The sequence below is a fragment of the Streptomyces akebiae genome (assembly GCF_019599145.1).
In the GTDB taxonomy this organism is placed as follows: Bacteria; Actinomycetota; Actinomycetes; order Streptomycetales; family Streptomycetaceae; genus Streptomyces; species Streptomyces akebiae.
Genome location: NZ_CP080647.1, coordinates 2,635,014 through 2,750,356, shown reverse-complemented (window position 1 = coordinate 2,750,356; position 115,343 = coordinate 2,635,014). Strand labels below are relative to the sequence as shown.

Below are 115,343 nucleotides of genomic sequence, written 5' to 3'. Positions count from 1 at the left end.
CCACCGCCACGCCCCGGAAGCACCCGCCCTCCAGACCCCTGGCCAGTTGAGTGCTGTATCACCGACTGGCCGGCCCGAACCAGCGCCCGGCCAAGTCGAACCCGGGGAGCGGTGGTCCGGTCCGGTCGAGCAGCAACAGCCCGGGCCCAACCAGGTTCAGCCGGGGACCTGCGTGCCGGGGGCGGGGTTCGTCCTGGTGGAGCCATCGCAACCCTCAGCGGGCCTCCGCTCCGGCGGGACCGCGCAGGCCCCGTGCCCCACCCAGCCAATCCCTCGCCCATCCGCGACGCCTCCTCGTCCGACTGAGCCGAGCCATGAGTGCGGCCGGCCGGTTCCTCGCCGAGCCACCGACGGCATCCGGGCCATCGAGCTCCCGCCCGACCTCGACGCCGACCCGCTGCACCACCACGACCCACACACCGCGGCCCAGGCTGCAGCGGCCGAGAACCTCTTGCGCTGCTGGGTACGCGAACACGACCTCACCCCTCCCCAGGACCCCAGCGGCATCCTCCACATCCCTCTCCCCGCCACCGGCACGACCCTCCTCGCGCCGGTGCACTACTGGTCCCCCACCGGCTGGCACCGCTTCGGCCTCCCCCACCTCGCAGGCACCCCCGACACCGCCCCTGTCGACGCGGTCACGCTTGCGGCCCTGCTGGCCCGCGAAGCAACCGCACCAGCCAGACGCGACCCATCGGACCTGGTCGGCAGGGTCGCCGACTCCGCCCGTCGCGTCGCCGTGTTCCTCACCGAGCGCCGAGCTCAACCCGTCGACGACCCCGACCGTTTCCTGGCCGCCGAGCAGGCTCTCCTCCTCGGCCACCCCCTGCACCCCACCCCGAAGAGCAGGGAAGAACTCTCCGAGGCCGAAGCGCGTCTGTACTCACCCGAGTTGCGTGGTTCCTTCCCTCTGCACTGGATGGCGATCGCACCCTCCGTCCTGTCGACCGACTCGGCGTGGACCGAGCGCGGCCGTGTCGTCCCCGCCCGCCGACTGACCGAGCGGCTGGCCGGCCCAGCACTGCCCCTGCCCGACGGTTTCACCGCTCTGCCCCTGCACCCCTGGCAACTCCGCGAGGTCCGCCACCGGCCGGCCGTCGCCGCTCTGCTCGACGCAGGTCTCTTGCGCGACCTCGGTCCGCACGGCGCTTTGTGGCACCCCACCTCCTCCGTCCGCACCGTTCACCGCCCCGGTGCCCCCGCGATGCTGAAACTCTCGCTGGGCCTGCGCATCACCAACTCCCGTCGCGAGAACCTCCGCAAGGAACTCCATCGCGGTGTCGAGGTGCACCGCCTGCTGCGCACCGGCCTGGCCGCGCGGTGGCAGGCGGCCCACCCCGGGTTCGACATCGTCCGCGACCCGGCCTGGCTGGCAGCCACCGCGCCGGACGGCGAGCCCCTGGCAGGCCTGGACGTGGTCATCCGGCACAACCCGTTCGGCCCGGCGGACGACGCGTCCTGTGTCGCGGGCCTCGTGTCGCCCAGGCCGTACTCCCGTGGCGAACGCCGTCCCGAGGAGCTTCTTCGCATGCGGTCGCGGCTTGAAGAGGTCGTGACCCGTCTCTCCGGGCGCACCGGGCGTCCCCGGGGCGCTGTGGCCATCGAGTGGTTCCTGCGCTACCTGGAGCACGTCGTGAGACCCGTGCTGTGGCTCGACAGCGAGGCCGGGATCGCCCTCGAAGCACACCAGCAGAACACACTCGTCGTACTGGACCCCGACGGCTGGCCCATCGGCGGTCGGTACCGCGACAACCAGGGCTACTACTTCCGCGAATCCCGCCGCGCCGATCTCCGATCCCGGCTGCCCGGCATCGGCGATCGCAGTGACACGTTCGTCTCCGACGAGGTCGCCGACGAACGGTTCGCCTACTACCTCGGCATCAACAACGTGCTCGGCCTCATCGGTGCGTTCGGCTCCCAGCGTCTCGCCGACGAGCGAGTTCTTCTCGCCGCCCTCCGCCGCTTCCTCACGGATGTGGCCACCGGTCCCGCCCGGCTGAACACCACCCTGCCCGCCAGGCTTCTCGACTCACCGGTCCTGCGCTGCAAGGCCAACCTCCTGACCCGTCTCCACGGCCTCGACGAACTCGTCGGCCCGGTCGAAACCCAGTCCGTCTACGTGACCATCACCAACCCCCTCCACCCATGACCGGCCACTCCGCCCCGCCTCCGGACAGCTGTACAGCCCACTCGCCCGCGTACTCCGACTCCCATCAGCCCCGAGGAACATGACCCACCCGTACTCCTGAGAGGAGCGTCGCCGTGCCTCCCACCGACGCGAGCACCCATGCGAGCACCGACGCCGGCACCGCCTCGGCCCCTGGCAATGAGGACACACTCGAACTACGCCTGACCGACGACTTCCTCGCGCTCCTGCCCAAGGACACCGACCTGTGCGGTGGCAGTACCGAGACGGGTCGGGGGGAACTCCGGGCCGGTGGAGAGTTGCTCGACCACCTCGCGGACTGGGGGCCGGTCAATACCCCGGCAGGCACCCTGCACCTCGTCCCCGTGCGCCTCGAACGGGACCTGCCGCTGATCTCCCGCTGGATGAACGACTCGGCCGTGGACTCCTACTGGAAGCTCGGCGGAGCCGAGGAGGTGACCGCTGAACACCTGCGGACCCAGCTCGGCGGAGACGGTCGCAGCGTGCCTTGTCTCGGACTGCTGAACGGCACCCCGCTGAGCTACTGGGAGATCTACAGGGCGGATCTCGATCCTCTCGCCCGCCACTACCCCGTCCGTCCGCACGACACCGGGATCCATCTGCTCATCGGACCCGTGGCCGACCGGGGGAGCGGTCTCGGCTCCACCCTGCTCCGCGCCGTGGCCGATCTCGTCCTCGACAGAAGACCTTCCTGTGCCCGCGTCGTCGCGGAACCCGACCTTCGCAACTTTCCCTCCGTCTCCGCTTTCCTCAGCGCCGGCTTCCGCTACTCCGCCGAGATCGACCTGCCCGACAAGCGGGCCGCCCTCATGTGCAGAGATCGGCTGCTGCGCGATCTGATGTAGATCCGATGTGGATCTGCTGTGACGCCGTCATATGTGGTACACCGCCCGAGCCGATCCGGTTCCCGGTCGCACCGACGCGAATTCCGGGCTCCGAGACCGTCCCGTCCCGCCGAAGAGAAGACGCCTTGATCCCGCCTCCCAGGCCCCTCGCGTCCGCCGTGATCACCCGTTTGTCAGTGGTGACCCGTAGGGTGGTCGCGCTATGACGAAGCCCTCACTCCACGAACTCCTGCATGCAGCCGTCACTGCCGTCGGCGGCACGGAGCGCCCCGGCCAGGTGACCATGGCCGAAGCCGTCGCGGAGGCGATCGACGACGGCTCCCATCTGCTGGTCCAGGCAGGCACCGGCACGGGCAAGTCCCTCGGTTACCTGGTGCCCGCGCTCGCTCAGGGAGAGCGTGTCGTCGTCGCCACGGCGACCCTCGCCCTCCAGCGGCAGCTCGTGGAACGGGACCTGCCCAGAACGGTCGACGCGCTGCACCCCCTCCTGCGCCGCCGCCCGGAGTTCGCGATGCTCAAGGGCCGGTCGAACTACCTGTGCCTGCACCGGCTGAACGAAGGCGTGCCGCAGGACGAGGAGGAGGGCCTCTTCGACCAGTTCGAGGCCGCCGCGCCCAGCAGCAAGCTGGGCCAGGACCTGCTGCGGTTGCGGGACTGGTCCCAGGAGACCGAGACAGGCGACCGGGACGATCTCACCCCAGGCGTGTCCGACCGTGCCTGGGCGCAGATCTCCGTGTCGTCCAGGGAATGCCTGGGCGCTTCGAAATGCGCGTACGGCGCCGAGTGCTTCGCCGAGATGGCCAGGGAGCGGGCCAAGCTCTCCGAGGTCGTCGTCACCAATCACGCGCTGCTCGCGATCGATGCCATCGAGGGTGCTCCGGTGCTCCCGCAGCACGAGGTGTTGATCGTGGACGAGGCGCACGAACTCGTCTCCCGGGTGACCGGTGTGGCGACCGGTGAACTCACCCCGGGCCAGGTCAACCGCGCCGTGAAGCGGGCGGCGAAGCTCGTGAACGAGAAGGTCGCGGACCAGCTCCAGACCGCCGCAGAGGGGTTCGAGCGGGTTATGGAGCTGGCTCTGCCGGGCCGGCTGGAGGAGATTCCCGAGGACCTGGCGTACGTCCTGATGGCGCTGCGTGATGCCGCTCGCGCGGTGATCTCGGCTATCGGCAGCACCCGCGACAAGTCCGTCCAGGACGAGGACGCCGTCCGCAAGCAGGCTCTGGCGGCCGTGGAGAGCGTGCACGACGTGGCGGAGCGGATCAGCAACGGCTCCGAGTGGGACGTTGTCTGGTACGAACGTCATGACCGTTTCGGCGCCTCTCTCCGCGTCGCCCCGATGTCCGTCTCGGGTCTCCTCCGGGAGAAGCTCTTCGCGGACCGCTCCGTCACCCTGACCTCGGCCACGCTCAAGCTGGGCGGCGACTTCAACGGCATCGGGGCGTCACTGGGACTGGCCCCCGAGGGCACCCAGGGCGACGACCTTCCGCAGTGGAAGGGCGTGGACGTGGGGTCGCCGTTCGACTACCCGAGGCAGGGCATCCTCTATGTCGCCAAGCACCTGTCCCGTCCCGCGCGGGACGGCGACCGGGCGGACATGCTGGACGAGCTCACGGAGCTGATCCAGGCAGCCGGCGGCCGGACGCTCGGGCTGTTCTCGTCGATGCGGGCCGCCCAGCTGGCGGCTGAGGAACTGCGCGTCCGTATCCCGGAGTACCCGATCCTGCTGCAGGGCGAGGAGACGCTCGGCGAGCTGATCAAGGGCTTCGCGGCCGACCCGAAGACCTGTCTCTTCGGCACCCTCTCGCTCTGGCAGGGCGTGGACGTGCCCGGTCCCAGCTGTCAGCTGGTCGTGATGGACAAGATCCCGTTCCCCCGGCCCGACGATCCGCTGATGAGCGCTCGTCAGAAGGCCGTCGAGGAGGCGGGTGGCAATGGCTTCATGGCCGTCGCCGCCACGCACGCGGCCCTGCTGATGGCGCAGGGTGCCGGCCGTCTCGTACGGGCGCAGGGAGATCGTGGCGTGGTCGCCGTACTGGACCAGCGGCTCGCGACCGCGCGGTACGGCAGCTATCTGAAAGCCTCACTGCCCGACTTCTGGTACACGACGGACCGTAACCAGGTCCGTAGGTCGCTCGCTGCGATCGACAGCGCCGCGAAGGACAGGGAAGCGGCGAAGAAGGAGGAAGAAGCGGAGACGGCGGACGTCTGACGAACGGCCGGTGGCCTGTCCCCAGGGTGCGGGGGACAGGCCACCGGCCGTGACGCGCTCGGGCTCACGCCTCGGGCCGAGGTGCTTGGCGGGCCCTGGGCAGCCCAGGGCCCCGGAACCGGCGCAGTGGATTCCGGGGCCCGGATCAGGGGCGGGGACGGGCACGGGCGACCGTCCGCCGCTGGGTGTCAGACGCGGCGCAGGACGGCCACCACCTTGCCGAGGATGGTCGCGTCGTCACCCGGGATGGGCTCGTAGGCGGCGTTGTGCGGGAGCAGCCAGACATGGCCGTCCTCGCGCTTGAAGCGCTTGACGGTGGCCTCGCCGTCCAGCATGGCGGCCACGATGTCCCCGTTCTCCGCGACGGGCTGACGGCGGACCGTCACCCAGTCACCGTCACAGATCGCCGCCTCGATCATGGAGTCACCGACGACCTTCAGGACGAAGAGCTCGCCGTCACCCACCAACTGGCGGGGGAGCGGGAACACGTCCTCGACGGACTCCTCGGCGAGGATCGGGCCGCCTGCGGCGATCCGGCCGACGAGCGGCACGTACGAAGCGGCCGGCTTGCCCGCCGTGTCGGTCGGCTGGGCCGATGCCTGGTCGGAGCCGCGGACCTCGTACGCACGCGGACGGTGCGGGTCGCGGCGCAAGAAGCCCTTGCGCTCCAGTGCCATGAGCTGGTGCGCCACGGAGGACGTGCTGGACAGGCCGACCGCCTGTCCGATCTCCCGCATGGACGGCGGGTACCCGCGCCGCTGCACCGAGTCCCTGATCACCTCGATGACTCGGCGCTGCCGGTCGGTGAGCCCGGAGCTGTCCGCCCTGATGCCTGGAGGTCGGCCGGGCAAGGCTCGCTTGGGCCCGTCATGGTTCGTGGCTTCGTTCATCGCATGCACCGGCTCGAGTCGGCTCTGGGAGCGGTCCTGGGCAGTGATGGTGGCACTGTCAGCGGTGGTGGTCACGTCGGCCCCTCTCGATGGTCTCCCGTGCAGCACAACGGTAGTTGCTTTCGAAAGGTTGCGCCAAACACACGTTCGAGTGAAAAACCGTGGATTACCTGACGTGACCATGTGACCGGGTGTAGGGCGGGCGGCTCCGGCGGACAAAAGTGTTGATTGCTGTACTCTTCACCGCCGGGGCGCAGGGCCTTGTGGGCCGCTGTCGCCGTGTGGCCCAGTCTGCCATCCGGTACTCCGTCGACCGGGTACCGACCCCTTTCTCGTGGCGCCCCCGCCGCGCCCGCGTCCGCTGCGCGACGGCGCGGATGCGCTCCGCGACGGACTCCGCGTCTGGCACATGCCGATACGTGCGCGACACGCGCGCCGTGGGTGGATTTACGTGTCGATCCCTACATCTAGTGCTTGGATTGCCGCAACGGCCCAGAAGTTGTGGTCCCCCGGGTCCTCGGCCTCATGGTCATCCCCTATGCTGGGGGCTGCTTCCGCGGGGCCCGAGTGGCCCGTGGGGCCTATTGAGTCGTGCTGTGAGGAGGGTTGGAGTTATGCACTGTCCCTTCTGCAGGCACCCCGACAGCCGCGTCGTCGACAGTCGTACGACGGACGACGGCACGTCGATCCGCAGGCGCCGCCAGTGTCCCGACTGCTCCCGTCGTTTCACGACGGTGGAGACGTGTTCGCTGATGGTGGTCAAGAGGTCCGGCGTGACCGAGCCCTTCAGTCGTACCAAGGTCATCAATGGCGTCCGCAAGGCATGCCAGGGCAGGCCTGTCACCGAGGACGCGCTCGCCCAGCTCGGCCAACGGGTCGAGGAGGCGGTGCGCGCGACCGGAAGCGCCGAGCTGACCACCCACGACGTGGGGCTGGCCATACTCGGCCCGTTGCAGGAACTCGACCTCGTCGCCTATCTGCGGTTCGCGAGCGTCTACCGGGCGTTCGACTCGCTGGAGGACTTCGAGGCCGCCATCGCGGAACTCAGGGAAGAGCAGGGGAAGCGCCCCGGCGCGAACGACGCGAGCGACGAGGACGTCGCGAGTGCGGTCGACGGGCGCGTGGAGGGCGACCGCGGGGCCGGAGGGGCTCAGATTCCGGTGCCCGCCAACGCCGCCGACTGACGGCGGGCCGCACCGCCGGACCAGTGGGTCCGGACGGCCGGCGGCGATCAGACCTGTCGCGAACGGCTGTGTCAGCCGGGTCGCGACACAAGACAGAACACCGTGTCACGGGAACATCGTGGCACTTCAGGGCGTTTTCGCCCGTACAGGGAGGCGGCATGACAGAGACGGCGAGCGGTCCGGCACGGAGTTCCCGCGCCAAGGGCACCAAGGCGAGCAAGGGCCTGCGTATCGAGCGCATCCACACCACCCCCGGCGTGCACCCGTACGACGAGGTGGTCTGGGAGCGGCGTGACGTCGTCATGACCAACTGGCGCGACGGCTCGGTCAACTTCGAGCAGCGCGGCGTCGAGTTCCCCGACTTCTGGTCGGTGAACGCGGTCAACATCGTCACCAGCAAGTACTTCCGCGGTGCCGTGGGCACCCCGCAGCGCGAGACCGGCCTCAAGCAGCTGATCGACCGCATCGTGAAGACGTACACGAAGGCCGGTGAGGACAACAAGTACTTCGCCTCGCCCGCCGACGCCGAGATCTTCGAGCACGAACTGGCGTACGCCCTCCTGCATCAGATCTTCAGCTTCAACAGCCCCGTGTGGTTCAACGTGGGCACCCCGCAGCCGCAGCAGGTGTCCGCCTGTTTCATCCTGGCCGTCGACGACTCCATGGAGTCGATCCTCGACTGGTACAAGGAAGAGGGCATGATCTTCAAGGGCGGCTCCGGCGCCGGCCTGAACCTCTCCCGCATCCGTTCCTCCAAGGAACTGCTCTCCTCCGGCGGCAACGCCTCCGGTCCGGTCTCCTTCATGCGCGGCGCCGACGCCTCCGCGGGAACGATCAAGTCCGGCGGCGCCACCCGTCGCGCGGCCAAGATGGTCGTCCTCGACGTGGACCACCCGGACGTCGAGGACTTCATCGCCACCAAGGTGAAGGAAGAGGAGAAGATCCGCGCTCTGCGCGACGCGGGCTTCGACATGGACCTGGGCGGCGACGACATCACGTCCGTCCAGTACCAGAACGCCAACAACTCGGTCCGCGTGAACGACGAGTTCATGACGGCCGTGGAGAACGGCACCGAGTTCGGCCTCCGCGCCCGTATGACCGGCGAGATCATCGAGAAGGTCGACGCCAAGGCGCTGTTCCGCAAGCTCGCCGAGGCCGCGTGGGCCTGTGCCGACCCAGGCATCCAGTACGACGGTGTGATCAACAACTGGCACACCTGCCCCGAGTCCGGCCGCATCACCGCGTCCAACCCGTGCAGCGAGTACATGCACCTGGACAACACGTCCTGCAACCTCGCCTCGCTGAACCTGATGAAGTTCCTCAAGGACGACGGCCTCGGCCACCAGTCCTTCGAGGTCGAGCGCTTCGCCAAGGTCGTCGAACTCGTCATCACCGCGATGGACATCTCCATCTGCTTCGCCGACTTCCCCACCCAGAAGATCGGCGAGAACACCCGCGCCTTCCGTCAGCTCGGCATCGGCTACGCCAACCTCGGCGCACTGTTGATGGCGACCGGCCACGCGTACGACTCCGAGGGCGGCCGTGCCCTCGCCGGTGCCATCACCTCGCTGATGACCGGCACGGCGTACAAGCGCTCCGCCGAACTGGCCGCGGTCGTCGGCCCGTACGACGGCTACGCCCGTAACGCGGACGCCCACAACCGCGTGATGAAGCAGCACTCCGACGCCAACGGCACGGCTGTCCGCATGGACGACCTGGACACCCCGGTGTGGGCCGCCGCCACCGAGGCCTGGCAGGACGTGCTGCGCCTCGGCGAGAAGAACGGCTTCCGCAACTCGCAGGCGTCCGTGCTCGCGCCGACCGGCACCATCGGTCTGGCCATGTCCTGCGACACCACCGGTGTCGAGCCCGACCTGGCGCTGGTCAAGTTCAAGAAGCTGGTCGGCGGCGGCTCGATGCAGATCGTCAACGGCACGGTCCCGCAGGCCCTGCGCCGCCTGGGCTACCAGGAGGAGCAGATCGAGGCGATCGTCGCCCACATCGCCGACCACGGCAATGTGATCGACGCCCCGGGCCTCAAGCAGGAGCACTACGAGGTCTTCGACTGCGCCATGGGCGAGCGCGCCATCTCCCCGATGGGCCACGTCCGCATGATGGCCGCGATCCAGCCGTGGATCTCCGGCGCCATCTCCAAGACGGTCAACATGCCGGAGACGGCGACCGTCGAGGAGGTCGAGGAGATCTACTTCGAGGCCTGGAAGCTGGGCGTCAAGGCGCTCGCGATCTACCGCGACAACTGCAAGGTCGGCCAGCCGCTCTCCGCGAAGACCAAGGAGACGGAGAAGGCCGAGATCACCGAGAAGGCCGAGGAGACGATCCGGGCCACGGTCGAGAAGATCGTCGAGTACCGCCCGGTCCGCAAGCGTCTTCCGAAGGGCCGTCCCGGCATCACGACCTCCTTCACGGTCGGTGGCGCCGAGGGCTACATGACCGCCAACTCCTACCCGGACGACGGTCTCGGCGAGGTCTTCCTGAAGATGTCGAAGCAGGGTTCGACCCTCGCGGGCATGATGGACGCCTTCTCCATCGCGGTCTCCGTCGGCCTCCAGTACGGCGTTCCGCTGGAGACGTACGTCTCGAAGTTCACCAATATGCGCTTCGAGCCGGCCGGCATGACGGACGACCCGGACGTGCGGATGGCGCAGTCGATCGTCGACTACATCTTCCGCCGCCTGGCGCTCGACTTCCTGCCCTTCGAGACGCGCTCCGCGCTCGGCATCCACTCCGCCGAGGAGCGCCAGCGCCACCTGGAGACCGGCTCGTACGAGCCGGCGGAGGAGGACGTCGACGTCGAGGGTCTGGCACAGTCGGCCCCGCGGCAGACGGACCTGAAGGCCGTCTCCACCCCGAAGGCCGGAGCCGAGGTGGCCGCTTCCGCCCCGAAGCAGGCCCACACCAGCGCCGAACTGGTGGAGATCCAGCTGGGCATCCAGGCCGACGCTCCGCTGTGCTTCTCCTGCGGGACGAAGATGCAGCGGGCCGGCTCCTGCTACATCTGCGAGGGCTGCGGCTCGACGAGCGGCTGCAGCTGAGCGTGAGCGCCTGTCAGGCGTGAGGTGACCGTCAGAGGTGGGGAGCCGGCGATACGCCGGCTCCCCCTTCTGCTGTCCCGCTCCGTTGTCGTGGCGATCGACGCGTCAGGTCGCCCGGTGCCTCTTCGGGGCGGAGGTCAGGGCTCTCGCGTGCCGCCCATGACGCGGGCGAAGGTCGCCGGGTCCTCGTCGAAGCCGGTGATGCCGGGGTGGAAGGTCCATTCGCCGCTGGCGTCGCGGACGAACTCGGCGACGGTCGCGGCCGTCGATCCGAGGACGGCACCGAAGTCGTCCTCCGCCAGGACGGTGTAGTCCTCACGGATGCGCAGGGCGGGCTTGGTGACGTTGGCGAAGGTCTTCGGGCCCGATCCCTGCTGTATGGCGACACCGATCACGACCCGGCCGTACCGGCTGTCGAGACGGTTCAGCTCGACCGTCATGACCTCGTCCCAGCCGAAGCCCTGCCCGGTCTTGCTGTCGCGGTTGAGGGTGATGGTGCCGTCGGGTGAGCGGCTGTCGAAGTGCACCACATAGGCGGGGCCGCCGCTCGGATCGGTCGCCGGGTAGGTGGCCGCGACGATGTCGAGATCCGTCGGCGGCTGTCCGGCCGGACTCGGGTCCCACTTCAGCGACACCTCGACCTTGCGAATGCCCTTGTTGAGGCCGTTCAACAGAACTCCCTCCCCGTTCTTCTGTGCGTGCGGGCCGAACTGCCTGGCGGTCCAGGCCAGTTGTCCATCCTCGCATGCGGACCGGGGCGCTCGCCCGGGTGCAACCGGCCGGAGAGTGACCGCCGCCACGTTCCGTGGCCTTACCATGGCGCGGTGCTGGTCAAGTGGATTCGCTGCACCGTGGTGGACCGCCGCGGTTTCGAGCGGGGGCAGCGAAAGTGGGCGGGGCTACTGGGGGAGCCGGGATTCCGTGGACAGGGCGGGGGTTGGAGCCGGGGGCGGGCCGGTGTGGCGCACATCTTCTCCTTCTGGGAGAGCCGTGCCTTCTACGACTCCTTCATGGCGCGCTCCCACGACCGGCTCGCCGCATCGCAGTCGGGCACCTTCAAGGACATGCAGGCCAAGCTCTTCGACCACCGGTTCGACGTGAAGACCGGTTTCGAGCCGCGCTTCACGGACGCCGATCTGGTGCGGGTGGCGCACTGCCGTGTCCACGAGGAGCGGGCCGAGCACTTCGCGCTGATGCAGGAGAAGGTCTGGAACCCCGCGATGGCGGGCTCTCCGGGCATGGTGCGGGGCCTGTTCGGTGAGGCGCCCGCTCACGAGTTCATGATCCTCTCCATGTGGCAGTCGGCCGCCGAGCACGGGAAGTACCGCGTCGAACGCATCGAACGCCTCGCCCTGAGGGCCCAGATCGAGGCCGATGTCGCCGCCATGACCGGCGACATCGTGGAGCTGGAGCCGAGCTGGACGGTCTGAGAGGCCGACTTCGGTGAGTTTGAATCTCAAACCTGACAGGGGTGGGTGTGCGGGACTTGTGTGACCTACGCCGTATGGCACCCGGACGAGTGCTCGATCCGGCCTCGTCCCCTTTAGGGTCTTGGCATGGCACGACCACGGCGCATCATCCTTGTCCGACACGGCGAGTCAACGGGCAATGTTGATGACACCGTGTACGAGCGCGAGCCCGACCACGCACTCGCCCTCACCGATCTCGGCTGGCGGCAGGCGGAGGAGACCGGCAAACGCATCCGCGACGTCCTCGGCCGCGAGCGCGTCAGCGTCTATGTCTCCCCTTATCGCCGGACGCACGAGACGTTCCAGGCGTTTCACCTGAACCCCGAGCAGGTGCGTGTGCGCGAGGAGCCGCGGCTGCGCGAGCAGGACTGGGGCAACTGGCAGGACCCGGACGAGGTACGTCTCCAGAAGGCCTACCGGGACGCGTACGGTCACTTCTTCTACCGCTTCGCGCAGGGTGAGTCCGGCGCCGATGTCTACGACCGGGTCGGCGGCTTCCTGGAGAGCCTCTTCCGCAGTTTCGAGGACCCGGACCACCCGCCGAACGTGCTGCTCGTCACCCACGGGCTCGCCATGCGTCTGTTCTGCATGCGCTGGTTCCACTGGACGGTCGCCGAGTTCGAGTCGCTGTCGAACCCCGGGAACGCGGAGATGCGGATGCTCGTTCTCGGGGAGGACGGCAAGTACACGCTCGACCGGCCGTTCGACCGCTGGCGGGACCCGGAGTCGTACGGGGCCACCAGTTAGAGTGGCAGGGCGATGACCGCTGACTCCTCTCCTCATGGCCCCCTCGGACGGGCCCTTTCCAGCCTGCGCGGACTCGCGGTGGGTGACGCGCTGGGCTCGCAGTACTTCGTGCCCGTGAACTACCCGCTGCTCAAGCGCCGCGAGACCCCGCCCGGCCCCTGGCAGTGGACCGACGACACCGAGATGGCCTGCTCCGTCGTGGCGGTCCTCGCGGCCCACCACCGGATCGACCAGGACGAACTCGCCCGAGCCTTCGCGGAGCACCACGACTTCGACCGGGGCTACGGGCCCGCGGTCAACCGACTGCTGCGTCTGGTTCGCGAAGGTGGCGACTGGCGTGAGCTGGCCTCCGCGCTCTTCAACGGCCAGGGATCCTGGGGCAACGGCGCGGCCATGCGGATCGCCCCACTGGGCGCGTGGTACGCGGACGACCCCGAGCAGGCCACCCACCAGGCGGAGATCTCGGCCTACCCCACGCACCAGCACCGTGAGGCCGTCGTCGGTGCCATGGCGGTCGCCGCGGCCGCCGCCTTCGCGGCCGATCCCGCCGGCCCGCCGAGCGCCGGAGCGTTGCTCGACGGGGTCATCGCCCTCGTCCCGAAGAGCGCCGTCGGCGCGGGACTGCGACGCGCCCGGGACATGCTCGACTACGCCGACGCGGACACCGTCGCCGCCGTACTGGGCTGCGGACGGCGTACGACGGCGCACGACACGGTGCCGTTCGCGCTCTGGTCGGCGGCACGCGCCCTCGGCGACTACGAGCGGGGTTTCTGGACGACGGCCCAGGTGGGCGGTGACGTCGACACGACCTGCGCCATCGTGGGCGGAGTGGTCGCCTCCGCTAAGGCCGGGGCGCCTCCCGAGGCGTGGACACGGCAGACCGAGGCGTTCCCGGAATGGCTCCAGGTGGGATGACCGGGGTCGGGTGAGGCATCCGGCGGAGGGGGGAGTGCTTCCCCAGCCTCGTCGGCCCCAAGCGTCCCAACTGTCACAGGAGTGCCACAGTGCGCTCCTCGGCCGGCCGCACGGGCTCAGCTGCGGCATACCCTGTCCGCCACGCCGCCTGTTGATCATGACGAGTCGCGGCGACGAGGTACCGGCAACGAGCCTTCTGCCACAGCCGCGCGCTGCGTACGGTGGGTGACGAGGGCCGGTCCGGGGGAGGGGGACCCATGTCCGAGACACCGTCAGCTTCAGCCGCGCCGGAACCCGAAGGCCCATCGCCGAGGGCCCGCGCGGTGACCGAGAAGGGCAGATCCGGGTCGACGGCATCTGCCGGCGCCACGCCTGAGGGCAAGGCGGGCAGACCCGCATCCATACCGGGCGGACCGCCGCCCTCGCCGCCCGTCCTGATCGATTTCAGCCCGGGCGATCCCGCGCCGATCCGTACCGCGACCCTGTGGGCGGCCCTGGCCACCGGCCTGCTCAGCATGGTGTTGTTGGGCGAGGGGCTGGCGGTCAACCTGGTCTTCGTCGCCGTGCCCGCCACGCTCGCCGTGTACTTCGCGGGCCGTCGGGCGGGCCGGCGTCCTCGCCCGTGGGCCCTCGTCTGGGGCGTCGGCGGGCTGGCGCTGCTCACCGTACCCGCGCTGCGGGCCGCCGAATGGCCCTCGTTCCTCGCCGTCGTCACCGCGTTCGCGGCGGGTTCACTCGCCCTGCACGGCGGCCGCACCTGGCCGGCCGTTCTGCTCGGACCCGTCGGTGTCCTCACCTCGCTCGTCACCGGGCCGGCCTGGGCCTGGCAGGGCCTGCGTGAGCGGATGGGAGGCGACCGCGGCCGCCTGGCGCCCCTGCTGAGGGCGCTGGTCGTGGCCGCGGTCCTCCTCTTCGTCTTCGGCGCGTTGTTCGCCGGGGCGGACGCGGCCTTCGCCGATCTGCTCGGCGCTCTGGTGCCCGACGTCTCCGTGTCCGACGGCCCCTGGAGATTCCTGCTGCTCGCGCTGGGCCTGTTCGGAACCCTCGCGGCGGCCCGTACGGCGGCCGCGCCCGCCCGTTGGGACCGCCTCCAGGTGCCGGCGGGCCGCGCCCGCGGCCGTGTCGAGTGGGCGCTGCCGCTGGTCGGCCTCGTCGGGCTCTTCGCCGTCTTCAACGCCGTTCAGCTCGCCGTGCTCTTCGGCGGCTACGACGCGGTGCTGAAGGAGACCGGCCAGACCTACGCCCAGTACGCGCGCCAGGGCTTCTGGCAACTGCTCATGGCCACGTTGCTCACCCTGGTGGTCATCGTGGTCGCCCTGCGTTGGGCCCCACGCACCCGATCGAGTGACAGGACGCTCGTGCGTGGGGTGCTGGGAACGCTGTGCGCGTTGGCGCTCGTTGTCGTGGCATCCGCGGTGCGACGTATGGACATGTACGTGGAGGCCTATGGACTGACGCGGCTGAGGATCTCGGTGCTGACCATGGAGCTCTGGCTCGGCCTGGTCATCGTGCTCATCATGGCCGCCGGTGTGTGGGGTGCCCGATGGCTGCCGCGCGCCGTCGCGGCCAGTGCGGGCGCCGTGGTGCTGGCGTTCGGGCTGGTGTCGCCCGACGGGCTGATCGCCGAGCGCAACGTCGAGCGGTACGAGAACACGGGCCGCTTCGACCTCCTCTACGCGAGGGGGCTGTCAGCCGACGCGGTGCCCGCCCTCGACCGGCTGGGGGAGCCGATGCGGTCGTGCGTGCTGTGGGACATCAAGGAGGAACTGGACGAGCGCCGTCACATTCCCTGGTACGCCACGAGCTGGGGCGAGACCGAGGCCAGGCGCATCCTGGACGAGCGTCCGCCGGTGGCGGACGCGAGCGGCGAGCCGGCATGTGGTGAGCTGGGACCGGAGTTCTACCGCTGACAGTCGCGGGCCCGCACCCGGCCGGACCACGCCCAGGTCCTTGGTCACCTGGGCGTGCTCCGGCCGGTGTGCGGCCGTTTCCGTGACCGTCCCGTCAGCCTCCGGCGGTGGGTCCGGCCGTGCCCGAGAGGGCTTCCAGGTCGCTCTTGCGGACCCTGATCACCAGGAGGGCGGTGGCCAGGGCGAGTACGGCCATCGCGACAGCCGGTATGAAAGCCGTCGAGATGCCCTGGGAGAGCACCTCGTGGCTCCAGGGGGCCGGCAGCTGCTGCGTCTTGGCGAACTCGGCCTTCTGCGCGTCCGTGGCCTGGGTCATGAAGAGCTGGACCTGCTTCTCCCCTTCGTCACGGCTGGCCGTACCGAAGACCGTCGTGAGGATGGACAGGCCGAGCGAGCCGCCCACCTGCTGCGTGACGTTGAGGAGGCCGGACGCCGCGCCCGCCTCGTGCGGGGCGACCCCCGAGACGGCGGTCAGGGTGAGGGTCACGAAGTTCAGGCCCATGCCGAAGCCGAACATCACCATCGGGCCGAGCACGCCGCCGAGGTAGGAACTGTCGGGGCTGATGAAGGTCTGCCAGGTCAGGCCGAGCACCACGAGGGTGGAGCCGGCCACCATGAACGGCTTGGGGCCGAGCACCGGCAGGAACCGTTGGGACAGGCCGGCACCGGTGACGATCGCGACGGTCACCGGGAGGAAGGCCAGACCGGCCTCGATCGGGGTGTAGCGCAGCACGTTCTGTACGAACAGCACGATGAAGAAGAACATCCCGAACATCGCCGCCGCGAGGCTCAGCATGATCACGTACGTGCCCGAGCGATTGCGGTCGGTGAACATCCGGAGCGGGGTGATGGGCTCCTTGGCGCGCCTCTCGATGAGGCCGAACACCAGCAGCAGGACCACCGCGGCCGTGAAGGAACCGATGGTCAGGCCATCGCGCCAGCCGTCCTCCGCCGCGCGGATGAACCCGTAGACCAGCGAGGCCATACCGGCGGTCGAGGTGAGCGCGCCCGCGATGTCGAACCGTCCCGGGTGCCGCTCGGACTCGCTGATGTACATCGGGGTGAGGACGGCGATCAGCACACCGATGGGCACGTTGACGAACAGCACCCACCTCCAGTCGAGCCACTCGGTGAGCATGCCGCCCGCGAGCAGGCCGATGGCGCCGCCACCGGCGGAGACGGCGGCGAAGACACCGAACGCGCGGTTGCGCTCGGGACCTTCGGGGAACGTCGTCGTGATGAGCGCCAACGAGGTCGGCGACGCGATCGCCCCGCCGACGCCCTGAAGGGCGCGTGCCGCGAGCAACTGCCAGGGTTCCTGGGCGAACCCGCCGAGCAGCGAGGCGAGCGTGAAGACGATGATTCCGGTCATGAACACTCGGCGGCGGCCAAGGATGTCACCGGCCCGGCCGCCCAGGAGGAGCAGACCACCGAAGGTCAGCGTGTAGGCGCTGACGACCCATGTCAGGTCGGTGGTACTGAACTTGAGCGCGTCTTGAATGTGCGGGAGCGCGATGTTCACAATCGTCGCATCGAGTACCACCATGAGTTGGCAGGCCGCGATGACGGTGAGTGCGATGCCGGGGCGCCCCTCCCGGCGGGCGGCTCCCGGCTTCTGATCCTGAATCAACGGAGAGGTTGTCACTATGGGTCCCCCACAACTGCCTTAGTGAACGCTCGCGTTCACTGACGCGCCCACGGTAGTGAGTCCCCCTTAGTGAACGCAAGCGTTCACCGAAGTCGCCGCCGTGGTCTGCGTCGTCCGTCCGCTTCCGCTTTCGGTACCCCCGCCCCCTGGCTCAACGGAGAAACACAGATGGTCACTTCGCGCTGGACGGCCGCTCCCGCCCCGACGGCCTCCCCGCGCCGGCGCGGCGCCGTGCTCGAACGCGCGATCCTCGATGCCGCGCTGGAGCAGCTCAGTACGGTCGGCTGGAGCGGCCTCACCATGGAGGGAGTCGCCGCGGGCGCCCAGACGGGCAAGGCGGCGGTCTATCGCCGCTGGCCCTCCAAGGAGGACCTCGTCGCCGACGCCCTGCAGGCCGGGCTGCCGCGTTTCGAGGAGGCGCCCGACCTCGGGAGCGTGCGCGAGGATCTGCTGGCGCTGTGCCGTCAGGCACGTGAGGCGATGTTCTCCCGCCCTGGGTTCGCTCTGCGGTCGGTCATTCACGAATGCGACACCACTCAGGCCGAGCGCTTCCATGGCGTGATCATCGAGGGTGTCGTGGAGCCGACGGTCAAGCAGCTGCGTGAGGTCGTCGAGCGTGGAATTCAGCGGGGTGAGGTGCGGCCCGACGCGGCCAACGGCTATGTCTTCGACGCGATTCCGGCCATGATGATGTACCGCTCGAAGGTGTGCGGCAGCGAATGGAGCGAGCGGGACATCGAGGAGATGATCGACCAGTTGATGGTTCCGCTGCTCTGTCGGTGAGGTGCCCGGCGGGGTCGGCGGGTGCGGTGAGGTTGCCCCTGGAAACCTGGGTGTCGCGCGGGGACGCGGGCGGCGTAGGCTAAGGGCGCCATGCCGTACGAACCACCTACTCACACCGTCGAGCGCTCGCTGCGCGCCACGACCGGAGCCAAGGTCATTGCCGGTGTCGACGAGGTGGGGCGCGGAGCGTGGGCCGGTCCCGTCACCGTCTGCGCGGCGGTCACCGGACTGCGCCGACCGCCCGAGGGCCTCACCGACTCCAAGCTCCTGACGATCAGGCGACGCGAGTCGCTCGCCGAGGAACTGCTGAAGTGGGTCACCTCGCACGCCCTCGGTCACGCCTCTCCGGAGGAGATCGACGACCTGGGTATGACGGCCGCGCTGCGGCTGGCCGCCGTGCGGGCCCTGGAGGCGCTTCCGGTGCGGCCCGACGCGGTCATCCTCGACGGCAAGCACGACTACCTGGGGTCACCCTGGCCCGTCCGTACGGTGATCAAGGGCGATCAGTCCTGTGTCGCCGTCGCGGCCGCTTCGGTGATCGCCAAGGTTCAGCGCGACAAAATGATGGCCGAACTGGGTGTCGACCATGCAGACTTCGGTTTCGCGGCCAATGCCGGGTATCCGTCGCCTGTCCACAAGGCCGCGCTGGCGGAGCGGGGCCCCACCCCGTACCACCGGTTGTCGTGGGCGTATCTTGATGCGCTGCCCCAGTGGCGGCACCTCAAGAAGGCCCGCAACTGGGCGGACGGAAGCGTTCCGGAGATCGAGGGGCAGCTCGGCTTCGATTTCTGACGGATTCGTTCGCACTCATGTGCCACCCGCCGACGCGAGTCGCACCGGCGTTTGATAAACATCAGCTCATGCCTCTCATTCCCGAGGAGCCTCAGATTCACGAGAGTGCCCAGGGCCCGCGTGCCACTCCGGCCAGCGGCCGGGTCGCGCCGACCCCCCGTCCCGTACCCGGTCCCCGTCCCGCGGCTCCGCCGCGTCCCGGTCGTCCGGGTCCTGCCCGGCCGGTGCCGGCCCAGCGCGCGGCTCACGCCGCGGCCAAGCCCGGGCCGTCCGCTCCTGCCGCAACCCCGCAGATCCAGCTGATCCCGGCCTCGGCCGAGGGTGCGCTGGACGCCGCCGAGGAAGCCGTCGACCTGCTGTTGGATTCGGGCCGTGCCCCCGGTGACGTGCTGGTGATCACCACCGGCGAGTCACATCCGTGGGCCGACCACGAGCTCTCCTTCGGCGAGGCCGCCTACTGGGCGCAGCACGACGCGGGCGACGACGTCTTCTACGCCGATGCGTCGGCCACCGACCGGGCCGCGCCGCGTCCCGTCGTCGTGGTCGCCGTCAACGGCGGAACCGATGCCGTCACCGCCCAGGCGCTGCCCAAGGCCCTCGGCCGGGCCCGGGCCCTGCTGATCGTGTGCGGCGACCCGCAGACGATCAACTCGGTGCTGGGCGCCGGGGTCTGAGCCGCCGAGGACCCGGCCCGGTCGGCCCGCGAGGGCCCGCCGGGGAGCCGTGCGTGCCCGGGGACGACCTGGGCACGCACTGCGGCCACACCCCGTGACGGGGCGCTTCGGCGCGCCTGCGGGGTGTTTCGGCATGTCCGGGGAGCGTTTCGCGTGGTGTCGTGGGTGTTGCCTGCGTTGCCATCGCTCAGCTTGCCGGTGCGGTGCGGTGCGGTGCGGTGCTGTGCGGTGCGGTGCTGTGCGGTGAGTGCGGTGCCGTGAACGTGCCTCGCCGCGGGTGCGGTGCAGGTGAGAGGGGTGCCGGAAACTTCGCCTTGCGTGCGCCACGCCGTGCTCCGTGCGTTTGCCGCACCCCCGCGGGCTCTGCGCGGGTGGGTGCGGCGTACGCCGTCGTCCGGGCGGGTGCCCAAGCGAGTCGGAGTGGCTGCGGCTCAGCGCGCCGCGACCCGGCGCATTACCTCCGACGCGACTCCACCGGTGCGTGGCATGGGAGGCGGCGCGACGGCCGTGGCGAACGGCTCGGCCGGTGAGTCCGCGTGAGGACGGCGGCCACCTCGGCCCTCGCCGAGGACCTGCCAGCCGTCACGTGTCAGCGTGATGTACGCCCCGCAGCGCAGCCCGTGCAGTGTGCAGGCGTCCCGCAGCCCCCACATCCACGCCCCGTCCTCCTCCGTCCAACGCGCGTCGCCCTCACGGCAGTAGAGCAGCACGGCCGTACGCACCGGGGTGCGCCGGCGCAGGTCGTGCGGAATGACCCGACGCAGCTGGGCGAGGAGAGCGTTGCGGAACATCCACCCGTCGGCAGGGGCCGGACGCCGGACGAACGAGGCGCTCGCCAGCAGGCGTTCGTCCGGATCCAGGACGGCCACGACCGCCGTCGCGGGCCGGGGCTGATGTCGTGCGTGCAGCCCGCTGACGACCTCCCGGGGATTGCGCAGCAGTGGAATCCCGGCGGCGGCCCACTCCGCGGGCTCGAGCAACCGGTTGGCGGAAGCGGCGGACAGGTCGGCAGAGGTCGACACGGAGGCCGCCGAGGACGGAGCGAATCCGAAGGTCACGATCCTCCCTTCGGCTACGCGCCCACACAGCGGGCGGGGGTCGGACTTGGGGGAGCGCACGCCGCAGCAGAAGCCCTACCGATTGACGAGTGGGCCGTGCGGGGAGCGGACTCCAATTCTTCCTGGCGAACTTGGTTGCGGCAACGAGCAATTGGGGCCACTGACAGTTTTGTGGTGATCCACCGCTTATATCCCTGCGCATAGGACGCGTCGGTAACGCCCAAGCGGGAGGGGGCTCACGCCTGGTTGACGACCGGTCACCCCCGGACGGCGAGAACGAGGGGCAACACCCCCTGTGCGCCCGCGCGCCGGAGCACGCGCGTGGCGACCGCGAGCGTCCAGCCGGTCTCCGTGGCGTCGTCGACCAGCAGTACCGGCCCGTCTGCCCTCATGAGAGCGGCGGCCAGTTCGGGTGGCACGGTCAGTGCCCCGTCGAGTGCCTTCAGGCGTTGTGCGCTGTTGCTGCGGGTGACCTGGGAAACCGCGCCGGTGTACGCCAGCGAGCCCAGCAGCGGCAGACGACCGATCTCGGCGATCCGCGCACCGAGGGAACCGATCAACTGTGGCCGGGTACGGGATGGCATGGTGACGACACCCACCGGACGGGGCTGCGCGTCGGCCTGCCCGGAGGCCCAGCCGCCGGGGCCCTTCGCCCAGTCGGCCAGGACGGCTACCACCGCCTTCGCCACGTCGTCCGGAACCGGCCCGTCCGGTGCTTGGGGCGCGAGCATCGGCCGCAGTCGGTTACCCCAGCCGATGTCCGACAGCCGTCCCAACGCCCGCCCCGGAGCCGCCTGTTCACCGGCCGGAATACGTCCCTTCAGATTGACGCCGACCGTCGGCAGCCCGGTGGGCCACATCTTGCGGGGCTCCACCTCGACCCCCGCCCGCCCCAACTCGCCGCGCGCCGCGTCCAGCGCCGCCGCGGAGACGGAGTCCGTGAACCTGGGCTTCGTGCAGGTGTCGCAGCGCCCGCACGGCACGGCCTCCTCGTCGTCCAACTGCCGTCGCAGGAACTCCATCCGGCAGCCCGGAGTCGTCACGTAGTCGCGCATGGCCTGCTGCTCGGCCGCGCGCTGCTTGGCGACCCAGGCGTAGCGCTCGGTGTCGTACGTCCAGGGGACGCCGGTGGAGACCCAACCGCCCTGGACCCGGCGGACCGCACCGTCCACGTCGAGGACCTTCAGCATCGTCTCCAACCGGGAGCGGCGCAGTTCCACCAGCGGTTCGAGGGCGGGCAGGGACATCGGTCGCTCCGCGTGTGCCAGGACGTCCAAGGTCCGGCGCACCTGCTCCTCCGGAGGGAACGCGACCGAGGCGAAGTACTCCCAGATCGCCTGGTCCTCCTTGCCGGGCAGTAGCAGCACCTCCGCGTGCTCGACACCGCGACCCGCGCGGCCCACCTGCTGGTAGTAGGCGATGGGGGAGGAGGGTGAGCCCAGGTGCACCACGAACCCCAGGTCGGGCTTGTCGAAGCCCATCCCCAGGGCGGAGGTGGCGACCAGGGCCTTGACCCGGTTGGCGAGGAGGTCCTCCTCGGCCTGCTGCCGGTCGGCGTTCTCCGTCTTCCCGGTGTACGACGTCACGGTGTGCCCGCACTGGCGGAGGAACGCGGTGACTTCCTCGGCGGCGGCCACGGTGAGCGTGTAGATGATCCCGGAGCCCGGCAACTCGTCCAGGTGGTCGGCGAGCCACGCCATCCGGTGGGCGGCGTCCGGCAGTTCGAGCACGCCGAGGCTCAGGCTCTCGCGGTCCAGGGGCCCGCGCAGGACCAGGGCGTCCGTGCCGCCGCCGGTGCCCAGCTGCTCCGCCACGTCGGCCGTCACGCGCGCGTTGGCCGTCGCGGTCGTGGCGAGCACCGGGACACCCGACGGCAGGTCGGCCAACATGGTGCGCAGTCGGCGGTAGTCGGGGCGGAAGTCATGGCCCCAGTCCGAAATGCAGTGCGCCTCGTCGACCACGAGCAGCCCGGTCGCGGCCGCCAGCTCGGGAAGGACCTGGTCACGGAAATCGGGGTTGTTGAGCCGCTCCGGACTGACCAGGAGTACGTCGACCGTGCCCGCGGTGACCTCCTGGCGGATCGAGTCCCACTCCTCCGTGTTCGATGAGTTGATGGTCCGCGCGTGGATGCCGGCGCGGGCGGCCGCCTCGACCTGGTTGCGCATGAGGGCGAGGAGCGGGGAGACGATGACGGTGGGTCCCGCGCCCCGCTCGCGCAGCAGCGCGGTCGCGACGAAGTACACCGCGGACTTGCCCCAGCCCGTGCGCTGCACCACCAAGGCTCTGCGCTGCTCCGCGACCAGCGCCTCGATGGCGTGCCACTGGTCCTCGCGCAGTCGCGCGGCGCCCGTCGGCGCGCCCACGAGGCGGGCGAGCACGGCGTCGGCGGCCGTACGCAGATCTTGGCGGTCCGTGGGGGGCAGGTCTTCGTCGCTCATGGCCCCATGCAACCCGATGCCTCGGACATCGCGCGAACGGGAGGAGTGAACTGTGGACAGCTTCTGACGTGATCATGGTCGGACTTATCCACAGGGCAAAGCGGAATCTCAAGATCCGCGAGATGGTCGCCGCATGACGAATCACAGCGAAGCGGCCGGGACCTCCGGCAACAGTGACATCAGCGGGCAGAACGGCCACGGGCGCGCGGGCGAGCCCTCCGCCTACTTGGGGCACGGCGCGACCACCGGACCTCCCGACGGCCAGCAGGTCACCCTCCGCACCCCGGCAGAACTCGCCGACGCCCTGCCCTACCTGCTCGGATATCGCCCCGAGGACAGTATCGTCCTCGTCGCACTGCACGACCGGGACGCCCGAGGACGGTTCGGCGGACGCGCACGACTGGGCATCCCGGCCCAGACGGACGACTGGCCGGCCGTGGCCCAACAACTGGCCCACGGGCTGGTGACCGGAAGTGAGCGTCGAGGTGCCAGGCCGGAGAGCATGGTCGCCTTCCTCTGCCAGGATCCGGCGAGCGGTGAGTCGCCGCACGAGGTCATGGAACGCCTGCGGCCGCTCGCCCAACTGCTGCGCAGGGCCTGCGGCACCCTGGACGTGCCGGTGGTCGAGGCCCTGTGCATCTCCGAAAATCGCTACTGGTCCTACTGCTGTCCCGGCAACGGATGTTGTTCTGCCGACGGGCAGCCGATGGGGCTACCGGGCACCTCTGTGCTAGCCGCCGCCGCGACCTACGCCGGCCTCCAGGTGCGCGGCACACTGAAAGAGATGAGGGCCAGGCTGTTGCCCTGGGAGAGCGCTGCCGCGCTGCAGCAGGAGGCCGCCCTCGACGCCGCGCAGTCCGCGCTCGTCCCCCGCATTCTGCACGCGGAGAGTCGTGCGGACGTCGCCGAGGAGACTCTCGCCGTGGCACAGTGCGCCATCGAGCGACTGGCCGCCGCTCCGTCCGTGTCCGGCACGCTGGACGCGGACCTCCACGACGACGAACTCGTCGGACACGGGGACGCGGCCACAATGATCCTCGGACTCCAGGACCGCGCCACCCGCGACCGCGCCGCCGAATGGATGGAAGGCGACGAAGCGGGCCCGGCCCTCCGTCTCTGGCGCGCCCTCGCCCGCCGCTGCGTCGGCCCCTACGGCGAGCACGCGGCCGCCCCCCTCACGCTTGCGGGCTGGGTCGCCTGGTCCTCGGGAGACGAACTGGAGGCCCGCGAGGCCTTGGCCATGGCCCTCGCCGCAGATCCCGACTACCTCTTCGCCCGCCTCCTGCACCAGGCCTGCAACGAGGGCCTCGACCCCGAGTCCATTCGCCGCTGCCTGCGCGCCGAACGCAAGGGACGTGGCTTGGCGTCGCCCCCTGCCAACGCCGGAGCCGGCGGCGAGGAGAGCCGTCCCGACCAGCCTCCGGTCATGCAGTCGACCTCGGCTGAGCCCTGCGTCGCGACCGGCTCCCGGCGCCGACGCAGGTCACACCCGGACGGGAACGCCGACACCCGCCCCGTCCGGCGATCACCCGGCGCCGCTCACGCCCGCCGATCGCGCTCCGCTGACGGCAGTGCACCCGCCGGCCGACGGCCGGGGAGCACGGTCGACGGCGCGCGCGGTCGGGCGCGGGCCCGCCGCGGTGGCGGTGGGCGGCCCACCGAGGGGGAGACGTGACCGCGCCGGTCCGGCACAGGGCGTGGAGGGAGGCGCTGTCATGGATCGTGGCGCACCTGAGCGCGCTGTTCCCCCTCAGCGCCGTCCCAGGCACCTCGCCGAACCTCTGGTCGCTCGGCTTCCCGGGGCAGGGGCGTGACCCGGAGCGGAGCCGCTCCGTTCACCTGAGTGGCGGTACCCGTGGCCTGGCCTCGCCACCGTCGCACCCCGTCCCTCTCCGGCTCCCCACCTGGTGCCGAGCGCACCCCACGCGCGCCGAAGACAGAAGAAGCCACTCCATGCCCCTGCCCTCCATGTCCGATGCCGACAAAGTCCCGTCCTTCCTCAGGCCGGTCCCGCCCTCCGCCCGGGCCCGTGAGGAGGGAAGCGGCGCTCCACCCACGGACGTCCGCGGTCCGGTGCCCCGCGTCACGGGCTCACGCCCACCGGGCCGCAGCGGCCCGGTGGGCGCAGTGCCCGGTGCGGGCGGCCCGCCCGGGCTGCCGCACACGGTCACCGGAAGCCCTTCGCCCCGGCAGGCGTCGTCCCCTGTCCCCCGCCGCCCAGCGGAGCTGCCACCGGCCCACACGACGCTGATCTGTGTCGCCCTGCCGGGCCTTGCGATCTCGACGGAGCAAGGCCAACTGAACGGCCGGGGACTGGAGGGCTTCTACCGCTCCGGACGGCGCATGCTCTCCCGCTGCCAGGTGAGGGTGGCCGGACGGGAACCGCTCGCCGTGCAGGCGCGGATGGTCTCGGCCGACCGAGCCCGCTTCATGGCGACGCTGCGCATGTCCGCCGAGGCCGGGCCGGACCCGGACGTCATGGTCGAGCGCACACGGTATGCCGACGGTACCGAGCGGATCACCCTGCACAGCACGGCCCGCCGCCCACTGCGCCTCCCCCTCGAGGTGTCCCTGGGAACGGATCTCGCGGAGCTGGGCGCCGTCGCCTCCGGCAGCGCCGGCGCGGAACTGCCGGCGAGTGTGCACGACTCCGGCCTTCGGTGGTCCAGTGCGCATGGGCACTCCACGGTGACGGCGCATCCGCCGCCCACTGACGCCCTGGCCTCCGCGGGGCTGCTGCGCTGGGAGTTGGAGCTGCCGCCCGGCGGCACCCGGAGCGTGGAGCTGCGGGTACGACCGGACGGCGCGGGCCCCATCAGGCCGGTGGGGCGGGGGGCCACGAGCCCCCTCTCCCAGGCCGGGGCGGCGGGCGACGACCCGACGGTGCAGCCCTTCCTGCACACCTGCCTCGAGGACCTCGAAGCACTGTTGCTGCGTGACCCGAGGAATCCGTCCGACACCCATCTCGCGGCGGGCGCGCCCTGGCGCTGCGGCATGGCCCCGGCCGACGCACTGGTCGCGGCCCGGATGACCCTGCCACTCGGCACCCGCCTCGCCGCGGGCACCTTGCGCATCCTCGCCCGCACCCAACTCGTGGGCCGGGAAGCACAGTCCGGCATGATCCCGGGTCCGCGGCGGGACGCGGGCCCTCATCTGCCGCCGGTCTGCACCGGCACCGAGGCGACCCTCCTGTTCCCCGTGCTCCTCGCGGAGGCCAGGAGATGGGGACTGCCCGAGCAGGAGACCGAGGAACTGCTGCCCGCGGCTGAGCGCTGCCTGCGATGGCTTCGGGGCGCTGTCGGAAGCGGCGCCTATCTGCCCGACCCGCGCCCAGGAGGTCCGCTGCGTTGCGAGACCCAGGCGCACGCTCACCGGGCCGCGCTGCTGGGCGCGGATCTCCTCGATGCGTACGGCCGACCGAGCGGGGACGAGCTACGGGACTGGGCGAGAGAACTGCGGGCCCGGTTCGCGATGGACTTCTGGGTCGAGGAACGGGGCGGTGGCAGACCGGCGGCCGCCCGTACCCCGGACGGGCGGGTCGTGCCGCATCTGGGAGCCGGTACCGCACACCTCTTGGACACCGGGCTGCTCGGTGCCGGGGAGCAGGCCCCGGGGCTTCTCGACAAGGTACGGACCGAACAACTGGCGCGGCTGCTCGGAGGGCCGGCCATGGACTCGGGGTGGGGATTGCGGAGCCTGGGCGCGAAGGAAGCCGGATACAACCCCTTCGGCCATCGCAGCGGCGCCGTGCGTGTGCAGGAGACGGCGATCGCGGTCGCGGGGCTGGCGGCAGCCGGGTACGAGAAGGAGGCAGGCGCGCTTCTGCGGGGGGTGCTGGCGGCGGCGGAGAACTTCGACCGTCGGCTGCCAGAGATGTACGCGGGTGAGCAGCGGACGGCGGGAAGTGCCCCGCTGCCCCACCCCGCGTCCTGCAGACCGGCCGCGACGGCGGCGGCCGCGGGGGTGCTGCTGCTCACCACCCTTGTCGGAATCCGTCCCGACGCCCCCGCCCGGACGGTGACCCTGCGGCCGGTTCGCAGTGCGCCGCTGGGAGAGATCGGTATGACGGGACTGCGCGTCGCGGGCGCTCCGTTCGCCGTACGTGTCAGCAGGCTGGGGCTCGCGATGGTCGAGGAGGCGGCCGACGGGTTGCAGCTGGGAGTGTGACCACCGTGACGTGCGAGGGAACGGCAGGCGATGCCTGGTGCACGGGGTCGGCGGCCGTGCCGTGGGTCCGGTGTCGGGCAGAAGTGGATCAAGTGGGGAAGCGACCACGAAGGGAGTGTTTATCGTCAGGCAGACGACTATGATCGCGGCATGCCCTACGACCCGTCGGACTATCCGCCCTTCGCTGTGACCGTGGACCTGGTCGTGCTGACCGTCCGTCGTCATGCGCTCTGCGCACTGACGGTACGACGGGGCGAACAGCCGTTCCAGGGGCGATGGGCGTTGCCCGGTGGCTTCGTCCGGCCGGACGAGGATCTGTCGCAGGCAGCGGCGAGGGAGCTGGCGGAGGAGACCGGGCTCACCGCTCATGAACCGTCCGAGCCCGCGCAGGACAACGGCGCGCACCTGGAGCAGTTGGCGACCTACGGTGACCCGAAGCGCGACCCGAGGATGAGGGTTGTCAGCGTCGCCCATCTCGCCCTCGCCCCGGACCTGCCCGCGCCCCGGCCGGGCGGAGACGCCCACAGCGCGCGCTGGGCACCCGTCGAGGAACTGCTGGAGCAGGGTGGTTACGCGCGTGACGGCGAGCCGATGGCGCCGTTGGCCTTCGATCACGCGCAGATCCTCGCGGACGGGGTGGAGCGTGCCCGTTCCAAGATCGAGTACTCCTCGCTGGCCACGGCCTTCTGTCCGCCGGAGTTCACGGTCGGCGAGCTGCGGCGTGTCTACGAGGCTGTGTGGGGGGTGGCCCTCGATCCACGCAACTTCCATCGCAAGGTGACGGGCACGCCGGGCTTCCTGGTGCCCACCGGTGGCACCACCACGCGGCAGGGCGGCCGTCCCGCCCAGCTCTTCCGCGCCGGCGGCGCCACCCTCCTCAACCCGCCGATGCTGCGCCCGGAGGTCTGACGCGCACGCGGCCGGAGCCCTCTCCGCCGCGTTCGGCTGCCTTGGCCGTGCGGTGAGCCTCAAGGTGCCCGAAAAAACGGACATACCGCGCTATCTTGCCTAGGGTGATCCAGGCCATCGGATTGACCAGCAATCCTCGCAAGGAGTTTCCGCTTGCCGTCGACGATGTGTCCTTCGAGGCGCACTCCGGTCACGTCACCGCACTCCTCGGGGCCCCCGGAGCGGGCAAGTCGACAGCGCTGAAACTCATGCTCGAACTTCAACCGGGCCGTGGCGTTGCCTACTTCAGAGGGCGCCCCCTGCACCGCATCGCCCACCCCTCGCGCGAGGTCGGCGTGCTTCTCGGTGACGTGCCCGGCCACCCGGCCCGCACCGTCCGAGGCCATCTGCGCATGCTGTGCGCGGCCGCGGGGCTGCCCACGCGGCGGGCCGACGAAGTCCTGGAGGTCGTGGGCCTGGTCAGCCTGTGCGATGCGCGGCTGCGCACGCTCTCGCGGGGCATGGACCGCCGCCTCGGTCTGGCCTGTGCGCTGCTGTCCGACCCGCACACCCTCGTGCTGGACGAGCCGGCTCACGGGCTGGCCGTTCGTGAAGGCAGGTGGCTGCACGGGATCATGCGGGCGCACGCCGATCAGGGCGGCACGGTCCTGTTCACCACCGGCGACCCCAAGGAGGCCGCGCGGACCGCCGACCGGGTCCTCACTCTCGAACAGGGCAGGCTCGTCGCCGACCAGGAGGTCGCCGACTTCTCCCGGACCCGGCTGCGGCCCAGGGTGGCCGTCCGTACCCCGTACGCCGCCCGGCTCGAGGCGCTGCTCACCAAGGAGGCCCGGACCGCACGGCGTTCCGTGGAGATCGTGCCGGAGGGAGGAAATCGGCTGTCGGTGTACGGCAGTACGTGTGCGGAGATCGGTGAGGTCGCGTTCCGGCACGGCATCCTCGTGCACCAACTCGCGGACGAGATCGGTGACATGGGGCCCATGTCGCAGATGCCGCCGGTGGCGGTGGAGAACGATCCGGTGTGTGCCGAGGGCGCGCCCGACTCGCTCCATGAGGCCCAGGGGCCGCTTGAGGCGCACTGGACGGCCGCCGAGGGGCCTAAGGGGAGCGCGTTCGTGACCGTGACCGAGCCCCGAACCGCTCTCGCGACCGATGCCGCTCTTGCGACCGATGCCGCTCTTGCGACCGATGCCGCTCTTGCGACCGATGCCGCTCTCGCGACCGATGCCGCTCTCGCGACCGATGCCGCTCTCGCGACCGATGCCGCTCTCGCGGCGCCGCCCCAGGATCGCCCGTCGGAAGCGGGCCCGCTGCCGCCTTCGCCGGCACTGCCGGCGCTCCCGCCGCCCATTACCGTGCGGTCGGCGCCGAGCCCGTTGCGTCCGTTGCGGTACGAGTTGCGGCGGGCTGGCGGCGTCGGCACCGCGTATGTCACCGCCGCGGCCGTGCTCGTCACGTCCGCCCTCATGGCGGTGGCCCTGGCCAGGATCGGGCACACCCCGCAGCCGCGACTGCTGGCCGCGTGGCCGCGGGAGCTGCCGTTGCCGCCCGCCGCCATCGGCGCGGGGTTGCTCGGGGCCTTCGCGTTCGGCGACGAGTTCCGCCACCCCGCGCTGGCCGCGGACCGTGGCACCGTGCCCCGTCGGCTGGGACTGCTCGTCGCGAAGCTCCTAGTCGCGGCGGCCACCGCGCTGCTCCTGGCGATCCTCGCCGTGGGCTGCGACCTCGAAGTGCTCTACCTCGTCTACGGGCCGGAACTCATCTCCGTCCCGGCTGACTGGCTGCCGCTCGGGGCGAGTTGGGTCGGGCTCGTCGTGGGGTGCGCCTGGGCAGGGGTGCTCGCGGCGGGGGTCTTCCGGTCCACGTCCGCAGGGCTCGCCGCCGTGGTCGCCGTGCCCCTCCTCGTCGTACCCCTGGTGCAGAAGCTGCTGGAGGGATCGTCCGTGCGCAGTGCGATCGGGTTTCCGATGCGGCTGCGCGAGCTCGTGCTGGTGCAGTGGCCGTTCGGGGGAGAGCGCTATCTGGAAGCGGTGGCGCGGGCGATCATCCAACCCGTGGGCGGGGCGCTGCTGTTGTCGCTGACCGCGCTGCTGGGGGCCTACCTGCTCACGAACCTGCGCGGTCGGGTCCGCGGATGATCGTCGTCATCCTTTCGTGCTCACCGTCCGTGCTCTTCCGTCGACGCAATGCGCGCAACTCCTCTTAGAACGCCCATTTCTTTCCGATAAGGCGTCAATTGCGACGGGGTGAGCGATCACCCTTTCGTGTGCTTTTCACCAAAGACCTCAAGGGAGTTGAGAACGCAGCCGACAAAGGATGCGTGAGTACCCTTGCGCACACCATGATGACCGCCGCCCGCTCCGCCGACTCCGGCCTCGCAGGACCGGGCGAACTCGACCGCTACCCCTACGCCGAGCACTCCGGTGTCGACCGCGTAGGCCTCCCCGCCTGGGACGGCGCGGAGCCCGAGCTGGGGCGCGTGGGCCGACGCGCCGCCGGGAGCCGCGGACGCGGACTGCACGGCCAACTCGTCCAGCAGCTCGGCCAGATGATCGTTTCCGGGGACCTGGGCGCGGATCGCCCGCTCGTGCCCGAGGAGATCGGCCAGCGGTTCGAGGTCTCCCGCACCGTCGTCCGTGAATCCCTGCGTGTCCTGGAGGCCAAGGGCCTGGTCAGCGCCCGGCCGAACGTCGGCACGCGCGTCCGTCCCGTCAGTGACTGGAACCTGCTCGACCCGGACATCATCGAGTGGCGGGCCTTCGGCCCGCAGCGTGACGACCAGCGGCGCGAGCTCAATGAACTGCGCTGGACGATCGAGCCGCTCGCCGCTCGCCTCGCCGCCGGACACGGCCGCGACGACGTCCAGCAGCGTCTCGGCGACATGGTCGAGCTCATGGGCCACGCCATGGCCCAGGGTGACCCGCTGACCTTCTCGCGGGCGGACGCCGAGTTCCACTCGCTGCTCATCCAGCTCGCGGGCAACCGCATGCTGGAGCACCTCTCCGGAATCGTCTCCGCGGCCCTCCAGGTCTCCGGCGGACCGGTCACCGGATGTGACCGGCCGACCGAGTCGGCGCTGGGTCATCACGCCCGGATCGTCGACGCCCTCGCCGCGGGCGACGGAGGGGCGGCCGAGGCGGCCATGCGTCAACTGCTCACCGTCCACCCCGAGGTGGAACGTGTGGTGCCCGCGCCGCGCGAGCACTGAGGGCGCTCGGAGCGGGACAAGGGCGGTGCGGCCGGGGTGCGGGCCCTTCCGTGGCGTCGCTCGACCGGCGGATCAGTGCCGCCGGGCCCCATCGGATCCTCCTGGGATTCGGCGGGGTCCGGCGGCACGACGCCGGAGCGGTGGAGTGATCCTCGTGCCGGGACGCCTCGGCTCGTCCCGGCCGGTGCGATGGGCCCGCCGGGAGGGGTTGTCCCGGCGGGCGCGGGTACGCGGGAGGGGACCCCGGATCCCACGAGGACGGTGATCCATATCGAGGAGTTCATTCGGAAATCGTTCGGGTACTCGTCCGGACGGAAGCAGTTGTGGCCTTGGTCGATCACCTCTGGCAGTGTCTGACCGTTTTTGAGTGCTTACGGGGTGTGACTCGGGCCACGCAGATTGGGCGTAACGCTCGTGGGAGCAGTGCGATGACCTAAGAGGTGACAGCCGCGGAGGGAATACGGACGCCGTTCACGGCGCTGTGCCTCTTCCCGGCCCCCGCCCGCACCGTCGGCCCACTCCCAAGCCGGTGGTCGGCTCCTGTCCGCAGTGGACGGGGCCGGAAGCCGTTTTCCAACGTTCCGAGAGGTTGTTCGTGTCGGCCAGCACATCCCGTACGCTCCCGCCGGAGATCGCCGAGTCCGTCTCTGTCATGGCGCTCATTGAGCGGGGAAAGGCTGAGGGGCAGATCGCCGGCGACGATGTGCGTCGGGCCTTCGAAGCTGACCAGATTCCGGCCACTCAGTGGAAGAACGTACTGCGCAGCCTCAACCAGATCCTCGAGGAAGAGGGTGTGACGCTGATGGTCAGTGCCGCGGAGCCCAAGCGCACCCGAAAGAGCGTCGCAGCGAAGAGTCCGGCCAAGCGCACCGCCACCAAGACGGTCGCGGCGAAGACGGTGACCACCAAGAAGGCCACCGCCACAGCCGCCCCCGCGGTGCCCGCGGCCGACGCCTCCGCCGAGGACGCCGCACCCGCCAAGAAGGCCGCCGCCAAGAAGGCGGTCGCCAAGAAGGCGGCCCCCGCCAAGAAGACCGTCGCCGCCAAGAAGACGGCGGCCAAGAAGACGACCGGCAAGAAGGACGACGTCGAGCTGATCGACGAAGAGGTCCTCGAGGAGACCCCGGGCGGCAAGCCGGGCGAGGAGCCCGAGGGCACCGAGAGCGCCGGCTTCGTCCTGTCCGACGAGGACGAGGACGACGCGCCCGCCCAGCAGGTCGCGGCCGCCGGTGCCACCGCCGACCCGGTCAAGGACTACCTCAAGCAGATCGGCAAGGTCCCCCTGCTCAACGCCGAGCAGGAGGTCGAGCTCGCCAAGCGCATCGAGGCCGGTCTGTTCGCCGAGGACAAGCTGGCCAACGCGGACAAGCTTGCCCCCAAGCTCAAGCGTGAGCTGGAGATCATTGCCGAGGACGGCCGCCGGGCCAAGAACCACCTCCTGGAGGCCAACCTCCGTCTGGTGGTCTCCCTGGCCAAGCGCTACACCGGCCGCGGCATGCTCTTCCTGGACCTGATCCAGGAAGGCAACCTCGGTCTGATCCGCGCGGTCGAGAAGTTCGACTACACCAAGGGCTACAAGTTCTCCACCTACGCCACCTGGTGGATCCGGCAGGCGATCACCCGCGCCATGGCCGACCAGGCCCGCACCATCCGTATCCCGGTGCACATGGTCGAGGTCATCAACAAGCTGGCGCGTGTGCAGCGTCAGATGCTCCAGGACCTGGGCCGCGAGCCCACCCCGGAGGAACTGGCCAAGGAACTCGACATGACCCCCGAGAAGGTCATCGAGGTCCAGAAGTACGGCCGCGAGCCCATCTCCCTGCACACGCCGCTGGGCGAGGACGGCGACAGCGAGTTCGGTGACCTCATCGAGGACTCCGAGGCCGTCGTCCCGGCCGACGCGGTCAGCTTCACGCTCCTGCAGGAGCAGCTGCACTCCGTTCTCGACACGCTCTCCGAGCGCGAGGCAGGCGTCGTCTCCATGCGTTTCGGTCTCACCGACGGTCAGCCGAAGACCCTCGACGAGATCGGCAAGGTGTACGGCGTCACGCGTGAGCGCATCCGCCAGATCGAGTCCAAGACGATGTCCAAGCTGCGTCACCCGTCGCGCTCGCAGGTTCTGCGCGACTACCTGGACTAGGCAGCACACCACCGGCGCGTGTGGTCGGTCCGAAGGCCCGGTTCCCTCGAAGGAGCCGGGCCTTCGGCGTGTGTGCGGCATGCGAAAGCCGATCCCGTGGATCACTCTGGGTGTGCCATCCAAGACCCGGAGTGAGGAGCGCGCATGCGTCGATCGTTCGCCCGACTGCTGGCCGTCGCGGCCACCACGGCCGTCATACCGCTGGTCTCACCGCCGTCGGCGACGGCCGAGGTCGTCATCGGCGGTCATCCGGTCGAGATCTCCCAGGCGCCCTGGACGGTGGCGCTGTCCAGTCGTGACCGGTTCGGGGGTACCCGGGCCGGGCAGTTCTGCGGCGGTGTCGTGATCGGCCCCACGACGGTGCTGACGGCCGCCCACTGCCTCAGTGAGGGCGTGCTGGGAGGTCCGCCGGAACGCGTCCCCGATCTCCGGGTCATCGCCGGCCGCGCCGAGCTGCAGTCGACCGAGGGAGAGGAGATCCCGGTGAGCGGCGCCTGGGTCAACCCCGAGTACGACCCCTATACGAACGCGGGGGACTTCGCCGTGGTGACCCTCGCCACACCGCTGCCCGAGAGCTCCGTCATCGGACTGGCGGGCGCCGGGGACGCGGCGTACGCGCCGAGCACGCCGGCCGCGGTCTACGGCTGGGGGGACACCACTGGCGCCGGGGACTACACACAGGGCCTGCGGGCCGCCTCGGTGGAGGTACTGGCCGACGCCGTCTGCGAGCGGGCCTATCCGGGCAGCGCGGAAGGCCGGTACCAGTCCGGCTCCATGGTGTGCGCCGGGGAGCAGAAGGGCGGCCGGGACGCGTGCCAGGGGGACAGCGGAGGACCGCTGGTCGCCCGGGGCAAGCTGATCGGCCTCGTGTCGTGGGGCAGCGGCTGTGGGCTCGCCGGGAATCCCGGCGTCTACACCAGGGGCTCGTACGTGGCCCGGGTGCTGGCGGAGAGCCGCTGAGACGGCGCTGAGCGCCGTACGCGGCCGCGCGCCCTTGGTGAGTGGGGTGCGGGACGAGAGCGGGCGGCCACCCCGTGGGTACGGGAGTGGCCGCCCGGTCACCGGCCTTGAGCCGGTGGCGGCTCGTCGTCAGGTGCGAAGCGTCAGCGCTCGTCCTCTTCTGGAGTCGCGGGAACGGCCGTGAGCCGCTCCGTCTCGTCCTGTATCTCCGCGGCGATCTTCTTGAGCTCCGGCTCGAACTTGCGGCCGTGGTGGGCGCAGAACAGCAGCTCTCCACCGCTCAGCAGGACGACGCGCAGATAGGCCTGGGCGCCGCAGCGGTCGCATCGGTCAGCGGCCGTCAGCGGGGTCGCGGGGGTCAGAACAGTAGTCACGTCGCCTCTTCTCTAGCTCGACGAGCTGTCGTACCAGGGTCAACATCCAACCAGGCCGAAAACGTTCCCGCTCGCGGCTTTAACTCGAAAAAATCTTTCCGGGCCGGCTGTCTGCTGCCGGTTGGCGGCGAATGAGCCGTAGTGCGTGTCTTCGTGTCGTACGGGTTCGCGCTGTCTATCGGTGGTTCTTCGGTGGTTCTGGTGGTTGTTCTTTCGGTTGTACGGTCCTCCCGGCTGGGTTGCCGGTTGTTCATGAGGACGTGCCCGGAGCCTAAATGGTTCATGCCTCGAAGGGAACGTGATATGTACTTCACCCCATCGAGGGATCGAACGTGTATGCGACTCTGGACTACTCTGAGTTTCGGACGAGGGTGGCGTTACAACGGCTCTACCAGGCCTCGGTACCCTCGGACCGGCAACAGAGCCCGGCCCCTTACCCAAATGGGCCTCACTTGAAATTCAGCGAGGAGCGAACCGCGTGACCGCCGATACGTCCGTGCCGTCCACAGCGCTGCTGACCGGAGCAGACCGGGACGGTTCCAACTACACCGCGCGGCACCTGCTCGTCCTCGAGGGGCTCGAGGCCGTGCGGAAGCGCCCCGGCATGTACATCGGCTCGACCGACAGTCGAGGCCTGATGCACTGCCTATGGGAGATCATCGACAACTCCGTGGACGAGGCCCTCGGGGGCTACTGCGACCACATCGAGGTGATCCTCCACGACGACGCCTCCGTGGAGGTGCGGGACAACGGCCGCGGCATCCCGGTCGACGTCGAACCCAAGACCGGTCTGTCCGGCGTCGAGGTCGTCATGACCAAGCTGCACGCCGGCGGAAAGTTCGGCGGCGGCTCGTACGCGGCCTCCGGCGGTCTGCACGGCGTGGGCGCCTCCGTGGTGAACGCGCTCTCCGCCCGCCTGGACGTCGAGGTCGACCGCAACGGCGCCACCCACGCCATCAGCTTCCGGCGCGGCGTGCCCGGCGCCTTCGCGGGCAACGGTCCGGACGCCAAGTTCGAGGCGACCGGCGGCCTGCGCAAGGGCAAGCGGATTCCGAAGACGCGCACCGGCACGCGCGTGCGCTACTGGGCCGACCGCCAGATCTTCCTCAAGGACGCCAAGCTCTCCCTGGAGAACCTGCACCAGCGCGCCCGCCAGACCGCCTTCCTCGTGCCCGGTCTCACGATCGTCGTCCGGGACGAGCTGGGCCTCGGTGAGGGCGGGAGCAAGGGCGAGGAGTCGTTCCGCTTCGACGGCGGCATCAGCGAGTTCTGCGAGTACCTGGCCTCCGACAAGCCGGTCTGCGACGTCCTCCGCTTCTCCGGACAGGGCACCTTCAGGGAGACCGTGCCCGTCCTGGACGAGCACGGCCAGATGACGCCCACCCAGGTCACCCGCGAGCTCGGCGTGGATGTCGCCATGCGCTGGGGCACCGGCTACGACACGACCCTCAAGTCGTTCGTGAACATCATCGCCACCCCCAAGGGCGGCACCCATGTCGCGGGCTTCGAACAGGCCGTGGCCACCACGATGAACGAGGTGCTGCGCACCAAGAAGATGCTGCGCGTGGCCGAGGACGACATCGTCAAGGACGACGCCCTCGAAGGCCTCACCGCCGTCGTCACCGTACGGCTCGCCGAGCCGCAGTTCGAGGGCCAGACCAAGGAGGTCCTCGGCACCTCGGCGGCCCGGCGCATCGTGACGCAGGTGGTCGCCAAGGAGCTCAAGGCGTTCCTGACCTCCACCAAGCGGGACGCGGCCGCCCAGGCGCGGGTCGTCATGGAGAAGGCCGTCGCCGCCGCTCGTACGCGTATCGCCGCACGTCAGCACAAGGACGCGCAGCGTCGTAAGACGGCGCTGGAGTCGTCCTCGCTGCCGGCCAAGCTCGCCGACTGCCGCAGCGACGACGTGGAACGCAGCGAGCTCTTCATCGTCGAGGGGGACTCGGCGCTCGGTACGGCGAAGCTCGCCCGGAACTCCGAGTTCCAGGCGCTGCTGCCGATCCGGGGCAAGATCCTCAACGTCCAGAAGTCGTCCGTGACCGACATGCTCAAGAACGCCGAGTGCGGCGCGATCATCCAGGTCATAGGGGCGGGCTCGGGGCGCACCTTCGACATCGACGCGGCCCGGTACGGCAAGATCATCATGATGACCGACGCCGATGTGGACGGGTCGCACATCCGGTGTCTGCTGTTGACGCTCTTCCAGCGGTACATGCGGCCGATGGTCGAGGCCGGACGCGTCTTCGCGGCGGTCCCCCCGCTGCACCGGATCGAGCTTGTCCAGCCCAAGAAGGGGCAGGACAAGTACGTCTACACGTACTCGGACCGTGAGCTGCGCGACAAGCTGCTGGAGTTCCAGAGCAAGGGCGTCCGGTACAAGGACTCCATCCAGCGCTACAAGGGCCTCGGCGAGATGGACGCCGATCAGCTGGCGGAGACGACGATGGACCCGCGGCACCGCACGCTGCGGCGGATCAACCTCTCGGACCTGGAGGCGGCGGAGCAGGTCTTCGACCTGCTGATGGGGAACGACGTCGCACCGCGCAAGGAGTTCATCTCCAGCTCCGCGGCCACGCTGGACCGGTCGCGCATCGACGCGTAGCCGCTGCGCCGGGCCGAGGCGGGTGCCCTCGGCCCGGCGGGTGGGCGGTGGGCGCGCTTCTCCCGGACGCGTGGCCTGTACGTGGACCCGGTGGGTCTCTTCTGCCGCAAGTGCGGGAGGCTGGCCGGGGTTTCACCTGATGGGGTGAACAATCGTGAAGAGGTACGTCAGGGGTCTTCCCGTTCTGTCCATGCTTGGGCATGCAGTCAAGAACCGGCCGTCCCCGCCGACGCGGGGGTGGTTCTGAGAGCCCGGTTGAGCAGCACGAGGGGCACGGCCTCGCCAGCGCGGACGTGCGGTTCGACGATCCCTGGTACGACGCGCTGGCCTCCGGCTGGGGGGAGTTGGACGGCACCGGCGGACCGGCCCAGGCCGCGGTCGATGCGCGGGAGAGCCGGAGCGAGGGCGCGGCGGACGTCTATCTGGAGGTCCAGCGGAGCGCGGCCTTCCAGGAGGTCCGCAGTCGTTACCGCAGGTTCGTGATCCCGGGTGTCGCCGTCTTCTTCAGCTGGTACCTGGCCTACGTCGTGACGGCGACGACTGCCCCGGGGCTGATGGCGCGGCCGGTGGCGGGCGCGGTGAACGTCGCCATGCTGGCGGGGCTCGGGCAGTTCCTCACGACGTTCCTGTTCACCTGGGCGTACGCGCGGCACGCCAGGCTGCGGCGGGACCGGGCGGCGCTCGATCTGCGCTGGGACACCCAGGAGTTGACGCGTGGCGTCAGAGGGGGCGCGCGGTGACCGTCGATCATCAGACGCTGGCGCTGGTCTTGTTCAGCGCGTTCGTGGCGGTCACGTTGGGCATCACGACGTGGGTGAGCCGCAGTCGGCACGGCTCCGCCGAGGAGTTCTACGCGGGCGGCCGGTTGTTCTCGCCGATGGAGAATGGTTTTGCCATCGCGGGCGACTACATGTCCGCCGCCTCCTTCCTCGGCATCTCCGGGCTCATCGCGCTCTTCGGGTACGACGGCCTGCTCTACTCCGTGGGCTTCCTGGTCGCCTGGCTCGTGGTGCTGTTCCTGGTGGCCGAACTGGTGCGCAACTGCGGGCGGTTCACCCTCGCCGACGTCGTGGCGTCGCGGATGAGCGAACGGCCGGTGCGGATCGCGGCGGGAACTTCCTCTGTGACGGTGTCCGTTCTGTATCTGGTGGCGCAGATGGTCGGAGCGGGCACCCTCGTCGCCCTGCTGCTGGGAGGAGAGGGCGAGGGGGCGCAGACCTGGACGGTCATCGGGGTCGGCGCGCTCATGGTCGTCTATGTGTCGTTGGGAGGGATGCGGGCCACCACCTGGATCCAGATCGTGAAAGCGGTCCTGCTGATGGGCGGGGCGATCGCACTGACCGTGCTCGTCCTGGTGCGGTTCCACGGCGACTTCGACCAGCTGCTGCGGACGGCGGCCGAACGCAGCGGACATGGCGACGCGTTCCTCGCGCCCGGACTGAGGTACGGCGAGGACTGGATCGCGCGGTTCGACTTCATCAGCCTCGGGCTCGCCCTGGTGCTGGGGACGGCCGGACTCCCGCACATCCTCTCGCGCTTCTACACCGTGCCCACGGCACGGGCCGCACGCCGTTCGGTCGTCTGGTCGATCGGTCTCATCGGCGGCTTCTACCTGATGACGATCGTGCTGGGTTTCGGCGCGGCCGCCATCGTCGGCCCGGAGGCCGTACGGGGCTCCAACGCGGCAGGGAACACCGCGGTGCCGCTACTGGCCCTGGACCTGGGCGGCGGCGCCGACTCCACGGGCGGAACGGTTCTGTTCGCGATCGTCGCGGCCATCGCGTTCGCCACGATCCTCGCGGTCGTCGCCGGAATCACCCTCGCGTCGTCGGCGTCCGTGGCCCATGACCTGTACGCGTCGCTGCGGCGCAGGCGGTCGAAGCCGCACAGTGAAGTCGCGGTGGCGCGTACGGCCGCCGTCGGTATCGGCGTCGTCGCTATCGCGCTCGGGCTGCTGGCCAAGGACCTCAACGTGGCTTTCCTGGTCGGCCTCGCCTTCGCGGTCGCCGCCTCCGCCAACCTGCCCGTCCTGCTGTACTCGCTGTTCTGGCGACGGTTCACCACCAGTGGGGCGGTGTGGTCCGTGTACGGCGGACTGGTCCCTTCCGTGGTCCTCGTGCTGCTGTCGCCGGTGGTCTCGGGGAGTGCCGACTCGCTGTTCCCCGACGTCGACTTCCAGTACTTCCCGTTGCAGAACCCCGGCCTCGTCTCCATCCCGCTGGGCTTCCTCGCCGGCTGGCTGGGCACGGTCACCTCGGCCGAGCCGCCGGACGAGGCGAAGCACGCGGAGACCGAGGTGCGGTCGCTCACGGGAGCGGGGGCGGTGTGAGCGCTTCGGAGGCGCCCCAGACCTGCTTGCTCACCTTGCGGGTTCGCCAGAGCGCATGCGCACCCTGGAGGTCCCTCAGGAGCGGGTCGCCCACTCGTAGCGGTGTTCCGGGCGGCCGGCGTCGCCGTACTTGAGGGTCAGCCGGGCCCGTCCCGTGCGTTCCAGGAGCTTCAGATAGCGCTGGGCGGTCTGGCGGCTCAGGCCCGTCCGCTCGGCGATCTCCTGGGCGGACAACGCCCCCTCGGCGGTCATCAGGGCACGGCGCACGAGCTCGGTGGTCGTGGGGGAGTGCCCCTTGGGCAGGTCCGGCTCGCCGCCCGCCGAGAGTGCGCCGAAGATCCGGTCGACCTCGGCCTGTTCGGCCTCACCGCCGCCGTCCAGGGTGCGCCGCAGCTCCGCGTACGCCTCCAGCTTCGCCCGCAGCCCGGCGAACGCGAACGGCTTCACCAGGTACTGGAGCGCGCCCTGGCGCATCGCGGCCTGGACGGTCGAGACGTCACGGGCCGCCGTCACCATGATGACGTCGGTCTCATGACCCCGACGACGCATCTCCTGGACGACCACGAGGCCGGTGTCGTCCGGCAGATAGTGGTCCAGGAGGACCAGGTCCACGTGGGGCAGCGTCTCCAGCAGGTGCAACGCCTCCGCCGCGTTGTGGGCCACACCGGCGACGTGGAAACCGGCGACCTTCTCCACGTAGGCGGCGTTGACGCGGGCGACTCTGATGTCGTCGTCCACGATCAGGACCTCGATCATCGCGACTCCTTGTCGGCGACAGTGACGGCGGCTTCGGTTTCCTGCTGCGGACCCGGTTCGGCGAGTGCGTCGGGCAGGACGACGGTGAACTCGGCGCCCCCGCCCGCCGCCTCGCCGACCTGGGCGCTGCCTCCCTGTCGCTCGGCGAGCCGGCGCACCAGGGAGAGCCCGATGCCGCGTTCGCGATGGGCCGGGCGCGTCTTGGTGGACCAGCCGTCCGTGAAGATCAACTCCCGTTTGTCGGGTGGGACTCCGGGGCCCGTGTCCCGGACCCGGAGGATCGCCGTACGGCCCTCGGCGCGCAGATCGACCTCCACGCGCGCGTGGGGTGTGCCCGCGACGGCGTCCAGGGCGTTGTCGACGAGGTTGCCGACGACGGTGACCAGTCCTCGGGGATCGATCAACCGGTCCGGCAGCAGGGTGCCGCCCGCGACCGACAGGGCCACTCCGCGCTCGGCCGCGACGGTCGCCTTGCCGACCAGTACCGCGGCCAGCAGAGGATCGTGGATCTTCTCGGTGACCTGCTCGGCGGTCGCCCGGTGGTCGCCGACCACCTCGCCGACGAACTCCACGGCCTCGTCGTACAGCTCCAGTTCGAGGAGCCCGAGGAGCGTGTGCATCCGGTTGGCGTGCTCGTGGTCCTGGGCGCGCAGGGCGTCCGTCAGACCGCGCGTGGAGTCGAGTTCACGGCCCAGCTGCTCCAACTCGGTGCGGTCGCGGAGGGTGGCGACGGCGCCCCCGTCGTCCGTGGGCATCCGGTTGGCGACCAGCACCCGGTGGCCGCGCACGGTCAGCAGATCGGTGCCCGTGACCCGGCCGGCCAGCACATCGGTCGTACGGCCGGGGCCGAGCGCGTCGTCGAGCGACCTGCCGACCGCCTCGTCACCGATCCCGAGCAGCCGCCGTGCCTCGTCGTTGAGGAGGCGCACGTGCCCGGCGCGGTCCAGCGCGACCACGCCCTCCCGGATGCCGTGCAGCATCGCCTCGCGCTCCGCCAACAACCCCGCGATGTCGGAGAAGGCCAGGTCGCGGGTCTGGCGATGAACCCGCCGGGAGATCAGATACGCGGCCAGAGCCCCGACCGCCATAGCGCCGCCGGCGTACGCCAGGAGGCCGGGGATCGCGTGGATCAGCCGGGCACGCACGCTGTCGTACTCGATCCCCACCGAAACGGCGCCGACGATCTTCCCGTCGGTGTCGCGCAGCGGCACCTTGCCCCGGGCCGAGCGCCCGAGGGTGCCCGAGTCGATCTCCATGACCTCGTTGCCGGCCAGGGCGCGGCGCGGGTCGGTGGAGACGAGCCCGCCGATCTCCGCCGGATCGGGGTGCGACCAGCGCACCCCGTCGCGGTCCATCACGACCACGTACTCGGCCCCGCTGGCCTTCCGGATCCGTTCCGCCTCGACCTGGACGGGGCCGTTGACGGACGGCCGTGTCGAGACCAGGTCCTCCGCGACCTGCGGCTGGGCCGCCGTGGTCTGCGCTATGGCGAGGGCCCGGCGCATCGCCTGGTCGTCCAGCTGATCGCTGAGCGGTGCGAGGAACAGCCCGGTCGCGAGGACGGCGACACCGGCGGCGATCGCCACCTGCATCAGCAGGACCTGCGAGAACACCCGCCGCGGCATACCGAGGCGCAGACGGCGTGCGGGGGGAGTGGGGCTCATACCCATGACGGTACGTGGACGGGGTGGGCCGGTCGTAGTGGGGTGTGGCGCGTATCTCAGCCGCCCGGTGTTTGCACGACGGCACAGCCGTCGCGATTCGGTGGGGGTGGCGGTTCCTCGGACGGCCCCGGCCGCAGGCCTGCGGCCGGGGCCGTCCGGTGGCTAGCGCGCGGCCGTGGGCGTCAGCCGGCGTACGGCCAGCACGTCCATCCTCGTCGGGGAGCCCAGCGCGGAACCGCAGCTCTCCCGGCGGGGCGGCTCGGCGGTGCCCTGGGCGACGGCGACGGTCCAGCGGCGGCCGTCGGTGTGGGCGACGACGACGTCCCAGCGGGGAGCCGCGCCGTCCGTGCGGACCACGGTCAGGGCGCCGGCGGTGTCCTCGCCGGACGTCGTGCGCACCGCCAGCTCGGCAGCCTGCCCGGGGCGTTCCCAGGCGGAACTTCCGCGGCACCCCTCGGCGACGACACGGCCTTCCCGTACGCCTTGCAGGACCTCCTTGACGTGGTGGGCCTCGGCGCGGCCGTACACGTATCCGAAGGGCAGCACGAGGAGAGTCGGGGAGAAGCGGTGACCACCCAGATGGGTGACTTCCCAGGTCCCCTCGACCCCGGAGGCGGCCAGTTCGGCGGCGAGCGGGCGGCCGAGGACCGCGCAGCAGCGGTCGCGCTTGCCGTTGGTGCAGACGAGCGCGAGCGGGTCACCGGTGTGGGGCCGCCCCCGCAGAACCGTCCCGAAGGTGTGGTGATCGCCCCGGCCGAGCGCGGCAAGATCGAGGTCGAGCAGCCGCTCGGGCTCGGACGTCGCGGCACTGTGCAGCCAGACGTTGCCGGGAGCGGTGTGGGCCACGTACACCTGGCGCTCGCGGACCTCGCGGCAGTCCGCGTGGCGGCCGGGGCGCCGGATGAGCGCCACGCGGACGCCGGTGCCCTCCGCCGCGGCTTCCAGGGCGCGGCCGAGCACGGGGTCGAGGTGGCTCGAGGTGAGCGCTTTGACGCCCCAGGGGCCCGGCTGTTCCAGCAGCAGCCATGTCCTCGCCGTGGCGGCGGTCCCCGCGAGAGGCTCGTCGAGGTGTCGGGACGCGGATGTGCACGTACTCACAGAGGTGAGCCTAACCTGACTTCCTCGCGACCGGATTCCGGCTGGGCCGAAGGGGGGCGGGGGTGCGGCTGGATGTCGCGGGGCGGCGGTGCGGGGCGGCGGCGCGAGGGGCCCGCGCTGTAGTGCAGGCGAGCCCCTGTTCAGGATCAGGCGTCGGGGATGTCCGACTTTGCCCGGATGAGAGTCTCGCGGCTGATGACCACGATCCTCTCGTAGTCAGCGCGCGAGGCGTCGGCGGGAAGCTCGGGGTCGAGTTTCTCTGTCCGATCTGTCCCGATTACTGCGAAGTTGCCGTCTTGCAGTTCGAAGATGTCTGGGCACGTCTGCCCCGCGGCGCTGCCCCTCTCGCGGGGCGAGGCACCGATGCGGCGCACGATTTTCAACGGGTTCGATCCTTGGGTCATGAGTAGTGATGTGAGCGGGGACAACTTTGCCTCATGAACCTGGTTGATGCGTATGCGTCGAAGGCGCGATGGAGTGAAGCGGGAGGCGGGGGTCGCGCTGCACGAAGCGAGCGCCGTGGGGAGTGAGGACAGGCCCCGCCCTCATTCGGCGGGAGGTTCGCCCACGACCCACCACTCGTCCGTGCTCGCCTCCTCCAGGTCGTTGATCAACGCGTCCACCATCCTGCCGATCTCCGATTCCTCCGAGCCCTCCTTCAGGCTTGACCGGTGGTGGCGCGTGGCGGCCCAGTAGTCCCGCATCAGGGTGCTCTGGAAGATGCCGCGGAGGTGCCCGTACAGCTCGGCCCGGCTGAAGACGCCCACCCGGTACCCCTGGAGGACATGGGTGTACAGCAGGTTGGCGAAGAGGTACTGCCGTTGCCGGTCCGTGGACAGTTCCTCTTCGTAGGCGTTCAGTACGGGCAGCAGGGTAGGGTCCGAGGCCGCCTTCATGACCAGGTCGAAGTTGTGCCGCTGGTAGGCGGTCAGTGCCGTGCGCTGTTCCGTCTCGCGTTCCAGCCTTTCCAGGCGCCGGAGCAGGACGCTGATGCGCCGCTCCATGACGAACGCGCCCAGCGCTCCCACCGCGAAGGCGAGACCCGCTGCCGCGGCGGGGCCGAGTCCCCGCGCCCCATGATTCTGTGTGGCCATGTCAATCCCCGATTCAGGCGGCCGTCCGCCGGTCGTCGGGTGTGGGTCGACAGGTCGGGGACCGGCGAGCGGTGGGCGGCGCTTGCCGTCTCCCAGTGTCGCCGAGAGGCGCCCGTCCACCGGGAGGCGGAGAGGAGGCGCACGGAAGGATGCGTGGGTCGCGTGACCCGGCGCCATGCCCATCGTGTGCCCCACGGGCGCCGCTGACAATCTCTCCCTCGGCGGGGTGTGGCACCCCTCGTATCCTGGTGCGGCATTCGATCGACGCGGGAGAGCAACGGGGTGAGTGAGGACGCGTGTTGAGTCAGTCGTCGAGCCGGGGCCTGGAACCGAGTCCACGGCATGCGCCCCAGATCCCTGTGGTCGTCCTCGCCGGGTTCCTCGGATCCGGCAAGACCACCCTGCTGAATCACCTGCTCCACCGCAGCGGCGGCAGCCGTATCGGCGCCGTGGTCAACGACTTCGGCGCGATCGAGATCGACGCGATGGCCGTGGCCGGGGCGCTCGGGGATTCCACCGTGTCACTGGGCAACGGATGCCTGTGCTGTGCCGTCGACGTCGGGGAACTGGATCAGTATCTGGAGCGCCTCGCCGATCCCGCCGCCGGGATCGACGTCATCGTCATCGAGGCGAGCGGGCTCGCCGAGCCGCAGGAACTCGTGCGGATGGTGCTCGCCAGCGAGAACCCCCGGGTGGTGTACGGCGGGCTCGTCGAGGTCGTCGACGCGGCCGAGTTCGCGCAGACCCGGCAGCGGCATCCCGAGATCGACCGCCATCTCGCCCTCGCCGACCTCGTGGTCGTCAACAAGCTCGACCGGGCCGAGGACCGGACGGGAATCCTGGCGCTCGTCCGCTCGCTCAGTGACCGTGCGGCGGTCGTACCCGCGACCTACGGGCGTATCGACCCCGAGTTCCTTTTCGACTGCAGGCCCTCCGAGGAGCGCATCGGCCAGCTCTCCTTCGACGACCTGCACCGGCACGACCACGACGGGCACCCCGGGGCGGAGGGGGACGATCACGGTGGGCACCTGCACACCGGCTACGACAGCGTCGCCTTCGTCTCCGACGCGCCGATCGATCCCCGGCGGCTCATGGAGTTCCTGGACGGGAGGGCCGAGGGGCTCTACCGCATCAAGGGCTACGTGGACTTCGGGCCGTACGACCCCGTGAACCGCTACGCCGTGCACGCCGTCGGGCGGTTCCTGCGGTTCTACCCCGAGCCCTGGGCGGACGGGGACGGGGGCGGCGACGACAGCCGGGTCAGTCAGCTCGTGCTCATCGGGGCCGGAATCGACGCCCCGGCCCTGACCAAGGCGTTGGAGGCGTGCAGGAGCACGAAGGACGCCCCGCACACCGACGAGCACGGCATGTGGGGCGTCCTTCGCTACGTACGGGAGGCGGAGGCCGAGGAACCCGAGGCCTCCTACGACACCCTGTGAGGGGCCCCGCTCACCGACCCCTCGGACTCCCGCTCACACAGGTCCCGCCACCGACGACACCGTCTTGCCCAGGGACACACCCGAGCCGTCGCGGCGCGGGTCCATCTCCGGGAGGTCCGCCGGCATGCCGTTCTTCTGCGCGGCGCGGGCCGGAGCCGGTCCCGCCCAGGCGACGGACAGGCAGTCCTCGCCCTTGAGGAACCGCTGGCAGCGGACACCGCCCGTGGCGCGGCCCTTGCGGGGGTACTGGTCGAACGGGGTCAGCTTGGCCGTGGTCTGCACGGAGTCGTCCAGGGTGCCCCGGGAACCGGCGACGGTGAACACCACCGCGTCCACGGCCGGGTCGACGGCCGTGAAGGAGATGACCTTCGCGCCCTCGGTGAGCTTGATGCCCGTCATACCACCGGCCGGACGGCCCTGCGGGCGGACCTGAGCGGCCTGGTAGCGCAGCAGCTGGGCGTCGTCCGTGATGAAGACCAGGTCCTCCTCGCCGGTGCGCAGCTCGACCGCGCCGACGATCCGGTCGCCCTCCTTGAGCGTGATGACCTCCAGCTCCTCCTTGTTGGACGGGTAGTCGGGGACCACGCGCTTGACGACGCCCTGCTCGGTGCCGATGGCCAGCCCGGGCGACGACTCGTCGAGCGTCATCAGGCAGATGGCCGTCTCGCCGTCCTGGAGGGAGAGGAACTCCGCGAGCGGGGCGCCGCCCGAGAGGTTGGGGGCCGCCGCCGTGTCCGGCAGCTGCGGCAGATCGACCACGTTCAGGCGCAGCAGGCGGCCGGTCGAGGTCACCGCGCCCACCTCGCCCCGGGCCGTCGCGGGGACCGCGGAGACGATGACGTCGTGCTTGACGCGCTTGGCGTCCGCGTCCGCCGCGAAGGGCTCCCCGTTGGCCGTACGGGCCAGCAGCCCCGTGGACGACAGCAGAACCCGGCACGGGTCGTCGGCGACCTGGAGCGGAACGGCCGCCACCGGGCTGCCCGAGGACTCCAGCAGGACCGTACGGCGCTCGGTGCCGAACTTCTTCGCCACTGCGGCCAGTTCGCCGGAGACCAGCTTGCGCAGCTCCGCGTCCGACTCCAGGATCCGGGTCAGCTCGGTGATCTCGGCGTTGAGCCTGTCCTTCTCGGACTCCAGCTCGATGCGGTCGAACCGGGTGAGGCGGCGCAGCGGCGTGTCGAGGATGTACTGCGTCTGGATGTCCGACAGGGAGAAGCGCTCGATCAGGCGCTCCTTGGCCTGCGCGGAGTTGTCGCTGGAGCGGATCAGACGGATGACCTCGTCGATGTCCACCAGCGCGGTGAGCAGGCCCTCGACCAGGTGGAGCCGGTCGCGCTTCTTGCCGCGGCGGAACTCCGAGCGGCGCCGGACGACCTCGAAGCGGTGGTCGAGGTAGACCTCCAGCAGTTCCTTGAGGCCCAGGGTGAGGGGCTGGCCGTCGACCAGGGCCACGTTGTTGATGCCGAAGGACTCCTCCATCGGCGTGAGCTTGTACAGCTGCTCCAGGACGGCCTCCGGCACGAAGCCGTTCTTGATCTCGATGACCAGGCGCAGGCCGTGCGCGCGGTCGGTGAGGTCCTTGACGTCGGCGATGCCCTGCAGCTTCTTCGCGCCGACCAGGTCCTTGATCTTGGCGATCACCTTCTCCGGGCCGACGGTGAACGGCAGTTCCGTGACGATCAGGCCCTTGCGGCGAGCCGTGACGTTGTCCACCGACACCGTGGCGCGGATCTTGAAGGTGCCGCGGCCCGTGGCGTACGCGTCCTTGATCCCGGAGAGGCCGACGATCCGGCCGCCGGTCGGCAGGTCGGGGCCCGGGACGTGCTTCATCAGCGTGTCCAGGTCGGCGTTCGGGTGCCTGATGAGGTGGCGGGCGGCCGCGATGACCTCGCTCAGGTTGTGCGGCGGCATGTTGGTCGCCATACCGACGGCGATGCCGGACGCGCCGTTGACCAGCAGGTTCGGGAAGGCGGCGGGCAGCGCCACCGGCTCCTGCTCCTGGCCGTCGTAGTTCGGCGCGAAGTCGACCGTGTTCTCGTCGATCGACTCCGTCATCAGGCTCGTCGCGTCGGCCATCCGGCACTCGGTGTACCGCATGGCGGCCGGCGGGTCGTCGTTGCCCAGCGAGCCGAAGTTGCCGTGGCCGTCGACCAGGGGGAGCCGCATGGAGAAGGGCTGGGCGAGGCGCACCAGGGCGTCGTAGATCGACGAGTCGCCGTGCGGGTGCAACTTACCCATGACCTCGCCGACGACGCGGGCACACTTCACATAGCCGCGGTCGGGGCGCAGGCCCATCTCGTTCATCTGGTAGACGATCCGGCGGTGTACCGGCTTCAGACCGTCACGGGCGTCCGGCAGGGCTCGGGAGTAGATGACCGAGTACGCGTACTCCAGGAAGGAGCCCTGCATCTCGTCGACGACGTCGATGTCGAGGATCCGCTCCTCGAACGCGTCGTCGGGCGGCGGGGTCTTCGTGCTGCGGCGGGCCATCGCTGCCGGCTCCTCTTTTTCTGGTCGCTCACCTACGGGGCGCTCACGTGTCCGGCTCACTCTCACCGAGACGTGAACGGGAACTGACGCGCACCATTGTGGACTGCCGCACTGACAAGCCCGACACGACCCGGCACCGACCGCCGGGCTCGCCTCCCGAGCCGCCGCGTCAACAGCGTGCGCCGACTTTAACCAGCGACCGTCGAACGCAACCCCCGTCTCGCTCTCGGCGTACGAGCCCCGGGAACTTCTCCAGGGGTCCGCGCGCTTGCATACAGTGGCAGGACCGGCAGGAAAACAGCGGTTTCCGCGGCGATTCCCCGACGGCGACCGCCACGGATTCCGCGACCACAGCACAGCGATCGAAGGGACGTACCGCCCATGGGTCACACGGCCACAGCCGAGGCCGGCTCCGAAGGCCTGACAGTGAGGGAGCACCGCCTGGACAACGGCCTGCGCGTGGTGCTCTCCGAGGACCACCTGACCCCGGTCGCCGCGGTGTGCCTCTGGTACGACGTCGGATCGCGCCACGAGGTCGAGGGCCGTACGGGCCTCGCCCACCTCTTCGAGCACCTGATGTTCCAGGGCTCGGGCCAGGTCAAGGACAACGGCCACTTCGAGCTGGTCCAGGGCGCCGGCGGTTCGCTGAACGGCACCACCAGCTGGGAGCGCACCAACTACTTCGAGACCATGCCCACCCACCAGCTGGAACTGGCGCTGTGGCTGGAGGCCGACCGCATGGGCAGCCTGCTGCTCGCGCTCGACCAGAAGAACCTGGACAACCAGCGGGCCGTCGTCAAGAACGAGCGCCGCCAGCGGTACGACAACGTGCCCTACGGCACCGCCTTCGAGAAGATCTTCCGCCTGGCCTACCCCGAGGGCCACCCCTACCGCCACACGCCGATCGGCTCGATGGACGACCTGGAGGCGGCGAGCCTGGAGGACGCCCAGCAGTTCTTCCGGACGTACTACGCGCCCAACAACGCCGTCCTGTCGATCGTCGGCGACATCGACCCGGAGCAGACCCTCGCGTGGGTGGAGAAGTACTTCGGCTCCATCCCCGCCTACGACGGCAAGCCCGCGCCCCGCGACGGCTCGCTGCCGGACGTCATGGGTGAGCAGCGGCGCGAGGTCGTCGAGGAGAACGTGCCCGCGCGCGCGTTGATGGCCGCCTACCGGCTGCCGGAGGACGGCACGCGCGCGTGCGACGCGGCCGACCTGGCGCTCACGATCCTCGGCGGCGGCGAGTCGTCCCGCCTCTACAACCGGCTCGTACGACGTGACCGTACGGCCGTGACGGCCGGATTCGGCCTGCTGCGGCTGGCCGGCGCGCCCTCCATGGCGTGGATGGACGTCAAGACCTCCGGTGACGTCGAGGTGCCGGTCATCGAGGCCGCCGTCGACGAGGAGCTCGCCCGGTTCGCCGCGGAGGGTCCCACGGCGGAGGAGATGGAGCGGGCGCAGGCCCAGTTGGAGCGCGAGTGGCTGGACCGGCTCGGCACCGTCGCGGGCCGCGCCGACGAACTGTGCCGGTACGCGGTGCTGTTCGGTGACCCGAAACTCGCCCTGACGGCCGTCGACCGGGTCCTGGAGGTGACGGCCGACGAGGTCCAGGAGATCGCCAAGGCCCGCCTGAGGCCCGACAACCGCGCGGTGCTCGTCTACGAGCCCGTCGCGGGTGAAGAGGCCGACGAGGAGACCGCCGCGGCCGAGGCCGCCGAAACCACCGACGAGACCGAGGAGTCGGCGAAGTGACCGAGCTCGCGACCATGGACTTCCACCCGCAGCCCCAGGCCGGCGAGGCCAGGCCCTGGGCGTTCCCGGCGCCCGAGCGCGGCACCCTGGACAACGGCATGACCGTGCTGCGCTGCCACCGCCCCGGCCAGCAGGTCGTCGCCGTCGAGGTGCTCCTCGACGCGCCCCTGGACGCCGAGCCCGCCGGCATCGAGGGCGTCGCCACCATCATGACCAGGGCCTTCTCCGAGGGCACCGACAAGCACACGGCCGAGGAGTTCGCCGCCGAGCTGGAGCGCTGCGGCGCCACCCTCGACTCGCACGCCGACCACCCCGGTGTACGCCTGTCCCTCGAAGTGCCGGTGTCGCGGCTGGAGAAGGCCCTCGGCCTGCTCGCCGACGCCCTGCGGGCCCCCGCCTTCGAGGACGCCGAGATCGAGCGGCTGGTCGCCAACCGGCTCGACGAGATCCCGCACGAGACCGCCAATCCCGGTCGCCGGGCCGCCAAGGAGCTCTCCAAGCAGCTGTTCCCGGCCACCTCCCGGATGTCGCGGCCCCGCCAGGGCACCGAGGAGACCGTCGAGGGCATCGACTCCGCGGCCGTACGCGCCTTCTACGAGCGGCACGTACGCCCCGCGACGGCCACCGCCGTGGTCGTCGGCGACCTCACGGGGGTCGACCTCGACGCGCTGCTCGGCGACACCCTGGGCGCCTGGACCGGCTCCTCGGCGGCGCCGCGCCCCGTGCCGTCGGTGAGCGCGGACGACACCGGCCGCGTGATCATCGTGGACCGCCCCGGTTCCGTGCAGACCCAGTTGCTCATCGGCCGGGTGGGCGCCGACCGGCACGACCGCGTGTGGCCGGCCCAGGTGCTCGGCACCTACTGCCTCGGCGGGACCCTCACCTCCCGCCTGGACCGCGTCCTGCGCGAGGAGAAGGGCTACACCTACGGCGTGCGGGCGTTCGGCCAGGTTTTGCGGGCCGCGCCCGACGGTTCGGGCATCGCGATGCTCGCCATCAGCGGCTCCGTCGACACCCCCAACACCGGGCCGGCGCTCGACGACCTGTGGACGGTGCTGCGCACCCTCGCCGCCGAGGGCCTGACCGACGCCGAGCGTGACGTCGCCGTGCAGAACCTCGTCGGGGTCGCCCCCCTCAAGTTCGAGACGGCCGCGGCCGTGGCGAGCACGCTGGCCGACCAGGTCGAGCAGTACCTGCCGGACGACTACCAGTCGACGCTGTACCGCCAACTCGCCGCCACCGGCACCGTGGAGGCCACCGCCGCGGCCGTGAGCGCCTTCCCGGTGGACCGTCTGGTGACCGTCCTCGTCGGGGACGCCGCGCAGATCGAGGAGCCCGTCAGGGCCCTCGGAATCGGCGAAGTCACCGTCGTCCCGGCCGAGTAGGGGCTGACCGTACGGACGCGTGTCAGTGGGGCCCTGGTGACGGAAGAGTCACCAGGGCCCCCGTTTGTCCCTATTGATGGCGGAGGTTGCGTGTCTGACCTGTGGCGTACGCAACAAATCCTGTGATCCGTTTGTTATTTCGAAGACGGCCCACTTAGCGTCGGTCCGGCTGTTCGTCAGAAGTTCGCCGCAGCCGCGGCACCGGACAGTCATCGCCGAGTCCCCGCATGGCGCGAGCCAGGGGAGCCGGGGACCCATCACAGTCCCTGGGGTGAATCGGGTGCCCTTCGCGGAGCGACGCGAAACGAGGGGTAGCCGTAGGAGACCTTCCTGCTCCGAACCCGTCAGCTAACCCGGTAGGCGAGAAGGAAGGAAAGGACCAGCCACTTCATGGCGTTCACCCGCGCCCCCGGGAAGCACCGCCGTCCCGGCCGTGTGCAGCGCACGACCACGAGGAACGTGGGCGTAGCCGCTCTCACCACCACCGGTGTCCTCGGCACTCTGGCCGGCCCCGCGCTCGCCGCGGAAGAGCCCGCCGTCGAGCAGACCGGCCTGAACCAGATCATCACCCTCGGCGACACGGTCGCGGACCAGGTCGACGCCCAGGCCGTGGCCCAGCAGCAGGCCGCCGAGGTGGCCGCCGTCAAGAAGAAGGCGCAGGAGGAGGCCAGGAAGGCCGCCGCCGAGAAGGCCGAGCAGGAACGTGCCGCCGCCAAGGAGCGCGAGGAGATCAAGGCCCGCGCCGCCCGCGCGGCCGAGCGCGAGCGCCTCAACGCCTACGTCGCCCCCATCAGCGGCTCCTACATCTCCACCGGCTATAAGACCGGCGGCGCCGTCTGGTCCTCCGGCAGCCACACCGGTGTCGACTTCCACGCCGCGTCCGGTACGGCCGTCGTCGCCGTCGGCTCCGGCACCGTCGTCGAGGCGGGCTGGGGTGGCGCCTACGGCAACAACATCGTCATCAAGATGAACGACGGCACGTACACCCAGTACGGCCACCTGTCGTCCATCGGCGTCTCCGTCGGCCAGACGGTCACCCCCGGCCAGCAGATAGGCCTCTCCGGGGCGACCGGCAACGTCACCGGCGCCCACCTGCACTTCGAGGCCCGGACGACGGCCGAGTACGGCTCGGACATCGACCCCGCCGCGTACCTGCGCTCGCACGGCGTGAACGTCTGACGCGCTTCCGACGCTTCGCAGGAGGCCCCGGCTCACCGAGCCGGGGCTTTCCTCGTTGTGCGTACCTGCTGCGCAAACCTGTTGCGACGCACCTCTTGTGACGTACCTCCTGTCCAAAAAATATCCATGGATTCCGGTCCGCCATCGGAAATTCCGGCTCTCTGCAATAGAGTCGCTGGAACACACGTCAATCATCGACGTTTCACGGGGATTAAGGCGGAGGTCGGTCATGCGTATTCCGGCGCACTCGGTATGCACGGCGATCCGTGATGACATCGTCGCGGGTGTCTACGAGCGCGGCAGCCGGCTCACCGAGGAACTGCTCGCCCGCCGTTACGGCGTCAGTCGGGTGCCCGTGCGTGAGGCGTTGCGCACGCTGGAGGCCGAGGGCTTCGTGGTGACCCGTCGGCACGCGGGCGCGTGCGTCGCCGAGCCGACCGAGCAGGAGGCCGCCGACCTGCTGGAGATGCGCATGCTGCTGGAGCCCCTGGGGGCCGCCCGCGCCGCGCAGCGGCGTACGGAGGCCCACCTGAAGGTGTTGCGGGGCCTGGTCAGGCTGGGCCAGGAGCGGGCCAGGAGGGGCAACAGCGAGGATCTGCGCTCGCTGGGCGGCTGGTTCCACGAGACGCTCGCGCAGGCCTCCGGCAGCCCCGCCCTGACCTCGACACTCGCCCAGCTGCGGCACAAGATCGCCTGGATGTACGCGGTCGAGGCGCCGGCCGACCCCGTGGAGTCCTGGGCGGACCACGGCGGCATCGTGGACGCGGTCGCGCGCGGCGACAGCGACCGGGCCCGGGCGATCACGTCCCTGCACACCGAGCGGGCCACCGCCGCGCACCGGCTCCGATTTCCGGCCGGGGCCGGCGGGGCGGAGCGGCCGGAGCGTGTGAGGACTTCGCAACACCCCGTAAACATGCCGAGCCTGCGGCATTAACACAGGCGCCGTATACAAAGAGGGAAGAATTCCGAAGGGCATTATTTCTGCTGCCCGCAGAACGGAAACCGGACGGAAATGCGAAGGGCTCGCCCGATAAATCGGACGAGCCCTTCGGTGTGTCTGCGGGGCGGCTTTTCAGGCCTTTCCGCTTCGGTTACCCGGTCGCTCAGACCGTCTCGGGGAGTTCTTCGAGCCCCTCGGCGACGAGCTTCGCCAGACGGTCGAGCGCGGCGTCCGCGCCCTCGGCGTCGGAGGCGAGCACGATCTCCTCGCCGCCCTGGGCGCCGAGGCCCAGGACCGCGAGCATGGAGGCCGCGTTGACGGGGTTCCCGTCGGCCTTGGCGATCGTCACGGGGATACCGGAGGCCGTGGTGGCCCGGACGAAGATGGATGCGGGTCGGGCGTGGAGGCCCTCGGCCCAGCCGACGTTGACGCGGCGCTCAGCCATGTGATGCTGCCCTTCAGGTGTCTCGGGTGCTGCAGAGAGGTCTAGACCGGGTTGTCTAGACCAGTTTCCCATATGGGGCGACGTACCGGAACGGGCCCACGGCCTGACCGCGAACCGGCTGTCGCACTTCTGTTGTGCTTCTGTCGTGCGTCCCCCAGACTGCCCCGCGCCGTTGTCGGACGCGAGCCGTACTCTGGGGCCCATGCAGACCTCGTCGGACCGGCACGAGTACCCCGCCCACTGGGAGGCCGACGTGGTGCTGCGCGACGGCGGCACCGCACGCATCAGGCCCATCACCGTTGATGACGCCGAGCGTCTCGTCAGCTTCTACGAGCAGGTCTCGGACGAGTCGAAGTACTACCGCTTCTTCGCGCCGTACCCTCGCCTGTCCGCCAAGGACGTCCACCGCTTCACGCACCACGACTTCGTGGACCGGGTGGGGCTCGCCGCCACGGTCGGCGGCGAGTTCATCGCCACCGTACGCTACGACCGCATCGGCGCCGACGGGATGCCCGCGTCCGCCCCCGCCGACGAGGCCGAGGTCGCCTTCCTCGTGCAGGACGCCCACCAGGGCCGCGGCGTCGCCTCCGCCCTGCTCGAACACATCGCCGCCGTCGCCCGCGAGCGCGACATCAGACGCTTCGCCGCCGAGGTGCTGCCGGCCAACAGCAAGATGATCAAGGTGTTCACCGACGCCGGGTACCAGCAGCAGCGCAGCTTCGAGGACGGCGTCGTCCGGCTGGAGTTCGACCTGGAACCCACCGACCGCTCCCTCGCCGTCCAGCGCGCCCGGGAGCAGCGCGCCGAGGCCAGGTCCGTCCAGCGACTGCTCGCCCCCGGCGCGGTCGCGGTCGTCGGCGCCGGGCGCACGCCGGGCGGAGTGGGCCGCGGCGTGCTCGCCAACCTCCGGGACGCGGGCTTCACGGGGCGGCTCTACGCGGTCAACAAGGCGCTCGGGGAGGACGAGAAGGAACTCGCCGGGGTGCCCGCGCACCGGTCCGTCACCGACATCGAGGGACCCGTCGACCTCGCGGTGGTCGCCGTCCCCGCCGCCCATGTCCCCGAGGTCGTCGCCGAGTGCGGCGAGCACGGTGTGCAGGGCCTCGTGGTCGTCTCCGCCGGATACGCGGAGAGCGGGCCCGACGGGCGCGAACGCCAGCGCGAACTGGTGCGCCAGGCCCGCTCGTACGGCATGCGCATCATCGGGCCGAACGCCTTCGGCATCATCAACACCGCCCTCGACGTACGGCTCAACGCCTCGCTCGCCCCCGAGACACCGCGCTCCGGTCGCATCGGCCTCTTCGCCCAGTCCGGCGCCATCGGGATCGCCCTGCTCTCCCGGCTGCACCGGCGCGGGGGAGGGGTCACCGGGGTCACGGGCGTCTCCACGTTCGTCTCGTCCGGCAACCGCGCGGACGTGTCCGGGAACGACGTCCTCCAGTACTGGTACGACGACCCGGACACCGATGTCGTCCTGATGTACCTGGAGTCCATCGGCAACCCGCGCAAGTTCACCCGCCTCGCCCGACGCACGGCGGCGGTCAAGCCGCTCGTGGTGGTGCAGGGGGCGCGCCATGGCTCCGCGCCCCTGGGTCATGCCGTGCGCGCCACCCAGCTGCCCCACACCACCGTGTCCGCCCTGCTGCGGCAGGCAGGGGTGATCCGGGTCGACACGATCACGGAACTGGTCGACGCGGGGTTGCTGCTGGCCCGGCAACCGCTGCCGGCGGGGCCGCGGGTGGCGATCCTGGGGAACTCCGAGTCGCTCGGGATGCTCACCTACGACGCGTGTCTCTCCGAGGGGTTGCGACCGCTGCCGCCGCTGGATCTGACGACCGGGGCCTCGGCGGGGGACTTCCACGCGGCGTTGTCGAGGGCGCTGGCGGACGACTCGTGCGACGCGGTGGTGGTGACGGCGATACCCGCGCTGGGGGAGACGTCTCCGGGGGACGCGGCCCTGGCGGAGGCCCTGCGGTCGGCTGCCGCCGCCAACCCGTCGAAGCCGGTGCTGGTCGTCCACGTCGAGTTGGGCGGGCTCGCGGAGGCGTTGTCCGCCGCGGCCAGCACGGCACCCCACGCCACCGAGAGGCCCCCCGGCCCCTCGGCCTCGGACCACCCGCTCCGCCGATCGCCCACCGAGGAGAGCGAGGGGGCCGAAGCGACCCCGAGGACGGCAGGAACGGGCGCGGACACATCGTCGCCTGCCGGCGCGGCAAGCCCCGGAGGCCCCGGCGCGGCAGGTCCGGACATGACAGGTCCCGGCACGGCCGGTTCAGGTACGGGTGCAGGCGTAGGTACAGGTGACGAGGCCGGGGCGATGGCCCCTCCGGAGTCGGCTGATTCCCGCCTCATCCCCGCCTACCCCGCCGCCGAGCGGGCCGTTCGGGCGCTCTCCGAAGCCGTGAACTACGCCCAGTGGCGGCGGGAGGCGGCGGAGCCGGGCCGGGTGCCCGAGTACGAGGACATCGACGAGAAGGGGGCGGCCGAGCAGATCGACGCGCTGCTGGCCAGCGGCGAGGGACTCACTCTCGGGGCGGACGAGACGGGCGCGCTGCTCGCGCGGTACGGCATTCGCCTGTGGCAGGCGCGCCCCGCGCCGACGCCCGACGAGGCCGCGAAGGCGGCGCAGCTCATCGGCTATCCCGTCGCCCTCAAGACGACCGCCCCGCACCTGCGACACCGGGCCGACCTGGGCGGCGTACGGCTCGACCTGGCGGACGAGGAGCAACTGCGTCGGACGTACGCGGAGTTGACGGACCTCTTCGGAGGGCCGGACGAACTGCGCCCGGTCGTGCAGGGCATGGCTCCGCGCGGGGTCGACACGATCGTGCGGACCGTGGTGGACCCGGCGGCCGGAGCGGTGCTCTCGTTCGGGCTCGCCGGTCCCGCGTCGCAGCTGCTCGGGGACATGGCGCACCGCCTGATTCCGGCCACCGAGCGGGACGCGGCCGCACTGGTCCGATCGATCCGGACGGCACCCCTCCTCTTCGGCTGGAGGGGCTCGGCCCCCGTCGACACGGAGGCGCTGGAGGAGCTGCTGCTGCGGGTGTCGCGGCTGGTCGACGACCACCCCGAGGTCGTGGCGGTCTCCCTGGAGCCCGTCGTCGTCGCCCCGCAGGGCCTCAGCGTGCTCGGCGCCACCGTCCGGCTCGCGCGCCCGCCCGCTCGCGACGACCTCGGCCCGAGGACGCTGCCGGCGTACTGAGGCGCGGCAGACGGCCCCCGTATTGATCCGTCCACGACAGAACGGAGACGGCAGAGCGGTCCCTCGCAGTCAGTGCGCCACCGTAGGATGGACGTCATGGCCAAGACCAGTACGACGACCCAGGGGCTGCGTGCGGCGATCGAGCGCAGCGGCTACTACCCGGCCCTCGTGGCCGAGGCGGTGGAGGCCGCTGTCGGCGGCGAGGCCATCAAGTCGTACCTGGTCCACCAGGAGACGACGTTCGACGCGAACGAGGTGCGGAGGCACGTCACCGTCCTCGTCCTCACGGGCAACCGCTTCATCGTGAGCCACACCGACGAGCAGGCCGCGGACACCACGTCGCCCACGCCGTACGCCACGACGTCGACCGAGTCGGTGAAGCTCGGCCGGATCTCGTCGGTCGTGCTCAGCCGGGTCGTCGCCAATCCCGAGTCGTACACCCCGGGCACCCTGCCCCGTGAGGTCGTCCTGACCATCGGCTGGGGTGCGGTCTCGCGCATCGACCTGGAGCCCGCCGCCTGCGGCGACCCCAACTGTGAGGCGGACCACGGGTACACGGGCAGCTCGACGGCGGACGACCTCAGCCTGCGCGTCAGCGAGGCCGGTGACGGCCCGGAGACCGTGCGCCAGGCCCTCGCCTTCGCCCAGTCCCTCTCCGAGGCGACCGCGGACACCACCCGCTGATGGCGCTGCCCACCTGGGACCACCCGGAACCGCTGGCTCTCGGCTCCGCCCCCGTCCCCGAGTACGGCGTCGGCTCGCTCGCCGACCTCATGCCCACCGTCGCGGCGGGCATGGGGGTCCCCGGTACGACCGCCTCGATACCGGAACTGACGGCGGCCGACCGCGTGTGTGTCTTCCTGGTCGACGGCCTGGGCTGGGAGCAGCTGAAGGCACACCCCGACGAGGCGCCCTACCTGACGGCGCTGCTGGCGTCCTCACGCGGCGGCACGGGCCGCCCCATCACCGCGGGATACCCGGCCACCACCGCGACCTCCCTCGCCTCCGTGGGCACCGGTCTGCCCCCGGGCGCGCACGGACTGCCCGGTTACACGGTCCGCGACCCGCGGACCCAGGAGCTGATGAACCAGCTCCGCTGGCAGCCGTGGACGTCGCCGAAGGTGTGGCAGCCGTACCCCACGATCTTCCAGCTCGCCGACCGGGCGGGTGTGCACACCGCCCAGGTCACCTCCCCGGCCTTCCAGAACACGCCGCTCACCCAGATCGCGCTGAGCGGCGGCACCTTCCACGGCCGCCTCTCCGGCGAGGACCGCATGGACCTGGCCGCCGAGCAGCTGTCCGCCGGGGACCGCGCCTTGATCTACACCTACTACTCCGAGCTGGACGGCGCGGGGCACCGCTTCGGTGTCGACTCCGACGCCTGGCGCGGCCAGCTCATGCACGTCGACCGGCTGGTCCAGCGTCTGGCCGAGCAACTCCCGCCGCGCACCGCCCTGTACGTCACCGCCGACCACGGCATGATCGACATCCCGTTCGACGAGCAGCACCGCATCGACTTCGACGAGGACTGGGAGTTGCGTGCCGGGGTCGCCCTGCTGGGCGGCGAGGGCCGGGCCCGCCATGTGTACGCGGTGCCGGGCGCCGAGTCGGACGTCCTGACCTGCTGGCGCGAGGTGCTCGGCGAGCAGTTCTGGATCGCCTCGCGCGACGAGGCCATCGCGGCGGGCTGGTTCGGCCCGCACATCGACGAACGCGTGTACGCCCGCTTGGGCGATGTGGTCGCGGCGGCCCATGACGACGTCCTGATCGTCGCCTCCGAGCGGGAGCCCAAGGAGTCGGCGATGGTCGGCAACCACGGTTCGATGACCCCCGTCGAACAGCTGGTCCCGCTGCTCGAAGTACGCTCCTGAGAGGTCCTGCCGCCGCTCACCCCGCCCTCCCGCCGGATCCGGAACCTCGCCCTCCTCGCCGAAAGGTGCTCAACTCAACATGCCCGAGCTCGTGTTCTTCTCCGGAACCATGGACTGCGGGAAGTCGACGCTGGCGCTCCAGATAGAGCACAACCGCTCGGCGCGCGGACTCCAGGGCATGATCTTCACGCGTGACGACCGTGCCGGTGAGGGCAAGCTGTCGTCGCGGCTGGGCCTGGTCACCGACGCCGTCGAGGTCGAGGACGGCCAGGACCTCTACGCGTACCTGGTCGACCACCTCTCCCAGGGCCGTCGCGCGGACTATGTGATCGCCGACGAGGCCCAGTTCCTCGCTCCGGGGCAGATCGACCAACTCGCCCGCGTCGTGGACGACCTGGGCCTGGACGTCTACGCCTTCGGCATCACGACCGACTTCCGCTCCAAGCTCTTCCCAGGCTCCCAGCGTCTGGTCGAGCTGGCCGACCGCGTCGAGGTCCTCCAGGTCGAGGCCCTGTGCTGGTGCGGCGCCCGCGCCACCCACAACGCCCGCACCATAGGCGGTCAGATGGTCGTCGAGGGTGCCCAGGTCGTCGTCGGCGACGTCAACCAGCCGGACGACATCGGCTACGAGGTCCTGTGCCGCCGTCACCACCGCCGCCGCATGACGGCCGCCACCGCTCACGCGGGCGCCCTCTCCCCGGACGTCCTGCCGGTCGAGACGGCCTGACCCCGACGCCGGTCGCGACCCGGGCCCGCGCCCCGGTTCACCCGACCGTGCGACCGTCCCCGCCGGCGGCTCGGTGTTCCGTGCGCACCACCGCGAACTTCGCGCCCTCCGGGTCGGCCACGGTCGCCACCGGGCCATGAGGGGTGTCACGGACCGGTTCGAGCACATGGCCGCCGAGTTCGACGACGCGATCGGCTGCCTCGTCGGGGTCGGTCACCTCGAAGTAGGTCAGCCAGTGAGGGCCCCGGTCACGGGGGAGCGCGCTGCCGACACCATGGATGCCGGCCACCGGACGGCCCCCGATGCGCAGGGTGACGTAGTCGAGGTCGGCGGAGACCACCGGCTCCTCCTCGTAGCCGAACGCCGTCTCGTAGAACTTGGCGACCAGCGAGCTGTCGACGGTGAGGAGTTCGTCCCAGGCGGGCGTGCCGGGGACGCCGGTGATGTCCGCGCCGAGATGCTCCACCGCCTGCCAGATGCCGAACACGGCGCCCGCGGGGTCGGAGGCGATCACCAGACGGCCCGCCTCACCGGCGTCCAGCGGGCCCACGCCGACGGTGCCGCCACAGTGCCGCACCGTCTCCGCCGTCCGGTCCGCGTCGGCCGAGGCGAAGTACGGCGTCCAGGCGATGGGGAGATGACGGTCGGGCGGCAGCTGACCGATCCCCGCCACCTGGCGCCCGTCGAGCAGTGCCCGCACATACGGGCCGAGCTGCTGGGGGCCGGGCTGGAACTCCCAGCCGAACAGCGCTCCGTAGAACTCCTGGGTCGTGGCCATCCCGTGCACCATCAGACTCACCCAGCAAGGTGTGCCCGGTGGATACACCGCGCCGTTCAGGCCGGCCGACCCCCGTGCCTCGGTCATCGTCACTCTCTCCTCGGCCCCTCGCGGTGGCCGTGTCCGTCGCCCTCGGTACGCGTGTACCGCGTCCACGCGCGGTCACGCCCCGTGCCGATGCTCGCACCACCCGTGGCGTCACGGGCCCGCGCTGCACCGCCGCGCGACCCGTCGGTACGCGAGGAGCCCGGCTCGCCGATCCCGGTCGTCGTCCGCGCCGCCGGAGTGTGTGTCCACCGTTGTACGGCTTGTGCCCGATCCCGTACGCCCGGTGATCGGCACCGCCCGGCGGGCAGAGTAGCCCGAGCCGGGCGAGGCGGCCACCCCGTGCGCGAGGATGGGGGCCATGAACGCCATCATCTCGGCCCCCGACCTCGCGAACGAACTGGCGGGCGACCACCCGCCGGTGATCCTGGACGTCCGCTGGCAGTTGGGCGGCCCGAACCTGCGCCCCGAGTACGAGAAGGCGCACATCCCGGGAGCCGTCTTCGTCGATCTGGACGCCGAACTCGCCGGTCCGGCGGGCTCGGGCGGCCGTCATCCGCTGCCCGACATCGGTGCCTTCGGTACGGCGATGCGGGCGGCCGGAGTCTCCGCCGACCGTGCCGTCGTCGTGTATGACGGCGGGCTCAACTGGGCTGCCGCGCGGGCGTGGTGGCTGCTCCGCTGGGCCGGCCACCCCTCGGTACGGGTCCTGGACGGCGGTCTGGCGGCCTGGGCGGGCGAGCTGACGGCCGAGATCCCGGAGCCCGCGCCCGGTACCTTCGAGCCCGTCCCCGGCGCGCTGCCGCTGCTCGACGCGGACGGCGCCGCCGCGCTGGCCCGCACCGGACTGCTCCTGGACGCGCGGGCCGCCGAACGCTACCGAGGCGATGTGGAACCCATCGACCCGGTCGGCGGGCACATTCCGGGCGCGGTGTCGGCCCCGACTACGGAGAACGTGGCCGAATCCGGCCTCTTCCGGACCGCCGCCGAACTGACCGACCGCTTCAAGGGACTTGGCGCGAGGCCCGACTCCGAGGTCGGCGTGTACTGCGGCTCGGGTGTCTCCGGCGCCCACCAGGTGCTGGCGCTGGCCGTGGCGGGCATCCCGGCGGCCCTGTACGTGGGCTCGTGGTCGGAGTGGTCCCGGGACGGTGACCGTCCGGTGGCCACCGGACCGGACCCCCAGTGACCCGGCGCTGACGGCATGCCGTGGGGCCCACGTCTGAACGACGTGGGCCCCACACACGTATGAATGACCGATCCCGCACCCGAGAGAAACGGATCTGCTGGACGGAGCGAAGGAGTGACCGCTCCGACTCACCACCGCCGTGGGCCCGCTACTCCTGCTTCTTGCGTCTCGTCCCGAACACGATCTCGTCCCAGCTCGGCACCGCCGCGCGCCGCCCCGGTCGGACGCCGTCCGCCTCGGCCTGGCGGTCGGTCGCGCCGATCAGACGGTCGCGGTGGCCGTTGACCGACCGCGGCATGAGGACGTCCGCGTAGGCGGAACCGGCCGAGGCCGCGGGGGCCGCGGACTCCTCCTCCGCCACTTCCTCGACGGAGACGGACTCCTCCTGCGGTTCGGCGGAGGGCAGTTCGGGCACCACCAGGTCGCCCCGGTAGCTGGGGACGGCCTCCAGGATGCTGGTGAGCGAGTCGCGCTCGCTCACGATCTCCTCGTCGGCCTCGGACGGCGCCGGCAGGACGGGACGTTCCGCCTGGCGGTCACGGGGCAGCCGCGCGATCCTCGGCACGAACGGGAAGCTCGGCTCGGGAGTCCCGAGGTCGTCGGACTCGCCGATCAGCGAACGGGCCTCGTCGTCGACGGCCTGGACGAGCCGCCGGGGCGGGTCGTACGTCCAGCTCGCCGAGTGCGGTTCGCCCGCGACGCAGTACACCAACAGCACTTCCCAGGTGCCGTCGTCGCGGCGCCACGAGTCCCACTGGACGGTGTCCTTCTCGGCGCCGCGCAGCAGCAGTCGCTCCTGGACGGCCTCGCCGAGCTGGGGCCCGGCGGCGTTCTCGCCGGGCCGGCGGACCGGCGTCTTGCGCGCCCGCTCGGCCATGAAGGCGCGCTCGGCGAGAACGGGACCTTCGAAGCGGCGGACCCGGTCGACGGGGATGCCGGCGAGCTGCGCGACCTCCTCGGCCGTGGCGCCCGCGCGTATCCGCGCCTGGATGTCACGGGGGCGGAGATGGCTCTCCACCTCGATCTCGATCTGACCGAGGCGGGGACGGTCGCCGCGCACGGCGGCACGCAGCCGTTCGTCGATCGGAAGCGTGTACTCCGTGGAATCGGCAGCCTTCAGCACCAGCCGTGTGCCGTCATTGGAGACGGCCACGACACGCAGTTCGGGCATGGGGACCTCCCGGGTGGTGCCTGCCGACGTCACGTGCGTCGCTGCTTCCGCTAGTCGAGTGTGGCCTGCCCGGGTGCAGCCTGCCACAACCTTGCCGAGTTGCCCGGCGTGTCGGGCGTGGGCCCGAGGTCGCCGTTATGGCACGGTTATCAATTCGCAACGCTAAGTGACGAACCTCATCACCCTGTGCAACGATCCCCCTCCCGGCGGTCCTCGAAGGCCCCGGACACCCTGGCGGGAGTCCGGACCCAGGGCTCGCAACAGTACTCCATTCGGGCCACTTGCGTGGATCGGCACGCCGCCCAACTTCTCACGACAGACGTCGATCCGCGGCCGGAACGGACCATTTCGTGACCCCGGGAGGGACGTGCTTCACATGGTCACCAGAACCGCCCGCCCGGCTACGCGCCGAGCACTCGGCGCAAGTAGTCGTTCTGGAAACGCCGTTGGGGGTCGAGCCGGTCACGCAGCGCGGTGAACTCGCCGAAGCGGGGGTACACCTTGGCGAAGTAGTCCGTGTCCCGCGTGTGCACCTTTCCCCAGTGCGGACGTCCCTCGTGGGCGGTGAAGATCCGCTCGGCGGCGGTGAAGTACGCCTGATAGGGCGTGCCCTTGAACATGTGCACGGCGACATAGGCGCTCTCGCGGCCCGAGGCGGTGGAGAGCGTGATGTCGTCGGCCGGTGCGGTGCGCACCTCGACGGGGAAGCTGACGCGCAGCTTCGAACGGTCGACCATCGCCTTGAGTTCACGCAGCGTGTCCACCACGGCCTCGCGGGGAACGGCGAACTCCATCTCCACGAACCGCACTCGGCGCGGAGAAGTGAAGACCTTGTAGGGGATGTCGGTGTAGGTCCGCGCGGACAGGGCGCGGCTGGAGATCTGCGCGATCGTCGGGATGGTGGCGGGGACCGCCTGGCCGACCCAGTTGGCCACCTGGAAGACGCCGTTGGAGAGGAACTCGTCCTCGAACCAGCTGTTCAGCTGCGGCACCGGCTTCTCGGGGCCCGCGCTGCGGTTGTTGCGCTTGGTGTTGGTGTTGCCGGTGTGCGGGAACCAGTAGAACTCGAAGTGCTCGTTCTCGGCGTGCAGTTGGTCGAACTCGGCCAGCACCCTCTCGAACGGCATCGGTTCCTCGCGTGCCGTGAGCAGGAAGATCGGCTCCACGGCGAAGGTGATCGCGGTGACGATGCCGAGGGCGCCGATGCCGACACGGGCGGCCGCGAAGACGTCGGGGTTCTCCGTCGCGGAACACGTCAGCACCGAGCCGTCGGCGGTGACCAGTTCGAGCCCACGGATCTGGGCGGCGATCGAGGCCGAGTCGCGGCCGGTGCCGTGGGTGCCGGTGCTGGTCGCGCCGGAGACCGTCTGCTCCATGATGTCGCCCATGTTCGTGAGCGAGAGCCCCTCACGCGCGAGCGCCAGGTTGAGCCTCTTGAGCGGAGTGCCGGCGGCGACCGTGACGGTCATGGCCTCACGGTCGATCTTGCGTATGCCCGTCAGCAGTTGAGGGCGGATCAGCACGCCGTCGGTCGCGGCGGCCGCGGTGAAGGAGTGGCCCGTCCCGACGGCCTTCACCCGGAGGTCGTCCTCGGCCGCCTGCCGTACGGCCGCGGCGAGTTCCTCGACGGTGGCCGGGGTGACCTCCCGTACGGGGCGGGCGGTGACGTTCCCCGCCCAGTTACGCCACGTGCCGCTCTTCCCGATCACTGTGGTGCTCATGGGGCCCTCCCCGCCTTGGAGCCGGCCTGCGCAGCCGGCGGTACCCGAGAAAACCGACCGCGACCGCGACGGCTCCGGACGCAGCCGGAACCACGTACCCCGCCTTCGCCCCGGCCGCGTCGATCACCCAGCCGGAGACCGAGGACCCGAGCGCGACCCCGACCGCGAGCCCGGTGCCCACCCAGGTCATGCCCTCGGTCAGTTGCGTGCGTGGTACGTGCTCTTCGATGAGGGACATCGTCGTGATCATCGTGGGTGCGATGGACAGGCCCGCCACGAAGAGCGCCACGGCCAGAAACGGCAAGTTTCCGACCAGTAGGAGGGGGATCATACTCACGGCCATGCCGCACACGCCCAGCAGCCATCGACGTTCCGCCGCCCCGGAGAAGCGCAACAGCCCGAACACGATGCCCGCGGCGCAGGAACCGGTCGCGTAGAGGGCGAGGACCACGCTCGCGGCGGCCTTGTGGCCCCGCTCCTCGGCGAAGGCCACGGTGACCACGTCTACGGCTCCGAAGATCGCTCCCGTCGCCACGAACGTCGCCACCAGGACCTGCAGCCCGGGTGAGCGCAGCGCCGATCGCCCCTTGTCGTCCCGCTCGCGCGGGTGCGGCGCCGGTTCGGTGGCGCGTTGGGCGGTCAGCCAGAAGACGCCGGCCGCGAGGAAGCAGGCGGCGAGCAGCGGTCCGGCCTCCGGGAACCACGCCGTGGACAGCCCGATGGAGATGATCGGCCCGAAGATGAAGCACACCTCGTCGAGGACCGACTCGAAGGAGTACGCGGTGTGCAGTCGCGGGGTGTCCCGGTAGAGGGCCGCCCAGCGCGCCCGGGTCATCGCCCCGAGACTCGGTACACAACCGATGCCGGCCGAGCAGAGGTACAGCACCCAGTCCGGCCAGCCGTAGTGGGCGGCGACCAGAAGTCCCGCGGCGGCGGCCAGCGCCACCAGGGTCGCCGGGCGCAGCACCCGCCGCTGCCCGTACTGGTCCACCAGGCGCGAGATCTGCGGGCCGAGCACCGCGGCGGACAGCGCGATGGTCGCCGAGAGCGCGCCGGCCAGGCCGTAGCGGCCGGTGAGCTGGGAGATCATCGTGACCACGCCGATGCCCATCATGGACAGCGGCATCCGGCCGAGGAGACCCGCGGCGGTGAAGCCCTTGGTGCCGGGGGTGGCGAACAGGGCGGTGTAGGGGCTGGGCACGGGGGCTCCGGTCGTTCCGGTAAGCGGAGAGGTGAGTTCCTCGTAAGGCGCGAACTCCGTCGATACAGCTTACGAGTGAGGTAACCCTAAGTCATCTGCGGGGATGGGCCGGGATCCCGCACGTCGGTGCCGGGTGGCAGGATCGGAGACATGCCACACGCGCACGACGCCACCCCCTACGACGCCCTGCTCCTGCTCTCCTTCGGCGGCCCGGAAGGCCCGGACGACGTGGTCCCGTTCCTGGAGAACGTGACACGGGGTCGCGGCATCCCCAAGGAGCGCCTCAAGGAGGTCGGGCAGCACTACTTCCTGTTCGGCGGGGTCAGCCCCATCAACGCCCAGAACCGCGCCCTGCTGGACGCCCTCCGCAAGGACTTCGCCGAGCACGGCCTGGACCTGCCGATCTACTGGGGCAACCGCAACTGGGCGCCCTATCTGACCGACACCCTGCGCGAGATGGTCGCCGACGGCCGCCGCCGCATCCTGGTCCTCGCCACCAGCGCGTACGCCTCGTACTCGGGCTGCCGCCAGTACCGCGAGAACCTGGCCGACTCGCTCGCCGCGCTGGAGGCCGAGGGCCTGGAGCTGCCGAGGATCGACAAGATCCGGCACTACTTCAACCACCCCGGCTTCCTGGACCCCATGATCGACGGCGTCCTGGAGTCGCTCGCCGACCTTCCCGAGGACGTCCGCGACGGCGCGCACCTCGCCTTCTGCACGCACTCCATCCCGAACGCCTCGGCGGACAGCTCCGGCCCGGTCGAGGACCACGGGGACGGCGGCGCGTACGTCGCGGAGCACCTCGACGTCGCGAAGCTCATCGCCGACGCCGTGCGCGAGCGGACCGGTGTCGAGTACCCCTGGCAGCTCGTCTACCAGTCCCGTTCCGGCGCCCCGCACATTCCCTGGCTGGAGCCGGACATCTGCGACCACCTGGAGGAGCGGCACGCGGCCGGCGTCCCGGCCGTCGTGATGGCACCCATCGGGTTCGTCTCGGACCACATGGAGGTCCTGTACGACCTGGACACCGAGGCCATGGCCAAGGGCGAGGAACTGGGCCTGCCGGTCCGCCGCTCGGCCACGGTGGGCGCCGACCCCCGGTTCGCCGCCGCGATCCGCGACCTGGTCCTGGAGCGAGCGGCGGTCGAGCGCGGCGAGGACGCGGTCACCCCCTGCGCGCTCGGCACGCTCGGCGCGAGCCACAACCTGTGCCCGGTCGGCTGCTGCCCGGCCAGGACCCCGCAGCCCGCCGCCGCGGGCGCCGACAGCCCGTACGCGTGAGGAGCACCGTGACCGACCAGCCCGAGCGTCCGGCCGGCCTGAAGGCCGAACTTCTGGAGATCGCCCTGGACGCCGCCCGCCGCGCGGGGGACTTCCTGCGCGACGGGCGGCCCGCCGATCTGGGCGTCGCCGCCACCAAGTCCAGCGCGGTCGACGTCGTCACCGAGATGGACATCGCCTCCGAGAAGCTGATCACCGGTCTGCTGGCCGAGCGCAGGCCGCACGACGGCGTGCTCGGCGAGGAGGGCGCCAGCGTCGAGGGCAGCAGCGGTGTCCAGTGGGTGATAGACCCCCTCGACGGCACCGTCAACTACCTCTACGGACTGCCCAGTTGGGCCGTCTCCATCGCCGTCCGGGTGGACGGCGAGACGGTCGTGGGCGTGGTCCACGCCCCGGTGCGCGGCGAGACCTTCCGGGCCGTCCTCGGCGAGGGCGCCTTCCTGAACGACCGCCCCGTGCGCGTGCGACCCGCTCCGGAGGCGGAGCTGGCCCTCGTCGGCACCGGCTTCGGCTACCTTGCCGAGCGCCGGGCCAAGCAGGCCGACGTATTGCGCGAGCTGATCCCCCACGTCCGGGACATCCGGCGCGGCGGCTCGGCCGCGATCGACCTCTGCGACGTGGCCGTGGGCCGCCTGGACGCGTACTACGAGCGAGGTCTGAACCCCTGGGACTACGCGGCGGGCGACGTCATCGCCCGGGAGGCGGGCGCCCTGACCGGTGGCCGCCCCGGAGAGCCCCTCTCGACCGACCTGACCATCGCGGCCCCACCGGGCCTCTTCGAGGCGCTCCAGACCCGCCTGGACGCCTTGGGCGCCTGGCACGACTGAGGGCGCCCAAGGCGAGTGAGCCGCGCCCCGGCGGCGAACCGAGCCCCGAAAAAACAAGACCCCGGCCTGGATTGCCGGGGTCTTGATTTTCGTGCGCGCGGGCCGTGGATCAGACGCTGTACGCGCCGACCTCCACACCGTGGTCGGCGGCGAGGCGGCGCAGGTCGTCGAGTTCGCCCTGCTCCACCTCGACGAGGAAGTCGTCGCCCTCGTCGCGAGCCCTGGTCAGGTCGGACTCGGTCGCCCTTATGCGCTGCAGAAGTCCTGCGGTGAATGCGTCCATGCTGCGCCCCCTCGTCCTGGGTCGTGGGTCGTTGGCACGGGGGTGTGCCGTTCGGAAGGGGCGATCACGTCTCCTGTGGATGCCCAGCGCCACCCCGGCCGGGCGGCGACGGTGCCGGACACCCACGCCCACTCTGCGGAAAAGCGGATCACCCGTACCGCATGGTGGTGCGGCACAAGCAGAGCGTGATCGCGGGGTGTAAAGCCGTCCTCCCCCCGGTCTCTCCGATGGAAACCTCAACCGGACGAAAAAGTCCCGCATTCCCGCCCGAGTGCCTCCGCCTTTCCTGCCGTGGGTCGTCTTACAGCCGACTTACGGCCGAAAAAGGCAGGATGGAGGTCACACACCCACGAACACCCTGCCCATGCGCGCCTGTGACGCGCTACGCGGGTGGACAGAGGAAGGACAAGCGACGTGCGCGTACTCGTCGTCGAGGACGAGCAGCTGCTCGCCGATGCGGTGGCCACCGGACTGCGCCGGGAGGCCATGGCCGTCGACGTCGTGTACGACGGTGCGGCCGCCCTGGAACGCATCGGCGTCAACGACTACGACGTGGTCGTCCTGGACCGCGACCTCCCGCTGGTCCACGGCGACGACGTCTGCCGCAAGCTCGTCGAGCTCGGCCTGCCCACGCGCGTGCTGATGCTCACCGCGTCCGGCGACGTCAGCGACCGTGTCGAGGGCCTGGAGATCGGCGCCGACGACTACCTGCCCAAGCCCTTCGCGTTCAGCGAGCTCATCGCACGCGTGCGGGCCCTCGGCCGGCGTACGAGCGTGCCGCTGCCGCCCGTCCTGGAGCGCGCGGGCATCAAGCTCGACCCGAACCGCCGCGAGGTCTTCCGCGACGGCAAGGAGGTCCAGCTCGCGCCGAAGGAGTTCGCGGTCCTGGAGGTGCTGATGCGCAGCGAGGGCGCGGTCGTCTCTGCGGAGCAGCTCCTGGAGAAGGCCTGGGACGAGAACACCGACCCGTTCACCAACGTCGTACGCGTGACGGTCATGACACTGCGCCGCAAGCTCGGCGAACCGCCGGTCATCGTCACCGTGCCCGGTTCCGGCTACCGAATCTGATCCGCCATGGCCACGACCCCCGCGCCCCCGCTGGCGCCCCCGAAACCCACCTGGGACCCCAGGCGGCCCCAGAACCCGCTCCCGTGGCTGCGCCCGACCATCCGGATACGGCTCACGCTGCTGTACGGCGGCATGTTCCTCATCGCCGGGATCCTGCTGCTGTCGATCATCTACCTGCTGGCCGCCCAGGCCGTGAACACGGGAAACGCGCCGCTGTTCAAGATCGTGGGCGGCACGGACATCAGTGTCACCAGCGAGAAGTGCCCCGCGGTCGCCGGCTCGACCAATGTGCGGCTGGCGGACTTCAACGCCGCCATCTCCGACTGCATCGACGCCCAGCGCCAGGTCGCCCTGGACACCCTGCTCAGCCGGTCCCTGCTGGCCCTGCTCGGGCTCGCCGTGATCGCTTTCGCCTTCGGGTACGCGATGGCGGGCCGGGTGCTCGCGCCGCTGGGCCGGATCACCCGCACCGCGCGCGCGGTGGCCGGCTCGGACCTGTCCCGCCGCATCGAGCTGGACGGCCCGGACGACGAGCTGAAGGAGCTCGCGGACACCTTCGACGAGATGCTGGAGCGGCTGCAACGGGCCTTCACGGCCCAGCAGCGCTTCGTCGGGAACGCCTCGCACGAGCTGAGGACGCCGCTCGCGATCAACCGCACGCTCCTGGAGGTCCACCTCTCCGACCCGAACGCCCCGACCGAACTGCAACAGCTGGGCAAGACGCTGCTGGCCACCAACGAGCGCAGCGAGCAGCTCGTCGAGGGGCTGCTCCTGCTGGCCCGCAGCGACAACCAGATCGTCGAGCGCAAGCCGGTGGACCTCGCCGAGGTGGCCTCCCAGGCCATCGACCAGGTGCGCTCCGAGGCGGACGCGAAGAAGGTGGAGATCCGCGGCGAGCGGGCCCCGGCGGTCGTCCAGGGCAACGGCGTCCTGCTGGAGCGGATCGCCCTGAACCTCGTCCAGAACGCCGTCCGGTACAACGTGCAGGGGGCGGGCGGTTGGGTGGAGGTCACCACGGAGCTGCAGCACGGACAGGCCCTGCTGGTGGTCACGAACACCGGGCCCGTGGTCCCGGCGTACGAGATCGACAACCTTTTCGAGCCGTTCCGGCGGCTGCGTACGGAACGCACGGGCAGCGACAAGGGGGTGGGCCTCGGCCTGTCGATCGTCCGGTCCGTGGCCCGCGCCCATGGCGGCCACATCGCCGCCCGGCCACGCGAGGGAGGTGGGCTGGTGATGCGAGTGACCCTGCCGGTCTGAGACCATGACCCCCGGTTCCGAGACGTGTTCGCTTTGCGCGGAATTTCCCGGGGGCCTGATCGAAACGGTCGTGCACGACCGATGTGTGATCGATCACATGGGCGATTTTCCAGCCATCTACCGAGCGTGATCATGTGGCCGCCGTAAAGCCGGGAAAATCCGGGTTTTCGGGGGTTGAGATCACGGGAAGTACATGCTGAGGCGCCTTTGATATGCAGCCTTAGGACCGTGTACGGTCCCGTTCGCCATCCAAGCCGATCACTCATGGGGAGTCCGGTTGGGTGTCGATTGAGTAACAGACCTTGATGTGAGGCAAAATCTCCGCCTCAGGTCGGGCACAAGTCCGGCCTCTCACGCGTTACGTGCGCTGGAGACACCGCAGACACCCAGAGGGGGAGAGCGACATGGCAACGGATTACGACACCCCACGCAAGACCGACGACGACGTCGACTCGGACAGCCTGGAAGAGCTCAAGGCTCGCCGGAACGACAAGTCGACTTCCGCCGTGGACGTAGACGAGTTCGAGGCTGCCGAAGGCCTGGAACTGCCCGGGGCCGACCTCTCGAACGAGGAGCTGGCCGTCCGGGTGCTGCCCAAGCAGCAGGACGAGTTCACCTGCATGAGCTGCTTCCTGGTGCACCACCGCAGCCAGCTGGCCCGCGAGAAGAACGGTCAGCCGATCTGCCGCGACTGCGACTGAGGCAGGGTCGGCCGTGACTGGCTCGACCCCTCCTTGGAAGCGCCGCTCCCGCAAGGGGGCGGACCAGGAGCCGTACGACGGCTCCGACGGCGTGCGTGACGACGAGCGGGGCTCCTCCGAACAGGGAGCGGCCTCGCTCGAACGTGCGTCCGGCACGGCGTCGGGGAGCGCCACGGACGAGCAGGGACGCCTGCCCGTTCCGGTGGAGAATCCGGCGCCGGTCGCCAGACGGCGTGCGGCCGCCGTCGCCGCCGTCCGGGACGGAGTGAAACAGGGCCTCAAGGTCGGGGCCCGCAAGAGCGGTGACCGGGCCCGAGCGGGGCTCGCGTACATCACCGACCGCCTCATCGAGATCGCCCCGCGGATCCCCGTACGCGATCTCGCGACTCTGCGCGCCCAGTTCCCGGGGCTGGGGCCCGAGCAGATCGCCGACAAGCTGGTGGCGGGGGCCGCCAACGCGTCCTCCACGGTGGGCGCGGGGGTCGGGGCCGCCGCGATGCTGCCGGCGCCGCCCGCCATGCCCGCGGAGCTGGCCGCCGAGATCACCGGCGTCGCCGCGATCGAGCTGAAGCTCATCGCCGAGCTGCACGAGGTGTACGGGGTGCGGCCGCCCGGAAATCTGCGGCAGCGCAGCACCGCCTATCTGGACTCCTGGTCCGGCGAGCGCGGGATCGACGTGACCAAGCCGGCGACGATCAACTCGGCGCTCGGCGGGCAGATGAAGCGGCAGCTGCGGCAGCAGATCATGAAACGGATGGTGCGGAACCTGCCGAACCTGATGCCGTTCCTGGTCGGCGCCGCGGTCGGGGCGGTCATGAACCGCCGGGACACCAAGCACCTCGCCGAGCGGATCCGTAAGGACCTGCGGCGTATGCAGGTGCCGTGGGAGGCGCTGCCGGAACTGCCGCCGCTGGAGAAGCCGGTAGATCCCCTGACGGTGGGGGAACTGCCGGAGGAACTCGGCGGGGGCTGAGCCGCGGGCCGCCGATCGCCGGGCGGGCGCGGGTGAGCGGTGATCGAGCGCGCCCGTGTCCGGTGCCACCGGGAATGCGCCGCCAGGAATGCGCCGCCGGGGCTGATCGCCGCCGCGGCCGGCAGGCAATGGCTCGGCGGCGGGGCACTTCTCGGTGGGTGACGGGTCGGGTGAGAGCTGTTACACGTCGCCGGGCGGCCGGCGACGCGCCGTGCCGCCGACCGGCCAGGCCGTGCGCTACGCAGCCGTCTTCTTCGCCGCTTCCAGGGCCGCGACCACGCGCTCCGGCTCCCGGGTCGACAAGTAGACGTACGGGGTCGGGTCCGTCGGATCGGTGATCGGGATGCGGAGGGCCGTCGGGATGTAGGCGCGCAGGAGCATGAAGGCGTGGGGGTTGGCCTTGTGGGTGCGCCAGGCCTGTGCCTCCTCCCGGTCCAGGATCTCCGGTTCGCCGAGGGCGCTCACCGGGATCTTCGCCTCGCCCGCGATCAGGGAGTCGCCCACGACGCGGATCCGGACCGAGCCGTACGAGCTGGTGACGACCGCCGCGACCGCGGTTCCGCCGGCGAGGCCGCCCAGGAGGGGGAGCGTGCCGAACGGCAGCAGGATGAGGGCCATCGAGACGCCGACCAGGAAGCAGACGAGCCACCAGGTGCGGGGAGCGGTGAGGCGTTCTTCGTACGGCGGGACGGAGAGCTGCATGGCGTCAAGCTTGGCATGCGGACCCTCCGGCCCCGGAAGTAGGGGCGTCCGAGGGGAAACCCTGCCCGCAGGGGCGATGGCCGGACGCTGACGGACGGGTAAGGTCTGCGGCTGTGAGAGGTACTTCCGCGGCCCTGCGGCCCCCGGCGGACGCCACGGCGCCCGTACGCCATCCCGAGGCACCCGCCCCGGGTGAGCTGCTCGGCGCACACTACGGGCAGTGTTTCGGCTGTGGCGACGAGCAGCCCCACGGGCTGCACCTGGAGGCGAGGGCCGGTGAAGGCGTCACTCTCACCGCCGAGTTCACCGTACGGCCCGCGCACCAGGGCGCCCCGGGGCTCGCCCACGGCGGGGTCCTGGCCAGCGCCCTCGACGAGACCCTCGGCTCCCTCAACTGGCTGCTGCGCACCATCGCGGTGACCGGACGGCTGGAGACCGACTTCATGCGGCCCGTCCCCGTGGGCACCGTGCTGCATCTGAGGGCCGAGGTCACGGCGGTGGCCGGGCGGAAGATCTTCGCGACCGCCGAGGGACGCGTCGGCAGCCCCGACGGACCGCTCGCCGTCCGCGCCGACGCGCTCTTCGTCGAGGTCAAGGTCGACCACTTCATCGACCACGGTCGCGAGGAGGAGATCCAGGCGGCCATGAACGACCCGGACCAGGTCCGGCGGGCGCGTGCCTTCGAGGTGAACCCGTGAGCGGCGGACGTCCCCCTCTCGACGTCCTGATCCGGCGCGTCGACCCCGACGTGCCGCTGCCGGACTACGCGCGGCCCGGCGACGCGGGCGCCGATCTGCGCACCACGGAGAGCCGGGAGTTGAAGCCCGGCGAACGGGCCGTACTGCCCACGGGAGTGTCCATCGCGCTCCCCGAGGGGTACGCGGCCTTCGTGCACCCACGCTCCGGTCTCGCCGCCCGCTGCGGCGTCGCCCTGGTGAATGCCCCGGGGACGGTTGATGCCGGGTACCGTGGGGAGATCAAGGTGATCGTGGTGAATCTCGACCCGTATGAAGCCGTACGGTTCGAGCGCTTCGACCGGATTGCCCAACTGGTCGTCCAGCAGGTCGAGAAGGTGCGCTTCCACGAGGTGGCGGAGCTTCCCGACTCGGCGCGGGCCGAGGGGGGCTTCGGGTCCACCGGTGGTCATGCCGCCGTGGACGGCGCAAGCAGCACAAGCGGCACAACGGGTGGGAATCGATACGCTTCGGTCGTATCCGACCGGGAAGGACAGTGACGTGTTCGGACGTCGCAAGAAGAAGGGTTCCGCTGAGGACGCGGCGGACGCGGCGAGCGAGGCCGAGCAGGTCGACGGCGTTGCCGGGGAAGCCGACGCTGAGGCGGACGTCGAGCGGGAGCGCGTGCGGCTCGAGCCCGAGCCCCGGCCGGACGGGCCGTGGGACAGCTCCGAGGTGCGCGAGCCCGGCGAGGGCCGGGTGGACCTCGGCGGCATCTTCGTGCCCGGAGTCGACGGCATGGAGCTGCGGGTCGAGGTCGCGGGCGACGCGATCGTCGCCGCGACCGTCGTGCTGCGCGACAGCGCGGTCCAGCTGCAGGCCTTCGCCGCGCCCAAGCGTGAGGGCATCTGGGGCGAGGTCCGCGAGGAGATCGCCTCCGGCATCACCCAGCAGGGCGGGGTCATCGACGAGGTCGAGGGGCCGCTCGGCTGGGAGCTCCGCGCGCAGGTGCCGGTGCAGTTGCCGGACGGCACGGGTGGCTTCCAGGTGGTCCGCTTCGTCGGTGTGGACGGGCCCCGCTGGTTCCTGCGCGGGGTGATCTCCGGGCGGGGCGCGGTGGAGCCGCAGACCGCCGGGCTGCTGGAGCAGATCTTCCGGGACACGGTCGTCGTCCGCGGCGAGGGCCCGATGGCTCCGCGCGACCCGATCGTCCTGAAACTGCCGAACGACGCGCAGATGGTCCCCGAGGGAGTCCAGCAGGAGGAGCAGGCCGGTTCCCGCTTCTCCGGCGGCATGGGGCAGCTGCAGCGCGGGCCGGAGATCACCGAGGTCCGCTAGCCGTTCCGGCTGGGGCCGTCCGGGAACTGCGGGTCCGCGCGCTCGGCCGCGCAGTTCCCCGTGCCCCCGCAGGGCCGTGCCCCCGCAGGGGTGTCGGCGTCAGGGTTGTGTCAAAGAGGCGGCCTCCGGTCGCCTCTGCCCGTTTTGCCGTGATTATTGGCCGTAAGGTCGACGCTGCGCAGGCAGTGATCACGGGAAGACAATGGGGACATGGGACGCGGAAAGCTTCGGATCTACCTCGGTGCGGCACCGGGCGTCGGCAAGACGTACGCGATGCTGTCCGAAGCGCACCGCCGGATCGAACGCGGCACCGACTGCGTGGTGGCCGTCGTGGAGCACCACGGCCGGCCGCGCACCGAGGTGATGCTGCACGGACTGGAGCAGATCCCGCGTAGGACGCTGGAGTACCGGGACACGGTCTTCACCGAGATGGACGTCGACGCCGTTCTCGCCCGACGGCCCCGGGTGGCCCTCGTGGACGAGCTGGCCCACACCAATGTGCCCGGCTCCCGCAACGAAAAGCGCTGGCAGGACGTCGAGAACCTGCTCGCCGCCGGCATCGACGTGGTCTCGACCGTCAACATCCAGCACCTGGAATCCCTCGGTGACGTCGTCGAGTCGATAACCGGCGTACGGCAGCGCGAGACCGTCCCCGACGAGGTGGTGCGGCGGGCGGACCAGATAGAGCTGGTCGACATGTCGCCACAGGCCCTGCGACGGCGGATGGCGCACGGCAACGTCTACCAGCCGGACAAGGTCGACGCCGCGCTGTCGAACTACTTCCGCCCCGGGAACCTGACCGCGCTGCGCGAGCTGGCACTGCTGTGGGTGGCGGACCGGGTCGACGAGTACCTCAACGCCTACCGCAGCGAGCACCGGGTGTCGCGGATCTGGGGCTCCCGCGAGCGGATCGTGGTCGGACTGACCGGGGGCCGCGAGGGGAGGACCCTGCTGCGCAGAGCCGCCCGGCTCGCCGAGAAGGGCGCGGGCGGCGAGGTCATGGCCGTCTACATCGCCCGCAGTGACGGGCTGACCTCCGCCTCGCCCAAGGAACTCGCCGTCCAGCGCACCCTCGTCGAGGACCTCGGCGGCACCTTCCACCACGTCGTCGGCGACGACGTCCCCGCCGCGCTGCTGGCCTTCGCGCGCGGTGTCAACGCCACCCAGATAGTGCTGGGCGTCTCGCGCCGCAAGAGCTGGCAGTACGTCTTCGGGCCGGGCGTCGGTGCCACCGTCGCCCGCGACTCCGGGCCCGACCTGGACGTCCACCTGATCACGCACGACGAGGCGGGCAAGGGACGCGGACTGCCCGTCGCCCGGGGCGCGCGCCTCGGCCGCGCCCGGATGGTCTGGGGCTGGCTGGTCGGGACGCTGGGGCCCCTGCTGCTGGCGCCGCTACTGGCCGGCTTCGAGACCGACCTGGGTCTCGCCAACGACATGCTGCTCTTCCTGACGCTGACGGTGGCCGCGGCCCTGCTCGGCGGTCTGCTGCCCGCCCTGGCCGCGGCCGTGCTCGGCTCGCTGCTGCTCAACTGGTTCTTCACCTCACCGGTGCACACGCTGACGGTCGACGACCCGACGAACATCGTCGCCATCGTGGTCTTCATAGGCGTCGCGGTGGCGGTGGCCTCCGTGGTGGACCTCGCGGCCCGGCGCACCCACCAGGCGGCCCGGCTGCGCGCCGAGTCGGAGATCCTGTCCTTCCTGGCGGGCAGTGTGCTGCGCGGTGAGACCAGCCTGGAGGCCCTCCTCGAACGGGTGCGCGAGACCTTCGGGATGGAGTCCGTGGCCCTGCTGGAGCGCGAGAGCGACGTCGACCCGTGGACCTGCGCGGGCAGCGTGGGCCCCCGCCAGATGGACCGTCCCGAGGCCGCGGACGTGGACATGCCGGTCGGGGACCATATGGCGCTCGCCCTCTCCGGACGCGTCCTGCCCGCCGAGGACCGCCGGGTGCTGGCCGCGTTCGCCGCCCAGGCCGCCGTCGTCCTGGACCGCCGACGCCTCCAGCAGGAGGCCGACCAGGCCAAGGCACTGGCCGAGGGCAACCGCATCCGCACCGCGCTCCTCGCCGCCGTCAGCCACGATCTGCGCACCCCGCTGGCCGGGATCAAGGCCGCCGTGTCGTCGCTGCGCTCCGACGACGTGGCCTGGTCACGGGAGGACGAGGCCGAACTGCTCGCAGGGATCGAGTACGGCGCCGACCGGCTCGACCACCTCGTGGGCAACCTCCTCGACATGTCCCGGCTGCAGACCGGCACGGTCACCACGCTGATCCGCGAGATCGACCTCGACGAGGTGGTGCCGATGGCGCTCGGCGGTGTCCCGGAGGGCAGCGTCGGGCTGGAGATCCCCGAGAGCCTGCCCATGGTCGCCGTCGACCCCGGGCTGCTGGAGCGCTCGGTCGCCAACATCGTCGAGAACGCCGTCAAGTACAGCCCGCCCGGCACACCCGTCCAGGTCTCCGCGAGCGCCCTCGGCGGCCGTGTCGAGGTCCGGGTCACCGACCGCGGCCCCGGCGTACCCGACGAGGCCAAGGACCGCATCTTCGCCCCCTTCCAGCGCCACGGCGACGCCCCGCGCGGAACCGGCGTCGGCCTGGGGCTCGCCGTCGCCAGGGGCTTCGCCGAGGCCATGGGCGGCACGCTCGACGCCGAGGACACCCCCGGCGGAGGGCTCACCATGGTGCTCACCGTACGGGCCGCGCCCAACGGCTCCGGGCCCGATACGGCCTCGTCGGGCACCGACCGGGCCGTGGACGCGTCTACGTCGGCGGACGCCGCCCCGTCGGCGGACACGGCCGGCGACGCGCCGGGCGGCACGGCCACATCGGCAGAGAGGCGAACCGGATGAGGCGGTCCATATGACCAGGGTGCTCGTGGTCGACGACGAGCCGCAGATCGTGCGTGCGCTCGTGATCAATCTGAAGGCCCGCGAGTACGAGGCCGACGCCGCCCACGACGGGGCGACCGCGCTCGCGCTCGCCGCCGCCCGGCACCCCGATGTTGTCGTCCTCGATCTCGGACTGCCCGACATGGACGGCGTCGAGGTGATCAAGGGGCTGCGCGGCTGGACCCGGGTGCCGATCATCGTGCTCTCCGCCCGGCACACATCCGACGAGAAGGTCGAGGCCCTGGACGCGGGCGCCGACGACTACGTCACCAAGCCCTTCGGCATGGACGAGCTGCTCGCCCGGCTGCGCGCCGCCGTCCGTCGCGCGGAGCCCGTGGGCGGCGAGGAGGGCGACGTGATCGTGGAGACGGACGACTTCACCGTCGACCTGGCCGCGAAGAAGGTGAACCGGGACGGCAGGGACGTCCGGCTCACCCCCACCGAGTGGCACCTCCTGGAGGTGCTGGTCCGCAACACCGGGCGTCTGGTCAGCCAGAAGCAACTGCTCCAGGAGGTGTGGGGGCCGTCGTACGGGACGGAGACCAACTACCTCCGGGTCTACATGGCCCAGCTGCGGCGCAAGCTGGAGGGCGACCCGTCGCGGCCCCGGTACTTCATCACCGAGGCGGGGATGGGGTACCGCTTCGAGAAGTGAGACGCGGTGCGCGGAGGCCGCGTACGGGGGTGCTGGACTGTCGGCGGACCCCGGTACGCTTTTTGTCATGAGTGCTGTTCCTCGTTCCGACAAGCCGGCGGGCCGTTTCCGGCGCATGCTCGACCGGCTCTCCTCGTCCCAGACGGACCTGGAGTCGGAGGAGCTGCGCGAGGACGCGGACACCGCGGGCTGTACGCGTATATGTGACTGCCACGACCGACAGATAGTGACCGTTACTGGTACCTTGCGCACGGTCACGCTGCGCCCCCGGGCCGGTGTCCCGGCCCTGGAGGCCGAGCTGTTCGACGGTTCGGCCGCCCTGGACGTGGTGTGGCTGGGCAGACGCTCCATCGTCGGGATAGAGCCGGGGCGCAGGCTGATCGCATCCGGCCGGATCTCGATGAGCCGGGGCCGTAGGGTGCTGTTCAATCCGAAGTACGAACTCAGACCGCTCGGACGGGAGTAGCCGGTGACGTCGCTCGACAAGCCGACGGAAGACGCCCAGCGCGGCGTCCAGGACGCAGAGGGCGGACAGGACGGCTCGCACGACTCCAGGGCGGTGACGGAGGCCGCGCTGTTCGAGGCGTTCGGCGGCGTGCGCGGCATGGTCGAGACCGTGCTCCCGGGCCTGCTCTTCGTCTCCATCTACACGATCAACAAGGACCTGCACTCGGCGGCCCTGGCGGCCCTCGGCGTCTCCGTCCTGCTGGTCGTGGTGCGGCTGGTCATGAAGGACACCGTCAAGCACGCCTTCAGCGGTGTCTTCGGGGTCGCCTTCGGTGTGGTCTTCGCGATGATGACCGGCAACGCCAAGGACTTCTATCTGCCGGGCATGCTCTACACGCTGGGCCTCGGCTGCGCGTACATCATCACGACGCTGGCCGGCGTGCCGCTGATCGGTCTGATGCTCGGCCCGGTCTTCAAGGAGAACCTCTCCTGGCGGACCCGTAACCCCGGACGCAAGAAGGCGTACGCGAAGGCGAGTTACGCCTGGGGCGCGATCCTGCTCGGCAAGTGCGCGATCCTCTTCCCGCTCTACTGGTGGGCCGACACGACGCAGCTCGGCTGGGTCCTCATCGCCCTGAAGATCCCGCCGTTCCTGCTTGCCGTCTGGCTGACCTGGATCTTCCTGGCCAAGGCGCCGGCCCCGATCGACGTGTTCGCGGAGATGGAGGCGGAGGAGCGGGCGGCGGAGGAGCGGAAGGCCGCGGCGCGGTCGGCCGACTAGTGCCGCGACCGGCCGACTAGTGCCGCGACCGGCCAACGTTCGCCCCGTCGCGCAAACGCTGCCTGCCGCGGCACTGGACACCCGGATACATGACGCGAAGGGGCGCCCCGAATTCTCGGGGCGCCCCTTCGCCGTCGTGGAATCACCTGAACGTGGGCCCTCGCGTCAGCTCGTCGCGTCCTCGCGGCGTACCGACAGCAGGTCCTCCAACTGCTCCTCGCGGGCCTGGGCGGCCACGAAGAGGAGCTCGTCGCCCGCCTCCAGGGAGTCGTCCGAGGTCGGGGTGAGGACCCGGGTGCCGCGGATGATGGTGACCAGGGAGGTGTCCTCCGGCCACTCGACCTCACCGACCTGGGTGCCGGCCAGGGCCGACTCGGGCGGCAGCGTCAGCTCGACGAGGTTGGCGTCGCCGTGGCTGAAACGGAGCAGCCGGACCAGGTCGCCGACGCTCACTGCCTCCTCGACCAGTGCCGACATAAGCCGGGGGGTCGACACGGCCACGTCCACGCCCCAGGACTCGTTGAACAGCCACTCGTTCTTGGGGTTGTTGACGCGGGCGACGACCCGCGGAACCCCGTACTCCGTCTTCGCCAGCAGCGAGACGACCAGGTTGACCTTGTCGTCACCGGTCGCGGCGATGACGACGTTGCAGCGCTGCAGCGCCGCCTCGTCCAGGGAGGTGATCTCGCAGGCGTCGGCCAGCAGCCACTCCGCCTGGGGCACGCGCTCGACCGAGATGGCGGTCGGCGCCTTGTCGATGAGAAGGACCTCGTGGCCGTTCTCCAGCAGTTCGCCCGCGATCGAGCGGCCGACCGCTCCGGCTCCGGCAATGGCGACCCTCATCAGTGACCGCCCTCCTCGTCGGGGCCCTCGGCGAAGGACGCCTCGACCTTCTCCACGTCGTCCGTCCGCATCATCACGTGCACGAGGTCGCCCTCCTGCAGCACCGTCTGCGAGGTCGGCAGGATCGCCTCGCCCAGGCGGGTCAGGAAGGCGACCCGGACACCGGTCTCCTCCTGCATCTTGCTGATCTTGTGGCCCACCCAGGCCGACGAGGCGTGCACCTCGGCGAGCTGGACGCCGCCGGTGGGATCGCGCCACAGCGGCTCGGCGCCGGACGGCAGCAGTCGGCGGAGCATCTGGTCGGCGGTCCAGCGGACCGTGGCGACCGTCGGAATGCCCAGACGCTGGTAGACCTCGGCGCGGCGGGGGTCGTAGATCCGTGCCGCCACGTTCTCGATGCCGAACATCTCGCGGGCGACCCGGGCGGCGATGATGTTGGAGTTGTCGCCGCTGGAGACGGCGGCGAACGCGCCCGCCTCCTCGATGCCCGCCTCACGCAGGGTGTCGCGGTCGAAGCCGATCCCGGTGACGCGCCGGCCGCCGAAACCCGAGCCCAGACGACGGAAGGCCGTGGGGTCCTGGTCGATCACGGCGACCGTGTGCCCCTGTTGCTCCAGGGTCTGGGCGAGGGTGGAACCCACTCGCCCGCAGCCCATGATGACGATGTGCACGACCGTCCTTCCGGTGTCAATAGCTACTGTTCAGCCGAAACGTCGAAAACAGGGTCTCAGACCGTCGCCCAAGCTACACACGCGCGGTCCGCCGGGGGCACCCCCGTGCACCCACGGGTCACATCGTGGGACGTCGACGACTGATCCGGCGGACGCTGGTCCTCGTCAGGAAGCCGAGTCCGACGAGGGAGGCGAGAGCGCCGATCAGCTCAGCGGTCGCGGCCTGCATGGGGCCTCCAGGGAGTGAGGGGGGGCGGGAACGTCACGGGTTCCGTCGGACGCCCGGCGCACACACGGCACGTACACGGGACCGACGGAATTTCGTCATACAGACGTGAGGACGCAGTTCATCAGACCGGAGGATGCGTGACGTGACGCACTTCGCAACCGTCGGCGGACCGATTTCACCCCGGGGCCCGCCGGGATTTCACCCGGATGTGCCCAGAACCAGTCGGGGCGCTTACGATCCTCTCCGTGTCCAAACTGACCGACGTGCCCAAACGGATTCTGATCGGGCGCGCTCTGCGCAGCGACCGGCTGGGCGAAACGCTCCTGCCGAAGCGCATCGCACTCCCCGTCTTCGCCTCCGACCCGCTCTCCTCCGTGGCGTACGCACCCGGCGAGGTGCTGCTGGTCCTCTCCATCGCGGGCGTGTCGGCCTACCACTTCAGCCCCTGGATCGCCGTCGCGGTCGTCGTGCTGATGTTCACCGTGGTGGCGTCGTACCGGCAGAACGTGCACGCCTACCCGAGCGGCGGCGGCGACTACGAGGTGGCGAACACCAACCTCGGCCCCCGGGCCGGCCTCACCGTCGCCAGCGCGCTCCTCGTCGACTACGTCCTCACCGTCGCCGTGTCCATCTCCTCCGGCGTGGAGAACCTCGGCTCGGCCGTCCCCTTCTTCGTCGAGCACAAGGTGCTCTGCGCGATCGGCATCATCGTGCTGCTCACGCTGATGAACCTGCGCGGGGTGAAGGAGTCCGGGAAGCTCTTCGCGATCCCGACCTACGTCTTCGTCGTCGGCGTCTTCCTGATGATCGCGTGGGGCGCGTTCCGGGGGCTGGTGCTCGACGAGACGATGCGGGCACCCACCGCCGATCTGGAGATCAAGGCCGAGCACCAGGGGCTCGCCGGCTTCGCGCTGGTCTTCCTGCTGCTGCGCGCCTTCTCCTCCGGCTGTGCCGCGCTCACCGGTGTCGAGGCCATCTCCAACGGCGTGCCCGCCTTCCGCAAGCCCAAGTCGAGGAACGCGGCCACCACTCTGGCCCTGATGGGCTTCTTCGCCGTCACCATGTTCTGCGGCATCATCGGCCTGGCCATGGCCACCAACGTGCGGATGGCCGAGAACCCGGCGGTCGACCTGGTGCGCGACGGCACCCCGGTCGGCGACTCCTACGTCCAGAACCCCGTGATCTCCCAGGTCGCGGCCGCCGTTTTCGGTGACGGCACCTTCCTCTTCGTCGTACTGGCCGCCGCCACCGCACTCGTCCTCTTCCTGGCCGCGAACACCGCGTACAACGGCTTCCCGCTGCTCGGCTCGATCCTGGCCCAGGACCGCTACCTCCCGCGCCAGCTGCACACCCGCGGCGACCGCCTCGCCTTCTCCAACGGCATCGTGCTCCTCGCGGGCGCCGCCGTGCTCCTGGTGTGGATCTACGGCGCCGACTCCACGCGCCTCATCCAGCTCTACATCGTGGGTGTGTTCGTCTCCTTCACGCTCAGCCAGACCGGCATGGTCCGGCACTGGAACCGGCACCTGCGGACGGAGAAGGACCCGGCCAAGCGCCGCCACATGATCCGCTCGCGGGCGATCAACACCTTCGGCGCCTTCTTCACGGGCCTGGTGCTGATCGTCGTCCTCGGCACCAAGTTCACGCACGGCGCCTGGGTCGCCCTCCTCGGCATGGTGATCTTCTACGCGACGATGACGGCCATCCGTAAGCACTACGACCGGGTCGCCGCGGAGCTCGCCGCGCCGGACGGCCCGAGCGACGACGTCGTCCGACCGTCCCGGGTCCACTCGGTGGTGCTGATCTCCAAGATCCACCGTCCCACCCTGCGGGCCCTCGCCTACGCGAAGCTGATGCGCTCCCACACGCTGGAGGCGCTGAGCGTCAACGTCGACCCGGCGGAGACCAAGGCACTCCAGGAGGAGTGGACGCGGCGCGGCATCGACGTACCGCTGAAGGTCCTCGACTCGCCGTATCGCGAGGTCACGCGGCCCGTGATCGAGTACGTCAAGGGGCTGCGCAAGGAGTCCCCGCGCGACGCGGTGTCGGTGATCATCCCCGAGTACGTGGTCGGCCACTGGTACGAGCACCTGCTGCACAACCAGAGCGCACTCCGGCTCAAGGGTCGGCTGCTCTTCACGCCGGGTGTCATGGTGACCTCCGTGCCCTACCAGCTGGAGTCCTCCGAGGTCGCCAAGCGCCGGGCGCGCAAGCGGCAGGACTGGAGTGCGCCGGGGTCGGTACGGCGTGGTCCGGCGGACGAGCGCCCCAAGGAGTCACCGGCCAGGACGTCGACCACGTCCTCGGCCGACGAGAACTGACGCGCACCTGGAGCCGGAGTTCACCCGCGGGCCGCTGCTCGTGGTAAACGGTCGGACGGCACCCACGTAGACTGGTGGGCTGTTGTCCGGCCGTTTTCGCTTTCCTCTCTCTGGAGTCACCCCACCATGCAGGCAGAACCGAAGAAATCGCTGGTGGGAGAGGAGTACGAGGTCGAGGTGGGCCCCGTCGCCCACGGCGGCCACTGCATCGCCCGTACCTCCGAGGGACAGGTCCTCTTCGTCCGGCACGCGCTGCCCGGCGAGCGGGTCGTGGCGCGGGTGACCGACGGCGAGGAGGGCGCCCGCTTCCTGCGGGCCGACGCGGTCTCGGTCCTGTCGGCCTCCAAGGACCGGGTCGAGGCCCCCTGCCCCTACGCCGGCCCCGGCCGCTGCGGCGGCTGTGACTGGCAGCACGCCAAGCCGGGCGCCCAGCGCCGCTTCAAGGGCGAGGTCATCGCCGAACAGCTGCAGCGCCTCGCGGGTCTCACCCCCGAGGAGGCGGGCTGGGACGGCACCGTGATGCCCGCCGAGGGCGACAAGCTGCCGGCGGGCGAGGTCCCGGCGTGGCGGACGCGGGTGCAGTACGCGGTGGACGAGTCGGGGCGTGCCGGTCTGCGCCGCCACCGCTCGCACGAGGTCGAGCCGATCGACCACTGCATGATCGCGGCTCCGGGCGTGTCCGAGCTGGGCATCGAGAAGCGCGACTGGACGGGCATGGCGTCGATCGACGCGATCGCGGCGACGGGTTCGCAGGACCGCCAGGTCATCCTCGAACCCCGGCCGGGTGCGCGCCTGCCGATCGTGGAGCTGGACAAGCCGGTGTCCGTGATGCGGGTCGAGGAGAAGGACGGGGGCGTGCACCGCGTCCACGGCCGCCCCTTCGTCCGTGAGCGCGCTGACGGCCGCACGTACCGGGTGGGCAGCGGCGGATTCTGGCAGGTCCACCCCATGGCCGCGGACACCCTGGTCAAGGCCGTCATGCAGGGCCTGCTGCCGCGCAAGGGCGACATGGCGCTGGACCTCTACTGCGGGGTGGGCCTGTTCGCGGGCGCCCTCGCCGACCGCGTCGGCGACAAGGGGGCCGTCCTCGGCATCGAGTCCGGTAAGCGCGCGGTCGAGGACGCGCGGCACAACCTCGCCGACTTCGACCGGGTGCGGATCGAACAGGGCAAGGTCGAGGCGGTGTTGCCGCGCACGGGTATCACGGAGGTCGACCTCATCGTCCTGGACCCGCCGCGCGCCGGGGCGGGCCGCAAAACCGTCCAGCACCTCTCATCCCTGGCGGCCCGCCGCATCGCCTACGTGGCCTGCGACCCGGCCGCGCTGGCACGCGACCTGGGGTACTTCCGGGAGGGCGGGTACCGGGTGCGGATGCTTCGGGCGTTCGATCTGTTTCCGATGACGCATCACGTGGAGTGCGTGGCTATTCTTGAGCCGGTGCGTTAGGGCGTCTGACCTGCACGTTTCGAGGAAGGCCGTCGGTTCGACCTGTTTCCGGTGGTCGCAACAGATGGACGTGGCCGGCTGCTGGCCCGTGTCGGCAGCCGGGCTGTGCGGTGGCCGCGCGCGGCCTCTTGGTCCGCACGACCGAGAAGAGAAGGCCTCCGTGGTTTCCTCGGGCAGCAGTTCCTCCCGGCCGGAGACCGCCGTCCCACCGGACGACGTCACCGCGCACGTGGGCGGCTCGGGGCAACTGCCCCATTGAGGAGTTCGGTCACGGCGGACCTCCCCGACACCACCACGCCGGTGATGCGGACGACTGCGCAACCCGGATCGGTACCCATTCGGACCTTTTCCTCAGCAATGGCGACAGCGTGCAGGGGTGTCCGCACCGCGACGACGCTGCCCTCCTGCGGGCCCACGTGACCTCATCCAGCCGGAGGTCGGGGTATCAACAGGTACTGATGCGGCAGCTTGTGCAGGGCGGTGAACCCCTTGGGGTCACGCCAGCACGGATCGGCCACGAGCGTCTCACGCGCCATGTCGCGCGGGTTCAGGCTGGCGAGGGTCGACTGCGGCAAGCCTGCCGGTGGCGAAGCCGGTGGAGACCGGGATTCGGGCCGCGCCCCAGGGGCATCCCCGTGGCGCCCAGCCCGATCGCGTAGACGCGCCGGTCCTGTCCCGACGTCCGTGTGCGCATGGTGTCGTCGCCGGCCCCCGTCCCGTCCCCGTTCTCCGTCCCTCGTCCTGGGGGCCTTCCGGCTGCGCCGGCGAGGGCACGCCCCACGGACCTGCCCGCGCGGCGGTCCGGCTCGACCACCCGCCGCGACGAGCACGTGACATCCGGAACGCCGGCCGGTCCCGTCGGTGGGCGTCGCGCGGTGCCGGCCACCTGTTCCTGTCGGTGGCCGTCGCCGGGGCATGTGCGCAGGCGAGGTCTTTCGGTCCGTCGTGACCCGATACCGGCGAGCGCCCGCCCTGGCCGCACCAACCACCCTGGCCGCCCCGGACGTCCGGGCCGGCACGGCCCGAACCCGTCGTCACCGGCCCACGGGATCACCGTCGGCACCGTCGTCGCGGCTGCGCAGTGTCATGTGGCCGCCGTGGTGCAGCGGAGTACCCGGCCGCAGACGGGTCACCTCGTGCCCCGTCTCCGCGTCGACGAGGTGCACCTCGCCGTGGCCGCCCCGGCTGACGGCGATCCAGTCGGAGCCCGGTGATGCGGCCACCGCCCGGCGCTGGACGCCCTCCCAGGGGGTGCCGCCGCGACGCGGAGCGCCCTCCATGGCCGGCAGGGGAAGCCGGCGGACGGTGCCGTCGGTGCCCAGGAGGACCAGTTCGTCGCCGTCGGGGTGGATGCGGGTGAAGGCGGTGTGGTGCCGGGCGAGGGCCAGCCGGAAGACGAGCCCGGGACCGAGTTCCGTGTGCAGCGTGCGGCCCGTCTCCAGGTCGTGCTGCCACGCCTGGTTGGTCCATTCCGGCCAGCGCAGCGGGTCCGGGTCGCCGCCGCGCAGTGTGCTCCACAGCGCCGGCCGACGGGTATCGAGCCGGAGGTACCAGCCGCGGGCGGGCGACCCCCAGGGGACGACCGCCTCGTTGACGAGTACGTCGCCCTTCCTCCGGGCCCGGTGCACTCCCTCGCCCGTGGCCGCGAACACGTCTTCCGTGCCGGGTACCTGCACGTCCCCGTGTCCGTCGTCCGGCAGCGGCAGGACCGCGTGCGGTGTGACCGGGGGGCAGCCGGGCGGAGCCGCGAGGAGGTCGGCGAACCGGTGGACGGCCAGCTCCCCGGGCTCTCGGTGCCGGAGCACGACCAGCGGATCGTCGCCGCCCAGCACCGTCACGCCCGGTTCGCCGACGCGGGTGCGTACCCGCGCCGTTTCTCCGGTGACCAGGTCGAGCACGGTCAGCAGGTCCGACCACGGTTCGGTGTTCTCGCCCAGTCCGGTGGTGACGGCCAGTCGGCGACCGGACGGGTCGCAGGCGAGGTGCTCGGCCGGCACGGCGACCGGGACCGCCCGTTCCACGAGCTTCTCGGCGAACGGATCGAGTACCAGCAGTTCCCCTCGACGGTCGTCGACACAGGCCACGCGCCCGCCCGGCAGTGCCAGGAACCCGGAGTGCTCGGAGAGGTGACGGCCGGTCAGGTTTCCCACGACGGCGCCGTCCGGCACCGTCAACGCATGGACGGATCCGTCCACATGGTCGGAGACGAGCAGCACGGGTGCGGGCATGGGTCCTCCTGAAAACCGGTCTGTTGAAAACGATTATCATGTATCTTCGGTGCGTTCCCGGTATCTGAGAAAGAGCGAGGGCATCGATGTTGCGCGCACCGTCGAGATTCGTCCGTGGTTGGCTCACCGCAGCGGTGGTGGGTTCCGTTCTGGTCGGCTGCGGCTCGTCGTCCGAGGAACCCGCGAGTGACAAGGCCGGGCCGACGGCGAAGACGGACGTCGCCGTCGAACCCATCAAGGCGTCCATGGAGTTGACCGACACCAACGGCGTCAAGGTCTCTCTGAAGACGGAACCCGAGCGGATCGTCTGCCTGTTCGCACTCTGCGACGACATCCTGACCGAGCTGGGCATCGTCCCGACGGCCACCAACAGCGCGTTGCTCGCCCACCCGGACTTCCTGGGGGAGAAGAAGGCCAAGGAGGTCGACGTCATCCCCGGCGGATTCATCGCCCCGGAGGTGGAGGCGATCCTCTCCCACAAGCCCGACCTCGTGATCGGCCTGGGAGACACGCACGGCAAGCTCGCCCCGGCGCTCAAGGGCGCCACGACGTTCTGGCCCATGCAGCCCGAGACGTGGGAGGACAGCGTGGGGTACCTGCGTGACCTCGCCGCCCTCACCGGGCGCACCGCCGAGGGCGAGAAGGCCGAGAAGACCTTCCGGACCAAGCTCGCCGCCGCCGAGAAGGCTCCGAGCGACAAGACCGCTCTCATCATCTACGGCAGTGACGAGAACTTCGGCGTCGCGACCCCGGAGACCGACGTGGCCGCCAGTCTCTTCCCCCAGATCGCCGAATACCCGTGGAAGTCACGTGGCGTGCAGGGCAGTTACAGCCTCGAAGAGATTCTCGCCCGGGACGTCGATGTGCTGTTCGTCGAGACGCTGAGCTTCGGCGACGCGGACGGCAAGCTGTCGGAGAAGCTGGCCGACAACCCCCTCTGGGGCAAGATCCCGGCGGTGGAGAACGGCGACGTCCACGAGGTGAACTCGGAGGTGTGGGCCAAGGGCCGCGGCACCCGCTCACTCGGCATCGTCCTCGACGAGGCCACGGCCGCCCTGCGGTGAGGAGGCCCCTCTCGGCACCCGTCGCGTCGGACGGACAGCGGGCGTCGCGCGTCGCGCGGAGGGGGCAGCCGCTCCTGGTGGTCGTCCTGCTGGCCGTCTCCTCGGTCTGCGCGCTCAGCCTCGGCACCCCCTACGTCCCACCGCACCGGCTGGTCGCCGCGGTGCTGGACGGGGACACCACGCTCGCGGGGATCGTCGTCACCGAACTCCGGGTGCCCCGACTGGTGCTGGCGCTCGTCGCCGGAGCCTGTCTGGGTGCGGCCGGGCTGGTGCTCCAGGAGGCGCTGCGCAATCCCCTGGCGGTGCCGGAGATGCTGGGCGTGTCGTCCGGTGCCGCTCTGGGGGTGGCCGCGCCGCTGGTGCTGAGCCTGTCACTGCCCGCCGCCGTCCAGCCGATGCTGGCCATCGGCGGGGCCGCGCTCGGCGGCGGTCTCACGCTCCTGGCCGCCGGGCTCGGCCGCAGTCCGTCCGCGGTGCTGCTGACCGGCGCCGCGGTGGCGGCCGCGTTGCAGGCCGCGCTGCTCGTCCTGATGGTCATGGCCGACCAGTTGGACCTCCAGCTCATCTACCGTTACCTGCTCGGCTCCCTGTCGGCCCGGACCTGGGACGACGTGGCAGGTCTGTGGCCGTGGTTGCTCGTCGCGGCCCCCGCGCTCGTGCTGTGCGCGCCGGTGCTGTCGGTGATGCGGCTGGGCGACGAGGACGCCGAGGCGCTGGGTGTGCGCGCCCAGCGCGCCCGGCTGGCGGCACTGGCCATCGCGGTGGTGCTGATCGCCCCGGTGACGGCCGTGTGCGGGCCCGTCGCGTGGGTGGGCTTCCTCGCCCCGCACCTGGCCCGGTGGTTCGACCCCGCGGCGGGGGCGGTGCGCTGGCTTCCGTGGTCCGCAGTCTGGGGCGCGGTCGCCGTGGTCGTCGCCGACCTCCCGGCTCGGCTGGCGCTGGCGCCCGTGGAGACACCGGCAGGTGCGTGGACGGCCCTGCTGGGGGTGCCGGCCGGGGTCGCGCTGATGCGGTCGGGCGGTCGCGGCCGGGCGGCCCGGCGCAGGCCGGCCGCCGCGGCCGCGGTGCGCGAGCCGCTGCCCGGACCGAGGAAGGCGGCTTCCGGTGCCGCGGACGACCTCTCCCGAGCCAGGGCGTCGGACGACGTGAGCGCAGACGCGCCCGGGCGCGGCCGGATCGACGATGGCTGCCCGCCCTCTTCGGGGGCGACCAGAACGGAGGACGTACGGTGATCCGGCGATTCACGGTTCTCGCGGCGCTGGCCGTCGTGTGCGCCGGTGTGGAACTGGTGGCCGGGCGCGGCATGTCCCCGGGCGCGGCCTGGGACGTCCTGAACGGCGGCGGTGACCCGACGGAGCGCCACATCCTGTTCCAACTGCGCCTGCCCAGGCTGCTGGTGGCTCTCGTCGCCGGTGCCTGTCTCGCCGTCGCGGGGCTGGTCCTGCAGTCCGCCCTGCGCAATCCCCTCGCCGGGCCGGAGGTGACGGGCGTGACCCCGGGGGCGGTGCTCGGAGCCGTCACCGCGACCGCCCTGGGACTCGCCGGGTGGGACTCGCCCCTGGCTGTGGTCCTCGCCGCGTGCGCGGGCGGGTGTGTCGGAGCCGCGCTGCTGTGGCTGCTCGCCGGCCGCGGGCGCGGTGACCCCGCGCATACCGCCGTGCACGGGGTGCTGGTGTCGGCGGTGCTCGGCGGGCTCACCGCGATGGTGCTCCTGGTGGAGCCGGGCGAACTCGGCAGTGTCGTCCAGTGGCTGGTGGGCACCACGGAGGGCCGGGTGTGGCAGCACTGGCACCTGCTGTGGCCGTGGGCCCTCGTCTGGGGAGTCGCGGCCTGGTTGCTGGCCGGGCCGTTGACCCTGCTGCGCTGCGGGGACGACATCGCCTTGGCCGCCGGCCTCTCGGCTCGCCCGGCCCGGACCCTGGCCCTGCTGTGCGCGGTGGCGCTGACGGCGGGCGCGGTGGCCGCCGTCGGGGCGCTGGGCTTCGTGGGACTGCTCGTTCCGCACCTGGCCGTGGCCGTCTTCGGTGCGGATCTGCGGGTGAGCCTGCCCGGCGCCGCCCTGGTGGGCGCGGTGGTGGTGTGCGGGGCGGACGCGGCGGCGCAGCTGTCCTCGCGGCTGCTGGCGGGGGCGCTGGACTCCGGACGGCTCACGCTGCCGGTCGGGGCGCTCACCGCCTGCCTCGGCGCCGCGTTGCTGCTGGTCGTCGTGCGCCGCACGCCGAGCCGTACGTTCTGACGTCGAATCGAGGACAGAGCATGACCGAGTCCGTGGGGATCCACGTCGAGGGGGTCCACTTCGGCTATCCCGGGCGACCTGTACTGCGGGGCGTCGACCTGACCGTCCGGCCGGGCGAACTGACCGCCCTCATCGGGCTGAACGGCTGCGGCAAGTCGACCCTGCTGCGGCTGGCCGCCGGCCTGCTGCAACCGGACGAAGGGCGTGTTCGGCTAGGAGGGGACGACCTCGCCCGGCTGTCCCGGCGCGCCACGGCCCGGAGGGTGGCCCTGCTGCACCAGTCCGCTCCGGCCGTCCCGGGCATGACGGTGCGTCACCTCATCCGCCAGGGCCGGTACGCGGCGCGCGGACCGCTGGGCATGCTGCGCGAGGGCGACGACCCCGTCGTGCACCGGGCGTTGCGGGACGTCGGGGTGGAGGAGTGGGCCGACCGTGACGTCGACGCGCTGTCCGGAGGCGAGCGGCAGCGGGTCCGGCTCGCGATGGCGCTCGCCCAGGACACGCGTGTCCTGCTGCTCGACGAGCCGACCACCTACCTGGATCTGCACCACCAGCTCGACGTGCTGCAGACGGTGGTTCGCCTGCGCCGGGAACGCGGGCTCACCGTGGTGATGGTGCTGCACGACCTGGCCCACGCGGCCCGGTTCGCCGAACGCGTCGTCGCCCTGCGCGACGGCCGTGTGGTGGCCGACGGCGCGCCGGGCGAGGTGGTGACCCCGGGATTGCTGGCGGACGTGCTGAAGGTGGCGGGACGGGTCGGCCGGGACCCCGAGGGAGGCTGGCCGGTGTGTTACCCAGATCACCCCCTCCCAGATCTAGAATATGAAAATCAGATTCATTAACGTGTTGTCGCGGCGCTCACTCGAACGCCGTAACTCCCGGACGTACAAGGAGAGTTCATGGACAACGAGCAGATCTTCACGCCGATCGCCGACCAGGGGCAGCTGGCCCACGCTTCGGCCTCCCACTCCAACGCGCTCGTCGAGAACCCCTTCGACGACAACGAGGAGTAAGCGAGGGTCCGGCCACCCTCGACCGTGGGCCCGCCCGTTGCCTTCCGGGCGGGCCCACGCCCATCCCCCACCTTTCGTCAGGAGGATCGCCGTGTCCCGCAGCCGACTCGTCCCCGGTGTAGAGGTCGTCGCCGTGCCCGGGCGAGGGCTCGCCGTCCGGACCCAGGAAGGGGAGTTCCTCAGCGTCAGGACGGAGAGTGCCGACGAGGACGTTCTGCTCTCCCGGCTCACCGGCGTGACAACGGGCTCGGTGGGCGAGGGACTCGATCGTGTGGTGCGGGCGTTCGGGGAGGCGGGCTATCTGGCCGAAGGGCCGCAGGACTCGCAGTGGCCCGCCGCTCGCCGGGACATCCGGATCCTCGGCGACCCGGTACTGACCGAACCGCTCGCCGCGCAGCTGGCCGCCCTGGGCGCCCGGCCTCGCACGACTGACGCCGTCACCGCCTCGGGCGGATCAACGGTGGGCGTCGAGGACCTGCTCGACGGAGACCCCTCCGCGGTCGTGTGGTGCCTCGACGGACCCGTGCCGGACGGGCTGTGGGGCGCCGCCGACAGCCTGCCCGACCACGGCGTCGCGTGGCTGCGCTGCCACCGAGAGGGCTGGCAGGCGTACGTCGAGCCGGTGGCCGCCGCTCCCGGAGACGTCACCTCGGCGCACGTCCGGTCCCGCCGGCTCGCCGCCACCCCGGCCCACCGCGAACTGGCCGCGTACTGGAGCGGACCTCGTACCTCCGGCGCGCCGGTCCGGCTCACCCCGCCCGCCGCCACGCTGCTCGCGGCGCTGCTCGCGGACGATCTCGGCCGGTGGGCCACCGGCGCCCCGGACCCGGCCGGTCTCCCGGCCCGTCGTCGGCTCCGCCGCGTGGACCTGCGCACGCTGACGGTCACGGAGCACCCCGTCCTCCCGGTGCCCGACGTGGCACCGATGCCGGAGAAGGACGGATGACAGCGTTCGACGCGACCGTGGAGGAACTCGCCACCGACGTGCTCCTCCCGGCCGGTGACGGTCCCTTCCCGGCCGTCCTGTTGCGCACTCCCTACGACCGGACCCGGCACCGGGCCGAGGCGCGCGGCTGGGCCCGCCGCGGATTCGCCGCCGTCGTCCAGGACGTGCGCGGCCGGTTCGCGTCACCGGGGGAGTGGCACCCCTACGCGAACGAAGCCGCCGACGGCGCGGCGACCGTCCGCTGGATCCGGCGGCAGCCGTGGAGCGACGGCCGACTGGTGGCCGTAGGTGCCTCCTACGCGGCCCACTGCGCCCTCGTCCTCGCTCTCGACGTGCCCGAGGACGCCCGGCCCGACGCCGTCCTCGCGGCCGTACCCGCCCTCGGCCTGGCGGAGACGGCACGCGAGGCGTCCGGCGTGGAGCGGCTGCTCTCCCGCGCCGGATGGTGGGCCGCCCACGGCGACCGACCGGACTCGGACGAGAACGCGCTGGACAGGGCCCTCACGGCGGACCCCGGTCTGCTCACCCACCTGCCGCTCATCGGCCTCCCCGAACGGCTGGGCCGCGGGCTGCCCTCCTGGGCGGACCTGTGGCGGCACCGCGACCGCGGACGCCTGATCGCGCGGGCGGCGCACGCCGCCGTGCCCTTGCTCGCGGTGGGCGGCCACCACGACCACTTCACCGAGGACACCATCGCACTGTGGCACGCCTGGGGCGGACCCTCGGCGCGGCTGCTGCTGGGCCCCTGGGGCCACGGCCTCGGTTCCACACCCGGCCCCGACGCCGGTCCGGCCCACCGGGTGAACCTCGGCGAGCTGTACGTGCGCTGGGCCCGCCGCGCCCTGGCCGGCGAACTGGCGCCGGGCCGCCGTGGCTCACAGGGGCTGGGCGGGTCCGATCTGTGGCTGCCCGCCGGTACGGAGGGCGAACCGCGCACCCGACGGCCGCGGTTGCTGCACGGGGCCGCGTTCACCGCCGATCCCGGCCGGCCCGTCCGCTCCGACGATCTGACCGTCCCCGCCGACGGCCCGCCCGACCGCTGCCTGCTGGTCACCCCGCCGCTCCCGCGTCCGCTCGACGTGGTCGGCCCCGCAAGCGTGCACCTGCGGGCCACGGCCCACACACCGTCCGCCGACTGGGCCGTTCGCCTGGTCGCCCTCACACCGGAAGGGGTCGCCGAGCAACTCGCCGTCGGAGTCGTCCGGCGCGACGAACAGGCAGGCCACCAAGCCGCGTTCACCGTCGGCCTCGGCCGGATCGCGCGTCGGCTGAGCGCCGGCATCCGGCTGCGCCTGGAGATCGCCGGACACCATTTCCCGGCCCACGCCCGCAACCCGCACACCGGGGAGGACCCGGTGACGGTCGGCCGGCTGCACGTCTCCCGGCGCGAGATCGACCCGGACAGCGTGGTGCTGAGCCTGCCCGTGCTCCCGTCCCGCCCCACCCCCGTCGACCCCGCGCAGGAGATCCTGAGATGACGACGCTGTCGCTGGAAGCACTCGTCGACCCCGTCTGCGGCATCGTCCGCAAGGTCGAGCCCGTCGAGCACCCCACGGGCGCCCCGCCCCGCTACACCGCGCTCACGGCCGAGATATCCGACGCCCGCAGACACGGCCTGTGGCCCGCCGACCGGGTCTCCCTCGGCACCACCTTCGGCGACCCCGGCCAAGCCCGTGTCGCCGCGATAGCAGAGGGCGTGGAGCGGTACTGCGGCAACCGCGTCCCACCGCCCGGCCACCCCGACGCCCCCGTACGGGCCACCGCCACCGAACTGGCCGACAAGGGTCTGCGGCTCTACGGCCCGGGGGACCTGCCCGCGTACGCCGACTGGCAGTACGCCCGGGAGAAGTTCCCCTATCGCCCCCTCACGCCCGACACCCCGGCCCTGTGGACGCGCGGCACCGAACTGCTGCCCGGCGGACGGGCGGCGGAGGTCTGGGCGCCCGTCGCGCTCACCCACCTCAACTGGCGCCAGGGCGAGCTGCGCGAGCTGCCCCGCACCCACCACCTCAACTACGCCGGGATCGCCACGGGACAGGGTCTCGACGACGCCGTCGAACGCGGCCTGCTGGAGATCGTCGAACGGGACGCCCTGGAACTGTGGTGGCATCTGGACGGCCCGGCCCGCGGCATCGACCCGGCGAGTGTGCCCGGCCTCGCCGACGACCTCGCCGGTTCCGCGTTCGACGTCCACATCGTGGAGATGTACTCGGAGTTCGCCCCCTGCATGGCCGCGCTCGTGCACGACCCGCGCCTCGGCCTGTACGCGGCCGGGTTCGCCTGCAAGCACGACCCGGCCGAGGCCGCCCGCAAGGCCGTCCTGGAAGCCGTCCACACCTGGGTGTTCACCCAGGGCCTGACCGATCCCGACGGCTGGGTGTTCCAGGCCGTGGAGGCCGGGCTGCTCGCCCGCGGGCTGTACCTGGACCACCGGGCCGACGGCCGCTATCTCGACGTGTGCGGCGAGCAGTTCGAGCACGTGCGGGACCTGGGCGCCCATGTACAGGTGTGGCTGGACGAGAGGATGGCCGCCGAGGCCAGGCGGTTCACCGAGCCGGCGCTCGGGACCGTGTCCCTCGACGAGGTCGAACGCGGCAGCCGGCAGCGACTGGACAGCACGCTGCACGCGGGCGGCCACCGTGTCATGACCTTCGACCTCACCACGGAGGACGTGGCCGAGACCTCCCTGCGCGTCGCCCGGGTGCTCGTCTCCGGGCTGCTGCCCAACGCCCCTGCCGCCTTCGGCTACTTCGGCTGCCCGCGCCTCGCCGAGGCCGCCGTCGCCCGAGGGTGGCGCACGAGCCCGCCGAGCGCCCCGGAGGACTTCACGCTGGCGCCTCCGCCGCACATGTGAGGGCCGCACCCGTGGAAGACCTTCGCGAGGACCGCCCGGTGGACCTCGTCGCCGCCCTCATTCGCGCACGCTCCCCGGAGCCACCCGGACCCGACACACCCGCCGGGGGAGCGGTCCGGGCCTGGCCCGGACCGCCCCGCCCCCTCCCGCCGGCCGGCCCGGCCGACCTCGACCTGGGGGACCTGCTGCGCCACTCGCTGTCCGCGGCGGACGACTCCGGACGCCTCAGGCCCGTGTCCTCCGCCGGCGCACTGCACCCGGTGGACGCCGAACTGCACGTGGGCGCGGGCTGTTCCCTGCCGCCCGGCCGCTACGGCTACGACCCGCTGCGCCACCGCGTCCACCGCCTCGGTCGGCAACCCGAGGGCACACCGCCCGGAGTGACCGCCGAACTCTCCGTCACCTCACGGCGCACGGTCTCCCACTACGGCCACCGCGCCTGGCCGCTGCTGCTGCTGGACACAGGGCACGCCGCCGCGGCCCTGTTCCTCGCGGCCCGCGCGCTGGGCACGGACGAGCCCGAGGTACGGCTGGGCGGTCCTGCCGAGAGCCCACTGGCCACCGTGCACGTCCCGCCGCCCGGCGGGCGGGGCGGCCCGGTGCACCAGGAGGGCGGGCGGGGCCAGGCGCACCCGGACGGCTGCGCCCGCGTCCTGGACCCGCCGGGGGGCCCGGTCACCCCCGCCGAACTGCTGGCGCGCCGCAGTACCCCGCCGCCTCTGCCAGGCGCCCCGTCCCGGGACGCGCTGCTGGCGGTCCTCACCACTGCGGAACGGGCGGGCACGGGCACGCTGCGGGAGGTCCTCACGACCGCCGCACGGCCGGGCGGCGGCGACCTGCGCTGGTGCGCCGCGGTGGGTCCGCCGCGACCCGCCCTGATGGCGCTGTCCGCCGACGGCACGACCCTGCGGCGGTACGCGGCGGGAGAGGCCCGCCCGACCCTCGCGGCCTGGGCCGCGGGCCAGGAGTGGATCGCGGACGCGGGCGCCGTCCTGCTCGCCCACGGCTGCCCCGCGGACGCCGACGCCGCGCACATCCGCCGCGCCCACCTGCGGGCCGGCTTCGCCGTCCACCTGGCCCATGTCACCGCCCTGCGCCAGGGGCTGGCGGCTCGGCCCGTGGGCTCGTGGCAGCAGGCGGACCTCGGCGCCGCCCTCGGCGCCGCCCCGGGCCGGGACTGGGTCGTCCACGGCCTGGCCCTTGGCACCCGCCACGCCGACGAGGAGAACGCCACGTGATCGTCCACCCCGAGCTGCGCCGCGCTGCCAGGGGCGCCCGTCGCCCCCTGCTCGCGTCCACCTTCCTGCAGGGCGCCGTCACCCTGACCCACCTGGCACAGGCCGCACTGCTGGCCCTCGCGCTCGCCCACCTGGCCCGCGGCGACACCGGTTCGCTTCCGTGGCTGCTGGCCGCGGTGCTCGCCGTCGTCGCCGCCCGCGCCGGGCTCTCCGTGTGGCAGCGGCGCACCGCCACGCGTGCCGGGGCCCGGGTCAGGGTGACCCTGCGGGACGAACTCCTCACCCACCTGGGCCGGCTGGGGCCCGCCCACCTGACCACCGCGAGGGCCGGAGCCGTCCGCACCACCCTCGTCGACGGGGTGGAGGGCGTCGACGCCTACGTCTCCCGCTACCTGCCCCAGCTGCTGATCACCCTCACCGTGCCGCCCCTGGTCCTGGCCGCCCTGGCCGTGGTCGAACCGTGGGCACTCCTCGGCCTCGTCCCCGCCCTGCTGCTGGCCCTGGCCGGTCCGCGCGCCTGGGACCGGCTCCTGGCCGCCCGCGGCAAGGAGCACTGGGACACCTACGAAGGGCTCGGCGCCGACTACCTGGAGGCGCTCCAGGGCATGCCCGCCCTGCGTGCCGCCGGCGCAGTCGGGCGCACCCGCGCACGCCTGGAGGAGCGGTCCGCCGCGCTGCACCGGGCGACCGTCGCCAAACTGAGGGTGTCCCTGGTCGACACCGCCATCACCGACCTCGCCATCCAGGGCGGCACCGCCGCGGCCGCGCTCCTGGCGTGCTGGTCGGCCGTCACCGGATCCACCACGGCGACCGGCACCTATCTGGTGCTGCTGCTGGCCTCCGAGTGCTTCCGGCCGGTCCGCGACCTGGCCCGCGAATGGCACGCCGGATACCTGGGCGTGTCGGCCGCGGACGGCCTCGCGGCCCTGCGCACCGCCGAGCCGGCCGTCCCCGACATCGGAGAGGCCCCCGCCCACTGGACGACCCCGCCCGAAGTGCGCTTCGAAGACGTCCGGTTCACCTACGACGGCACACGGGCGCCGGCCCTCGACGGCGTCTCCTTCACCGCGCAGGCGGGACGGACGACGGCGATCGTCGGCCCTTCCGGCGCGGGCAAATCCACGCTGCTGGCCCTGCTCCTGCGCCACCACGACCCGCAGGAGGGCAGGATCACACTCGACGGGCGCCCCACGACCGAGTACACCCTCGACTCGCTGCGGCGGGGCATCGCCGTCGTGTCGCAGGAGACGTACCTCTTTCACGCCAGCATCGCCGACAACCTGCGCCTGGCCCGGCCCGGCGCCACGGACGACGACCTGACCCGGGCGGCACGCGTCGCCGGAGTCCACGACGAGATAGCCGCCCTCCCCGACGGCTACGCCACCGTCCTCGGTGAGCGCGGCGCCACCCTCTCGGGTGGCCAGCGCCAGCGTCTCGCCCTCGCGCGCGCCCTGCTCGCGGACGCCCCGGTGCTGGTCCTCGACGAGGCCACGAGCGCGGTCGACGAGCGCCGCGAAGCGGACATCCTCCGGGAGCTGATGAACGCCGCGAGCGGCCGGACCGTCCTGGTGGTCGCCCACCGGCTGGCCGCCGTCCGGCACGCCGACCGCATCGTCGTCCTCGACGAAGGACGGGTGGACGCCGTCGGCGAGCACGCCGGCCTGGTCGAGGCCGGCGGCGTCTACGCGCGGCTCGTCGACGCCGGCCGCGCCCACCGAGGAGAACTCGCCGCATGAGCACCGCCACCGCCACCACCGCCCCCTCCGAAGCGGACGTACCCGCGCGAGGCGCACTGCGGGCCCTTCTTCCCGCCCTCGCGGCACACCGCGCCATGACGGCCCGCACCTGCGCCGCCGCCCTCCTCGAACAGGGCTCCCTCGTCGCGCTGGTCACCCTGGCCGCGCACACCGTGGGTACCGCCGTCATCGAAGGGAGAGCCCCCTCGGCCGCCACCGTCACCGCACTCGGCGCCCTGGTCCTCGTCCGCGCCCTGACGACCTGGCGGGAGATGGACCTCTCGCACGACCTGGCCTACCGGGTGCTGGCCGTACTGCGGGTGCGCGTCTTCGACGGACTCGCCCGCAGCGCGCCCGCCCGCATCGCGGCCCGGCGCAGCGGCGACCTCGCCGCCACCGCCATGGCCGACGTGGAGGCGCTGGAGTTCTTCTATGCCCACACCACCGCCCAACTGCTGGCCTCGGCAACGATGTTCACCGGCGGTTCCCTGGTCCTCGCCGTGGTGGAACCGTGGCTGCTGGCGGCCGTACTCCCGGTCGCGGCCCTCCTCGCCGCGGCGCCCTTCGCCGACGCGCGCGGGCGCGCGGCACGCGGCGGCCGCACCCGGACGGCCGCGGCGAGGCTGTCCGCCGACACCGTGGAAACCGTCGACGGGCTGCGTGAACTGCTCGCCTTCGGCCGGCTCGCGGAACGCCGCGGCACGCTGGCGAGGCGGGGACAGCAGCTGGGCGACGCCCAGCGCGCCGAGGCCACCTGGGAGGCGGTCGCCGCATCGGTCCGCGACCTGCTCATCGTGGCCGCCGTCCTCGGCGTGGTCACCGCGGCGGCGCAGTCCGTGACGTCCGGACGGCTGCACGGCGCATGGGCCCCGGCGGCGATGGCCCTGGCCCTGTCCGTCCTCGGTCCGGTCGCGGAGTCGGCGCGCGCCCTGAGCCAGGCCGTGGCACTGCGGGCCGCGGCCGCCCGCGTCGGCGCGGCTGTCAAGGCCCCCGCTCTCGCCCCGCCGCCCGCCGCTCCCCGTCCCCTGCCGCCCGGTCCGTTGGGTGTCCGGCTGCACGGCGTGCGGTTCGACTACGGCGGACAGCCCGTGCTGGACGGCGTCGACCTGACCGTCCCCCCGGGTGGGACACTCGCCCTGGTCGGTGTCTCGGGAGCCGGCAAGTCGACCATCGCCCACCTGCTGGCCCGGTTCTGGGACCCCTCCGAGGGAACGGTCCAGCTGGTCTCCGCCCACGGCGACCTGGTGGACGTCCGGGACGTGGGAGACCCCGAACTGCGGCGGGCGGTCGTTCTCGTGGGACAGGAGACACCCCTCTTCCACGGCACTCTCGCCGAGAACCTGCGGCTCGCCGCACCCGAAGCGGACGACGACCTGCTCGCCACGGCGGCGCGCCGCTGCGGCGTCGACCGGATCGCCACGATGGACACCCTCGTCGGGGAGCGCGGCGCAACGCTCTCGGGAGGACAGCGGGCCCGCATAGCCCTCGCCCGCGCGCTGCTGGTACGCCCGCGCGTCCTCGTCCTCGACGAGTCCACCGCCCATCTGGACAACACCGGTGACGCCCAGCTCGCCGCCGCGCTGCGGGAGAAGGGCCGCACCACGATTGTCATCGCCCACCGGCCGGCCACGATCCGACGTGCCGACCGCATCGCAGTCCTCGAGACGGGCCGCATCACGGAAGAGGGAACCTGGGAGGACCTCACCAGCCGCCCCGGCAGCGCGCTCAACCGCGTACTCTCCACCCCCTCCTGAGCACGGGACGCCGCCCGGGGGCCCGGGCAGGGGGAGGCTCGAGCGCGCCGGCACCCGGCCCCGACTTCTTCCCTACGAATGCCGCCACGACGGTGGGCGGCACGGGGAGGGGCCCCACGTGTATGCGCCCCTGTGTCTGAGACCGAGGGCGGATCCGCCGTGCGCCGCGTTGCTGACGGACAGGCTCTCGCTGAGCGCGGTGCCCCGGGCGGCAGCCGCGGCAGGGTGGCGACCGGGCTGAGAACTCGCCCGCCCGTCGGGGGTGGCAGGGGCGGTTCAGGCGTGCCGGTCCGTCGGGGCCGGTGTGGTGTTCCGGGTGAAGTGGCACCGGTCGCACACGCCACTCAGTTCGACCGTGTGCTCGACCTCGGCGAAGCCCATGACCTCGGCCACCTTCTCGGCCCATCGCTCGACCGTGTCCGCCTCCACCTCCGTGCTGAGGCCGCAGTCGCGGCAGACGAGGTAGTGGCGGTGACCGTCGGCGGGTCGCGGCCGGTAGAGCCGTTCTCCGCTCCTCTCCCGCACGACGTCGACCTGTCCGGAGCGGTCCAGGGCGTGCAGGGTCCGGTACACCGTGGTCAGGCCGATGGTGATGCCGTCGGCCTCCATCGCCTCGTGCAGCTCCTGGGCGGAGGTGAAGCCGGCCCGCTGATGCAGGGCACTCATGACGGCCTTCCGTTGTCGTGTCGTGCGCAACGGCGCCGGCAGCTGAGTGGCTGATGTTTCGCGCAGGGCTGCCCACCTCCAAGAGATAACGCACACGGTAATCATTTCCAGCACGGATTCAAAGAAGGCGAGGGCCTGGAGGGCCGGGGGCAGGGTGCGTGTTCACCATCCGCGGTTCGAGAGTCCGCGGGGTGTCGAGGGTCGGGTGGTGGACTCATTCACGCCGGCTTCCGCCCCAGGAAGCGCCGCCGCGTCGGCTGTCAGGGCAGGCGCAGGTGGTTGAGCCGGTGGCCCTCGGGCTGGGGCAGGCGTTGCGCGGCGACCGCGGACACCATCTGCCCGTAGAGCAGCGGCAGTTCGGCCGGCAGGGGGCGTCATCGTCCGGCGCGGCGTGTACGTGAAGGAGGTGCGCCGCAGGGCGATCACAACGGGCAGGTCGACTTCGAACCACCGGGCGCGGCCGTTGCCCACGCGTTCGCAGGTCTTCCCTGTCCGTGAGCGGCCTCGCTGACACGGGTGCGTACCGGGCCGGACGGTGCCGTGGCCGCGACCACCGTCCGGCCCGTCATGGAGAAGCACGGTGCGGACCCGGGTCTGCTGAAGGAGCACCACGAGGCGTTGGCCGACAGCCTGGGTGTCATAGGCGGCGGCTACATCGACGACATCGACTGGGCGCTGGACAAGAATCACCCGGAGAGCGTGTTCGCGCCGGGCAAGAACCCGGACGGGCACCTCGACTGCGCGGACACCGTGGACGGGAACTCACCGTCGACGGCGTCCTCGTCCGTCCCGGCGATCCGTCGTGTGGCTCTCGCGGGATGCCCGCCGCGCGGTCCACCCCCCGGCCGCAGCCCGCCGGATCCGCGGTCCGCCCGGCTTCCCGACCGTCACTCAGGACTGTGGCGCGCTGCCCATCTCCATGGTGAAGATCTCGGGGTCGCTGTCGAACCCTCGGACCATCTCATGGAACTCCCAGGCTCCGGAAGCATCCCGGGTGAACTCCGCGACCGTCGCCGCGGTGGATCCGGAGACCTGCGCGAGGTCGTCCTTCAGAAGTTCCCTGTACCCCTCGACAACCAGCACTCCGGCGTTCGACAGGTCGCCGAAGGTCTTGGGGCCGCTGTCCTGGTGGATCGCCACGCCTACGACCACCCGGGCGAAGGAGGGAGCGAGGCGACCGAGCTCCAGGGTCATCACTTCGACGTAGCCGAAGCCCTGACCGGTCTGGCTGTGCCGGCTCATGTTGATGGTGCCGTCCGGTGAGCGGCTGTCGAAATGGACGACGTACACAGGCCGCCCGTGAGGGGCATCCGTCGAGTAGGTCGTGGCGATGATGTCGAGATGGTGGTGTGGCTGTTCCCAGTGACTCGGGTCCCACTTGAGCCGTACTTCGGCCTTCTCCACTGCCTGGCTGCCGCCGCTCACCGGATTGCCGCCCTTCCCCTGCCAAGCCGCTGCGGGATGGTCCCCCGCATGGTCAAGTATGCTTCTCCGCCTTTCCGTCGACACCTTGCACCGTCGGCTCCTTCGACGTGCGGCGGTGCGAGCGAGTCGGTGCCTTGCCGGCCAGGTAGACGGTGTTGGTCGAGGTGCCGCCCTGCAGGGGGTTGTCGAAGGCGACGACACGGGCCTCCGCTCGTGCGAAGACTTCGGTGAGTGCGGAGGTGAACTGCTCGTCGGGCGGGTCGTTGGACCACAGGGCGAACACTCCGCCCGGGTGGAGGTGAGCGGCGAGAGCGCGAAGCCCGGCGGGCTGGTAGAGCGCCGCGTGGCGCGGGTGGAGCACATGGCGCGGTGAATGGTCGACGTCCAGCAGGATGGCGTGGAAGCGACGGCCCGGCTCCTCGGGGTCCAGACCGCGGGGGTCGGCGGCCAGCGCGAAGAAGTCGCCGTGGACGAGGCGGCAGCGGTCGTCCGATGTGAGCCGGGCTCCGAGTGGCACCAGGTGCCGTCGATGCCAGCCGATGACTTCGGCGAGCGCGTCGATCACGGTCAGCGAGCGCACCCGGGGATCGTCCAGGACTGCCTGGGCGGTGTAGCCGAGTCCGAGTCCACCGACGGCCACGTCCATCTCGGTGTCCGGCATCTGCGCCAGGGCGAGTTCGGCGAGCGCGATCTCGCCGGTGGTGAAGAGGCTGGACATCAGGAACTCGTCGCCGAGTTTCACCTCGTACACGTCCTCTGCCGAGACCGGGTGGCGGCGTCGGCGCAGACTGATCTCGCCCATCGGCGTCGGTTGCCAGTCGATCTCCTCCAGGCGCAGGCTCATCCGTTCACCTTTCTGACGTTCGTGGACGCACGGGGGCTGTGGCCGGCATGGCGACACATGCTCCCCCGCGGTCGGGAGCGGGGGAGCCGGGGCCGTGGCCCGGTCAGGCGTCGATGATGACGGGGATGATCAGCGGCCTGCGGCGGTGGGTGCGGAAGGCCCAGTTGGCCACGGCGCGGGCGATGAGCTGTTCGAGCTGGTGGGCGTCGCCGACACCTTCCTCGGCGGCGGTGGCCAGCGTCTTCTCGATGACGGGGATCACCGGCTCGAAGGTGGTGTCGTCGTGGACGAAGCCGCGCGCCAGGAAGTCGGGGGCCTCGGCCAGCCCGCCGGTGTCGGCGTCGACGATGGCCACGACCGTGATGACGCCCTCCTGCGCGAGGGTGACCCGGTCCTTGAGGGACGCCTCGGTGGCGCCGCCGACCTCCATGCCGTCCACGTAGACGTTGCCCGCGGGCACCTTGCCGGTGATGGAGGCGCGGCCGTCGACGAGGTCGACGACGACCCCGTCCTCGGCGATGACGACCCGGTCGGGGTCCACGCCGGTGCGGATGGCGAGGTCGGCGTTGGCCCGCAGGTGACGGAACTCGCCGTGTACGGGCATCACGTTGCGGGGGCGGACGATGTTGTAGCAGTAGACGAGTTCGCCGGCGCTGGCGTGGCCGGAGACGTGCACCTTCGCGTTGCCCTTGTGGACGACGTTGGCGCCCCACCGCGTCAGGCCGTTGATCACCCGGTAGATGGCGTTCTCGTTGCCGGGGATGAGGGAACTGGCGAGCAGGACGGTGTCGCCCTTCCCGATGCGGATCTGGTGGTCGCGGTTGGCCATCCGGGACAGGGCGGCCATCGGTTCGCCCTGGGACCCGGTGCACACCAGGGTGACCTGGTGGGCGGGGAGCTTCTCCAGCTCCTTGGTGTTCACGATCAGGTTGGGCGGAACCTTGAGGTAGCCCAGGTCGCGGGCGATGCCCATGTTGCGGACCATGGAGCGGCCCACGAAGGCCACCTTGCGGCCGTGCTGGTGGGCGGCGTCCAGGACCTGCTGGATGCGGTGCACGTGGCTGGCGAAGCTGGAGACGATGACCCGCCGCGGTGCGGTGCGCATCACCTGTTCGATCGCGGGGTTCAGTTCGCGTTCGGAGGTGGTGAAGCCGGGGACCTCGGCATTGGTGGAGTCGGTGAGGAACAGGTCCACACCCTCCTCGCCGAGGCGGGCGAAGGCGCGCAGGTCGGTGATGCGGTCGTCCAGGGGGAACTGGTCCATCTTGAAGTCACCGGTGTGCAGCACCATCCCGGCTCCGGTGCGCAGGGCCACCGCGAGGCTGTCCGGGATGGAGTGGTTGACCGCTACGAACTCGCAGTCGAAGGGGCCGAAGCCGCGCCGGTCGCCCTCGCGCACACGCACCGTGCGGGGCCTGATCCCGTGCTCCTTGAGCTTGGCCTCGATGAAGGCGAGGGTGAGCTTCGAGCCGACGAGGGGGATGTCCGCCCGCTCCCGCAGCAGGTAGGGCACGCCGCCGATGTGGTCCTCGTGGCCGTGGGTGAGGACGACGGCGACGATGTCGTCGAGGCGGTCCCTGATGGAGGTGAAGTCGGGCAGGATCACGTCCACGCCGGGCTGGTTCTCCTCCGGGAACAGCACACCGCAGTCCACGATCAGCAGTTTGCCTGCATGCTCGAAGACGGTCATGTTCCGGCCGATTTCGCCCAGGCCGCCCAGGGCGGTGACCCTGAGTCCTCCGTCCGGCAGCGGTGGGGCGGCTTTGAGTTCTGGGTGCGGATGGCTCATGCGCTCACGTTATCGAAGAGTGCGCCGTGCTGATCGCTTGCCCGCACGGTGGACGCGAGGTGCGGTGCGCTGCCGGGTGCCTCTCCTCGCCGGGACAGAGACAGGGAACAGTGAAAGTGGGAGGTCCCGCCACCGGTGCGCCGCACCAGGGATGCGATTGCGGTTGGACCTGCGTTCGGATCCGCAGCGGAGCCCAGGGCCCGATGACGGGTGGTGGGTGGTGCCGGCGACCAGTGGCCGGGCCCGACCCGGGGACGTGCCCAGAGGCAGGTCCGGAGCGGTGCACAGGGCCAGGGCGGAGACCGGGGCGGAGCCCGCAGTCGGATCCGGGAACGCATCCGACTGCGTATGCAGCGTCGAATCGATGAGCCGACACGCTAGAAACCGCTTGTTTCCCCGGCGGCCCACGGGTGGTGAACGGCGGGTTTCCGGTACAGCGCCCGTCGGCCCGCCCGGTCCAGCGGCCTCGGCGCTCCGCTTCCGCGACCGCGTCGCGAGGCCTCGCTCCTCCTCGTCGCAGGCGGCCCTGTGGCCAACTGGCGTGGGGCCAGGCTCCGACGGCGCGGGCCGATGCGCTCGCCGGGCCAGCACTGTCCATCACGCTTTCACCAAGGGGCCGTTACGACGAGCGGCGCATCGTCGGCACGGCAGTAGGGTGAGACGGTGGCCCCCTTACCGGAAGACTCGCCGTCGTCGATCGGCGAAGGCGACCGCGATACGGCGGTGCGGCGCCTGCAGGAGGCGTACGTCGAAGGGTTCATCTCGCACGAGGAGTTGGACGAACACCTCCACCACGTGCTCACCGCCAAGGCGCACAGTGACCTCGTGTCGGCTCTGGCCTCCCTCCCGGAGGAGCAACCGGCCACCACATCGACGATCGCCGTCGCCGGCGGACGGATCAAGCGGCGCGGCGCGTGGCGGGTACCTCGGATCCTCAAGGTCGGATCCGCGTTCGGACGTGTGCGCCTGGATCTGTCCCGGGCGATCATCGAGCATCCGGTCGTCGACATCGAGCTGCAACTCGGAACCGGCGGGGCCAGAATCACGGTGCCCCGCGACGCGGTCGTCGACGTCGAGGCGCTGCGCACGGGGTGGAAGGATCTGCGCTACCGGGCCCCACGGCGTTACCGCCCCGCCGGGCCGGTCGTCCGAATCTCCGGGACCATGGGATTCGGACGACTGAAGGTCCGCCACGCCTGGCGTTGAGTCGTCATCCGGCACCAGGGCCACACATCCGGTGCTTGTTCGCAGGCTGGTCGGGAGAGGCGACGGCGGCACCGTGAACGAGGCGAACGGGAAGGTCCACTTCATCGGCGGAGCGAAGATCATTCCCTGAGCCGACCGCAGAGTCCTCTGACGATCCGCAAGGGTGCGTAGGTCAGTGGTACGCGTGGACGACCGCGTGGCCCTTGCCCCGGCCGATCATCCACTTGTTGACCGGCGTCGTGACGAGGAAGGCGACCGCGAAGCCGCCGAGGAGGGCTGACCAGAAGAGGGCGTCGTCGAGATGGGCGTCCATCGCGCCGGGGGTGAGGGCGATGATGGCGTTGTCGACCACTTCCATGATGGTGATCGAGACGGTGTCGGCGGCCAGGGCCACTTTGATCGCGCTCCTGAGGTCCAGGCCGGCTCGTCGCACCGCGAACAGGGTGAACGAGTAGCCGAAGAGGAACGCGAGCGTGATGGCCAGGATCATGGTCGGCACGTTGTCCCACCTCAGGGCCGTGCCGATGACCATGCCCAGGATCTCGCCGATGGCGCACCCGGTGAGGCAGTGCAGGGTCGCCTTCGTCGCCGTGGCCCAGGATGCTCCGCCGTGTGCCCCGTGTGGCAGCGCCTGGTCGGAGTGGCTGTGTCGGTCCTCGTCGTGAGCCGTGTGGTCGTGTGCGGTGCCGTCGTGGTGAGTCCTGTGGCCCACCTGATCCATGTGGTCCTTGTGGTCCATGACCTTTTCCTCCCCATTCTCATCCATGGTGATCCTTCTTCGGGCGCCCGGCCAGACTATACCCCCTGGGGGTATATAGTGAAGATGTGTTCGGGAACTGCGAGCGGTTGTCGAGGCGGCCGTGGTTCGCCTGACTGAGTCGGAGGGTTCGCTGCTACGTACTAAGCGGATACGTAGTGGTTGACGATCGGTGAGCCGGATCTCCGGGTCCCGTGAGGGGTGGCGACGTGGCTGGACACCTTCTTGGCTGGACGCTGGTGGTGCTGGGAACCGGGGCGGCCGTCGGGAACCTCGTACGGCTGGCGCTGGTCAGAGGCTGGGGCCGGTTCGAGGCAGGGGCCGAGGCGGTCATGGGTGGCGGGATGGCCGTCATGGCGGCGCCTCCGACCGCGACCCTGTACGGCACATACGGCGTGTGGTGGGCGGCCGTGTTCGGACTGCTCTGTCTCGGGGGCGTGGCGCTGTCCGTGCGGCATGCCGTACGCGGCGGTGTGCGGCAGTTGCGGCACGGCGCCCATCTCGTGATCGGCAGCGCCGCCATGGTGGTGATGACCCTGGCCATGCCCGGCGCAGCCTCGGGGCCCACGCTCGCCCTGGCCGGCTCCTCCGGGCACGGCCATGGAGGCGCGGCCGGGGCGGAGGGCGCGGCCGGGATGGAGGGCATGGGCGCCCACGGCGTCACCGAGGCGGCCGCCACCTCGGGCTCCGCGATGCTGTGGCGCGTCGCCTTCTGGGCCTTGGCCGCCTACTTCCTGGCGGCCGTGGCTCTGGCCGTACGTGCCCGGATGCGGGAGACGGGCGGATCATCCTCCGGATCGGTCACCGGGGCCCGCCACCGTCGAGCGACCCGTACCCCGGCAGTGCTGTCCGTGCCGAACGCGCGCCTGGCCGGTCACATCGGCATGGGCGGCTCGATGGCGACGATGCTGCTGATGATGACCGTCTGACCCGAACGGGCGCTGCGCATCGCGTGGGTGGTCGGGGCCCGAGTGCGGGCGGCAGGCCTCGGTGCGCGGCGCCGTCGAGGTCTTGCGTCGCGTCTGCGTCTGCGTCTGCGTCGGTGTCGGTGTCGAGGTCGGCGGTGACGTCAGGTGGCGCCGAGGGGGCAGGCGACGAGGAGCGGCAACAGCGGAACGGTCGCGGTCGCGGTGGCGACGGAACCCCAGAACGCGCGGTGCGGAGGACGGCGTGGCCCGAGTACCCGCCGGATCCGGATCAGGACCGCCGGGCCGCCCGCCGCGAACGCGCCCTTCGGGGTCCGGGCCGCCGCCATCTCGTACATCGCGCTCGCCAGGGCCCCGTCGGAGTGGGCGCGCAACGCGCGGTCGTCGGCGACCATCTCCAGCAGGAGTGCCGTCTGGGCGCGGGCGTGACGGGCCAGGGGGAGCAGGGGGAAGACCGACTGGAACGCCGCGGCGGCGGCGATCACCAGATGGTGGCGGCCCACGATATGCGCCCGTTCATGCTCCAGAACCGCCGCGAGTTGCTCAGGAGCCAGCTCCCGTACGGCGCCGTCGCTGATCACGATCCTCGGCCGGCGGCCCGGCAGGCAGTAGGCGGCGGGTACGTCGTACGGCAGGACGGTGGCACCCAGCCGTGCGGAGCGGCGGCCGACCAGATCCACCGCCTCCCGGTGCCGGGCCCGCGCTCGACGGGCTCGTACGACATGGAAGGCGAAGCTGCCCGCGAGCGCTGCCCCGAGCGCCGCGGGAACGACGACGGCGAGGCCGCCCGCGGTGTCGTGACCGGGCCCGCTCGCGCCCAGGTCGAGTCCGCAGGAGTGCAGCAGGCCCAGGAGTCCCACGTGCGTGTGCTCGGTGGGCATGAGCAGGTGGTACGCGGTCAGTGCGGCCCCGAGGACGAAGGAGACCGTCAGGGTGTGCCAGACCGCCAGGGCCAGGGCGGGTGCCCGGTGCGGCCAGGAGGCGCGCAGCACCAGGGCAGGGGCGACGAAGCCGACCGTCGCCGTGTAGACGAGCAGGAGGGAAGCCGCGTTCACGCTCAGGAGAGATGCCGCGTTCACGACTTCGGCTGCCGTCCCACCGCGCGCAGGGCCTTGCGCAGGGCGGCCTGCTCCTCCTCCGTCATGTTCTCCACGAAGTGGACCAGCGCGGCCGGTCGGTCCTTGCTCGCGTCCAATCCGTCCTCCATCAGTGCGGCGGCGTACGCCTCGCGGCTGCGCACCGGGGTGTACAGCCAGGCGCGGCCCTGCTTGCCCCGCAGCAACCAGCCCTTGTTGTAGAGGATGTTGGTGACGGTCATCACCGTGGTGTAGGCGAGCGGGCGGGTCTTGTTGAGATCGTCCACGACCTCGCGCACCGTCGCCGGACGGTTCCACGTCCAGAGGCGGTCCATGATCTCCGCTTCCAGGTCCCCCAGCCGTCGCATGGCCCTGACTCCTTCTGGCTGTTGACGCGCACGCGCATACGCAGGGGCATAGTAGATGGCTTGCTCGTCACCACTCCTCGGCAGCCGTGGGGGCCGGATGCGCGTGGGCCGGCGCGGGCCGTACGTCGGCCCGCGCCGGGGGCGTTCAGAGTCGGTCGAGGATGTCGTCGAGTTGCTCGACCTCGGCGGTCTGGCTCTTCACGATGTCGCCCGCCATCTTCACGGCGGCCCCGTTCTTGCCGTTCTTCATCTCGTCCTCGGCCATGCTGATGGCGCCGTTGTGGTGCTCGATCATCAGCTGGGCGAACAGCTTGTCGAAGTCGGTGCCCTTCATGTTCTTGAGTCGCTGCATGTCCGCGCCGGACATCATGCCGTCGGCGCTGCCGCCGTTGCCCCCGTGGTCCATGCCGGGCATGGACTCGACCGCCGTCGGGCGGTCCCAGGACCGCAGCCATCCCTGCATCGTCTCGATCTCCGGGTCCTGGGCCTTCTCGATCTGCTCGGCGATGTCCTTGAGTTCCGCGTCGGACGCCCGGTCGTCGGCGAGTTCGGCCATCTCCAGGGCCTGTTCGTGGTGCGGGATCATCATCTGCGCGAAGGTGACGTCCGCGTCGTCGAAGTCGGCGGATCCGGCGTCACCGGACGCGGACGTCGAGCTCTTGCCGCTGCCGTGGTCCATGCCGTCCATGTCGTCGCCACAGGCGGTGAGCAACAGGGCGCCGACGGCGACGACGCTCGCGGTGGCGGCGGCGCGGCGGAGGCGCGTCCGGCGGGGGGTACGCGTAAGGGCTGTCATGGTCGATTCACCTCGGGGTGTGCGTTCTGGGCTGTTCGTGGGCAGGCGAAGCCGCGGGGTCGCGCTGGACGCGCGCCCGCGTGAGCGGTTCGGCCTACAGCCGCAGAACTGACAGACGGGTGAGATCGGGCCCGCGTGGCGGCGGGCGGGGTCGCGCGAGGGCGGCGACCTGGGCGAGCAGCTCCGCCCATTCCTTACGGCGGCGGGTGAACGCCGACGTGAGCAGGGCGGTGAGAACCCATGCGCCGAGCAGGATCGCCACGCAGAGGGACTGCATGTCCATGGTCGGGGCCGGTTCGTGCGAGGACCGCGACCCCGTGGGGGCCGCATCCGTCGCCGTCGCCGTCGCACGGGAAGCGGTGCTCATGGAGTGCGCGGACCCGCTGACGGGCACCGACTCGCTCACGTGCCCGGACCCGCTGACGTGCGCGGACCCGCCAGGGTGGGCGGACTCGTCGGGATGCCCCGTGCTGTGCATCGCGAAGACGCTGAGAGCGAGTACGGCGACGAGCAGCAAGTGGCCGAGGGTGCCACCTGCGCGTACGCGTCGAATCGCCTTCATGCTGGACTCCGTCACCGACCGTTCTTGATCTGCTGCCACGACCGTACCCAGGGAACGTTCGTCCTGTCGGGCGAAGGGGCGTTTTCTACTGTTCTACTAAGCGGTTTAGTGGTGCAGATCACGTGGCGAAGGTGTCGGCGCTGCCGTGTGGATGCGAGGGCGGGCGTGGGTCAGGACGCGTCGGGGTCGCGGTCCAGGGCCGAGGGTTCGGCGGCCTGGGACGGGGTGGCCGACGGGGCGACGGCGTCGGTGCCGCTCTTGGTGGGCGGGTCCGAGGGGACCGGGCTCGCGGGGCCTTCGGAGGGCGCGCGGGTGTCGCGGGTGTCGGGGGTGTCGGGTGTGGGGGCCGGCGGCAGGGTCGGGGACGCGCTGGTCGTGGAGGGTGGGGCCAGGGGGGCCGAGGGGGTCGCGGGGGCCTCGTCCCGGCCGAGGTGCAGGGGAAGGGCGATGAGGGCGGCGACCGCGCAGGTCGCGGCGGCACCGGCCGCGGCCCGGACCAGACGGCGGCGCGCGGCGCTGCGGCGGATCGTCTCGTAGCGGCCCGGCGGTGGGCCGAGGCGGTCGGCCGGGGGACGCAGGAGGACGGTGAGCGGGTCGTCGGGCTCGAAGTCCGGGCCCTCGTCAGGGCGTGTGATCAAGGCTTCTCCTCAGGTGGGCGCGGAGCAGTTCGCGGGCCGCGTGGAGGTCGGCCTTGACGGTTCCCTCCTTGCGTCCGGTCAGCGCGGACACCTCCCGGATCGGCATGTCAGCGTAGTAGTGCAGCAGGATCGGTACGCGCAGCCGTTCCGGCAGTGACCGCACGAGCAGCCGGACCGAGGGGTCGGTCTCCGGGGCCTGGTCGTACCGCGGGCGCACCGCGGCCTCGGCCGTGGCCCGGTGCATCGCCTTGCGTTCGCGTTCGAGCTTGCGCCAGTGGTCCCGTACGAGGTTGGCCGCGGTGACGTAGAGGAAGCCGTGCGGTTCCGCCACGGATGTCCACCGGGCCCAGAGGCGGGTGAACGCCTCCGACGCGATCTCGTGGGCCGTCTCGTCGTCGTCGACCAGCCGACGGCACCAGCCGGCGAGGCGCGGGTAGAGGGCGGCGAACAACTCGGACGCGGCCTTCTCACGGGACCGTTTCAACGCTCTCCATGGTCGTGATGGTGCGACAAGAGGCAAAGGGGAGGGGGCGGGTGGGGTGTGGGTCACCGGGCGGTGGAGCTCAGCGTCGCGAAGACGATCACGTTGTCCCGGTACTCCTCGCCCGTGCGCGGGCCGCCGCAGGTGATGAGGCGCAGCGCGGGACGGTTCACGTTGCCGTAGACGTCGTTCGTGGGGAAGTCGGCCTTGGCGACCGTTCGTACGGAGTCGACGGTGAACTCCGCTGTCGTGCCGTTCTCCAGGCGCGCCTGGATCCGCTCGCCCCGCCGCAGTCGGGCGAGCCGGCGGAAGACCCCGTCGCCGTACGGCCCGACCGTGACATGTCCCAGGATCACCGACGGGCCGGTCTGGCCCGGCGTCGGCGAGTGCCGGTACCAGCCCGCCCTGTCGTGCTCCGTGACCGGCGGCACCTCCACCGTGCCGTCCGGGGCCAGCCCCAGCCGGATGACCGGGGTGTCGACCTCGATCGCCGGGATCAGCAGCCGCACCGGGACCGAACGGCCCAGCGGGCGGGCGGCGCCACTGGTCGGAGGAGAGGACGGCGAGGACGACGAGGACGGAAGCGGGGTCGCCTCGTCCTCCGGTAGGGCGGTCGTGGCGTGGTCGGTGGGGCGGTCGTCGCAGCTCACCAGCAGTGAGGCCGCCGCGGCGACGGCGAAGGCGCGCCTGGAGAGCGGGGTCACGCCTGGTTCGCCCGCTTGCGACGTACGAGAACGACCGCCACGCCGCCGCCGAGGAGCACCGCGGTGGCGCCCGTGCCCGCCAGCACGCCCGCGCCGCCGGACCCCTCCGACTTCGGCGCCGTACCGGTGTCGGGAGCTCCGCTGGGGACGACGGGGACCTGGCTCGGTACGGGGCTCGCGTCGCCCTCGTCCGTGGCCTCGGTGGGTCCGGAGTCCGACGGGTGGTCCGTGGCGGGGGCGGACGGGACCGGGGTCGCCGCCTTGGAGGCCTCCTTGGGTACGGCGGTCGGGCTCGTGCCGTCGGCGAACGCGGGCAGCGCGGTCGCCAGCACGGCGGTGAAGGCGAGTGCCGTGGCACTGAGGACGGTTCGGCGCATGGGTCGCTCTTTCGTGTCGGGTTCGGCGGGCCGCCGTCCCGGCCGGGTTCGGCAGAGGGACGGCTCGGTGGAACGGCTTCGTGGGCCGCCCGGTCGGTTGCCCGGCCTGCGGCGGCGTCACGTACCGAGCGGAGAGACGAGACAGCGGCGGAACACGTTGTAAAGAGATGGCAAAGTCGTCCCGGGCCCCGGAGGGCGGGGAGCGGGCCACCCGCACCGGATCCGCACGCCGTACGAAAGGAGCGCACGATGATCCGGCTGCTCATCGCGGACGACGAGGACCTCGTCAGGAGCGCCCTGGCCGCCCTGCTCGCGCTGGAGGACGACCTGGCGGTCGTCGCCGAGGCGTCCGCGTCCACCGAGGCGGTGCGACTGGCCCGCGAGTTCCGCCCGGACCTCGCGGTGCTCGACCTGGAGATGCCGCCGCCGGACGGGCTGCGCGCCGCCGAGGAGATCGGCGCCGAACTGCCCACCCGCGTCGTGCTGGTGACCCGGCACGCCCGCCCGGCGGTGCTGCGTCGGGCGCTCAGCGCCGGGGTGCGCGGATTCGTGCCCAAGACCACCCCGGCCGCGCGGCCGGCGGAGATCATCCCCGATGTCGCCGCCGGACGCCGCTACGTCGACCCCGACATCGCCGCGTCCGCCCTCACCGAGGACGACTGCTCGCTCAGCGACCGCGAACTGCAGGTGCTGCGCGCGGCCCGCACCGGCGCCTCGGTCGCCGAGATCGCCGTCGAGGTCCACCTGGCCCAGGGCACGGGCACGGGCACGGGCACGGTCCGCAACTACCTGCCGGCCGCGATGTCCGAACCGGGTGCCCCCACCCGGCACGCGGCCGCGCACCACGCGTGGCAGCAGGGCTGGATCCGAGCGGGAAACCGGAACCGCTCAGTTGCGCGGAACCGCTCAGTGCTCGGAACGCTCAGTACACGTCCCGCACGTACCGCTTCTCCGTGGCCAGCTGCTTCACGTACACGGCTGCCTCGTCCTCGGTCATTCCGCCGTGGGTGACCGCGACGTCCCGCAGCGCACGGTCGACGTCCTTCGCCATCCGGGAGGCGTCGCCGCACACGTAGAAGCGGGCGCCGTCCTGGAGCCAGTGCCACAGCTCGGGCCCGTGCTCGCGCATCCGGTCCTGGACGTAGACCTTGGCGCGCTGGTCACGGGAGAAGGCGGTGTCCAACCTGCTCAGCACACCCGACTCCTGAAGATCGGTCAGCTCATCCTGGTAGTAGAAGTCCGTCGCCCGGTGCTGCTCCCCGAAGAACAGCCAGTTGGGCGCCCGGTGGCCGAGGGCCCGCCGTTCCTGCAGAAAGCCGATGAAGGGCGCGACACCGGTGCCCGGACCGACCATGATCATGGGGGTCACCGGGTCGGCCGGCGGCCGGAAGTGCGGCGAGCGCTGGACGAAGACCGGCACCTCCAGGTCCGCCTCGCCGTCCGCGAGGAAGGGGGAGCAGACCCCGCCGCGCGGGCGCCCGCGCAGGTTCTCGTACCGCACGACCGACACCGTCAGTGAGATGTGGTGCGGGTCGACGAGCGGGCTCGACGAGATCGAGTACAGGCGGGGCTGCAGCTTCTTGAAGACACGGGCCCACTCCTGGGCCGAGGCCCGTACGGCGAACTCGGCGACCACGTCGACGGCCTGCCGTCCCCAGGACCACTGGGCCAGCCCGTCCTTGTTGTCCGGACGCATGAGCTTCTTCAACTCCCGGTCGTCCCGGGTGCGTTCGGCGACGAAGCGGAGCAGGTCCGAGGTGATCCGGGTGATGTCGAGATGCCGGTGCAGTGCCTCGGCGAACGGCACCTCGCCCAGCCCGTCCACGGTCACGGGAGTCGAACCGTCCAGGCCGGTCACCGCCAGCCATTCCGCCACCAGGTCGAGGGAGTTGACCGGCCGCACCCCGAGCGCGTCGCCCGCCTCGTACGACAGTCCCGTCCCGCTGGTGTCGAAGGTGAACCGGCGCACCTCCTTTGCAGCCCCGGGCAGGCTCAGCAGCCGGTTCCCGACCAGCCGGGCGGCGGCGGGCGCGGGCCTCGCGGAGCGGGGGGCGACCGGCGCGGACGTGGGCGCGGTGACCGGAGGGACGGTGAGGGTGGCGGAGCCCTGCGGCGTCGTTCCCCAAGCCGTGGGCCGACCCCCGCCGTCGCCTCCGTCCGGGCCCGTGCCGAGCGCGGTGATGACCTGGCCCAGCCAGGCGTCCGCCGACGGTTCGTAGTCCGGCTCGCAGTCCGTACGGGGGGCCAGACGCACCGCGCCCAACTCGTCGAGCCGGGCGTCCAGTCGGCGGCCGTGCCCGCAGAAGTCGTCGTACGAGGAGTCGCCGAAGGCCAGCACGGCATAGCGCACACCGTCCAGGCGGGGGGCCTCCTGCCGGGACAGCGCGTCCCAGAACCCGGAGCCGTTGTCGGGCGCGTCGCCGTCCCCGAAGGTGCTGGTGATCAGCAACAGGTCGGCGCCGCGCGGCAGTCGGTCCGGCGCGGCCTCGTCCATCCCGACGAGCGTCGCCCGGTGCCCCGCCGCGCCCAGATGCTCGGCGGCCGCCGTCGCGAACTCCTCGGCCGTCCCGGTCTGCGAGGCCCACAGCACGACGACCTCGCGTCCGGCCGGTTCGGCGGCGGGTGGCGCGCTCGGCGCCGCCG

General features: G+C 71.3%; 96 protein-coding genes, 1 pseudogene and 1 riboswitch (1 of these 98 only partly in view). Of the genes and pseudogenes, 61 read left to right on the top strand and 36 right to left on the bottom strand.

Translation table 11 applies throughout. From position 1 onward, the window contains the following. The first annotated feature begins 268 nt into the window (after nt 1-268). The 3 genes from K1J60_RS11815 to K1J60_RS11805 all read left to right on the top strand — a co-directional run bounded on the left by K1J60_RS11815 (nt 269) and on the right by K1J60_RS11805 (nt 5,224). Entirely contained in the window at nt 269-2,149 is a 1,881-nt protein-coding gene (locus K1J60_RS11815) for an IucA/IucC family protein (protein WP_220651421.1), read from the top strand. 113 nt (nt 2,150-2,262) lie between these two features. Further along, nucleotides 2,263-3,012 carry a GNAT family N-acetyltransferase gene (locus K1J60_RS11810; protein ID WP_220646191.1) on the top strand — a complete coding sequence of 250 codons (750 nt, stop codon included), beginning with the start codon at nt 2,263-2,265 and terminating at the stop codon, nt 3,010-3,012. 202 nt (nt 3,013-3,214) lie between these two features. Further along, complete coding sequence (locus tag K1J60_RS11805) at nt 3,215-5,224, top strand: ATP-dependent DNA helicase (protein ID WP_220646190.1); 2,010 nt, start codon at nt 3,215-3,217, stop codon at nt 5,222-5,224. Between the two features lie 188 nt (nt 5,225-5,412). Here K1J60_RS11805 and lexA read toward each other — a convergent pair whose 3' ends face one another. Beyond that, complete coding sequence (gene lexA / locus K1J60_RS11800; RefSeq protein WP_033525142.1) at nt 5,413-6,189, bottom strand: transcriptional repressor LexA; 777 nt, start codon at nt 6,187-6,189, stop codon at nt 5,413-5,415. Between the two features lie 539 nt (nt 6,190-6,728). On the opposite strand from lexA, the gene nrdR reads away from it, so the two are divergent. Together nrdR and K1J60_RS11790 are read left to right on the top strand one after the other, a co-directional pair. Continuing rightward, entirely contained in the window at nt 6,729-7,298 is a 570-nt protein-coding gene (nrdR, locus tag K1J60_RS11795) for a transcriptional regulator NrdR (protein ID WP_220646189.1), read from the top strand. A gap of 158 nt (nt 7,299-7,456) precedes the next feature. Further along, on the top strand, nt 7,457-10,351 hold the full coding sequence (locus K1J60_RS11790; RefSeq protein ID WP_220646188.1) for a vitamin B12-dependent ribonucleotide reductase: 2,895 nt from the start codon (nt 7,457-7,459) through the stop codon (nt 10,349-10,351). A gap of 137 nt (nt 10,352-10,488) precedes the next feature. On the opposite strand, the gene K1J60_RS11785 is transcribed toward K1J60_RS11790, so the two are convergent. After that, nucleotides 10,489-11,022: a TerD family protein gene (locus K1J60_RS11785; RefSeq protein WP_259407685.1), complete on the bottom strand. Its 534-nt coding sequence runs from the start codon at nt 11,020-11,022 to the stop codon at nt 10,489-10,491. A 153-nt stretch (nt 11,023-11,175) separates the two neighbouring features. Here K1J60_RS11785 and K1J60_RS11780 point away from each other — a divergent pair, with 153 nt between their 5' ends. The 4 genes from K1J60_RS11780 to K1J60_RS11765 all read left to right on the top strand — a co-directional run bounded on the left by K1J60_RS11780 (nt 11,176) and on the right by K1J60_RS11765 (nt 15,392). Further along, nucleotides 11,176-11,781 (top strand): YdbC family protein, encoded by a 606-nt coding sequence (locus tag K1J60_RS11780; RefSeq protein ID WP_184900127.1) that lies wholly within the window; start codon nt 11,176-11,178, stop codon nt 11,779-11,781. Nucleotides 11,782-11,907: 126 nt separating this feature from the next. After that, the gene (locus K1J60_RS11775; protein ID WP_078936923.1) at nt 11,908-12,567 is read left to right on the top strand and encodes a histidine phosphatase family protein; all 660 of its coding nucleotides are present in this window, start codon (nt 11,908-11,910) and stop codon (nt 12,565-12,567) included. Nucleotides 12,568-12,579: 12 nt separating this feature from the next. Continuing rightward, nucleotides 12,580-13,482, top strand: coding sequence for an ADP-ribosylglycohydrolase family protein (locus K1J60_RS11770; RefSeq protein WP_220646186.1), 903 nt, complete (start codon nt 12,580-12,582; stop codon nt 13,480-13,482). A 257-nt stretch (nt 13,483-13,739) separates the two neighbouring features. Beyond that, entirely contained in the window at nt 13,740-15,392 is a 1,653-nt protein-coding gene (locus K1J60_RS11765; protein ID WP_220646185.1) for a DUF4153 domain-containing protein, read from the top strand. 94 nt (nt 15,393-15,486) lie between these two features. Here K1J60_RS11765 and K1J60_RS11760 read toward each other — a convergent pair whose 3' ends face one another. After that, a complete protein-coding gene (locus K1J60_RS11760; RefSeq protein WP_220646184.1) occupies nt 15,487-17,037 on the bottom strand; it encodes an MFS transporter in 1,551 nt (516 codons plus the stop codon). 171 nt (nt 17,038-17,208) lie between these two features. On the opposite strand from K1J60_RS11760, the gene K1J60_RS11755 reads away from it, so the two are divergent. The 3 genes from K1J60_RS11755 (at nt 17,209) to K1J60_RS11745 (ending at nt 19,289) form a co-directional block, all read left to right on the top strand. Continuing rightward, nucleotides 17,209-17,823, top strand: coding sequence for a TetR/AcrR family transcriptional regulator (locus tag K1J60_RS11755; RefSeq protein ID WP_220646183.1), 615 nt, complete (start codon nt 17,209-17,211; stop codon nt 17,821-17,823). Nucleotides 17,824-17,913: 90 nt separating this feature from the next. Next, nucleotides 17,914-18,615, top strand: a complete 702-nt coding sequence (locus K1J60_RS11750) for a ribonuclease HII (RefSeq protein WP_220646182.1) — start codon at nt 17,914-17,916, stop codon at nt 18,613-18,615. Nucleotides 18,616-18,683: 68 nt separating this feature from the next. Beyond that, a complete protein-coding gene (locus tag K1J60_RS11745) occupies nt 18,684-19,289 on the top strand; it encodes a hypothetical protein (protein ID WP_078936924.1) in 606 nt (201 codons plus the stop codon). 431 nt (nt 19,290-19,720) lie between these two features. On the opposite strand, the gene K1J60_RS11740 is transcribed toward K1J60_RS11745, so the two are convergent. Continuing rightward, nucleotides 19,721-20,347 carry a hypothetical protein gene (locus K1J60_RS11740; RefSeq protein ID WP_220646181.1) on the bottom strand — a complete coding sequence of 209 codons (627 nt, stop codon included), beginning with the start codon at nt 20,345-20,347 and terminating at the stop codon, nt 19,721-19,723. Nucleotides 20,348-20,604: 257 nt separating this feature from the next. After that, complete coding sequence (locus K1J60_RS11735; protein ID WP_220646180.1) at nt 20,605-22,785, bottom strand: RecQ family ATP-dependent DNA helicase; 2,181 nt, start codon at nt 22,783-22,785, stop codon at nt 20,605-20,607. Between the two features lie 133 nt (nt 22,786-22,918). Here K1J60_RS11735 and K1J60_RS11730 point away from each other — a divergent pair, with 133 nt between their 5' ends. The 7 genes from K1J60_RS11730 to K1J60_RS11700 all read left to right on the top strand — a co-directional run bounded on the left by K1J60_RS11730 (nt 22,919) and on the right by K1J60_RS11700 (nt 34,169). Then, nucleotides 22,919-24,460: a DUF4192 domain-containing protein gene (locus K1J60_RS11730; protein WP_220646179.1), complete on the top strand. Its 1,542-nt coding sequence runs from the start codon at nt 22,919-22,921 to the stop codon at nt 24,458-24,460. Between the two features lie 278 nt (nt 24,461-24,738). Next, nucleotides 24,739-26,952 (top strand): glycogen debranching N-terminal domain-containing protein, encoded by a 2,214-nt coding sequence (locus K1J60_RS11725; RefSeq protein WP_259407684.1) that lies wholly within the window; start codon nt 24,739-24,741, stop codon nt 26,950-26,952. 150 nt (nt 26,953-27,102) lie between these two features. Then, nucleotides 27,103-27,861: an NUDIX hydrolase gene (locus tag K1J60_RS11720; RefSeq protein ID WP_220646178.1), complete on the top strand. Its 759-nt coding sequence runs from the start codon at nt 27,103-27,105 to the stop codon at nt 27,859-27,861. 104 nt (nt 27,862-27,965) lie between these two features. Beyond that, a complete protein-coding gene (locus K1J60_RS11715) occupies nt 27,966-29,999 on the top strand; it encodes an ABC transporter ATP-binding protein (RefSeq protein ID WP_220646177.1) in 2,034 nt (677 codons plus the stop codon). A gap of 182 nt (nt 30,000-30,181) precedes the next feature. Beyond that, nucleotides 30,182-31,069, top strand: coding sequence for a FadR/GntR family transcriptional regulator (locus tag K1J60_RS11710; protein WP_220646176.1), 888 nt, complete (start codon nt 30,182-30,184; stop codon nt 31,067-31,069). Nucleotides 31,070-31,664: 595 nt separating this feature from the next. Further along, on the top strand, nt 31,665-33,209 hold the full coding sequence (locus K1J60_RS11705) for an RNA polymerase sigma factor (RefSeq protein WP_220646175.1): 1,545 nt from the start codon (nt 31,665-31,667) through the stop codon (nt 33,207-33,209). A gap of 144 nt (nt 33,210-33,353) precedes the next feature. Continuing rightward, the gene (locus K1J60_RS11700) at nt 33,354-34,169 is read left to right on the top strand and encodes a S1 family peptidase (protein ID WP_220646174.1); all 816 of its coding nucleotides are present in this window, start codon (nt 33,354-33,356) and stop codon (nt 34,167-34,169) included. Nucleotides 34,170-34,312: 143 nt separating this feature from the next. Here K1J60_RS11700 and K1J60_RS11695 read toward each other — a convergent pair whose 3' ends face one another. Further along, nucleotides 34,313-34,543 (bottom strand): DUF7455 domain-containing protein, encoded by a 231-nt coding sequence (locus tag K1J60_RS11695; RefSeq protein WP_220646173.1) that lies wholly within the window; start codon nt 34,541-34,543, stop codon nt 34,313-34,315. Between the two features lie 478 nt (nt 34,544-35,021). Between K1J60_RS11695 and K1J60_RS11690 the strand changes: the two genes are divergently transcribed. The 3 genes from K1J60_RS11690 to K1J60_RS11680 all read left to right on the top strand — a co-directional run bounded on the left by K1J60_RS11690 (nt 35,022) and on the right by K1J60_RS11680 (nt 39,474). Then, nucleotides 35,022-37,145 carry a DNA gyrase/topoisomerase IV subunit B gene (locus tag K1J60_RS11690; protein WP_220646172.1) on the top strand — a complete coding sequence of 708 codons (2,124 nt, stop codon included), beginning with the start codon at nt 35,022-35,024 and terminating at the stop codon, nt 37,143-37,145. 200 nt (nt 37,146-37,345) lie between these two features. Beyond that, on the top strand, nt 37,346-37,885 hold the full coding sequence (locus K1J60_RS11685) for a DUF485 domain-containing protein (protein ID WP_220646171.1): 540 nt from the start codon (nt 37,346-37,348) through the stop codon (nt 37,883-37,885). Continuing rightward, nucleotides 37,882-39,474, top strand: a complete 1,593-nt coding sequence (locus K1J60_RS11680) for a solute symporter family protein (RefSeq protein ID WP_220646170.1) — start codon at nt 37,882-37,884, stop codon at nt 39,472-39,474. The genes K1J60_RS11685 and K1J60_RS11680 overlap by 4 nt, the downstream gene beginning before the upstream one ends. A 75-nt stretch (nt 39,475-39,549) precedes the next feature. Here K1J60_RS11680 and K1J60_RS11675 read toward each other — a convergent pair whose 3' ends face one another. The 5 genes from K1J60_RS11675 to K1J60_RS11655 all read right to left on the bottom strand — a co-directional run bounded on the left by K1J60_RS11675 (nt 39,550) and on the right by K1J60_RS11655 (nt 44,086). Next, nucleotides 39,550-40,230 (bottom strand): response regulator, encoded by a 681-nt coding sequence (locus K1J60_RS11675; RefSeq protein WP_220646169.1) that lies wholly within the window; start codon nt 40,228-40,230, stop codon nt 39,550-39,552. Continuing rightward, nucleotides 40,227-41,894: an ATP-binding protein gene (locus K1J60_RS11670; RefSeq protein WP_220646168.1), complete on the bottom strand. Its 1,668-nt coding sequence runs from the start codon at nt 41,892-41,894 to the stop codon at nt 40,227-40,229. Before K1J60_RS11670 ends, K1J60_RS11675 begins: the two co-directional genes overlap by 4 nt. A 162-nt stretch (nt 41,895-42,056) precedes the next feature. Next, the gene (locus tag K1J60_RS11665) at nt 42,057-42,992 is read right to left on the bottom strand and encodes a sucrase ferredoxin (RefSeq protein WP_220646167.1); all 936 of its coding nucleotides are present in this window, start codon (nt 42,990-42,992) and stop codon (nt 42,057-42,059) included. A gap of 146 nt (nt 42,993-43,138) precedes the next feature. Beyond that, nucleotides 43,139-43,375, bottom strand: a complete 237-nt coding sequence (locus tag K1J60_RS11660) for a hypothetical protein (protein WP_033525166.1) — start codon at nt 43,373-43,375, stop codon at nt 43,139-43,141. A gap of 162 nt (nt 43,376-43,537) precedes the next feature. Beyond that, nucleotides 43,538-44,086 carry a DUF6082 family protein gene (locus K1J60_RS11655; RefSeq protein ID WP_220646166.1) on the bottom strand — a complete coding sequence of 183 codons (549 nt, stop codon included), beginning with the start codon at nt 44,084-44,086 and terminating at the stop codon, nt 43,538-43,540. A gap of 299 nt (nt 44,087-44,385) precedes the next feature. On the opposite strand from K1J60_RS11655, the gene K1J60_RS11650 reads away from it, so the two are divergent. Continuing rightward, nucleotides 44,386-45,525, top strand: coding sequence for a CobW family GTP-binding protein (locus tag K1J60_RS11650; RefSeq protein ID WP_259407683.1), 1,140 nt, complete (start codon nt 44,386-44,388; stop codon nt 45,523-45,525). A 33-nt stretch (nt 45,526-45,558) separates the two neighbouring features. Here K1J60_RS11650 and K1J60_RS11645 read toward each other — a convergent pair whose 3' ends face one another. Then, nucleotides 45,559-48,015 (bottom strand): DNA gyrase/topoisomerase IV subunit A, encoded by a 2,457-nt coding sequence (locus tag K1J60_RS11645; RefSeq protein WP_220646165.1) that lies wholly within the window; start codon nt 48,013-48,015, stop codon nt 45,559-45,561. A gap of 381 nt (nt 48,016-48,396) precedes the next feature. Here K1J60_RS11645 and K1J60_RS11640 point away from each other — a divergent pair, with 381 nt between their 5' ends. From K1J60_RS11640 to K1J60_RS11625, 4 genes are all read left to right on the top strand, one after another. After that, nucleotides 48,397-49,770: a M16 family metallopeptidase gene (locus tag K1J60_RS11640; RefSeq protein WP_220646164.1), complete on the top strand. Its 1,374-nt coding sequence runs from the start codon at nt 48,397-48,399 to the stop codon at nt 49,768-49,770. Continuing rightward, on the top strand, nt 49,767-51,155 hold the full coding sequence (locus tag K1J60_RS11635) for a M16 family metallopeptidase (protein ID WP_220646163.1): 1,389 nt from the start codon (nt 49,767-49,769) through the stop codon (nt 51,153-51,155). Before K1J60_RS11640 ends, K1J60_RS11635 begins: the two co-directional genes overlap by 4 nt. A gap of 203 nt (nt 51,156-51,358) precedes the next feature. Then, nucleotides 51,359-51,532: riboswitch (cyclic di-AMP (ydaO/yuaA leader) on the top strand. Between the two features lie 13 nt (nt 51,533-51,545). Further along, nucleotides 51,546-52,334 carry a M23 family metallopeptidase gene (locus tag K1J60_RS11630; RefSeq protein WP_220646162.1) on the top strand — a complete coding sequence of 263 codons (789 nt, stop codon included), beginning with the start codon at nt 51,546-51,548 and terminating at the stop codon, nt 52,332-52,334. Nucleotides 52,335-52,563: 229 nt separating this feature from the next. Further along, a complete protein-coding gene (locus K1J60_RS11625) occupies nt 52,564-53,268 on the top strand; it encodes a GntR family transcriptional regulator (RefSeq protein WP_220646161.1) in 705 nt (234 codons plus the stop codon). Nucleotides 53,269-53,437: 169 nt separating this feature from the next. Here K1J60_RS11625 and K1J60_RS11620 read toward each other — a convergent pair whose 3' ends face one another. Next, a complete protein-coding gene (locus K1J60_RS11620; RefSeq protein WP_013000229.1) occupies nt 53,438-53,719 on the bottom strand; it encodes an HPr family phosphocarrier protein in 282 nt (93 codons plus the stop codon). 202 nt (nt 53,720-53,921) lie between these two features. On the opposite strand from K1J60_RS11620, the gene K1J60_RS11615 reads away from it, so the two are divergent. The 4 genes from K1J60_RS11615 to K1J60_RS11600 all read left to right on the top strand — a co-directional run bounded on the left by K1J60_RS11615 (nt 53,922) and on the right by K1J60_RS11600 (nt 59,522). Further along, complete coding sequence (locus tag K1J60_RS11615) at nt 53,922-56,924, top strand: bifunctional acetate--CoA ligase family protein/GNAT family N-acetyltransferase (protein WP_220646160.1); 3,003 nt, start codon at nt 53,922-53,924, stop codon at nt 56,922-56,924. Between the two features lie 96 nt (nt 56,925-57,020). Next, the gene (locus tag K1J60_RS11610; protein WP_220646159.1) at nt 57,021-57,608 is read left to right on the top strand and encodes a DUF5998 family protein; all 588 of its coding nucleotides are present in this window, start codon (nt 57,021-57,023) and stop codon (nt 57,606-57,608) included. Further along, nucleotides 57,608-58,795, top strand: coding sequence for an alkaline phosphatase family protein (locus tag K1J60_RS11605; protein ID WP_220646158.1), 1,188 nt, complete (start codon nt 57,608-57,610; stop codon nt 58,793-58,795). Before K1J60_RS11610 ends, K1J60_RS11605 begins: the two co-directional genes overlap by 1 nt. A 79-nt stretch (nt 58,796-58,874) precedes the next feature. Then, nucleotides 58,875-59,522, top strand: a complete 648-nt coding sequence (locus K1J60_RS11600; protein ID WP_220646157.1) for a thymidine kinase — start codon at nt 58,875-58,877, stop codon at nt 59,520-59,522. A gap of 37 nt (nt 59,523-59,559) precedes the next feature. Here the strand turns inward: K1J60_RS11600 and K1J60_RS11595 are convergent, their stop codons facing one another. After that, complete coding sequence (locus K1J60_RS11595; RefSeq protein WP_220646156.1) at nt 59,560-60,387, bottom strand: VOC family protein; 828 nt, start codon at nt 60,385-60,387, stop codon at nt 59,560-59,562. A 319-nt stretch (nt 60,388-60,706) separates the two neighbouring features. On the opposite strand from K1J60_RS11595, the gene K1J60_RS11590 reads away from it, so the two are divergent. Continuing rightward, a complete protein-coding gene (locus K1J60_RS11590; protein WP_220646155.1) occupies nt 60,707-61,534 on the top strand; it encodes a sulfurtransferase in 828 nt (275 codons plus the stop codon). A 148-nt stretch (nt 61,535-61,682) separates the two neighbouring features. On the opposite strand, the gene sepH is transcribed toward K1J60_RS11590, so the two are convergent. The 3 genes from sepH to K1J60_RS11575 form a co-directional block, all read right to left on the bottom strand. After that, nucleotides 61,683-62,705 (bottom strand): septation protein SepH, encoded by a 1,023-nt coding sequence (gene sepH, locus K1J60_RS11585; RefSeq protein WP_220646154.1) that lies wholly within the window; start codon nt 62,703-62,705, stop codon nt 61,683-61,685. A 401-nt stretch (nt 62,706-63,106) separates the two neighbouring features. Then, a complete protein-coding gene (locus K1J60_RS11580; protein ID WP_220646153.1) occupies nt 63,107-64,426 on the bottom strand; it encodes a D-arabinono-1,4-lactone oxidase in 1,320 nt (439 codons plus the stop codon). After that, the gene (locus tag K1J60_RS11575; protein ID WP_220646152.1) at nt 64,386-65,627 is read right to left on the bottom strand and encodes an MFS transporter; all 1,242 of its coding nucleotides are present in this window, start codon (nt 65,625-65,627) and stop codon (nt 64,386-64,388) included. The genes K1J60_RS11580 and K1J60_RS11575 overlap by 41 nt, the downstream gene beginning before the upstream one ends. 150 nt (nt 65,628-65,777) lie before the next feature. Between K1J60_RS11575 and K1J60_RS11570 the strand changes: the two genes are divergently transcribed. Beyond that, nucleotides 65,778-66,908 carry a ferrochelatase gene (locus K1J60_RS11570; protein WP_220646151.1) on the top strand — a complete coding sequence of 377 codons (1,131 nt, stop codon included), beginning with the start codon at nt 65,778-65,780 and terminating at the stop codon, nt 66,906-66,908. 8 nt (nt 66,909-66,916) lie between these two features. Further along, nucleotides 66,917-67,735, top strand: a complete 819-nt coding sequence (locus K1J60_RS11565; RefSeq protein ID WP_220646150.1) for an inositol monophosphatase family protein — start codon at nt 66,917-66,919, stop codon at nt 67,733-67,735. Nucleotides 67,736-67,844: 109 nt separating this feature from the next. Here K1J60_RS11565 and K1J60_RS11560 read toward each other — a convergent pair whose 3' ends face one another. Beyond that, entirely contained in the window at nt 67,845-68,018 is a 174-nt protein-coding gene (locus K1J60_RS11560; protein ID WP_192829560.1) for a hypothetical protein, read from the bottom strand. Nucleotides 68,019-68,432: 414 nt separating this feature from the next. Between K1J60_RS11560 and K1J60_RS11555 the strand changes: the two genes are divergently transcribed. The 4 genes from K1J60_RS11555 (at nt 68,433) to K1J60_RS11540 (ending at nt 72,020) form a co-directional block, all read left to right on the top strand. Then, the gene (locus K1J60_RS11555; RefSeq protein WP_009340866.1) at nt 68,433-69,086 is read left to right on the top strand and encodes a response regulator transcription factor; all 654 of its coding nucleotides are present in this window, start codon (nt 68,433-68,435) and stop codon (nt 69,084-69,086) included. 6 nt (nt 69,087-69,092) lie between these two features. After that, entirely contained in the window at nt 69,093-70,346 is a 1,254-nt protein-coding gene (locus K1J60_RS11550; protein ID WP_220646149.1) for a sensor histidine kinase, read from the top strand. Nucleotides 70,347-70,750: 404 nt separating this feature from the next. Continuing rightward, nucleotides 70,751-71,047 carry a DUF4193 domain-containing protein gene (locus tag K1J60_RS11545; RefSeq protein WP_005481602.1) on the top strand — a complete coding sequence of 99 codons (297 nt, stop codon included), beginning with the start codon at nt 70,751-70,753 and terminating at the stop codon, nt 71,045-71,047. Nucleotides 71,048-71,060: 13 nt separating this feature from the next. Beyond that, on the top strand, nt 71,061-72,020 hold the full coding sequence (locus K1J60_RS11540; RefSeq protein WP_220646148.1) for a hypothetical protein: 960 nt from the start codon (nt 71,061-71,063) through the stop codon (nt 72,018-72,020). A 237-nt stretch (nt 72,021-72,257) separates the two neighbouring features. Here the strand turns inward: K1J60_RS11540 and K1J60_RS11535 are convergent, their stop codons facing one another. Further along, nucleotides 72,258-72,722: a DUF3093 domain-containing protein gene (locus K1J60_RS11535; RefSeq protein ID WP_033525188.1), complete on the bottom strand. Its 465-nt coding sequence runs from the start codon at nt 72,720-72,722 to the stop codon at nt 72,258-72,260. A gap of 113 nt (nt 72,723-72,835) precedes the next feature. Here K1J60_RS11535 and K1J60_RS11530 point away from each other — a divergent pair, with 113 nt between their 5' ends. The 7 genes from K1J60_RS11530 (at nt 72,836) to K1J60_RS11500 (ending at nt 79,506) form a co-directional block, all read left to right on the top strand. Beyond that, nucleotides 72,836-73,420, top strand: a complete 585-nt coding sequence (locus K1J60_RS11530; protein WP_220646147.1) for a PaaI family thioesterase — start codon at nt 72,836-72,838, stop codon at nt 73,418-73,420. Then, entirely contained in the window at nt 73,417-73,956 is a 540-nt protein-coding gene (gene dut, locus K1J60_RS11525) for a dUTP diphosphatase (RefSeq protein WP_220646146.1), read from the top strand. Before K1J60_RS11530 ends, dut begins: the two co-directional genes overlap by 4 nt. Nucleotide 73,957: 1 nt before the next feature. Next, complete coding sequence (locus K1J60_RS11520; protein WP_033525191.1) at nt 73,958-74,734, top strand: DUF3710 domain-containing protein; 777 nt, start codon at nt 73,958-73,960, stop codon at nt 74,732-74,734. Nucleotides 74,735-74,944: 210 nt separating this feature from the next. Continuing rightward, nucleotides 74,945-77,584, top strand: a complete 2,640-nt coding sequence (locus tag K1J60_RS11515) for a sensor histidine kinase (RefSeq protein WP_220646145.1) — start codon at nt 74,945-74,947, stop codon at nt 77,582-77,584. 10 nt (nt 77,585-77,594) lie between these two features. Continuing rightward, on the top strand, nt 77,595-78,278 hold the full coding sequence (locus tag K1J60_RS11510; RefSeq protein WP_220646144.1) for a response regulator: 684 nt from the start codon (nt 77,595-77,597) through the stop codon (nt 78,276-78,278). A gap of 67 nt (nt 78,279-78,345) precedes the next feature. Then, nucleotides 78,346-78,744 (top strand): OB-fold nucleic acid binding domain-containing protein, encoded by a 399-nt coding sequence (locus tag K1J60_RS11505; protein ID WP_220646143.1) that lies wholly within the window; start codon nt 78,346-78,348, stop codon nt 78,742-78,744. 3 nt (nt 78,745-78,747) lie between these two features. Further along, nucleotides 78,748-79,506 (top strand): DUF3159 domain-containing protein, encoded by a 759-nt coding sequence (locus tag K1J60_RS11500; protein ID WP_220646142.1) that lies wholly within the window; start codon nt 78,748-78,750, stop codon nt 79,504-79,506. A 165-nt stretch (nt 79,507-79,671) separates the two neighbouring features. On the opposite strand, the gene K1J60_RS11495 is transcribed toward K1J60_RS11500, so the two are convergent. Both K1J60_RS11495 and K1J60_RS11490 read right to left on the bottom strand, forming a co-directional pair. After that, the gene (locus K1J60_RS11495) at nt 79,672-80,349 is read right to left on the bottom strand and encodes a potassium channel family protein (RefSeq protein WP_033525196.1); all 678 of its coding nucleotides are present in this window, start codon (nt 80,347-80,349) and stop codon (nt 79,672-79,674) included. Next, nucleotides 80,349-81,020: a potassium channel family protein gene (locus K1J60_RS11490; protein ID WP_220646141.1), complete on the bottom strand. Its 672-nt coding sequence runs from the start codon at nt 81,018-81,020 to the stop codon at nt 80,349-80,351. The genes K1J60_RS11495 and K1J60_RS11490 overlap by 1 nt, the downstream gene beginning before the upstream one ends. A 474-nt stretch (nt 81,021-81,494) precedes the next feature. Between K1J60_RS11490 and K1J60_RS11485 the strand changes: the two genes are divergently transcribed. Further along, nucleotides 81,495-83,570, top strand: coding sequence for an APC family permease (locus K1J60_RS11485; protein ID WP_220646140.1), 2,076 nt, complete (start codon nt 81,495-81,497; stop codon nt 83,568-83,570). Nucleotides 83,571-83,696: 126 nt separating this feature from the next. Then, on the top strand, nt 83,697-85,016 hold the full coding sequence (locus K1J60_RS11480) for a class I SAM-dependent RNA methyltransferase (RefSeq protein ID WP_220646139.1): 1,320 nt from the start codon (nt 83,697-83,699) through the stop codon (nt 85,014-85,016). 1,034 nt (nt 85,017-86,050) lie between these two features. On the opposite strand, the gene K1J60_RS11475 is transcribed toward K1J60_RS11480, so the two are convergent. After that, nucleotides 86,051-87,244 carry a WD40 repeat domain-containing protein gene (locus tag K1J60_RS11475; RefSeq protein ID WP_220646138.1) on the bottom strand — a complete coding sequence of 398 codons (1,194 nt, stop codon included), beginning with the start codon at nt 87,242-87,244 and terminating at the stop codon, nt 86,051-86,053. A gap of 86 nt (nt 87,245-87,330) precedes the next feature. Between K1J60_RS11475 and K1J60_RS11470 the strand changes: the two genes are divergently transcribed. The 11 genes from K1J60_RS11470 to K1J60_RS11425 all read left to right on the top strand — a co-directional run bounded on the left by K1J60_RS11470 (nt 87,331) and on the right by K1J60_RS11425 (nt 100,085). After that, a complete protein-coding gene (locus K1J60_RS11470; RefSeq protein WP_220646137.1) occupies nt 87,331-88,308 on the top strand; it encodes an ABC transporter substrate-binding protein in 978 nt (325 codons plus the stop codon). A 77-nt stretch (nt 88,309-88,385) separates the two neighbouring features. Then, nucleotides 88,386-89,540 carry a FecCD family ABC transporter permease gene (locus K1J60_RS11465; protein WP_220646136.1) on the top strand — a complete coding sequence of 385 codons (1,155 nt, stop codon included), beginning with the start codon at nt 88,386-88,388 and terminating at the stop codon, nt 89,538-89,540. Further along, nucleotides 89,537-90,544: a FecCD family ABC transporter permease gene (locus K1J60_RS11460; protein ID WP_220646135.1), complete on the top strand. Its 1,008-nt coding sequence runs from the start codon at nt 89,537-89,539 to the stop codon at nt 90,542-90,544. Before K1J60_RS11465 ends, K1J60_RS11460 begins: the two co-directional genes overlap by 4 nt. A 20-nt stretch (nt 90,545-90,564) precedes the next feature. Further along, the gene (locus tag K1J60_RS11455) at nt 90,565-91,386 is read left to right on the top strand and encodes an ABC transporter ATP-binding protein (RefSeq protein ID WP_220646134.1); all 822 of its coding nucleotides are present in this window, start codon (nt 90,565-90,567) and stop codon (nt 91,384-91,386) included. A gap of 57 nt (nt 91,387-91,443) precedes the next feature. Further along, complete coding sequence (gene amiA / locus K1J60_RS45750) at nt 91,444-91,557, top strand: streptamidine family RiPP (RefSeq protein WP_240797855.1); 114 nt, start codon at nt 91,444-91,446, stop codon at nt 91,555-91,557. A 91-nt stretch (nt 91,558-91,648) separates the two neighbouring features. Continuing rightward, the gene (locus K1J60_RS11450) at nt 91,649-92,503 is read left to right on the top strand and encodes a hypothetical protein (protein WP_220646133.1); all 855 of its coding nucleotides are present in this window, start codon (nt 91,649-91,651) and stop codon (nt 92,501-92,503) included. Further along, entirely contained in the window at nt 92,500-93,981 is a 1,482-nt protein-coding gene (locus tag K1J60_RS11445) for a CocE/NonD family hydrolase (protein WP_220646132.1), read from the top strand. Before K1J60_RS11450 ends, K1J60_RS11445 begins: the two co-directional genes overlap by 4 nt. Next, nucleotides 93,978-95,357, top strand: a complete 1,380-nt coding sequence (locus K1J60_RS11440) for a YcaO-like family protein (RefSeq protein WP_220646131.1) — start codon at nt 93,978-93,980, stop codon at nt 95,355-95,357. Before K1J60_RS11445 ends, K1J60_RS11440 begins: the two co-directional genes overlap by 4 nt. An 11-nt stretch (nt 95,358-95,368) precedes the next feature. After that, a complete protein-coding gene (locus K1J60_RS11435) occupies nt 95,369-96,595 on the top strand; it encodes a nitroreductase family protein (RefSeq protein ID WP_259407682.1) in 1,227 nt (408 codons plus the stop codon). After that, nucleotides 96,592-98,331 carry an ABC transporter ATP-binding protein/permease gene (locus tag K1J60_RS11430; protein ID WP_220646130.1) on the top strand — a complete coding sequence of 580 codons (1,740 nt, stop codon included), beginning with the start codon at nt 96,592-96,594 and terminating at the stop codon, nt 98,329-98,331. The genes K1J60_RS11435 and K1J60_RS11430 overlap by 4 nt, the downstream gene beginning before the upstream one ends. Next, nucleotides 98,328-100,085: an ABC transporter ATP-binding protein gene (locus tag K1J60_RS11425; RefSeq protein ID WP_220646129.1), complete on the top strand. Its 1,758-nt coding sequence runs from the start codon at nt 98,328-98,330 to the stop codon at nt 100,083-100,085. Before K1J60_RS11430 ends, K1J60_RS11425 begins: the two co-directional genes overlap by 4 nt. Before the next feature lie 276 nt (nt 100,086-100,361). On the opposite strand, the gene K1J60_RS11420 is transcribed toward K1J60_RS11425, so the two are convergent. The 4 genes from K1J60_RS11420 to K1J60_RS11405 form a co-directional block, all read right to left on the bottom strand. Beyond that, nucleotides 100,362-100,856 (bottom strand): Fur family transcriptional regulator, encoded by a 495-nt coding sequence (locus tag K1J60_RS11420; RefSeq protein ID WP_220651417.1) that lies wholly within the window; start codon nt 100,854-100,856, stop codon nt 100,362-100,364. A gap of 786 nt (nt 100,857-101,642) precedes the next feature. Then, nucleotides 101,643-102,176 carry a TerD family protein gene (locus K1J60_RS11415; protein ID WP_220646128.1) on the bottom strand — a complete coding sequence of 178 codons (534 nt, stop codon included), beginning with the start codon at nt 102,174-102,176 and terminating at the stop codon, nt 101,643-101,645. 52 nt (nt 102,177-102,228) lie between these two features. After that, a complete protein-coding gene (locus tag K1J60_RS11410; protein ID WP_259407681.1) occupies nt 102,229-103,020 on the bottom strand; it encodes a spermidine synthase family protein in 792 nt (263 codons plus the stop codon). Nucleotides 103,021-103,123: 103 nt separating this feature from the next. Next, a complete protein-coding gene (locus K1J60_RS11405; RefSeq protein WP_220646127.1) occupies nt 103,124-104,809 on the bottom strand; it encodes a ribonuclease J in 1,686 nt (561 codons plus the stop codon). A 663-nt stretch (nt 104,810-105,472) separates the two neighbouring features. On the opposite strand from K1J60_RS11405, the gene K1J60_RS11400 reads away from it, so the two are divergent. Beyond that, on the top strand, nt 105,473-106,015 hold the full coding sequence (locus K1J60_RS11400) for a DUF1707 SHOCT-like domain-containing protein (RefSeq protein WP_220646126.1): 543 nt from the start codon (nt 105,473-105,475) through the stop codon (nt 106,013-106,015). A gap of 172 nt (nt 106,016-106,187) precedes the next feature. Here K1J60_RS11400 and K1J60_RS11395 read toward each other — a convergent pair whose 3' ends face one another. Further along, entirely contained in the window at nt 106,188-106,736 is a 549-nt protein-coding gene (locus K1J60_RS11395) for a DUF4396 domain-containing protein (protein ID WP_220651416.1), read from the bottom strand. A gap of 245 nt (nt 106,737-106,981) precedes the next feature. Between K1J60_RS11395 and K1J60_RS11390 the strand changes: the two genes are divergently transcribed. Continuing rightward, the gene (locus K1J60_RS11390) at nt 106,982-107,701 is read left to right on the top strand and encodes a DUF5134 domain-containing protein (RefSeq protein ID WP_220646125.1); all 720 of its coding nucleotides are present in this window, start codon (nt 106,982-106,984) and stop codon (nt 107,699-107,701) included. Between the two features lie 140 nt (nt 107,702-107,841). On the opposite strand, the gene K1J60_RS11385 is transcribed toward K1J60_RS11390, so the two are convergent. The 8 genes from K1J60_RS11385 to K1J60_RS11350 all read right to left on the bottom strand — a co-directional run bounded on the left by K1J60_RS11385 (nt 107,842) and on the right by K1J60_RS11350 (nt 112,700). Continuing rightward, on the bottom strand, nt 107,842-108,753 hold the full coding sequence (locus tag K1J60_RS11385) for a M56 family metallopeptidase (RefSeq protein WP_220646124.1): 912 nt from the start codon (nt 108,751-108,753) through the stop codon (nt 107,842-107,844). 20 nt (nt 108,754-108,773) lie between these two features. Next, nucleotides 108,774-109,142, bottom strand: coding sequence for a BlaI/MecI/CopY family transcriptional regulator (locus K1J60_RS11380; RefSeq protein ID WP_220646123.1), 369 nt, complete (start codon nt 109,140-109,142; stop codon nt 108,774-108,776). A gap of 145 nt (nt 109,143-109,287) precedes the next feature. Next, nucleotides 109,288-109,938, bottom strand: coding sequence for a DUF305 domain-containing protein (locus K1J60_RS11375; RefSeq protein ID WP_220646122.1), 651 nt, complete (start codon nt 109,936-109,938; stop codon nt 109,288-109,290). Between the two features lie 94 nt (nt 109,939-110,032). Then, complete coding sequence (locus K1J60_RS11370; RefSeq protein ID WP_220646121.1) at nt 110,033-110,500, bottom strand: hypothetical protein; 468 nt, start codon at nt 110,498-110,500, stop codon at nt 110,033-110,035. Between the two features lie 170 nt (nt 110,501-110,670). Continuing rightward, nucleotides 110,671-111,138 (bottom strand): hypothetical protein, encoded by a 468-nt coding sequence (locus K1J60_RS11365; protein ID WP_220646120.1) that lies wholly within the window; start codon nt 111,136-111,138, stop codon nt 110,671-110,673. Then, complete coding sequence (locus K1J60_RS11360; RefSeq protein ID WP_220646119.1) at nt 111,122-111,622, bottom strand: RNA polymerase sigma factor; 501 nt, start codon at nt 111,620-111,622, stop codon at nt 111,122-111,124. The genes K1J60_RS11365 and K1J60_RS11360 overlap by 17 nt, the downstream gene beginning before the upstream one ends. A gap of 62 nt (nt 111,623-111,684) precedes the next feature. Next, nucleotides 111,685-112,323, bottom strand: coding sequence for a class F sortase (locus K1J60_RS11355; RefSeq protein WP_220646118.1), 639 nt, complete (start codon nt 112,321-112,323; stop codon nt 111,685-111,687). Continuing rightward, nucleotides 112,320-112,700, bottom strand: a complete 381-nt coding sequence (locus tag K1J60_RS11350; RefSeq protein WP_220646117.1) for a Tat pathway signal sequence domain protein — start codon at nt 112,698-112,700, stop codon at nt 112,320-112,322. The genes K1J60_RS11355 and K1J60_RS11350 overlap by 4 nt, the downstream gene beginning before the upstream one ends. Nucleotides 112,701-112,949: 249 nt before the next feature. Between K1J60_RS11350 and K1J60_RS11345 the strand changes: the two are divergent. After that, nucleotides 112,950-113,567 (top strand): annotated as a pseudogene (locus tag K1J60_RS11345) (response regulator transcription factor); the annotation flags it as partial. A gap of 55 nt (nt 113,568-113,622) precedes the next feature. Here K1J60_RS11345 and K1J60_RS11340 read toward each other — a convergent pair. Then, nucleotides 113,623-115,343, bottom strand: partial view of a molybdopterin-dependent oxidoreductase gene (locus K1J60_RS11340; RefSeq protein WP_220646115.1) — the final stretch only. The gene runs 2,545 nt beyond the window's last position; 1,721 of the gene's 4,266 nt are visible here — the last part of the coding sequence; its start codon lies off the right edge, out of view; it ends in the stop codon at nt 113,623-113,625.

What these genes read in the sequence shown, in the direction of transcription:
- K1J60_RS11410 (WP_259407681.1), bottom strand. Translation starts at nt 103,020, where the DNA reads ATGAGCCTGCGCCTGGAGGAGATCGACTGGCAACCGACGCCGATGGGC.
- K1J60_RS11610 (WP_220646159.1), top strand. Translation starts at nt 57,021, where the DNA reads ATGGCCAAGACCAGTACGACGACCCAGGGGCTGCGTGCGGCGATCGAG.
- K1J60_RS11745 (WP_078936924.1), top strand. Translation starts at nt 18,684, where the DNA reads ATGCCTCTCATTCCCGAGGAGCCTCAGATTCACGAGAGTGCCCAGGGC.
- K1J60_RS11580 (WP_220646153.1), bottom strand. Translation starts at nt 64,426, where the DNA reads ATGAGCACCACAGTGATCGGGAAGAGCGGCACGTGGCGTAACTGGGCG.
- K1J60_RS11775 (WP_078936923.1), top strand. Translation starts at nt 11,908, where the DNA reads ATGGCACGACCACGGCGCATCATCCTTGTCCGACACGGCGAGTCAACG.
- K1J60_RS11545 (WP_005481602.1), top strand. Translation starts at nt 70,751, where the DNA reads ATGGCAACGGATTACGACACCCCACGCAAGACCGACGACGACGTCGAC.
- K1J60_RS11755 (WP_220646183.1), top strand. Translation starts at nt 17,209, where the DNA reads ATGGTCACTTCGCGCTGGACGGCCGCTCCCGCCCCGACGGCCTCCCCG.
- K1J60_RS11600 (WP_220646157.1), top strand. Translation starts at nt 58,875, where the DNA reads ATGCCCGAGCTCGTGTTCTTCTCCGGAACCATGGACTGCGGGAAGTCG.
- K1J60_RS11515 (WP_220646145.1), top strand. Translation starts at nt 74,945, where the DNA reads ATGGGACGCGGAAAGCTTCGGATCTACCTCGGTGCGGCACCGGGCGTC.
- K1J60_RS11590 (WP_220646155.1), top strand. Translation starts at nt 60,707, where the DNA reads ATGAACGCCATCATCTCGGCCCCCGACCTCGCGAACGAACTGGCGGGC.
- K1J60_RS11720 (WP_220646178.1), top strand. Translation starts at nt 27,103, where the DNA reads ATGCCCTACGACCCGTCGGACTATCCGCCCTTCGCTGTGACCGTGGAC.
- K1J60_RS11805 (WP_220646190.1), top strand. Translation starts at nt 3,215, where the DNA reads ATGACGAAGCCCTCACTCCACGAACTCCTGCATGCAGCCGTCACTGCC.
- K1J60_RS11495 (WP_033525196.1), bottom strand. Translation starts at nt 80,349, where the DNA reads ATGAGGGTCGCCATTGCCGGAGCCGGAGCGGTCGGCCGCTCGATCGCG.
- K1J60_RS11440 (WP_220646131.1), top strand. Translation starts at nt 93,978, where the DNA reads ATGACGACGCTGTCGCTGGAAGCACTCGTCGACCCCGTCTGCGGCATC.
- K1J60_RS11350 (WP_220646117.1), bottom strand. Translation starts at nt 112,700, where the DNA reads ATGCGCCGAACCGTCCTCAGTGCCACGGCACTCGCCTTCACCGCCGTG.
- K1J60_RS11505 (WP_220646143.1), top strand. Translation starts at nt 78,346, where the DNA reads ATGAGTGCTGTTCCTCGTTCCGACAAGCCGGCGGGCCGTTTCCGGCGC.
- K1J60_RS11700 (WP_220646174.1), top strand. Translation starts at nt 33,354, where the DNA reads ATGCGTCGATCGTTCGCCCGACTGCTGGCCGTCGCGGCCACCACGGCC.
- K1J60_RS11605 (WP_220646158.1), top strand. Translation starts at nt 57,608, where the DNA reads ATGGCGCTGCCCACCTGGGACCACCCGGAACCGCTGGCTCTCGGCTCC.
- K1J60_RS11685 (WP_220646171.1), top strand. Translation starts at nt 37,346, where the DNA reads ATGCAGTCAAGAACCGGCCGTCCCCGCCGACGCGGGGGTGGTTCTGAG.
- K1J60_RS11625 (WP_220646161.1), top strand. Translation starts at nt 52,564, where the DNA reads ATGCGTATTCCGGCGCACTCGGTATGCACGGCGATCCGTGATGACATC.
- K1J60_RS11725 (WP_259407684.1), top strand. Translation starts at nt 24,739, where the DNA reads ATGCCCCTGCCCTCCATGTCCGATGCCGACAAAGTCCCGTCCTTCCTC.
- K1J60_RS11445 (WP_220646132.1), top strand. Translation starts at nt 92,500, where the DNA reads ATGACAGCGTTCGACGCGACCGTGGAGGAACTCGCCACCGACGTGCTC.
- K1J60_RS11675 (WP_220646169.1), bottom strand. Translation starts at nt 40,230, where the DNA reads ATGATCGAGGTCCTGATCGTGGACGACGACATCAGAGTCGCCCGCGTC.
- K1J60_RS11455 (WP_220646134.1), top strand. Translation starts at nt 90,565, where the DNA reads ATGACCGAGTCCGTGGGGATCCACGTCGAGGGGGTCCACTTCGGCTAT.
- K1J60_RS11550 (WP_220646149.1), top strand. Translation starts at nt 69,093, where the DNA reads ATGGCCACGACCCCCGCGCCCCCGCTGGCGCCCCCGAAACCCACCTGG.
- K1J60_RS11670 (WP_220646168.1), bottom strand. Translation starts at nt 41,894, where the DNA reads ATGAGCCCCACTCCCCCCGCACGCCGTCTGCGCCTCGGTATGCCGCGG.
- K1J60_RS11395 (WP_220651416.1), bottom strand. Translation starts at nt 106,736, where the DNA reads ATGGATCAGGTGGGCCACAGGACTCACCACGACGGCACCGCACACGAC.
- K1J60_RS11370 (WP_220646121.1), bottom strand. Translation starts at nt 110,500, where the DNA reads ATGAAGGCGATTCGACGCGTACGCGCAGGTGGCACCCTCGGCCACTTG.
- K1J60_RS11790 (WP_220646188.1), top strand. Translation starts at nt 7,457, where the DNA reads ATGACAGAGACGGCGAGCGGTCCGGCACGGAGTTCCCGCGCCAAGGGC.
- nrdR (WP_220646189.1), top strand. Translation starts at nt 6,729, where the DNA reads ATGCACTGTCCCTTCTGCAGGCACCCCGACAGCCGCGTCGTCGACAGT.
- K1J60_RS11730 (WP_220646179.1), top strand. Translation starts at nt 22,919, where the DNA reads ATGACGAATCACAGCGAAGCGGCCGGGACCTCCGGCAACAGTGACATC.
- K1J60_RS11560 (WP_192829560.1), bottom strand. Translation starts at nt 68,018, where the DNA reads ATGGACGCATTCACCGCAGGACTTCTGCAGCGCATAAGGGCGACCGAG.
- K1J60_RS11765 (WP_220646185.1), top strand. Translation starts at nt 13,740, where the DNA reads ATGTCCGAGACACCGTCAGCTTCAGCCGCGCCGGAACCCGAAGGCCCA.
- K1J60_RS11640 (WP_220646164.1), top strand. Translation starts at nt 48,397, where the DNA reads ATGGGTCACACGGCCACAGCCGAGGCCGGCTCCGAAGGCCTGACAGTG.
- K1J60_RS11380 (WP_220646123.1), bottom strand. Translation starts at nt 109,142, where the DNA reads ATGCGACGGCTGGGGGACCTGGAAGCGGAGATCATGGACCGCCTCTGG.
- K1J60_RS11420 (WP_220651417.1), bottom strand. Translation starts at nt 100,856, where the DNA reads ATGATTACCGTGTGCGTTATCTCTTGGAGGTGGGCAGCCCTGCGCGAA.
- K1J60_RS11770 (WP_220646186.1), top strand. Translation starts at nt 12,580, where the DNA reads ATGACCGCTGACTCCTCTCCTCATGGCCCCCTCGGACGGGCCCTTTCC.
- K1J60_RS11735 (WP_220646180.1), bottom strand. Translation starts at nt 22,785, where the DNA reads ATGAGCGACGAAGACCTGCCCCCCACGGACCGCCAAGATCTGCGTACG.
- K1J60_RS11535 (WP_033525188.1), bottom strand. Translation starts at nt 72,722, where the DNA reads ATGCAGCTCTCCGTCCCGCCGTACGAAGAACGCCTCACCGCTCCCCGC.
- K1J60_RS11620 (WP_013000229.1), bottom strand. Translation starts at nt 53,719, where the DNA reads ATGGCTGAGCGCCGCGTCAACGTCGGCTGGGCCGAGGGCCTCCACGCC.
- K1J60_RS11510 (WP_220646144.1), top strand. Translation starts at nt 77,595, where the DNA reads ATGACCAGGGTGCTCGTGGTCGACGACGAGCCGCAGATCGTGCGTGCG.
- K1J60_RS11425 (WP_220646129.1), top strand. Translation starts at nt 98,328, where the DNA reads ATGAGCACCGCCACCGCCACCACCGCCCCCTCCGAAGCGGACGTACCC.
- K1J60_RS11375 (WP_220646122.1), bottom strand. Translation starts at nt 109,938, where the DNA reads ATGACAGCCCTTACGCGTACCCCCCGCCGGACGCGCCTCCGCCGCGCC.
- K1J60_RS11655 (WP_220646166.1), bottom strand. Translation starts at nt 44,086, where the DNA reads ATGGCCACACAGAATCATGGGGCGCGGGGACTCGGCCCCGCCGCGGCA.
- K1J60_RS11480 (WP_220646139.1), top strand. Translation starts at nt 83,697, where the DNA reads ATGCAGGCAGAACCGAAGAAATCGCTGGTGGGAGAGGAGTACGAGGTC.
- amiA (WP_240797855.1), top strand. Translation starts at nt 91,444, where the DNA reads ATGGACAACGAGCAGATCTTCACGCCGATCGCCGACCAGGGGCAGCTG.
- K1J60_RS11630 (WP_220646162.1), top strand. Translation starts at nt 51,546, where the DNA reads ATGGCGTTCACCCGCGCCCCCGGGAAGCACCGCCGTCCCGGCCGTGTG.
- K1J60_RS11475 (WP_220646138.1), bottom strand. Translation starts at nt 87,244, where the DNA reads ATGCCCGCACCCGTGCTGCTCGTCTCCGACCATGTGGACGGATCCGTC.
- K1J60_RS11470 (WP_220646137.1), top strand. Translation starts at nt 87,331, where the DNA reads ATGTTGCGCGCACCGTCGAGATTCGTCCGTGGTTGGCTCACCGCAGCG.
- K1J60_RS11615 (WP_220646160.1), top strand. Translation starts at nt 53,922, where the DNA reads ATGCAGACCTCGTCGGACCGGCACGAGTACCCCGCCCACTGGGAGGCC.
- K1J60_RS11750 (WP_220646182.1), top strand. Translation starts at nt 17,914, where the DNA reads ATGCCGTACGAACCACCTACTCACACCGTCGAGCGCTCGCTGCGCGCC.
- K1J60_RS11405 (WP_220646127.1), bottom strand. Translation starts at nt 104,809, where the DNA reads ATGAGCCATCCGCACCCAGAACTCAAAGCCGCCCCACCGCTGCCGGAC.
- sepH (WP_220646154.1), bottom strand. Translation starts at nt 62,705, where the DNA reads ATGCCCGAACTGCGTGTCGTGGCCGTCTCCAATGACGGCACACGGCTG.
- K1J60_RS11570 (WP_220646151.1), top strand. Translation starts at nt 65,778, where the DNA reads ATGCCACACGCGCACGACGCCACCCCCTACGACGCCCTGCTCCTGCTC.
- K1J60_RS11645 (WP_220646165.1), bottom strand. Translation starts at nt 48,015, where the DNA reads ATGGCCCGCCGCAGCACGAAGACCCCGCCGCCCGACGACGCGTTCGAG.
- K1J60_RS11595 (WP_220646156.1), bottom strand. Translation starts at nt 60,387, where the DNA reads ATGACCGAGGCACGGGGGTCGGCCGGCCTGAACGGCGCGGTGTATCCA.